The sequence below is a fragment of the Streptomyces sp. NPDC060002 genome (genome assembly GCF_042737245.1).
GTDB lineage: Bacteria > Actinomycetota > Actinomycetes > Streptomycetales > Streptomycetaceae > Streptomyces.
In genome coordinates this window covers 1-110,111 of the sequence record NZ_JBHWUW010000025.1, presented here as the reverse complement: position 1 = coordinate 110,111, position 110,111 = coordinate 1, and the positions used below count along the sequence as shown (strand labels likewise).

Here is a 110,111-nt window from a genome sequence, read left to right as displayed (position 1 = left end):
GGCGGAGCCGGTGGCGCGGGCCGCGAAGAACGCCCCCGTGAGCAGGGCGGAGCGGGTCCCGGCGGCCCTGGCCCGGGTGGCCAGTGCGGCGACCGTGCCGGGACGCAGCAGCGGTTCGCCGCCGGTTAGCATGAGCACCGCGGGACGGGCGTCCTCCGTGAACGAGCCGACGAACCTCTGGAGCAGGCCGGCGTCGGTCTCGGCCGAGGCCAGGGTCGAGGCGGTGGAGCAGTGGGCGCAGCGCAGCGGACACCGTCCGGTGACGGTGAGCAGCAGCCCCGCGGCGGGGACAGGACGCAGGGACATCAACTCGGCTAGTTCCACGGCGCGTTCGACCTCCCTCGACGGTCTCCCCGGCAGTGTGGGCGGGGCCGGTTGACCACTCGGACCGAAGCGGTTGGGTTTCGGTAAATCGCCAGGTCGGGCGACGGAGCGTTCGGGTGTCCAGACCCTGACCAGGGCAGCTGCCGGGCCGTCGCTCGGCAGCCGTCAGACCTTCGCTCGGGAGCCGTCAGGCCGTTGCTCGGGAGCCGTCAGGCCTTCGCTCGGGAGCCGTCAGGCCGTTGCCCGGGAGCCGTCAGGCCGTTGCCCGGGGTGCCGCCGTCATTTCCCGCACTGTCTGTTCCCGGACGAACAGCCGGACCAGCCGGGGCAGTTCGTACAGTGCGGTGTGCGCGGTGACCTCGTCCGCCGGGGCGAGGACGGCTCCGGCGTCCAGGAGGGACTCCAGTCGGCGGCGTGCCTCGTGCTGTCCCTGGGTGAGTCGTACGGCCGCCCGGGCGAGGGTGAAGGGCCCTTCCGGGAGGTCCGCGAGCAGGCGCAGCGCGGACCGGTCCGCCGGACACAGGTCCCGCCAGCCGCAGGCCAGCCAGGGGCGTACGTCCATGTCGCCGGCCACGAGCTCGTCGAGCACCACGGCGCTGTCGGCCAGTCGTCTCGCGTACTCCTCCAGCGACAGGTTGCGCCGTACGGCGAGTTTCAGCCCGCACACCCGCACTGCGAGCGGCAGCATCCCGATGGCGGCGACGATGCGTTCCGCGGCCTCGCGGCCGACGTCCAGCCGGGCGGGGCCGACGATCCTGCCGAGCAGCCGCAGGCTGTCCGCCGCGTCGAACGCCGTGAGTTCGAGGCGCTCGGCCGAGGTGAGGCCGGCCAGCGGGGACCTGGCGGTGACCAGCACGGCGCTGGCTCCGCTGTCCGGGACGAGCGGCCGTACGCGGGATTCGTCGGCGCAGCCGTCCAGCACGAGCAGCACCCTGCGCCGGGCGAGCCACGTCCGCCAGGCGGCGGCGCACCGCCCCGGGTCCTGGGCCCCCGCGGTCCCTTGGGCGCCCGGAGCATCCATGAGTCCGGCCAGTTCGCGGAGTTCGGCCAGGACCGATTCCAGCGGGCGCGGCCGGCCCGCGGCGTCCCGCATCGCTATCAGTACGCGTCCGTCCGGGAACCGCCGGGCGAGGCGGTGGGCGGCGTGGACGGCCAGGGCGGTCTTGCCGGTCCCGACCGGCCCGCTCAGCACGATCAGCCGCCGGCCGGCGCCGACGGTGTCCGCGGGGTCCGGAGCGGGTGGGCGGGCCTCATCGTGCGCGGCGCTCCCGGCGGACGGGAGGCCGGTCCCGTGCTCCGCGGCTTCCGCCCCTGATGCGCCGGCGGGGCACAGGGCGTCCTCGTCCCCTGTCAACTGGCGAACCAGCACGTCGAGTTGTTCTCGGCGGCCGGTGAAGTCCGGCAGGTCCGGCGGGAGGAGGGTGCCCAGTCCGCGGCCTGCGGCGGGCTCCGGTGCGGTGATGGTCTGCGCGAGCGGGCCGCCTCGGGACCGGCCCCGGCCGCCGGAGAGCATCGAGCGGTACAGCGCCTCGAGTGCCGGGCTCGGCTGCAGCCCGTACTCGGCGGCGAGGAGTTGGCGTACCGACTCGTGGACGGCGAGGGCCTCGGACTGTCTGCCCTGGCTGAAGAGGGCGTTCATCTGCGCGGCCCGCAGCCGTTCCCGTTCCGGGTGCTTCTCGGCCAGTTCGCCGATCGTCTCGGCGACCTCATGGGGTCGGCCCAGTCGCAGTTCGGCCTCCGCCCAGTCCTCGTACGCCTGGAGGTGACGGGCGTCGAGGAGCTGCGCCTCGGCCCGCAACGCCGGTGAGTGGCGCAGTTCGTGCAGGGCCGGTCCGCGCCGCAGGGCGAGCGCCTCCCGGAGCATCCGGGCGGCGGGGGCGTCGGCGCCCTGCCGCGCGGACTCCCGCGCGCCGCGGACCAGTCGCTGGAAGCGCAGGCTGTCCAACTCCTCTTGCCCGACGCGGAGTCGATAGCCCCCCGGCTGGTGGACCAGCCGGTCGCCGGCACCCACCGAGTCCAGGAGTCTGCGCAGCGCGGAGACGTACACCTGGATGTTCTTGCGGGCGGTGCGCGGCGGTTCGCCGTCCCACAGGGTCTCGGTGAGCAGGTCGAGCGACACCGGGGTGCGGGTGCGGCAGAGCAGCATGGCCAGCAGCAGGCGCTGTTTGAGCGGTCCGAGCGGCAGGGCGAGCATGCCGGTCGCCTCCGGAGCCGCCGCGGAGAGCGGGCCGAGGACGGAGAACCGTAAGCCGGTGCACGGGGGTTCGGCCATGTCCGGTCCACCCTTCAGATGCAGTCATGAGCTGAGATGAATGACCGGAGTCGATTGACGTATATCAGACCATCCCGAACGCTGAGAACATCCACTATCGGCCACGCTGCGTGCCGAAGCGGTGCCTCTCGGCGTCTCCCCGTCTCGAGGGGCGTCAGCTAGGATGAACGCAAAACGCGAACTGCCCGACTGCTGTGACCCCGACGGGACGGAGGGCACGTGATGGGCGACACCGAGGCCCGGGCGGCATCGCCCGGCGCGTCGTCGTCCGGCGCGACACTGGCGGACCGGATCGACGCGCTGTTCCGGGTCGTGCGCCGGCCCGACCGCGAGCAGTACAGCCACGAGGAGGTCGCCCGCGCCTGCCGCGAGGCGACGGGCGAGAGCTTCTCCGCCACCTATCTCTGGCAGTTGCGGACCGGACGCCGCGGCAACCCCACCAAGCGTCATCTGGAAGCCCTGGCACAGTTCTTCGACGTGCCCGTCGTGTACTTCTTCGACGACGAGCAGGGCGCCGCGATCGCGCGGGAACTGGAGCTGCTCGGCGCCCTGCGCGACGCCGAGGTGCGCAGCGTCGCACTGCGCGCCGTCAATCTCTCGCCCGAAGGCGTCGGCACGATCAGCGACATGATCGACGTCATCGCCCGTCGCGAGAACGCCGCGGGCTTCGGAGAACCGTAACCGCTCCCCCGCTCGTGCTCGGCCCTGCTCACGGATCCCGGAGTGTGAGGAGTCGGCAGTTGCGTACCGACCGGCGAAGACGGCAGTGGCGGCGATGTCGGAAGATAGTCGACGGGCTCGCCCTGCCCACCCCTTTCGACGTCACCGAGTTCATCAGCGCGCTCGCGCACGCCCGCGGCAGGCCGATCGAGCTGATCCCGGTCTCCTCGCGGCCGGCCACCCCGTGCGGGCTCGTGGTGACCACCGACCGCGCCGACTACATCGTGTATGCCACCGACACCACGCCGCTGCACCAACAGCACATCCTGCTGCACGAGGCCGCCCATGTGATCTGCGGCCACTACGAGACCGCCCCCGCCGCGGCCGCCGCCGCGCACGTCCTGATGCCCAACCTGCCGCTCGCCCTGGTGCAGCGGGTCCTCGGGCGCAGCGTGTACACCGAACCGCAGGAGCAGGAGGCGGAGTTGGTCGCCTCGCTCATCCTCACCCGCGCCGCGCATCTCGCGCGGACCGGTCCGGCCGAACCGCAGGGGTCCAGGCTGCGCACTCTGTTCGGGCGGCCGCACGGCCGCGGCGCCGGGGGCGAGGACGGCGGCCATGGCTGACCTCGGCACCCTCCTCGCCTCCGGTCTCTTCCTCGCCTTCGCGGCACACCGCGCGCTGACGGTCTGGCGCGGGGCCGACCCCGCGCAGCGGTACATCGCGGGCTTCGCCGCCTGCCTGGGCACGGCCATGCTGTTCCGCGCCCCGGTCGTGGTGTCCGCGCTGCACCGCATGCCGCCCCTGGACACGGCCGTCATGCTCCTCACCCACGAACTGAAGACCGTGGCGCACGCGCTGCTCCTCCTCGTGGCTCTGTCGCTGCGGCCCACCCGTGCCGACCGGCGACCGGTACGACGGCAGGTCCTGCTCGCCCTCGCGGTCCTGGCCGCCGGGGCCGCGCTCCTGCTCGCCGCGGGCGTCAGAGTAGAGGACGGCCTCGCCACCGCACCTGTCCAGCGGCGCGTGTTCCTCGCGGCGTACAACGTGCTGTTCGCGAGCTACGGCTCGTGGTGCCTGCTCGTCCTGGTCCGCGAACTCCTGGGCCAGGCACGCCAGGTGGCGGCGGGACCGCTGCGCACCGGCCTGCGGCTGATGACGCTGGCCGCCTTGACCGGCACCGTCTGGACCCTGTGGGTGCTGACCTACATCCCCACCAACCTGGCCCGGGGGTACCAACTCCCCAGCGAGGACACGGTGTGCAGTGTGCTGGGGGTCGTCACCGCCGCGCTGGCCACCGGCGGAGCCACCGCGACCTGGTGGGCCGCCCTGCCCGAAGGTCCACTGGGCGCACCCGGGCGCTGGCTGTTCGCGTACCGCACCCACCGGGCCCTGGAGCCACTGTGGTCGGCGCTGCGCACCGAACTCCCGCAGATCGCCCTCGATCCGGCCGCCGACCGGCGGCCACCCCTGCGCCGCGCAGAGTTCGCTCTCTACCGGCGCGTCATCGAGATCCACGACGGCCATCTCGCGCTGCGCCCCTACATCCCCACCGCCGTCCCCGAATGGGCCGCCGGGGCGACCGACCGCTACGCGGACCGCCGCGCGGTGCTGGCGGCGGCCTCGATCGCCGCGGCCCTGGAGACCAGACGCGCCGGGCACCGACCGCCCGACGCCCGTCCGCCCGGCCCCGGACCGTTCCCCATGGCGGGCACGCTGGCCGCCGAGGCGGCCTGGCTCCTGCAGGTCACCGCGGCCTTCACCACGTCCCCCACGGTCGCCACCGTACGCACCCGGGCCCGCTCGGCCTGCGGACCCGACCGCGAGTCCGCCTGATGATCGAGTGTGTCCCGTGCGAGGAGGCCGCCGACGATGTCCAGGGCGCCGGGGCCGAGGGCCGTACCGGAGGGGCAGGCGTCGACGGCCCTGCCGGGTGGCGCTGCCGCGCGTCGAGCCGGGCGGCCCCGGTCACCCGGAGGTCGGGGCGCCGTCGGCCGCGTCGGTGGTGCGCAGCAGGCGCAGGAACGCCTTCACGCCCGCGATGATGTCCTGGTTGTCGGTGAGGCGGTTCACCGTGGACTCGAACTCCCGGCCCAGCGCGGCGACCTTGCGGTCCGCCTTCTCGGCCTGCTCATACGTGCTCATGGCCAGCGCGTCCACCGCGCGGCGCAGTTCGGCGAGGGCCTTGTACTGTTCCTCCGCCTTCTCCTCCAGGGCCCGCGTCCCGGCCTCGGCGCGGTCCACCCGGGCCCGCACCTCGACGACGTCGTCGCGCGGGTACGTGACGTCCTTCAGAAGTGTGCCCAGGCGCCGCCGGAGCTGGCCGAAGTATGCGCCGGCCGGCCGGAAGAAGGTGCTGAGCAGGCAGAACGCCGCGAACCAGTAGCCGGTGAACTCGCCCGTCGCCCAGGTCACGGAGAGGACGACCGCCGCCGTCAGGACATGACCGGCGACCGCCGCCCTGAGCATCGTGCGGGCGATCCGCGCGGCCTCGGCATCCCGCGCCGGGGAGACCTCCATGCCCTTCTCACGGCTCACCGCGATCTCGGCGAGCACCGTGTGCGCGCGGAAGTACAGGTTCCAGGGCAGCGTGAGAAGGAGCATCAGCCACAGAAGGCTCAGCACGCCCGCACCGACGGCGAGCACCACCGCGGGCGGCGCGCCCGCCACGTAGACGAACACCAATGCCGCGGCCGCCGCGACCACGGCTGCCACCGCCCCCAGGAACCTGCCCATGCCCCGCCCCCTGTTCGTACGTTCCACCCAGCCCATCGTCCCCGCCCCGGCGCGGGCCGGCATGAGTAGGCGTACTCAGTGACCTGGTCGAGACGGCGCCCGCCGGCGTCCCTGTCACGACCCCACCGCTCACGACCGGCCCACCGCGGTCGGGTACCGCACGCGGTACCGATCGAGGTACCTTGCTTTCATGCCCGCACTCAATGTGGAATTCAGCGAAGAAGAGATGGCACGGCTGCGCGAGCGGGCCGCTCTGACGGGCCGGAGTCTGAAGCAGCACGTGCACGATGTGACGGTGGAGGAAGCCGACCGGATCTCCTTCGTCGAGGGCGCGGTCGCCGAAGCCGCCCGGATCCTGCCCGGCGTCGCGGCCCGCTTCCCCGAGGGACAGCGCTGAGCCCGATCATCCGCGTCGACGTCGGCTGGGTCCTGCAGATCCAGTCCGCGATCTCCCCGCTCAACGTGCCCATCGCGGACTGGGGCACTCTGGCGATCATGGCCGAGCGGCACAAGTTCGAGCGGGAGCGCGGCGTCCTCTACTACGAGGAGACGGGCTCCCGGGCCGCGACCTTCCTGCACACCGCGCTGCTGCTGCGCCCCTTCACCGACTACAACCTGGTGATCGGCTGGGCCTGCGCCAGCCAGTACATGCACGTCTCCGGTCAGCCCCTCCGGGCCAAGGACGACGAACTGTACGAGCTCGCCCGAGCGGTCCGCGCGCAGGAAGCCGATCTGCGCGCCGTCGCGCAGCGTCTGGAGTCCTGGCGCACGGAGTGACACCGCAGCCGTGAACCGCCCGCAGGACGGAACCGGTGAGCTTGGGCTTCACCCCCCGGCCGGGAATCGCCCCTGTGCGTGCGGCTGAGGGAGATCGCCCGGGCAGTAAGCGCTATCTCTGCTGCCGTGCGTGGATCAAGAAGGCACCGACGAGGACTCCTGTTTCGACTACCGTCCCTGGGACTTCGCGCACCGGGCCTCTTCCGCGCAGCGAGCCGCTCAGGTCGCGCACCAGGAGACGTTGGCCGAGGCCGGTGCGAGTCTCGGGCCGCGCGCGGGGTGTGCACCGCCCCGAGCCGGTCCGCTCCCCCATGTTCACGATGCCCCACCAAGGCCCGTCGTGAGGGTCCGTTCCCTGCGCGCACCGCACGCAGGGTCCGAGGGGCTGCCCCGTATCGGACCCGGGCCGGACCCTCTCGCGGGGCCGGTCGAGGGCCTGCCAGGGCCTCGTGCGCCCAGGCGCAGGCGGCGTGGACCACGCACCGATACACGGCAAGCGGCGCGCACCGGGCCACAGCCGGCCGCGGTGCACGCCGCTGCCGCGAACCCCGGCCGGACGCCCGCGGTCACGGCAGCGGACACCCTCCCGGGGGCAGGAACGGGGCTGACGAAGCGGGTCTACGAGGCGGAGAACTTCAGCAGTTCGCCGCCGCTGCCCTGGGTGTTGCTGGTGACGTAGATGTCGCCCTTCGTGCTGACCGCCACGCCCGTGGGCGTGTTCAGGCTGCCGCCGGTGTCGATCGTGGTGGCCGCGCCCGTCTTCTTGTCGATCCGGATCAGCGCGCCCGGCAGCAGCCCGCTCGACGTCGCACCACCGGTGTAGGACAGGGCGACGAGGTCACCGCCCGGGGCCACGGCGAGGTCGATGAGACCCGTCAGGCCGGACGCGAAGACGGTCGGCTGACCGCCGGGCACGTAACGCCAGATACGGCTGAGACCCGTACGGATCCCGGACATGTCCGCGATGTAGAACGCACCGTCCCAGCCACGCACGATACCGGTCGGCACCGCCTCCGCCTGACCCGCCGGAGCCACCGCCGCGCCGCCCGAGGCAGCGGCCGGCAGCACGTTGTTCGGGAAGACGGCCTCGGTGCTGGTCGCCCCGTCGGAGTGGACGCGGACCAGGTCGTTGGCGCCCGCGTCGGTCACCAGGAAGTCACCGCCGTCCCGGGCGAAGTTCCACGGGTTGGAGAACACCTCGTTGTTGCCCAGGGCGGAGTCCGGGTCGTGCGCGACCTCGTGCGCGGCCAGATCACCCAGCACCTGGCCCTTGGCGATGCTCAGCGTCCCCAGCGCCCCGCTGCCCGAACCCAGCGCCGTGCGGGTGGTGGGGGTGCCGCTCAAGCCGCTGACCACCCGGTAGGTGCCGCCCGGAACGGACTCAGCCTCGATGGCTCCGCCGATCACGCTGGAGCCGTCGGCGCGCACGATCTGCACGGAGGGCAGACCGGTGACGACACGGCCCTGGGCGGAGCCCTTGATCCGGTAGATCGAGCCGCTGAGGCCCAGGCACTGCGAACCCGGCACCGTGCACGGCACCGCCGGGCCGCTGCCCGCCTCCGTGACCAGAATCGAGCCGTCGGACTGGATACGCACCGCACGCGGATTGTGCAGAGCGCTCGCCACGACCGCGGGGGTCGGGACGACCGTGGACGTGTGCACGGCGGACGCGGCCCGGGGCGCGGCCTGGCTCGGGATCACGGTCGCCGTGAGACTCCCCACGACCGCCGCCGCCACAAAAGCCCCCGCCCAAGACCTGCTTGCTTTTGACATAACTCTCCTCAACCCGGCACGCCCCGCCATCAGGAGCGAATCCAACCGGCGTCACCATAGACACACACAGCCCTATCCGCCCCGACCCGGAAAGCGGCCTCCGATTAACCGGATCAGGGCTCGACGTGGCGTCCGGTACTGCAACTGACGTGGCCTCCTACCAGTGACGGGGTAGGGAATCGGCGACTCTCCGGAATAATGCGCAGGTGAGAGCGCAGTCCGGACGAGAGGATTCCGCGGACCACCTCGGAAAGTAATTATCTAGCAATCCTCAAGCCCGATTTCCCGGCGCGGACCGGTGAATTCATGGACCTGGCGAATTCCGCCCGGACACCAGCAGTTGTCCAGTGGTCATGGACAGCGTCTCGACGGCCTGCCCGTCGCGGTCCGCGACCGGACGGGCCGGGTACGTATGCGTGCCGGCGGGCCCCGGGGACCTCCATGGCGGCGACGGGCCTCGGCGGCGGCCGGCGCACCGACCGGCCGAATACGACACCCCGAGGCGCAACCCTCGAGTTGCACCTTGCGGGTCGACGTGCAACCCTTGAGTTGCATCCGACGGTGACGATGAAGGAGTCCCTCATGAGCGAGGACCGGATCGAACGCGAAACCCTGATCGCGGCACCCCTGGAGCGGGTCTGGTCGCTGGTGGCCCAACCCGGGTTCTGGGTGGCCGACAAGGCGAGCCTGCCCGGCACCGTGGCCAGGGAGGGCGAGTCGATGGTGGCGAAGAACGCGGAGCACGGCGACTTCCCGGTGCGTGTGGAGAAGGTCGAGCCGCCGACCTACCTGTCGTATCGCTGGACCAGCGCGTTCCCCGGCGAGGAACTGCGCGAGGACAACAGCACCCTCGTGGAGTTCACGTTGACCCAGGAGGGCGACCAGACGCGACTGCGCGTCGTCGAGAGCGGGTTCACGGCGCTGGCCGGTTCCGAGGAACTGCGCCGTCAGAACCTGAAAGACCACAGCGCGGGCTGGCCCCTGGAACTCGACGCGCTCAAGACGCGTGCCGAACAGTCCGCCACGTGACGGAAGAACGCCCCGGAGCCGCCGAGGTCGTCGACAGCGTCCTCGGTGCGCTGGCCGACCCGACGCGACGCCAACTCCTCGATCTGCTGGCCGCACACGGTGAGGCCACTGCCACGACACTCGCCGAACGACTGCCCGTCTCGCGGCAGGCCGTGGTGAAACACCTCGCCGTCCTGGACGCCGCCGGGCTGGTTTCCGGCGGCCGGGTCGGACGCGAGGTCCGCTACGCGGTGCGGCCCGCTGCACTGGACACCACGGCGCGGTGGATGGCCTCGCTCGCGGCCGACTGGGACCGGCGGCTGGCGAACATCAAACGCGTCGCCGAGGCAGCGGAACGGGATCCGGGTCCGGCACGCCCCGACTGAAGAGATCACGTACCCGTGCACACACGGCAATGCGTCTGGATCGTCGAGGAGTACCGCGCATGGAGCGACCGCAGGGGGGCGACCTGCCGTCCCGCGTCAGCGGCGGTCCCTCCTGACGCGAGTGCAGGGCCGGTAGGACACGCAGGTCAGAGGGGCTGTGCGGAGTCGCGCAGGAGACGGGTCCATTCCCTGAGCAGGGCGTCGACGGTGTGCGCCAGGTAGCGGCCGTCGTCGAAGACCGCGTCCAGGCCCGCGGTCCCCAGCGGGCTCGTCCACGGGGTGAGGGCGAGGGGGAACTGGAGAGTGCGCGCGTGGATGTAGCGGGTCGTGGCGCGGGTGCCCCCGAAGTCGACCTCGCGTGTCTCCGCGTCGTCGAGTCCGAAGGTCGTGGTCAGGGCCGAGCCCTTCGGCAGGACGGAGGCCAGCTCGCCGAGGGAGATCTGCCGGTGGGAGAGCGCCGTCGCCACGGCGGCGTGTACGGCGGTCACCGTGTCGGAGAGCTCGGCCGCCGGCCGCAACAGGATCGGAAGGAGGCCCAAGTGGCAGCCCGCTCTTCGAGAACATCGGGGATGCAGGGCAGAGCGATGCCGGTCACCCGGGAGGGCGACGGCGGCCGGCTCCCCCGAGGCAGCAGCGAGCGCCCTGTCGCCCCCGATCACCCGTGACGCAGCTCAGTGCGTCGTGGAGGGCTCCCGCGCCTCCGGGGCGACCCCGCCGTCCCCGTCCTTCTCCGCACCCGGCGCGGACCGGCGGATCTGCGGCAGCGTGACCATCACTGCGGCGCTCGCCACGGTCCACACCACGCCGAACCACAGCAACGGCGTGGCCCCCACCCGGTCCGCGGTCGGGGCCGCCCACCAGTAGCCCACGGTCATGGAGAGCACGGTCGCCACACCGTCGTACGCGCTGACGCGGGACATCGCGTCGGACGGCACATCGGCCTGGAGGCTGCTCGTCCAGAGGATGTGCAGCAGCGCGAATCCCGCGCCGGACAGCAGCGAGCCCAGGACCAGGACATACACGGGCGCGCGCAGGGCGAGGAGGCCGGCGAAGGCCCCCAGGCCGAACGTGCAGAAGACGGACGCCAGCAGCGGCCTGCGAAAGCGCAACCGCATTCCCACAAATCCGCCGAGGAGTGAGCCGACTCCCTGCGCGGCCATGACCGTGCCCCATTGGGCGGCACCGTTCTCCTTGCCGCCGACGAAGGCGATGCCCAGCACCATCACGGGCCCCAGGACGAAAGTGGACGCCGACGACGTGTAGGCGAGCAGGGACCACAGCCAGGTGCGTGAGCTGAACTCGCGCCATCCGTGCCGCAGTTGCTGAAAAAAGCTCTCGTCCTCGCGGGCGGAGTCAGTGGCGGACGACGACGTGCGCACCCCGGCCAGGAACAGCGCGCTGACCAGGAAGGTCGCCGCGTCGACGGCGATGACCCAGGCCGGCTCGGTCCAGGCCACCAGCGCACCGGCGACGGCGGGCCCGAGCAGCGAGCCGATCGAATAGAAGGTGGAGCCGAGGGCGTTGGCCTCCTGGAGGCGTTTGCCGGAGACGACCTCCGGGACGAACCCGTGAAAGGCGGGGTGGAAGAAGGCGGCTGCCACGGAGAGCGCCGCGGCGAAGGCGACGAAGCCGCCCAGCGGCATGCCGACGGTCAACAGGATGACCACGACGGCGATTTCGATGGCCGCGCGGACGAGATCGCTCCCGATCATGGTGACGCGGCGGCCCCACCGGTCCGCCAGCACGCCGCCCGCCAGCAGGAAGACGATAAGGGGCGCGGTCTGCGCGCCCAGCACCAGGCCGACCCCGCTCGCCCCGCCGCCGTGCTCCAACACGGCGAAGGACAGGGCGATGGGCATCATGCTGCTGCCCAGCACCGAGGCGGCCTGCGCGCAGAACAGCCGGCGCAGGTTCCGCTCGCGCAGTAGGTCCAGAGGTAGTCGAGCCGCCAGACCGTTGGTCATCGCATGTCCCCCGTCGGGTCCGTTTCCGGACCGCGTGCGTGACTCACCCGTCCGCTCCTTCCTCGGCCTGCCCGGCGCGACCGTGCCACGCAACGCCCTGTGTATCCGAACGCGACGCCGGACAGAATATGTGAGTCCGATCGGGTGATCACCAGTCCTCGGGAATCTTCACACCACTGTCTTCCAGCCGTCCTCGGTACGGCAGTTGGCGCGAGGCGACCGCACCCGTGCAGCTGTCCCGTACGACCCGAATGACCGAGGAGCCGGCCGACCGATGGAACGCCACGAAACCGATCTGGTCCTCGTCGAGTTCAGCACCGCCACCTCGGGCGTCGCCGATCTCACCTGGGGTCAGGATCAGGTGTGCCGGTGGATGGAGAACTCCGCCCCGTACACGGAGCACATGAACCTCGACGTGCTGATCGAGTGCGAGGCGGGCACGAGGACGACGCTCGACGACGTCCGTGAGGCTCTCCGGGTGGTGATCGAGCGCCACGAGTCTCTCCGGACGCGGCTCAACGTATGGGAGGACGGCAGCTACCGGCAGTTCGTCTGCGCGAGCGGGAGGGTCCCTGTCCGGGTCCACCACTGCGCCACCCACGAGGCGACCGGGGTGGTCCTGGAGGAGCTCAGGCGCCTCCCCTTCACGGTGTTCGAGTGGCCCCTGCGCGTCGCGGTGGTCACCGTCTCGGGCGTCGTGTCCGGTGTGGCGTTGTGTCTCTCCCATGTGGCGACCGACGGCTGGGGCGTCAAGGTGATCGCCGGTGACCTCAGGGAGCTTCTGTCCGCGGCCCCCGAGGAACGTGACGCCCTGTCGGCCGGGCCTCCCCGCCCGCTGCTGCAACCGAGGGAGCACGCCGCGGCGCAGCGCCGGGCCGGCGGCCGGAGCGCGGTTCGGGCCGAGGCGTTCTGGACGGCCCAGCTCTCGCGCTTCCCCAACGACCGTTTCCCCCTTCCCCTGCGGACTCCCGAATCCCCCCGATTCCCGAAGATCACGATGCGCTCCCCCGCGGCGGCGCGGGCGCTGGCGGAGGCGGCCGCGCGCCACGGCACGACCGTCAACGCTGTGCTGACCGGCGCCCTCGCGGTGCTGGTCAGCGCGCTCAGCGGGCTGGAGGACGCCACGTTCCGGCTCTTCTGCGCCAACCGGACATCCGCGGAGAGCCGCAACTCGGTCGGTACCTTCTTCCAGATCATCCCGGTGGCCCTCACGGTCGCGGATCTCCCGTTCCGGGACATCGCGCACGCGGCGTGGCAGGCGTCCCTGCGGGCCTACCGCGTCGGCGAGCGCGACCCGCGCCGGCTCGACCTGCTCACCGAGTCGGTGGCGTCCGCCCGAGGCGTCGACCTCGACCTGGAGTGCTTCCTCAACATCCACGGATACGGCGGTCAGGGGGACGGGAAGGCCCTGACCGCCCTGGAGACGGAGGCGACGCGGCTCACGGCCTTCGACGACGACGGTGGCTTCGACGAGTGGGAGCCCGGCAAGTTCTACGTCGACGTGTGGCGCGTGTCGGGATGTTTCGAGGTGACGCTCTCCGCGGACACGGCGCTCTTCTCCCGCGACCGGCTCACCGGCTTCCTCTCCTGTCTGGAGGAAGTCCTCCTGAGGGCCGCCGCCCGTGACGCGCCCCGCCCGAAGGACCTCGTCCGGGGCGCCGAGGCACTCGCCGGGCTACGCCGACGTGAGGACCTGGTGCTCGTGGACGGCTGCTGGGTCGATCCGGCCGAGGTACAGGCCCTGCTCACGCAGATCCTGTCCCCCCGCACCGCCCAGGTCTTCATCGAAACGGGCCCCACCGGCCGCCCCAGTCTGACGGCATACCTCGTACCCCGGCAGCCACAGAAGCCACAGAAGCCACCGTCTCCACCGGAGGTGCACCGGCTGCTGCTGGCCGCCCTGCCCGGGCACAGATTCGTCATGACCCCGCACCGGTACGTCGTCTGCGCGGCAGGCCCCGACGCGCCCGCCACAGTGGAGGAGTGGCGCCGGTACGAGGTCCTCTCGGAGGGGCCGGGCCGGGAGTCCCCCACCCCGCACGCCCCGGACGCGACCCGGACCTGACGGGATTCACGGCCTTCGGGCTCCGACCCGCGCCAGGTCCGTCAGACGTCCCCGGAAGCCGTTGGCCAGCGCCTCGGCCGTTCGGCGTCCGTGATACGTCGTCTCGTAGCGCAGTGCGCCGGTCAGCCGGCCCGCTTCCATGGTCAGACCGACCGAGAGAGTGGCCGCGGCGGCCAGGGAGGACTGCGGTGTCGCGTACTTGAGCCGGGAGAAATCCTGGTGGTAGGGGGCGAGGCCGGTGCGCAGTGCGTGCATGGGTAACTCGTGTTGCCGTCGGTCGACGATCCAGCCGGTCACCCCGTACAGGCGCAACTCCGCGTGCGCCAGGGCGTGGCGGTAGAAGGCCGCGTCGCCCTGACGGCCCAGGACGGTCTCGGCGAGCCGGCCGAACGGCAGGTCGACGACCGCCGAGGCGTCCCTGAGGACGCCGTCGACCTGCCGGAACAGTCCGCTCGGCGAGGTCTGCCCGAGGTCCACCGGTACCTGGATCATGTTGGAGAACAGGCCCAGGGCGGAGCGGGTCTCGGGGCGGACGCGGCCGTGCGAGGGCGTGGAGAGGATCAGCCGCTCGCGGCCGTAGAAGCCGCCCAGTGTCCGGGCCAGCGCCGCCGCGAGCAGCGCGTACAGGGAGACTCGCTCGCCACGGGCCGCGCGCAGCAGCCGCCGGGACTCTTCGGCCGACAGGTCCAGGGGAATGCTGTCGTACTGGTGCTGGAGCGGGAGGAACCCGGTGGCGCGGCCGGTCAGGAGGTCCCCGGAGCCGTGGGCGCGCAGCCGGTCCGCCCATCCCGCCAGGCGGGACGCGGTGTCGAGGCGGGCTTCAGGGGTGTTCTCGGCACGGACGAAGTCCACGTAGGACAAGGGCGGTCGGCCGCTGTCGGCGACGGAGGCGGCCACCCGGCGGTTGTAGAAGTCGGCGAGGTCGCGCAGATGGATTTGATGGCTCGGCTCGTCGAAGACCAGGTGGTGGAAGCTGGTCAGCAGGACGTGGTCGTCGTCGGCCAGCCGCAGCAGGGTGGCCCGGGACAGCCAGTCGGTGACCTCGAAGGGCCGGGTGGTCAGGTCGGTGAGGATCTCGTGCAGTTCCTGTCGGCGCAGTGCGTCGCCCAGGTCCATGGTCTCCAGGGGGAACGGCTCAGGCCGCAGGGCCTGCCGCGGTCGGACCACCTGCTCGATCGGCGCCCCGGTGTCGACCAGTCGGAGCCGCAACGCGTCATGCCGCAGTGCGACTTCGGCGAGCGCGTCGCGTAACGCGCCGACGTCCAGGGGACCTCGCATGCGGAGGGTGGTCGAACAGTCGAGGGAGACGGCCTTGGGATAGAGCTCGTCGTAACACCTCTCCCACTCCCAGCACCACTCCTGACGCGAGGAGAGGGGAAGTCCTTGATCTGACTCTTGGGATGTCGCCGTCATGACCTGCCTTGGAGAAGACGCCCGAACACTGTCGACGCTACCCCCGGCACAGGGCATAGCTCCTCGTCAGAGCGGTCATGCCACACAACTGTAAAACTCCGGATGGGGGTGAGCGGGGTGCGTTATGTTCCTGCCATGGCGGATGTGGACACCTCGGCAGCGCGGCAGGGTCCGCAGGGACTCGACGGTCTCGCGGCGGCCCTCACGCAGGCATGGCACGGCGTGCTCGGCTCCCTCCCGGAGGAGGACACGGACTTCTACGAAGCCGGAGGCACCTCGATCGACGCGGCCCGGATCGCCTCGCAGGCCGCCGAGTTCGCGCCGGACGTCGAGGACTTGGACGTCACACTGATGAGCGCGCTTCTCGACGAGGCGCGCTTCGGGGACGTACGACGGCTGGGGCTGGAGTCGATCGAGCGCACACGTGGCGGATCGGCCTGACCGGGCGACGTCGGCCCGGCCGGGCCGACGTCGGATCAGCCGCGACCGGCCGCCAGGTCGGTCAGCAGGCCGGCCGCGAACCGTGCGCACCACTCCGCGCCGAAGCACCGGCGGTCGTAGGTGAGGACCAACCGCGGCTGTGTTCCGCACAGGTTGAGCTCCACGTCGAGCTGGGACGGGCGGACCACCGGCCCGGCGGCGCCCTCGTCCCCTCCCTCGTCCTCCCCTTCGCCCTGATCGTCGTCCAGGTCGAAGAGGGTGAAGGCGAGCCCCGCCACGGAACTCTGCCAGGAGTCCGCGGTCACGCTCACGCTCAGCGGGGCCAGGTCGTCGCGCGCGACGCCCATCCCGTCCGTGAGCAGATCGACGATCTCCTCGAACTCCACTCCCTGGTGGGCCATTCCCTCGCGCAGCCCGCGCCGCACCTGGGCGAGCACCCCTTGGTCACCGTGCGGGGCCGAGGGGCCGACGCGGACGAGGACCGCCTGGGCGAGCGGGCCCACCGCGTCGGAGTTCATCCGGTTCGCGGACATGGTGCCGAGGACCAGGTCGGCGGCCCCGGAGCGCTCCAGCACCCGGCGGGCCGCCGCGGCGGTGACGTACACCGTGGGCGTGCAGCGCGCGGCGCGGGCGTTCGCCTGGAGGAGGCCGGACAGGGCGGGGTCGAGGGGAACGCGCAGTTCGGCGCCGTCGGGCAGCCAGCCCGGCTCCGGCCGCCGCTCGCCGATCCACGGCGTGGGGAAGCCGGACAGCTCCGTGCGCCAGAACTCCCAGTCGGCGGACCTGCGGTGCTCGCGCGCCGCCAGGAGTGCGGAGTACCGGTCCGCCGGGGCGAGCGGCTCGTCCGGCCCGCGCCGGTAGGCCTCCTGAAGGTCCGTCACCACTTGGTGCAGGGAGAACAGGTCCATCACGAGTCGGTGGAAGGTGAGGAGCAGGACGCCGCTGCCGTCACCGAGAAGGGTCAGGTGGGCTCGCGCCAAGGGCTCGCCGGCGAGGGGGAAGATCTCCGCATGGGCCGCGGCCGCCGCTCGACGCACCTCGGTGAGGTGGCCGGCCTGGTCGGCACGCAGGTCCGGCCGGTGCAGGACGCGCGGCTCCTGGTGCGTGGCCGGGCCGAGGGTCAGCGTCTCGCCGTCCGCGTGGAAGCCCGTGTCGAGTAGTTCATGGCGCCGAAATACTGCCGTGACGGCGTGGGAAAGCCTTTTCTCGTCGAGCATTCCGTCGAGGCGCAGCGCAATGCCGGTGTGCAGCAACGCGCTTCCTCGAACGACGCATTCCACTTCCCAGAGCCGTTGCTGCTGACGGCTCAATTCCCTGGCGTACGCACTTCCACTTGCCCCGTCCATGCGCTCCCTGCCCGAAGGGTGCGACGAGTGCCGTACGGGAAGTCGTGACTCACCGTACGGCACTTGTCGATGGTCTTACTTGGCCTCGGCAGCGGCCTGACGGCGGAGCTGCTCGAGATTGATGAGGGCGAGGCTTACAGAGTTGACCTTGATCATGTCAACTTCCCATCTTTATAGGAGGGTTCCTCTACCACCGGTCGGTGGCAGGGGAATGCTTTCAGGCCAAGTGATCTCCCGTCAATAAGGCTTGCCACAGGGCCGTGTCGGTTCCCGATATCCGCCAGGTTTCGGCAATGCCCCGTACGGCATCGCTTTCTGACGGCACATCACGGAACGCTCCCCTCGCTCAATCGCTCTATGAACTGCAGGAATATCTCGCTCACCCGTGCCGCCCCCGTGGCGTCGTGATAGTGGTTCTCGTACCACAGCGCGCCGGTGAGGGCTCCGTCCGTCATCTCCAGGTCGGCGAAGAGGGTGCTGGCGCATGCCAGCGCCTGCTCGGGGCCGGCGAAGACCGGGAACGGGTGGTCGGGGTACAAGCCCTGCGGGGTCACGGCGAGCCCGGGCGGCAACGCCAGCGGGGGGTTCGGCTGCTCCGGCAGCCAGCCGGTCACCCCGCTCAGCCGCAGTTCCAGGTGGGCCAGCGCGCTGCGGTAGTAGGCCCCGTCGCCCGGCGGGCGGTCCAGGACGCGGGAGGCGATCTCGCTGAACGGCACGTCGGCGGAGTCCGAGGCCCGCTGGACGCTGCCGTGGACGGCCCTGAGGAACTCCGACAGGGAACGGTGCTCCGTGTCGACCGGCACCGGAACCACGGTACTGAACAGGCCGAGCGTCTCGCGGGCGCTCGCGGAGGTCCGCCCGTGTGTGTACACGGAGCACACCAGGCGGTCGCGCTCGTACGCCGTGGCGACGGCATGACCGAGGGCCGCCAGCAGGACGGTGTGCAGCGTGACGCGCTCGGCGCGCGAGCGCCGCAGCAACAGCCGGGTCCGCTCGGCCGTCAGCGTCAGCGGCACGGAGCCGAAATCCGCCTCGGCGACGACCGCCCCGGCGTCGCCCGCCAGCGGGTCCGCCGCACCGTACGCCCGCAGTTCCCCGGCGAGGGCGGCTGCCCGTCCGTGCACGGCGGAGCGCACCTCGGGTGTGTGCTCCCGGCTGATCAGCCCGGTGTAACTCGCGGGCTCGCTGCGGCGCTTGGCGGCGCCGTGGCCCGGTGCGACGCGCTCGTGGTAGCCGCGGGCGAGCAGATCCCGGAAGAGGCGGTGAGAGGTGCTGTCGAAGATCAGGTGGTGGAACTGCGCGACGAGGACGTGCTCCTCCTCGGCCGTGCGCACCAGGGTCGTGCGCGTCATACGGTCCGTCAGGTCGAGGGGCCGTGAGAGGACCCGCGTCACCTCCGCCGCACGCGACTGCGGTGCCGCCCTTACGGTGTCCAGCGGCCCCGGCTCGGGCCGCAGCCCCTGTCCCGGCCAGGCCGCGGACGGGTCCGGCCCGGCCGCCGCCACGAGGTGCAGGCGCAGTGCCTCGTGGCGGGTGCCGATCTCGGCCAGCGTGTCCCGCAGTGCTCCCGTGTCGAGCGGCCCCCGGAACAGCAGGGTCTCGGACGACTCGATCGGCGTGGAGTCACCGGTGTAACTGCGGGTCCACTCCCAGCACCAGTCCTGGCGGGAGAGCAGGGGCAGTGGGGCGAGGCCGGCCGAGGGAGGGTGGGTCTCGGTTCGGTGGCTCATGGGCGGGCGCTCTCCTCCAGGGTGCGTACGGCCGTGACGTACCGCCGGCTGCTTCCCGAGGGGCCGAGCAGCTCCGGCAGGGCGCGTACGGCGGGCACGGGGTGCTTCGCGGTGAACCGGGTGAGGTTCACCGTGTGCTGTTCCCAGCGGTCGGCACGCTCGTGGGTGAGGTGCACGCCCGGCGCGGCGGGAGCCAGGCGCATCCCGGCCCCCGACGACCACAGGCGCAAGCCGAGTTCGAGGTCCTCGCACCCCCATGTCGTACCGAACGTCTCGTCGTAGCCGCCGGCTCGCTCCCACTGCCCGTACGGCATGGAGGTGTTGGCTCCGATGCAGGTCAACCATGGTGCCACCGGATCCAGTTCGCCCGTGGCCATGCCGGCCACCAGGGTTTCCAGGGCGTTCACCACCGTGCGTCCGAACCGGCCGCTCGTCGCCGCCTCATGGGGATCGGGCAGGAGTTCGTCCGGCTCCGTGGCCAACAGACGCCGCGCGGACGGAAGTTCACGGACCGGTCCGTGGACGCAGGCGGGTGCCCGGCCGGTGTGCTCGCCGAGGTGGGCTGCCAGGGCCTGCGGCGGGAGCAGGATGTCGTCGTCCAGGAAGATCAGCAGGCCGCCGCGGGCCGCGGCCGCCCCGGCGTTGCGTGCGGCGGCGCGGCCCGCCCGCGGTCCCGGCACGGTGTGCAGGGGCAGCCGTGCGGCGGCGGCCGCCACGACGTCGGCGGTGCCGTCGGTGCAGCCGTCGTCGACGACCACGATCTCGTGGGGCTCCGGGCACACCTGACGGGCCAGGCAGGCCAGGACGAGCCGCAGGCTGTCCGCCTTGTCGCGGGTGGGGATGACCACGCTGACCGTCGGCCGGGTCATGTCGGACTCCCCGCGTGGAACAGGTCCGCACCGCCGAGCAGGCTCGTGCCGTGCGCGGCGAGCAGGGCGGCGCCGGCGAGGGAGGAGTGCGGACCATGGACGGCCGGACCGACCTCGGGGAGGGGCCGGCCCGGGCGGGCCGTCGCGGACAGGCGTCGCGCAACCCTGCGGGGCAGGGGCGCGAGCACGGCTCCGAGTCCGCCTCCGATGCGTACGTGCGCGGGCTGGACGAGCTCCACGAGGACCCGCAGCGCGCGGGCGATCGAGTCGGCGGCGTGGTCGAGAGTGCGCTCCGCCCAGGGTTCGGCGCGGTCCACGCCCGCCACCAACTCGGCCGTCGTCGTGGGAAGCCCACGTGCCGCAGCTGCGTGAGCGGCCAGCGCCTCGGCCGAGAGCACGGCCTGGAGGCAGCCGCGCGTGCCGCAACGGCAACGCGGGCCTCCCGGATCGACCACCAGGTGGCCCAGTTCGCCCGCCGTGCCCCAGGCGCCGGTCAGCAGGCGGCCACCGCTGACCAGTCCGCCGCCGACGCCCGTGCCGATGCCCAGGTAGACCAGGTCCCGACTGCCCGTGGAGCGGGCCTCCGCCAGCCCGGCGAGCGTCGCGTCGTCGCCGAACAGGACCTCTGCGCCGCTGCCCGCGAAGGGGGCGCTCAGCGAACGGCCCACCCAGGCGGGCCGACTGGGCCAGCTCAGCACGGACCCGTCGGCACCGACATTGGGCGCCGCCGCCACGCCGATCCGGGCGGGGACTCCCCCCAGCGCGTCGACCGCCTCGGCGACGGACGCCTCCAGCAGCTCCGACTCGCCTCCCGCGTCACCGCCGACGGGCCACAGGACCGTGCGCTCGTACACGGCCGCACCGGCGGCGACCGCGCGCAGGGCGAGCTTGGTGCCTCCGATGTCCACGGCGAGGATGCCGCCAGCCGTGCCGGGGTCCGTGCGCGGGCGGGTGCCGGTCACGACGGTTTCCGGGCGACGAGGATCGCGTACGGCGCCTGCTCGGCGTCGCGGCTCTCCTCCACCCGCAGTCCCACGGCCTCCAGGCCTGCCCGCAGCTCCTGCGTCGTCCACCAGTGGAGGTGTCCGTCGACGAGCCAGCGGACGACCGTCGTACGGCTCATGTCGTCGGTGAGGACGAGCGGGTCGGGCACGAAGGCGTCGGCCACCACGAGCAGTCCCTTCGGTCTCAGCAGTGCGGCGAGTGAGCCGAGTTGGGCGGCCGGGCCGTGGACACCGCCGAGGACCACACAGCCGCCGTACTCGGCGTCGGCCGCCGGTGGGGCACCGCCGTCGCCGATCTCCAGGAGCGCACCGTCGGCGGCGGCCTCGGCGAGCAGCCCCTCGACGCTCGCGCGCAGGGCCTTCTCCGGCGCCGGGGGTCCGGACGGCGCGGCCGGCGGCGTCGGTCGGTCGCCCGCCGCTTCGCCGCGCACCCGGGCCGCCAGTGCCCGGCCGGCCGACGCCACGTCCGGGGAATACGCCCAGGCGTACGGCGCACCCGCCGAGGCGGTGTCCGTGACCAGCAGCCCCAGCGCACAGGCGGTGTCCAGCACGGGCGACAGCATGTCCGCGCGCAGCCCCGCCGTCCCTGCCAGGTCGGCGGCGGTACGCCCGTCGGCCAGGCGCGGGGGAAGGCCGAGTTCGGTGAGGGCCGCCGCCAGGACCTGCTCGGCCGTGGTGCCGGGGCGGGCGGCGCGCGCGAGGCGGTACACGGGGGCCGCCTGTGCCTTGCCGACGGCGGAGCGGCGCAGCCGGTAGCGCGGCTGGAAGCTGTCGGGCACCTTGTACGCGGCCAGTTCGGCGCGGGCGTACGCCTGCACCCGTGAGGGGGAGGCCAGTTCGGCGTCGGCGGGCACGTACTCGACGGTGAGACCCTGGTCGTCCGAGTCGTCCGGGCCCGTCGCAGTGACCGAGACGTCGGCGACACCGGGGGCCGCCCTGAGCGCCGACTCCACCTCCATCGTGGAGACCCAGCGGGCCCCCCGGCGGACCACTCCGAGCCGGGCTCTGCCCAGGATGCGGTGAACGCCGTGCTCGTCGCGATCGGCGAGGTCGTGCAGACGGTGGACCGAGCCGTCCTCCAGGACGACGGCGAGTTCTCCCTGGGCCGCGTCCCGGCCGGGCAGAGGCGTGCCGTCGGGGTGCAGCAGGTCGACCCGGACGCCGGGCATCGGACGACCGACGGCTCCCGAGGGCAGTCCCGGGTCTCCCCACAGCACGGAGCCCGTCTCACTGGAGCCGAAGTTGCGGGAGACGCCCACACCGAGTGTGCGGGTCCACAGCGCGTCCAGCTCGGCGTCCACGTATCCGGCCCCGGCCATCACCCGGCGCAGCGCGGGGAACGGCGCGTCCTCGACCAGCGCCCGGCGGCGCGCCAGGACACGGGCCAGGCCGGGCACGGTGACCAGGACCGTCGCCCGCTCGCGCAGCCGGCTGTGCACGGCGCCGACGGCACGCGGCGGCACCGGGTCCACGTGCGCACCGGCCACCAGCGCGCCGGCCAGCCAGCCGAGCGCGTAGGCGTGGCTCAGCGGCAGCGGCAGCAGTACGCAGTCGTCGGGCCGCGCCAGACCGGCCTGGTGGTAGCGCACGCCCTCGTCGAGCACGGAACGCGGCGACCGTGCCACGAGCTTGGGCGTCCCGGTCGACCCGGAGGAGACCAGCAGTACCGTGCCCGGGGCGTGGGCGGCCGCTCCGGAGTCCGCTTCGGCTGCGGTGATCCCGTCACCGAAGAGCCCCTCGTCCGCGCCGCCGGGCTCGGCCCGCAGCACCGCCCGGTCCGCCTCGCCGGGGTCCGCCACCAGCGTCCGGCGGGCCCCGGCGGCCCTCAGCAGCCTGCGGGTCTCCGCCGGTGGCGAGTCCGCGGGCAGCAGCAGGGGGCAGGCGCCCGCCGCCGTCAGCGCGAGCAGGCCCAGCACCCATTCCGGCTGGTTGGGCCCCTGGAGTCCGACCGCCTCCGCGGGCCGTACACCCTGTGCGCGCAGCCTTTCGGCCAGCTCGGTCACCCGTACGACGGCCGCCCCGCGGGTCAGGTCGCCGAGCGCGAGCGCGTCCGGGTTCAGGTCCGCCCGGGAGAACGCCTCCCACAGGTCCGCGGCGGTCACTTCGCCGTACCCTGCGCCGCCGTCTCCAGCCGCCGCACCAGGGCCTGCGCGGCGAGTTCGTACCCGTGTGTGCCGAAGCCCGCGATGACGCCCACGGCGAGCGGCGAGACGACGGAGTTGTGCCGGAAGGACTCGCGGGCCCAGACGTTGGAGATGTGCACCTCGGCCCAGGGCGCCGGGTAGTCGGCGAGGGCGTCGCGCAGGCTCCAGCCGGCGATCATCAGCGCGCCGGGATTGACGATCGCGGCGGCGGTGTCCCGGTGTTTGTGCAGGGCACGGATCAACTCGCCTTCTCCGTCGTGCTGTTCGCTGCGCAGCCCGTACCCGGCGTGGGCCAGCAGCTCGGCCACCGACTCCTCCACCTCGGCGAGGGTGGTGGTGCCGTAGATCCCGGGTTCGCGCGTGCCGAGCGTGCCCAGGTTGGGGCCGTTGAGCAGCAGCAGGTCACGGGAGGTCGAGGCGATGGTCACGCGGGGGTCCCTTCACGGCGGTGCAGCAGAGCGGCCAGTTCGGCGCACGAGCCGGCCACCAGCTCGGGCCGGTGGGCGAGCAGTTCCTCCCGGTCGCCCTGGCCCCAGAGGCCGGCGGCCGTACGGGTGCCGGCCGCGCGGCCGGCCCGCAGGTCCAGCGCGGAGTCACCGACCATGACGGCGCCCTCGGCGGTGGCTCCGATCTTCTCCAGGGCGAGCAGGACGATGTCGGGAGCCGGTTTGCCGTGCGCCACCTCGTCGCTGCCGCAGACCGCGTCCACCAGGTCCAGCAGGCCGGTTGCCGCCAGTGCCTCCACCGCACGGCCATGGGTCTTGCCGGTGGCGACGGCGGTCGGAACGCCGGCCTCGCGCAGTCCGGCGAGCAGTTCCGCGGCGCCGGGGCACGGCTCGATCTCGTGGACCAGCTTGCGGCTCTCGACGACGAACGGCTCGTACATCCCGGCGGGCAGGCCCATGATCGCCAAGGTGTCGGGCATGTGCCGCCCGAGGTGGGTCAGGTACTCCTCGAAGGGTGCCTCGCCGTCGCCGCCCGTGAGGTCGTACGCCCGCTGGAACGCCCTGCGCATCACGTGGATGCTGTCGATGAGAACGCCGTCCAGGTCCAGGACGACGGCCCGCGGCCAGAGGTCACTCACCGTTGGCTCCCTCGCGGACGGCCTCGGACGCCGTCCGCAGGCTCGCCACCAGATGGGCGACGTCCTCGTCCGTCATGGTCGCGCCGAGTCCGACGGTGACGGACCGGCCCAGGACGGCCTCGCTGGCGCGCAGGCGCGCGGTGGCGTCCCAGGCGACGCCCCAGGGGGTGCGGCCGCCGCGGACGGCGGGGTTCTGCTGGACCAGGCGGCCCGAGTAGAGCGTGGCCGCGGGGATGCCGGCCGCGGTGAGCACGGTGACGAACCGGCGGGCGGCCATGCGGTTGTCCAGCAGGACCGTGAGATCGCCGCCGCTGCCCTCCTCGTCCGGCAGCCGCCGCCACTCGAGCTCCAGGTCGGCGAGGTCCGCGCGGACGGTACGGGCGATGTCGCGCAGCCGTCGCAGCATCGGCGTGAGCCGTTCCAGCTGTACGGACAGCAGGGCGCCGGCGATCTCGGTCATCCGCAGGTTGGCGCCGAGGAAGGCCTCGCCGGCGGCACCGCCTCGCTCGCCGCTGCGCGAGGTGGTGAACTGCCCGCCCTGGTCCTGGTAGCGGACCACGCGGTCGTGGACGTCGGGGTCCGTCGTGACGACGGCGCCGCCCTCGCCGGCGGTGATGTTCTTCTCCAGCTGGAAGCTGAAGGCCCCCGCGTCGCCGATCGAACCCACCGGGCGCCCCCGGTAGCTGACACCGCACGCCTGGGCCGCGTCCTCCAGGACCCGGATGCCGTGCTCACGGGCGACGGCCAGGATGGGGTCCATGTCGGCGGCTGCGTTGTTGAGGTGGACGGGCATGACCGCGAAGGTCCGCTCGGTGACGAGCTTTTCCCACGCCGTGGGGTCGAGGGTGAGCGACTCGTCGATGTCGGCGAAGACGGGGACGCCACGCGCGGCCACGACGGCGTTGACGCAGCCGATGAAGGTGGCTGACGGCACGATGACCTCGCCGCCCTCGGGTATCCCCAGGCCGATCAGGGCACAGGTCAGGGCGGCGGTGCCGGAGGACACGCCGACCGCGTGGGGTGCCTGGTGCAGGGCGGCGAACCGCTCCTCGAACCGCTCGACGCGGCGCTGGAGCGCGGGACCGTAGTAGCGGAAGAGGGAGCGGCTCTCCAGCACGTCCAGTGCGGCGGCCTTCTCCTCCTGGCCCCACAGGGCCAGGCCGCGCAGCGGCTCGTAGCGCAGCGCCGTGGGCTCGGACGGGGATGCAGTCATGAATTCGTCTCCGGTGCTGTCCAGCGGGCGGACGTGGCGCGGTAACAGGCCTCGACGACGGCCAGGGCCTCGCGGGCCTCGCGCAGGGCCCGGTCCGTGGCATCGGGCCGGGCCAGTTCGGTGGCCAGCGCGTCGAGTTGCTGGTCGTATTCGTCGCCGACGCCGGCCGGGGGCAGCGGCACTCGGCGCTCTGCGCCCTCCTGGCGGAGCGTGAGCGTCGGTTCGCTCACGCGCCGGGGGCTGAAGCCGAACGTGGTGGTCAGCTCGGCGGTGCCCGCGGTGCCGTGCAGCACCAGCCGGGTGCGGTCCACCGCCTCGTGCGACGCCCAGGCGAAGCGCAGGTGCATGGCGTATCGCTCGGTGGCCACCAGGGCGGTGAGCTGGTCCTCCACGTCGGCGTTCTGGAGGCCGGCCGTGCCGGCGTGCCAGTCCGCGCCCCAGCCCGCGCGGGTGAGGAAGTCGCTGGAGGCGAGGGCGGTCGCGTGGCGCACGCCCGAGGCGCCCCACAGGTGGTGCAGGACGTCGATGACGTGCCAGCCCAGGTCGACCAGGACTCCGCCGCCGGCCGTCTCCCGGCGGGCGAACCAGTCGCTGCCGGGAATGCCCCGGGAGCGGACCCAGCTCAGCTCGGCGTGGCGGGGCGTGCCGAGCGCCCCGTCGGCGACGAGACGCGCCAGCTCCCCCACGTCCGCGCGGTGGCGGGCGGCGGTGGACAGCAGCAGCCGCCCCCCGCCGTCGCGGGCCGCGTCCTCGAGGAGCCGCAGGTGGCCGAAGTCGGTGCCGGTGGGCTTCTCCAGGAAGACGGCGCGGCCCTGGCGCAGGAAGTGCCCCGCGAGGGCGCCGTGGGTGTGGTTCGGGGTGAGGACGAACACGAGGTCGGCCTCCAGGGGCCCGAGCTCCTGGTACCCGCCGTACACCCTCGCCCCGCCCACCAGGGCGGCGGCCCGCTCGACGGCCTCGGGCCGGGGCTCCACCACGGCGACGACGTCGAAGTCCGGGTGCTTGACCAGCCGGGGCAGCCATACCTCGCGGGCCACCCAGCCCAGCCCGACGACGGCGACCCTCATCAAGCCGAACGCTTCTTCCCCGCCAGCTCGGTCAGCACCTTGGCCACGGCCTCCGCGACGTCGGCGCAGTCGGCGTCCGTGCCGAGCAGCACCCGGTGGTGCAGCCAGAAGCCGTGCGCGCCCAGGTGTTCGCTGACCGGGTTGCGCTCGGCGAGCTCGGCCGTGTCCGGCAGTCCGTTGCCGCGCAGCGCCTCGTGGGCCTGGGTGCGGTAGACCGGCGGGTAGTTGACGAAGGCGGGGATGCCCTCGGCGACCAGCGCCCTGACCACCAGGTCGCGGTCGGTCCCGGCGTGCGTCGCGGGGTCGAGGGCGGCCATGGCCATGTAGTGCGGGTTGAGGTCACAGCGCGGGTCGCGGCCCTGTGGGACCACGCCGGGTATCTCGCGCAGCGCCGCGGACAGCGTCTTCCAGCGGCTCTCGCGGCGCGCGTTCTGCTCGGCGAGCCGCCCGAGCTGGGCGCGCAGGACCGCGCCGGCGAACTCCGTCATGCGGTAGTTGGAGGACGGGGTGCGGTGCTCGTAGTGCGTGTCGCCGAGGGGCCGGCCGCAGCTGTGCCGGGTGAACGCCTCGTCGAACCACTCCCGCGCCGGCAGGAGCAGTGCGCCGCCCTCGCCCGCCGTCATCAGCTTGCCGTTCTGGAAGCTGAACGCGGCGAGCGTGCCGAAGTCGCCGATGCGCCGGCCGGACCAGACGGCGCCGTGCGCGTGCGCGGCGTCCTGGAAGACGACGACGTCGTGCCGGGCGGCCCAGGCGCCGATGGCGTCCATGTCGGCGACGTGCCCGGCCATGTGCACGGGGATGACGACGCGTGTACGTGGGGTGCGGACCGCCTCCAGGGTCTGCGGGTCGAGGCAGTACGTCACGGGGTCCACGTCGACCGGGACCGGGACGCCGCCCGCGCGCTGTACCGCGATGGAGGTGGAGATGAACGTGAAGGCGGGCACGATCACCTCGTCGCCCGGCTTCAGGCCCAGCAGTTCCAGGCCGAGTTCCAGGGCGTGGGTGCCGTTGGTGACGGCGAGCGTCGTGCCGCCGTGGTACTCGCCGAACTCCGTCTCGAACGAGGTGATCTCGGAGCCGCCGACTCGCCACCACTGGCCCTGGTCGACCGCGCGGATCAGCGCCGCGCGTTCGGTGTCGTCGTGGTACGGCCAGGCCGGAAAGTCGTGGCGGCGGACCGGATTCCCACCGTCGAGTGCCAGAGCCACAGTGCGTCCCTCTCAGTCGGTGTCAGTCGGTGGCGGGGCTGCCGGTCGCCGGCGACAGGGAGGCCGCCAGGGCGTCCAGGTCGTCGGCCGAGTGCGCCACCACGTAGTTTTCGATGATCATCCAGTCCAGCCGGCTGCCGCCGTAGAACTCGAGGGCCTGCTGCGGGGTCTCGACGATCGGCTGACCGTTGTCGTTGAACGAGGTGTTGAGCACCACCGGAACTCCGGTCAGCCGGTGGAAGTGCTCGATCAGCCGGTGGTACGCGCCGTTGTCCTCGGCCGTCACGGTCTGCACCCGGGCGGTCCCGTCGACGTGCACGATGGCCGGGACCTCGTCCTGCTTCTCGGGCCGGACCGGGGCCACGATGAGCATGTACGGCGACTCGATGTCCAGGTCGAAGTAGTCGGCCGCGTGCTCGCGCAGCACCGCCGGGGCGAAGGGCCGGAAGGGCTCGCGGTGCTTGACGCGGGCGTTGATGATGTCCTTCATCTCGGCGCGCCGGGGATCGGCCAGGATGCTGCGGTGGCCCAGGGCGCGCGGCCCGAACTCCGACCCGCCGGTGAACCAGCCCAGCAGTTTGCCCTGCGCGAGCAGTTCGGCCCCGATCCGGGACGGCTCGTCCACTTCGCGGTAGGGCAGTCCGCTGGCGTCGAGCGCGGCCCGCACTTCGGAGTCGTCATAGGCGCGGCCCAGGTAGGCGTGGCGCTGGGCGGTGCGGGCGGGCTTTTCGCGGGGCTGTCCGGCGATGACGTGGTAGCCGTAGTAGGCGTTGCCGACGGCGCAGCCGCCGTCGCCCGCGGCGGGCTGCACGAAGACGTTCTCGAAGGGGGTCTCGCGCAGCAGCCGGCCGTTGGCCACGCAGTTCAGCGCGACGCCGCCGGCCAGGCACAGGTCGGTGAGCCCGGTGTCCGCGTGGAGCTGCCGGGCAACGTGCAGGAGGGTCTCCTCCAGCGTGTCCTGGGCCGCGTAGGCCAGGTCGGCGGCGCGGGCGAAGCGCTCGTCGCCCTCGTAGCCGTCGAGGGCGTGCTCGATGAAGTCGAGCAGTCCGCCGTTCTTGAGGTGCAGTTCGTAGCGGCCGTCGGGCAGCAGCGTGAGGTATTCGCGGAACTCCTTGCGGTAGCGCGGGGTTCCGTAGGGCGCGAGGCCCATCGTCTTGCCGTCTTCGGACAGGTACCAGTGGCGGCCTTCGTACTCGTTCTCGTACAGGACGAAACCGATGGCCTTGCTGACCGCTTTGTACATGTAGCCGAGGGAGTGGTCGCTGTCGCCTGCCTGGTAGACCCGAAGGGCGCTGAGGCCGTCGGTGGACCAGTTGGTGCCGAGCACCTTGGACAGCTCCGTGATGGTGGTGCCCTCGCCGACGGCCGTGGTGAGGGTCTCCACGCCCCGGTCGTCGATCAGGCTGCCCGCTCCGTCGACCACGAGAATGGCGGCCCGCTCGAAGGGCGACGGGAAGAAGGTGCTGGCTGCGTGAGCCATGTGATGACGTATCAGGTGGATCCGTTTGCGGAAGGGGAAGTACGCGGGCGCCAGCAGCGTGTCGTCGGCGACGATGACGTCGACGTCCGCGAGGCGCGCCTGCGCCATGTCCAGGCAGTATCGCCACGACTGGTTGAACAGCGAGTTGACTCCGACCGAGTACTTGACCCGGCGTACCCGCTCCTCCTCGATTCCGGCGGCGATGACGCCGTCGGAGACGAGACAGGCGGCGAAGTCGTGGTTGGACCCGCCCAGGCCGAGCGTCAGCATCCCTGTGTTCCCCCTCTTTGAGCTCGCAGGATTCCTTGTGTCACGGCCGCACGGCGTGGATCAGGTGGTTCAGTGTGTCCTCTCCGTCCGCCATCGGCGGTTTCAGAACGCTGGGCTCCATGCCCATCTCCCGCAGATACAGACAGAGTTCGGCGACCCGGCCGTGCACGTCCTGGACGTCGATGAACACGTTGCGCAGCAGGGGACGCAGTCCTGCGTCGACACCCCGCAGGATCTCCAGTTCGGAGCCCACCGCGTCGATCTTCAACAGATCGACGGGTCGGTCGGTGCCGATGTGGCGGGAGAGTCGTTCGACGGTGACGGTGGTCTCGCGTCCCTGGAACATCCGCTCCACGACCCGCGGCGGGAAGCTCCTGCCCAGGAGTTCCCTCAGCTGACCCTGATCCTGCGGGTACAGCGTCGAACTGCTGGGGAGCAGCGGGTAGTAGCGGAAGGACACGCCGGCCGCCTCCTCGCTCCCCAGGGCCGTCTCGTGCACGGACACGTCGTGGAGGCCGAACTCCGCCACGTTGGCGTGCAGAGCCGCGACGAGTTCGGGCAGCGGCTCGAAGGCCACGATGCGCGCCTTGGGCCGCCGCTGCTTCACGAAGAGCGTGAAGAGCCCGATGTTCGCCCCGACGTCGATGACGAACGGCTCGTCGGGAAGGGAAATACCGGCGTAGGTTCCGCCTTCGAACATCTCACGGTACAGAAAGCGCGCGTCCAGCGCGCTGACGGCGTGCACGGAGAATCCCTCAGCGACTTCCGTCAGCTTGGGGGGTGTCATATGGCGGGGCTCCCGGTACTCAGCCGAGACGTTCGACGACGTAGTCGGCCAGCCGGTCCTCGGACGTCAGCGTGTCCTCGGTGAGGTCCTCGTCCTCGAACGTCACACCGAAGCGTTCCTCGAGGAGAAGCAGGAACTCCAGCGCGTCCAGCGAGGTGAATCCATAGGCTTCGAGGAAGTTGCTGCTGTTCTCATTCACCGTGCGACCACTGGAGGCGGCAAACTCCTTGGCGATTTGGTGGATCTCCTGGAGCACTTCGTCGCGGTTCACAGACAGCCTTTCATTCGTTCGGACGAGTGACAATCTATCCGGTGGGTCAGAGGCTGTCCATCCTGACTATGCCTCAAAACACCTCTGTCAAGCTCTAGTTGGTTCCTGCAAGCAGACGGTCCAGCCAGCGATGGTGATGCTGCAACGCCAACTCGTTGCGCCCGAAGACAAAGTGCGTATTCGCCCCGGAGGACAAAGCTGCCTGTACGTCAAATCCGGTGCGATAGTCCTCGTCCGCCACACCCCTTTCGACGAGTTCGCTGAACTCCGCCGTGTAGCGCCGGTCCTCCTCGGTGACCGGGGGCACGCGCGTCAGGATGGTCTGCACGGTGCTGCTTCGGTCCACACCCGGGCCGGGCATGATCTGGGAGACGACTCCGTGCCCTTCCCAGGTGCCGGCGATCGACACGTTGGGGAAGACGGTGTAGACGGTGCCGCAGTGCGGGGCGGGGTCCCAGTCCTCGACCGGCACGTCGCGCAGCGTCCGGAGCGACTTCACCGGGTACAGGATCCGCTGGTGCGGCCCGAAGGAGTCCACCACCATCAGGTTGGAGGTGGACGTCGGGGCGAACGTGGTGCGGTGCAGCGCCTGGATGTGGTAGCTCTCCAGATAGCCGTCGTAGGCCACCTTCCAGCCGGGTCCCGCCAGTTCGCGCTGCTCGTAGACGTGCCACTTGTCGAGTTCGAGCCGCTCCAGCTCCCGCGCGTACTCCCCGAGCCAGGCGTCCAGGTCGATCGTCGCGCCCGGGGTGAGGCACACCCACACGAAGCCGAGGCTCTCCACGACGGGCAGGGGACGCAGCCCCAGTTCGGCGGTGTCGACGTCCCCGAAGGTGCCGGGCTTGTGCACGGCGACGAGGCCGCCCCGGTCGTCGTACACCCAGGCGTGGTAGGGACACCGGAAGCGGTGCCGGGTGCCGGTGCCGGCCGGGCACAGCTGGGCGCCGCGGTGGCGGCAGACGTTGAGGAACGCCCGTACGGCGCCGTCCTGTCCACGCGTGAGCAGGACCGGGGTACCCAGGGCGTCCAGGGCCTTGTAGGAGCCGGCGCCCGGGAGTTCGACGGAGAGCGCGAGGGCGAGCGGGACCTGTTTGAAGACGACGTCGATCTCCCGCCGCCACCGGTCGGGGTCGAGGTATTCCGTGACGGGGACCCGCAGCACGTCCTCGGCCTGGTCCGTCGTGCCGGCCTCCAGGTGCGCCAGGGCCCGCTGCGCGAGGGCCACGGCCTGGGCATGGTCGATCACGGCTCCCACCTCCCGTTTCGTTCCGGTGTGTGCAGTGCGAAGAACTGCTCGTAGAGAAGCACCTGGCTGTCGAGCATGTGGCGGCCGTACACCACGGGCCGTCCGCTGTCCCGGGCGGCCTTGAGCAGCGCGGTCTCGGCCGGCTTCATGATGATGTCGGCGACCGCGCAGGTACCCGGCAGGCGTGCGAGGTCGAAGGGCAGCGGGTCACCTGGACGCATGCCCAGCGGGGTCGCGTTCACCGCGATGTCGACGCCGTCGCCGTCGAAGTCGTCCTCCGCGCCCACCGCTACGCGACCCGGCCAGTGTGCGTCCAGCCGGGCGAGCACCTCTTTGCGGCGGGTGGAGTCGGGCTCGTACAGCCGCAGTCGGGCGATGCCGGCGGTGAGCAGGGCCGCGGCGACGGCTCGTCCGGCGCCGCCGGCCCCGGCCAGGGCGACGGTCGCGCCCGCGGGGTCGTGGCCGTTGTCACGCAGTCCGTGGACGAAGCCGGCGCCGTCGAAGTTGTCGGCGAGCCAGGTCCCGTCGGGATTCCTGCGCAGGGCGTTGGCGCTGCCGGCCACTTCGGCGGCCGGGCCCAGCAGGTCGGCGTACCGGCACACCTCGATCTTGTGCGGCACGGTGACGAGGATGCCGTCGAGGTTGCGCATCCGGCGCAGTCCGCGCATCACCTCCGCGAGGCCGTCGGGGCCGACATGCACGGGGACCAGCACCGCGTCCCGCGCGGTGCGGGCGAACAGGTCGTTCAGCAGGCCGGGGGCGCGTACCTGGGCCACCGGGTCGCCCAGGACCACGTAGAGCCGGGTCGTGCCCGAGATCGCGCTCGGGCCGGGCGGGGCGTCGGGCATGGCGCTCCTCAGGCCGAGGTGGGGGCGGCGCCCGAAGGCAGGTCCGCCAGGACGGAGGAGACCAGGTGCTCGTCGACCCGGGGCACCAGCTCGACCCCACGCGGGCCGTCCAGGACGAAGGTCAGCCCGGCGTCGGCGTCCTGCCCCTTCTTGTCGCGCCGCATCAGCTCCACCAGGGTCGTCACGGGCACGCCGGACGGCAGCCAGGTGGGCAGTCCGAAGCTCTCCACCATCTCCCGGTGCTCGGCCACCCGGTCCTGGTCGACGCGGCCCAGCCGGCCCGCGAGCAGCCCCGCGAACACGGTGCCGACCGCGACCGCCTCACCGTGTCGCCAGGCGTAGTCGGTGGCACGCTCGATGGCGTGCCCGAGGGTGTGGCCGTAGTTGAGGATGTGGCGCGGACCCTGATCGCGTTCGTCGCGGGCGACGACCGATGCCTTCAGCGTCACGCTCGCCACGATCTGCTCGGTCAGGTCGAGCCCGCGCAGATCGCCGGCGCCGATGAACGCGCAGCGGGCTATCTCCCCGTAGCCGCTGAGCAGTTCGCGTCGGGGCAGGGTGTGCAGGAAGTCCGTGTCGCACAGCACCGCGCTGGGCTGCCAGTAGGCACCGATCAGGTTTTTGCCCTCGGGCAGGTTGACCGCGGTCTTGCCGCCGACGCTCGCGTCGACCTGGGCGAGCAGCGTGGTCGGCAGGTGCACGACCTTGATGCCGCGGTGGTAGAGGGCGGCGGCCAGACCGACGGTGTCCGTCGTCGTGCCGCCACCGCAGGCGATCACGGCGTCGGACCGGGTCAGCCCCGCTCCGACGAAGGCGCGGCAGTACGACTCGACCGACGCGAGCGTCTTGTGCCGCTCGCCGTCGGCCACCGGCACGACCGTGAACGGCACACCGGGATCGGGGAGTTCCCTCTCCGGTAAGGCGCTCACCAGGGCGACGCGGCCGACGCCCAGTTCCCTCAGGACGGCCGGCAGCAGCCGACGAGCGCCGGATCCGACATGGACGGCGTAGTCGTGGTCTTTCAGCGTGACGTCGATACGGCGGATTGCGCTCATGCCTTCAGTCCCCCGTGGCTGTCCGGCCTTCACCGACGGCATGCTAACCAACGGCGCGGATCAAGGTCCACCCCCTGATCGTCTGGACCGCCAGTTCCGCACATGTACAGAATGTTTCGCACTCGTGGAGCCCCAACCAGGTCCTATGGCAACGCGGTTGACGAACAGTTAGGGTTGACCGGTCGAGCGACCTGGCCGTAAATCCCAAGCCGACCGCAAAACGGGGACTTTCATGCGCCTTAAGGAAAAGTTTCGTGCCGCACTCACCGCCTCGGCGGCAGAAGGCGGTCGACTCCCCTTCCTGATGAACGACATGGTCATCGAGGAACAGCTCTGCCAAATGCGCTGTTCCTACTGCCTCACCGAGGAGTACAACCTCCTCATGAACGTGCCCGACGCACGGCTGCGGCTCACCACCGATCGCCGTCAGGACTGGCACGAGATTCTGGACATGTACCACGAGCACGTGGACGCGCCCATTCTGCGGCTCTCCGGCGGTGAGTTCTTCTGGCTGAAAGGGTCCACCGAGTTCGTCCAGGAGGCCAGCCGCCGCTACGAGACCGTCCAGGTCATCACCAACGGCGTGTTTCTCAACGAGCGGCGCATCGAGGCGCTCGCCGCGATGGGCAACGTCCAGCTGAACATCTCCCTGGACGGACACACGCTGGAGCTGAACCGGCACCGGCTGCCCCCGAAGCAGGCCAAGCTGCACGACGTCATCATGCGCAGTCTCCACGCGGCGGCCGAGGCCGGGCTGCGCATCGACATCCAGTCGGTGCTCACCGACGCCAACTACACGGGCCAGCTGGAGTTCGCCCGGTATCTGCGCGACGAGGTCGCGGGCAGCACCACGCTGTACTTCTTCCCCGTGCGCGGCGACACCGCCGAGCGCATGGGCCCGCCGCCCGGCGACCACCTGATGCCGCTGGTGGAGCGCTACGACGAGTTCGCGGACGTCCTGCCGCCGCGCGCCTACGTCGAGCACATGGCCGAACAGCTGAAGACGAACGTGCGCACCCTCGGCTGTTTCGTCACGGCGACCATGGCCCAGCTCTTCGGCCAGGGCGACGTCTCCGCATGCCCGCACGCCTGGGTCAAGCCGATGGGCAACCTGGCGCAGGACCGGAAGTTGCTGCTCGACCAGTACGGCTCGCACCAGCACTACGACCTGTTCATGCACGACCGGCCGCGGTTCTCCTTCTGCAAGACCTGCGCCACGCCGTCCGACGTCATCAACCTGTTCTTCCTGGACCGGATCACGGAAGAAGAGATCGGCGCGACGCACCTGTACTCGGGGGAGCGCTCACGCGCCCGGCTGCGGGAGCTGAAGGAGACGTTCCGGCCGGTCATATCCGACGCCCCCGCAACCGGACAGGGCGTCGCTCAGAGCGTCAGCTCCTGATCGCACTCGGCGTCGGCGTACAGCGCCGCGATGAGTTCCTGTACCTCCAGCGCCTGAGCCGGGGCCACCGTGCGGCCCCGGGCCCGGCCCGCCACCGTGTCCAGGAAGCCGCGGATCGCCGCCAGCTCGGGCCGGCGATCCTCGGCCGTGACCGTGCCCGCGGCGCTGCGCACCTCGCCGCGTCGCAGGTCCAGCACGGTGCTCTCGCCGCCGGCTGCGGTGGCCTCCAGGGTGAGGCCCATGACCCGGCTGCGGCGATCGATGCGCAGCTTCGCGTGACCTGCCGGGAACTCCAGGTCGGCGACGACCCGCTCCTCCACGCCTGCCGCGTCGACCCGGCAGGAGACCGGGCGGGGCCTGCCGAAGACGGTGATCAGCAGATCCAGGGCGTGCGCGCCGAGGTCGACCAACGCCCCGCCGCCGGCCCGCGCCGCGTCGCCGTACCAGTTCGTCACCGGCCGCCACAGCCGCTGGCCGGCCGTGGTGAAGGTCAAGGTGATCTCACAGGGGCCCTCGGGCAGCGCCTTGAGGAACGCCGGCACCAGCTCGTGGAAGCGGTAGGGCAGGTTGACCGCGAGCCGGTCGGCGCCGGCCGCCCGGGCCAGGTGGCGCGCCTCAACCACGTCGGCGGCCAGCGGCTTCTCGCACAGGACGTGCGCCCCGGCCTCGAGCGCCGCGAGCACGGGCTCGGTGTGGGCGTCGTTGGGGGTGCACACCGCCACCACGTCCGGCCTGCCGACCGTGAGGAACTCCTCCAGGCTGGTGGTGACCAGGACGCCGTCGGCCGCCGCGCCGAGCACCGAGCGGGCACTGTCGGCGTCGGTGTCGCAGGCGGCGACGAGGGTGTAGTCCTCGTGGTCGGTGACGACGGGCAGGTGATAGCGCTGGAAGACGCGACCACAGCCGACCACTCCGTAGCGCAGGGTCATCGGCCCACTCCCGCCGCGACGAGGGCCTCGGCGCCGCAGACGCGCTCCACCCGCTCGCCGAATTCCTTGAAGGACTCGCCGAGGTGCTCGGCGTCGTAGTCGGCCACCAGGTCCCGCAGATCGGCGGTGAGCCGCGTGGCGAGGTCGGGCGGACCGGTCTCGGCGAGGACGAGTCCGTAGTTCATGAAAGCGAGGAACAGCTCCGGCAGCCCGTTGCGCCAGGCCCGCAGCCGGCTGAGGAAGGCGCGCGGATTGTGTTCCGTCCCTCGTAGCCGGCGGGCGCCCAGGGCGATCTTCTGGGCGATGAACGGCAGGACGTTCTCCTTGCGGTCGCTGATCTCCTCGCCGACCTCGCTCCACGCGCTCCACAGGGCCTCGACACGGGGGTCCGGCACCCGGTAGTCACGGCGAGCGGTGCGCAGGATCTCGTAGGCGTCGCCCTCCAGGCCTTCGATGTCGGCCAGCGGCAGCGGCTCCTCGATCTTGTCGTACATCTCGGTGCCGCGCAGCGCGATGGCCCGGTTGATCAGGAAGAACGGGTTGTCCGCCTCGTGGATCCGAGCGGCCACGATGAACTCGAGGTTCTCCCAGAGTTCGTCGATGGTGGTCTTCGGCTCGATCATGATCCAGCCGGGGTCGAGGCCGAGGCCCTTGCGTTTGAACATGCGGGCCGCGTCCAGGTTGTAGGCCACCGTGGTGCCCTTCTTGAACCGCCGCAGCATGCCGGGCGACCCGGACTCGATGCCCAGCAGCGCGGACGAGAGTCCCGCCCGGTGCAGCAGGTCGAGAGCCTCGTGGTCGATCAGCCCGGAGTCGACCCGGAACTCGCAGTGGAACTGGAACTTCAGACCACGGCTGAGGACGGTCTCGGCGAACTCGACGGCGTGCGCGAAGCCGTCGCCGAACGCCCCGCCGAAGTTGTCGTCGTTGAACCAGATGAAACGGGTCCCGAACTCCCTCTGCAGGTACTCGATCTCGTCGACGACGTCAGCGGGCGGTCGCATCCGCCAGAAGCCGTCCACCACTCCGGGCTGGCGGGGCGCGTAGCAGAAGGTGCACTTGGCGTGGCAGCCTCGGCTGGTGAACGTGGAGGCCACGGGCGTCGCGATGCCCGCCGCCTTGTGGTACTCCAGCACGTCACGGGCCGGCCAGACGAGGTTGCCGAGGTCCGGCAGCACGGGCATGCCGCTGCTGCGCACCCGGTCGCCGTCGCGGTAGAACAGCCCGGGCGTCTGCCGCCAGTCGGTCCCGGCGGTCAGCCGGTCCATGATCCCCACGACCGTCAACTCGCCCTCACCGAAGGTGACGCAGTCGGCCTCGGGCACCTGCTCGGCGATGAGTTTCGCGTTGTAGGTGCAGAAGGCGCCGCCGATGGCGATGAAGACGTCCGGGTCGGCGGTCCGCACGCACCGGATGAGCCGGATGGCATCGATGATGTGCAGGTCGTACATGATGCTGATGCCGACGAAGCGGGGGCGCTCCCGGCGGATCAACTCGATGATGGCCTCGTCGCTTGGCGTACGGCCGTGCAGATTAAGCGAGGTGACGGAGTGTCCGGCGTTACGCAGATACCCGGTGATGCAGGCCAGACCCAGATTCTCGCGGACCTTCTCGTAGAAAATCCGCAGTGCCGGGTCGAGTTGGACGTACTCCTCGTCGGTGACGGTCACGTTCTGGTTGTTCAGGCTGAGTGCCCCCGTGGCTATCTCACGCGGGGTCAACAGCACGACGTCCGACATCTGACCCTAACCCTTCCCCGTGGTCGTTAAACAAGTCGATGCAAATCAAGTGCAGTTATCGCCACGCGCGGAGCATTGCCGACGTGTCGTGCCGTACGAGTGTCACTTCGGTTGTTCCCGTCACCGAGACCGACGCGGGGTGCGTCGTGTCAACCACCGTATCCGCCATGCGCACTTCATGGCAGGCATCCATCTTTTCAGGCCAGCTCAACACGGCCGGAGGCAGCTTGGGATCCGACACCTCCAGTCGGCGCAGCGGAACACGCAAGCCGACGCCGATCGCTTTCAGCACGGACTCCTTGCGCGTCCAGTAGCGCAGAAATGCCGCCGGCCGTTCGGCGGGCGGGCGGGCGCGCAGAGCGGCCAGTTCCGTGTCGGTCAGGACACGGGGGGCCAGCTTCTCCACATCGGTGCCGGCGCCGTCCTCGACGTCGAGCCCGACGTCCGCGCCACGGCAGACGGCGAGCCCGATCACGTCCCCGCTGTGCGAGACGGAGAAGCGGACGTCCGCGTGGGCGCTCCCGGCCGGTACGTCGAGCGTGACCTTGCCGTGCGGTCCGCCGCAGCGCGGACACACGCGCCGCAGGGGCACGTCGACGGGCGGCAAACCCAGCAGTTCGCCGAGCACCATCCGGCTGACCGCACAACCGGCGAGGAAGCGGCGTTGGTTGCCAGGGTCGGCCGTGGCCTCGTAGCGGCCGAGTTCCACGGGATCGAGCAGTCCCACCAGGTCCGGGCGCGCGTCGGCCAGGCGGGCCCACCAGACCTGCACCGGGCGCGGTGGGCGGTCCGCCGCTGTCACGCGCCGGCCTTCAGCCGCACTTCCCCGACGAGCCGGAACCCCATGTGCGGCACCTTGAGGATCTGGGCGCCCGAGCCGACCTCCCGGAACCGGGCCCGCAGTGCCTCGATGACGTCCCGCGGGTCCTCGCCGGTCAGCCGCAGCAGGTCGGGCCGCGGGACGATGACGGCCCGGCGGTCGGCGAGCGCGCGCAGCGCCTTGGCCTCGGCCTCGGACAGCCGCACGGACGCGGACGGAGTGGTGAGAGCGCCGGTCTCGTCCAGGTCGAGGATCTGGGCGGACGCGGGGGCGGCGACGTCCCGCAGATAGGTCAGGAAGGACACGAGGCGTTCGGCGCCGAGCGGCGCGGCCATGACGAAGCCGGCGCCCGAACGGAGGGCCGCCAGCGTGCCCTTGGCGGTCGGCGCCGGCTGTACGAGGACGGCGTAGGCGCCTTCACGGGTGATCTCGCGCAGTTCGAGCGGAGCCGAGCCGTCCGCCTCGGCGGCCACGAAGGCGACGAGCAGGTCGTCGGCGACGTGCGCGGCCAGCTCCCTCGGGTCCTGGGCCGCCGCCTCCTTCAGCGGCAGTCCGGTGCGCTCACAAGCCTCTCGCAGACGGGCGGCTTCCGGCGCAGCAAGTCCCCGGGTGAGTACGTACATGCTGTTCGAGCCTCTCGTCGCGTGCGGACCACGGAGTGGATCACAGACCTGTCACATGCTCCAACTGTCGTTCTCCTTCCCATAGTTCCATGATCGACCCTTGGTCTACACTCCTGCGCATGCCAGAGCGCCCCTCCCCCGCCCCCTTGGTCCGGCGCACCACACACCCACTCCTGGCGGACGACCGGCCGATCCGGCTGCCGCACACCGAGTTCGACGGCGCCGAGGTGCGGTTCCTCGGCGAGCCGGTCGATCCGGCCGTCCTCCCCTCGTCGGCCACGGAACTGTGGCACGCATGCGACGGCGCCCGGCCGTACCGCTCCTGGCCGTCCCGGGAACGGGAGTTGATCGCCGGCTGGCATGCGGCGGGCCTGGTGGTCGCCGCTCCGCCGCCCCGCTCGCAGCCGTCACGCGCCCTGACCCTCCTGTCTCCCCACCCGGACGACGCCCAACTCGCCCTGGGCGGACTGCTCGCCCGCTTCGGCGGCCGGGTGGTGGACGTGTTCTCGCACGAGACCTGGACGCGTCGCGCTCACTATCGGAGCCGTCCCTCGCTGGCGTCACGCCTGCTGCTGGAGGAGGAGCGGGTGGCGTGCGGGGTGCTGGGCGCGGAGCTGACCGTGCTCGGCCACACGGACGCCGCCGACCGCGCCGCCTGGCGGGACGGCTACTTCCTCGGGCCGCAGTCCGTGGACGCGGCGCGTGCGACGGAGCCGGAGCTGTTCGAGCGCGTCACCGCCGATCTGGCCGCCGAGGCGGCCGGCGGTGGCCTGGTGCTCGTCCCGCTGGCCGTGGGCGGGCATGTCGACCACGTCCTGACCCGGCAGGCCGCGCTGGAGCTGATCGCCCGCAGGACGCTGGAGCCCGAACGGGTCGCGTTCTACGAGGACATGCCGTACTCGCTGTTCGCGGACGCCACGGCCGAAGCCGGCCGGCTCGCGGTCGGCCCCGAGCCGGCCGCGCCGGTTCCGGTGCTGATCCCGGCGTCGGAGGCGGCGGTACGCACCAAGCAGGAGGCGCTGTGGCCCTACCGGCTCCAGGTGCTGGAGGCGGTCTCGAAACGGATCGTCCGCCATGGCCGGCGGCTCGGCGCGCCGGGGTGGGCGGAACGCCTCTGGGTGCTGCCGGAATCCGCCGCCGCCTTCGGGGAGTTGGCGGCCGCGGCGGCGGAGGAAGCCGTCGCGGCCGGGTGAGGGCGGCCTCGGCATGCGACTGCACACACGGGAATGGGGCACCGGCGACCGCGTCGCCGTCCTCGTCCACGGCCTCATGGCCGACCACCGCACCTGGCACGAACTGGTCCCGGTCCTGACCGGACGGGGCTATCGCGTGCTCGCCGTGGACCTGCGCGGTCACGGCGGCAGCGGCCGGGGCGCATACGCGCCGCACCTGTTCGCACAGGACCTGCTGGAGACGCTGCCGCGCGGCCCGGAGCTGGCGCTGGGCCATTCGCTGGGTGCCCTGGCCCTGGCGCTCGCCGTGGCGGAACTGGAGCCGGAGCGTGCCGTCTACTCGGAGCCCGCCTGGCGGCTCGGCGGCCCGGACGGCACCCTCGACCCGGCCGTCTTCACCCTCTTCAAACGCGTGCCTCGGCTGCTGATCAGGAGTCTGCGCCCGCAGTGGGGAGAGCGGGAGGTCGCGGCCGAGTTGGCGGCGCTGGACGCCTGGGACGAGAGGTCGGCGCTCGCCCTCTCCGCCTACCGTGCCGCCGATCACACTCCGGAGAAGCCGCTCGTCCGCTCCCTCGTCCAGGCGGCGGAGCCGAGCACGCTGGTGAGCGGGGAGATGCGGGCGGAGCTGACACGGCGGGGGTTCGAGGTGCGGACCGTGCCGGACGCCACGCACGCGATCCACCGGGACAGCTTCGAGGCGTTCCTCACGTCGCTGTCGGGGTGGCTGTGAACGGTGCGGGTCAGTGCACCGCGCGCAGCATGCGCGTCACGTTGATCCTCGTGGGCGAGAGACCCAACTCGACGCTCTGCATCATCCGTTCGCCGTTCAGGCGGCCGTACGCGAGCAGGTCGATGTTCGCGAGGCTGAATTCCGGCCAGGTGTGGATGCTCAGGTGCGAGGCGGAGAGAAGGAGGATGGCGGTGACGGCGCCGTTCGGGAAGATGTGCGAGGACTCACCGAGTACCGTGGCGTTTCCCTTTTCGGCGGCCGTGCGCAGGACCTTGAGGAGGCGCTGTTCGTCGGTCAGGATGCTGTGGTCGCTCACCCAGACGTCGACTGCGTACGAGCACAGATCGTCGACGTTTATTCCGTCGGTGGCGGGACTGCTGGAGTTGGTCATGGGGAACCGGAGGCCGCTTGTCGCTCGCCCCCGTCTCCTTTCAGATAGGTATGTGCTGGTCTGACGGCCGAAGTGGAAGGTCGGCGAGGCCGGTTCACTCACGGTCCGGCGGGGCGCAGCGTAGCATCCGGCGCGCTCTAGGGCTCGCGGGCACCCTGCGTCAAGGGGATCACGGGAGGTCACGCGGATTGGCCGGAACACTGCGGACGACGATGGACGACGAAGGAGCGGAGTTCTTGGAGCGGCAGGGCGCATCGGACCGGGATTTCCTGGCACTTGACTGTATTTCGGCGACGTTCGGCATCACGGCGGCTTGGCTCGGTCACGATCCGAGCGTTCTGGGAGATCACTGGGGATACCACCGCAGGACGGACGACGTCGACTCGGAATGGCCCGTGGAACAGATCGGGATCCAGCGTCGGAAACCCGAGGAAATCCTGAGCGAATGGTACGGCCTGACCGCCGACCACATTCACCACGCCGACTCGCGACGAGCCGAGGAATACATTCGGGATCAGCTGTCGGACGGGAATCCGGTGATCGCCTGGGTGGACACCTTCCATGTCCCCCACAGTTCGTTCCACGGCCAGCAGCACCATTCACACCGGATAGTGATCCATCCCGGGGACGGCGACGGCGGGGAGAAGGCCGGCGCGTTGCGGATCGTCGACCGCTATCAGGGGTCCCTCTTCGACGGCTTCATGGAGAGCGGCACGCTGTTCACCGCCATGTCCTCGGACGCGCTCGGAGAGGCCCGCAGGGGCGACCCCGATTGGCGGAACCGCACGGTGGTCGTGAAAGCCGGCCGGCTCGCTTCCGGGAAAGCGCGCAAGGAGGCCTGCGAGGAGAGGCGACAGGAGCGGTTCCGCTCCGTCGTCGCAGAGAACGCGCACTCCTTTGCCGGTGCGGATCTGGTGACCGCGTGCGCCGACGAACTGCGCGCCACCCCGGACGCCTTCGCCTCGCTCAGTCCCGTGGGAACGATCGAGGTCAGCGCCTGGTTCGGCGAGTTGGCCAGCCAGCGCGCCCTGAACGCGCGCTTCCTGCGGGCCGCCGCCGAGACCTGTGCACTCCCGCTGCTGCACGACCGGGCCGCTGACGCGGAAGCCCTCTCCCGGCGCTGGGAAATGACCCGGAACTACTTCTTCCTGCGCTTCCGGAAGGGATCTGTGGCGGTAGGGCGCATCGCCGATCTCATCACCGAGACAGTGACCCTGGAAGCGGAGTGGAACGCGAGACTGCGGGAATCGATCGCCGAGCAGAACGGCGCGTCCCGGGATCCCGTGACCGGCCTTCAGCCCCCGCCCACGGCCGGCACCGCGCTCTGCAGGAAGCCTAGGTAGCGGCTCGCCAGCCGCCTGCTCGCCGGGCCGGTCTCGATCCGGGCGAGCGAGATGGGCCTGAGCTGCGCGTGCGGGAATCCGGGTTGGTAGAGCGCCAGGTCGGCACCGGCGGGCCGCCGGGCGAGCAGTGTCCGCAGCCGCGCCCCGAGCTCCGTCGGTGAGGCGGCGTACCGCGCCGCGCCCCGGGTGGCCTCGCCCAGGTCCGCCAGGACGGAGTCCTCCAGCAGCCCGTCGTCGCCGGGCAGGAGAGCGGTGACGGTGCAGTCGAGCCGGTCGAACATCCGCAGCACCTCCCGCTGCGCCGGCTCGCCACCCGCGTCGGAACCGGTGCCGGCCCGGTACACGTCGAGATCGAAGCTGACATAGCCGACCGCCCCCGTCCCTGCCACGGTCGACACGGCGGTCGCCACGAACAGGAAGAGACCGCCGGGGTCCTTCAGCCCGCTCACGAAGAACGTGTCCACGCCGGACAGCTCCGGCCTGTCCCGGCGTACGTCGACGACGTGCGTGGTCAGGCCCAGCGCAAGGCGGGCCGCTTCGTCCCCGATGGACTCGAGCACCCGTTCGTCGGTGTCCGCGACATGCACGTGCCGCACGCCGTCCGCCAGGCCGATGGCCACGCCGAACATCTCGTCGTCGCCGAGTTGCAGCACCGTCCGGCCGTCGAGGTCGTCGTAGTAGTCCATGACCGCGAGCCGTCGCCGCAGCGAGGCGAAGGTGTCGAAGCTCTGGTGCAGTTCGGGGTCCGGTGCGTAGGTACGCCGAGCCAGGACCTCGGCCAGGACATCCCAGTCGACGAGCCCGTCGGCGAGCGTGAGGTCGACCAACCCCGGCGCGCCGTCGTCGCGGGCGGCCGCGATCCCGGCGGTGGGGCGGACCGTGCCGTCGGGGTCGACGCGTACCGCTCCGTCCCGGCACATCCGTGAGAGCACCCATAGCCCGGAGTTGACCGTCATCGGGCCACGGGCGATGTCGTCGAGCCGTCCGCCGCCCCGCGCGCGCCGGACGACCTGGGCCACCGCGCGCACCGTGGCCCGCGGGTCGCACACTTCGTCCGGGCCCGCAGCCCGGAGGACACGGGACCATTCGGCGTGCTGCTCCGCACTCACCGCCCGTCCCCGGCTTCCGCCTGCCGCGAGGCGACGTAGGCGACGATTTTCTCCAGGGTCGAGAAACGGTCGACGACGAGATCCTCATCGGGAATGGAGATTCGGAACCGCTCCTCCAGCCGGTTCAGGAACTCCAGCAGCTGCAGGGATCCCAGAGTGAAAGAAAGCAAATGCGTATCGGGCGCGATCCGGTCCGGATCGAATGTGTCGTCGACCGATCTCAGAAGTGTGGATACGTCATAGAATAATTCATTCCTCTGATGACTCGTCACACCGGCATACCTGCTCGGAGAAATCATTGGCCAAACATGAACAGATTGTTTCAGAAAGGGCTCCCCTTCTTGATCGCGTACGGACTACCCTGGCCGGTACCGGGGCGCAGCCGTCGCCCGCAGGCCCCACAGCATCGAGGAGCAGCCCGTGAACGACCTTTCCTACAGCGACTTCGAATCCGCGCTCCGGCAGTCACTCCCCTTCCTCGACGAGGAGACACCCGTCGACGCGCACGCGAGCCTGACGGAACTGGGCCTGGATTCGCTGACGTTGCTCGGCCTGGTGGCGGAGCTGGAGGACAGGTTCTCGGTGGAACTGCCGGACGAGATGCTGGTCATGGAGACCTTCGAGACACCGTCGACCCTGTGGAGCAGTCTGTCGAGCCTCCCCCGCACCTGAGCGTGCGGACGGCCGCGGGTTCACTGCGCGGATGACCGAACCAGGAGCACGCCTGTGGCGTGGATCAGGAAGCACCCCGGTGCGCGGCGGCTCGGGGCCCTCGGATGGCGTGGAGCGCGTCGCCTCTGATCATGGACGCGGTGTGACCGCGATGCCGAGGGCCGACCGGAGACGGCACCCTCGCGCAGGCGGCGAGGGACGGACCGGCCGAACGCCTTGAGGCGGCCTCGCAGGGACCGGCGTTCTCGACCGGACTCGGTCACCGTCGCCCTCGACATCTGGATCGCCCCCGCGATGGGCGCGGGTGACCCCATCCGGCTGGTGCCGCGCCTCGGCGCAGACTGTCTGCACTCCACCGGACCGAGGTGCGAGGAGACTTGGGTCGACTCGCCGTACCTCCTCATCCCGGCCGGCGGCCCATGGCGGCCGGCCCGCAGCGGGCACCCACCCGCCAGGCCCCAGACACGACGGAGAACCATGACCGCCGACGGCTCGACCCCCGGCACCGGCCAGCAAGCACGCGCCGCCGCGCTCCTGCGCCGCCCCAAGCTGTGGCTGGTGCCCACGATCCTCACCGGGTTGCTCGCCCTGCTGCTGTCGCTGCTCTACATGGGCGGCATCGTCAGCCCGCAGAGCGACCTGCACGACCTGCCGATCGCACTCGTCAACGACGACACCGGCAAGCCGCCGACCGGGCAGAAACAGAACCTCGGCACCCAGGTGGCCGCGGCCATCACCTCGGACACCTCCAGCGACACAGCCGACTGGCGGCAGCTGACCCGAGCCCAGGCCCAGGACGAGCTGGACGCGGGCAAGGTCTACGGCGCCCTGGTCATCCCCGCGGACTTCACCGACTCCGTCGCCGCACTCACCAGTGCGAACGCGACCGCGCGGCCCACCATGACCGTGCTGACCAACCCCGCCAAGGGCAGCCTCGGCTCCTCGCTCGCGAGCAAGATCACCACCACCGCGGCCCAGCAGTCCTCCCAGACCATCGGCAAACGACTGACGGCCGCCGCCTCGGGAGCGAACTCCACGACCAAGCTGCTGCTCGCCGACCCGGTGAACGTCGTCACCCAGGTCGGCCACCCCCTCGGCAACCACAGCGGCCTCGGTCTGAGCGCCTTCTACTACACCCTGCTGCTCGTGCTGGCCGGCTTCATGGGGGGCAACGTCATCAGTAACGGCGTGGACACCGCTCTCGGATACGCGGACAACGAGATCGGCCCCTGGCACACCCGGCTGCCCACGGTGCCGATCAACCGCACCCAGACGCTGCTGCTCAAGATGGCCATGACGGCCGGTATCTCGGCCCTCAGCGTCTCCCTCGTACTGCTCGCCTGCGTCAGCGCCCTCGGTATGGACGCGACCCACATCCCGCTGCTGTGGATCTACTCCTACTGCGCGACCCTCGCGGTCGGCCTCGGCGTCCAGGCCATCAACGCGGCCTTCGGCGGGATCGGCCAGCTGGTGTCCATGTTCGTGTTCATCGTGCTCGGCCTGCCCTCCTCGGGCGCCACCGTCCCCCTCCAGGCGGTCCCCGGCTTCTACCGTTTCCTGTCCCACTTCGAGCCCATGCGCCAGCTCAGCGACGGCGTCCGGGCGATCCTCTACTTCGACGCACGCGGCGACGCCGGGCTGACCCGGGCCTGGATCATGATCGCGATCGGCGCGGCCCTCGGTCTCCTCTTCGGCTTCGCGATGGCCGCCTACTACGACCGCAAGGGCCACAAGCGCCTCACCCCGCAGCCCACCCACCGACCCTGACGTCGCTCGTCCGATGGTGGTCCGCCGCATGAAGCCGCTCGGCTTCACGCTGGACCAGATGAGCGAGCTGCTCACGGCGACCGACCGCCCGGACGTCACCCCCGCAGGCTGACTCGCGAGCCCGGCTTCAGCTCCTGACGGCTTCCGCGATCCGCAGGGCGGCCTGGGCGGGGGTGAGGTGCGTGGTGTCGACGACCTCGGCCTCGCCGTGCAGCCACGTGCGGGCCGCCTCGGCGTAGGGCTCGAGGTATGCGAGGCGGAACGAGGAGGGGCCGAGAACAGTGTCCCCCTCGATGCGCCCGCGGAGGGTGTCCTGGTCAGCGTGGAGCACGAAGTGCCTGACCGGAATGGCATGTCGGGCGAGGCCCGTGCTGATCTCGCGCCAGTACTGCTCGACCAGGACAGTCATCGGCATCACCAGAGTGCCGCCGGTGTAGTCGAGTACACGGCGGGCGGTCTCGACGACGAGCGGCCGCCACGGCGGCCAGTGCTGGAAGTTGTCCGTCGCGGGCAGCCCCGGTGTGATGTCCATGAGCGTCTCGCCGACCTTCTCGGCGTCGAAGACCCGTGAATCCGGAATCAGTTGCTGCACGAGTGCGCTGGTCGTCGTCTTGCCTGCGCCGTGGGTGCCATTGAGCCATACGATCATGTGCCGAACGCTAGCGCCGTACGGGCAGCGAAGACGGGAATGCCACCAGGCCGGGCTGGACAGGGTGGCACTCCCGTCGCCGTTCTCCTGCGGTCAGCGGGCCCTGGCGAGCTGCTCGACCCGGTCGTGCAGGTTGTCGACGTGGTGCTCGGACTCCGGTTTCATCAGCACGCTCCGGAGGATCCGGGCGCCGTCGGCGTCTGCGGTGACCTCGGGGTGCCGGGCGGTGAACGCCTCGCGGTCGGCCTTGAGAGTGCTCAGGAAGGTCGGGTCGGGACCGGTCATGCCGTCGGCGAGGATGCGGACGGAGGCCGTGTCGATGGCGGTCAGGGAGGCCCGCCCGACGGTGGGGAAGTAGCTGACGATGTCCAGTTCGGGCCGTTGGTAGAGCGTCAAGTACTCCGATTCGTCGATGAGTTGCGCCCACCTCAGCGCCGCCCGTCGCCCGGCCGCCAGGACTTTGCCGAGGCCGTCGGGCGTGGGTGGCAGAAGCTGGAAGGTGAGCCACAGGGCGGCGGCGGAGGCGCCGGCGCGCGAGCATTCCAGGCTGATCTCGCCGAGGTGGAGTTCGGCTGAGGTGAAGTAGGTGTAGGGCGAGTCGTGGAGGTAGAAGCGGCCGACCTCGGGGTCGCGGAAGAGGACCGCGCCGCAGCCGTAGGGCTGGAGTCCGTGCTTGTGCGGGTCGACCACGACCGAGTCGCACCGTGCGACGGCCCGCCAGAGCTCGGTCGAGAGCCCTTCGGGGCCGTCGGCGCCGGCGAGGAGCGTGAAGAACCCGCCGTACGCGGCGTCGATATGGACGCGGACGCCGTGGCGCTCGGCGATCGGCAGGGCCAGGTGGACGGGATCGACCGCGCCCAGCCCCGTGGTACCGGTGGTGAGCACGACGGTGCCGACCTCACCGGTGCGCAGGACGTCCTCCAGTGCGTCGAGGTCCATGCCGCCCCGGTTGTCGGTGGGCACGGGGTGACCCTTCACGCCGAGGACGTGACACATGCGGCCGTGGGTGTAGTGGGCGTCCGCGCTGTAGGCGATCCCCCGGCGGGGGTGGAGTTCGCGGGCGACGAACAGGGCTTCGAGGTTGGCGATCGTGCCGCTGGTCGTGAGGTGCCCCAGGTGTGCGTCGTAGCCGAACATCGTGGCCAACTGCCCGACGACCTCACGTTCCATCGCCGCGGTGGCGGGGCCGCCGTCCAGGGCGTGGTTGTTCGGGTTGATCAGCATCGCCGTGAGGTAGCCGACCACGGCCGCGGGGTGCGGGGGCTTGAGCATCTGGCCCGCGTAGTGCGGGTGGAAGAAGGGGTAGTTGTTCCGCAGCCGTCCGGTGAACAGCTCGAAGGCGTCGGCGAAGCGCTCGTCGTCCACCTGGAGGGACGGGTGGGGTAGGTAGGGGCCGAAGGTGTCGGCCCAGTCCTGTATCGCGTGCGTGGCTCGACCGAGCCAGTGCTGTAGATCCACTGATCTCCCTCTCAGTCTCGGGGTGCGCCTACTCTAGGATTTATGTGACTGATCAGCAATTGACTGCTCAGCAATTGAGATGGCAGCAGGTGCTCCGGCAGTAAACTCACGGCGATGAACGACATGCCCGAGCCGAACACCGAGGCCGCCGCTCGTGCCGCGAACAGCGGGCTCGTCCGGGATTTCGGCCTGCTGATCAAGTCCGCGACTCGTCTGGAACAGCGGATCGACGCCGCCCTGCGGCGGGACTGCGGGATCAGCCACACCATGCTGGAAGTGCTCATCCGGCTCTGCCGCCGCCCCGGCGAGGAAGTCTCGCAGCGACAGCTCGCCGACGACCTCACGCTCACCAGCAGCGGCACGACCCGGCTGATCGACCGGATGGAAGAGGCCGCCCTGGTCCGCCGCGTGCCGTCTCCCGAGGACCGGCGGGTGGCCCTCGTGGAACCGACCACCGAGGGCCGAGCGACCTTCGTCCGCGCCGCGGCCGTCCACGCCCGCATGGTGGAGAAGTTCTTCGTCGAGCCGTTGACCGCCGACGACTACACGCGGTTGACCGGCGCCCTGAGTGAGATCGACAAGGCGCTGCGCGAGGCCGCCGGCTGACAGGGGCGCGGGACGGCGGCCCGGAGGAAAGGGTGCGCACCATCCGAGCTGGATCCTGGTTGTGATCACTGCGTGCGCAGGCCACGCCTCGACCCGCGTAGCGTCCAGGCAGCGCAGTTTCAGCCCGGCTTCAGCTCGGCCCCGCCTGCCGCCGGGGGTGCCCCTCAGCGTTCGATGTCGGGCCGGTGCGGACGACGGCCTGGTCGCCGTGAGGGCCGAACAGGTGCGGGATTTCCACCGCTTCGGCGTCGGCCGGGCCGAACCAGTGGGGCTCACCGGTGTCGAACTCGGCCACCTCGCCCGGCTGGAGAGTGATCTCGCGCTCCCCGAGGATGAGGCGGAGCCGGCCGGCGAGCACGTAGAGCCATGCGTATCCGGCGTGGGTCACCAGTCTCGGTTCACGGTGCGAAAGCACCTGCTTGAAGACCTGAACCCGGCCCGGGTACTGCGTCAGCGGGACGAGGACGCTTCCGCGCTCCCGGCGTCGAGGCTTCAGATGGACCCGCGGATCACCGGTCGCCGGAGCCGTCACCAGTTGGTCCAGCGCGACGCGGTGGGCGCGGGCGAGCGGGATGAGCAGGTCGAGCGTCGGGCGCCGTCGGCCCGACTCCAGGCGCGACAGCGTGCTCACGGAGATTGCGGTGTCCAACGACAAGGACACCATCTACCTGCTCAAGCCCACCGGCGCCAAAGCGGACGTCCACTCCTACACCAAGCGCGCCAACGACGCCGACGGCAACGGCAACGGCAACATCAACTACCACGGCTGTCACCCCGTCGAAGCACCCTTCCGACGGCGGCGAGAGAGATCTTCGTGGTCGGTCCACCGCGTCGGCGGATGACGGCACGGTCGCCGGTTCCGCGGCTGGGGCCCCCTGGCACGGGCCCCAGCCGCATGTTGGTGAACACGCACCATGGCCCACATCCTCAGCCGCGCTGCCCGTCCTTCTCCTGCTTCGCCAACAGCGAGACCGCGCACAGCAGTACGGCCGAGCCCGCGGGGCGAAGTGCCCGTGGGCGTTGCCACAGCGCGCCGGACGGCATCGCTGTGACCAGCAGGCACACCGCCCCGACGGCGAAGCCGGCCGGCGCGCGGTCGTAGAGCTGCCCGGCCCGGCCGCGCCGTGCTTCCGCCTGGGTCAGCAGGTTGATCGCGGGTCTCGCCGAACAGGCCCCTGGCCCTGGTTCTGGCCCTGGCCCTGAGGAAGGCTCAGCACTTGAGCCTGAAGGTGAAGTCGCCGGAGAGCCTGCCGTTCAGCCGGACTGCCGAAACGAGCTTCCCCTCCGTGATCAGTCTCTCCACCTCGGCCCGCGAGAGGCCGCAACCCTCAGCGATCAGGCGCACCGGCCGGACCGGTATCCGCGCCGCGAAGCGGACCGAGACGTCGATCACCTCGCGGCCCGGGCAGTCCGGACCTCCGGTGTCGAGGCGCCAGGCATCGTCCCAGTCGAGGGCGAAGCGATTACGGCGCCGAACGCCTGGATCCTGGAGCAACTCAGCTGTCAGGACGGGGTCGTTGTCATGCAGCCGGTCCAGCAGCCCAGGTCGCACGGAGCGCACATTCATCCGCTCCAGGAACGTGAGCTTCGCGGTTTCCCCGCAAGCGGTACAGAGTACGAGGAGCCAGGCGTCGATGAGCTTGTGGTGTGCGTTGACGCGGAATTTTCCGCTTGCCCTGAAACGCTCGGACGCGCACGCGTGGCAACGGCGGAGAACGAGCGGCAGGCAGGTGGGCACGACCACCCAGTTTTCGAGCACAGAAGTACACCGGTTTCAGTGAGAAGTCCGCAGCAAAAAGCAGCGCGGCGCACATGCGCGACGCGCGACGAATCAGCACTCGGGAGGTCTCACACGGTGTACAACGGCATGTCCTTGCCTGGACGACTGGGTTCGGCGGCACGGTAGTGGCGCACAGCGGCGCCGCTCCACTGGTTTTCGAGCGCAAGCACGCACGCGGCTACGCAGTGAACCGGTGCACGAACCGCCCGTGCACACTCGCCCACACACGCACAGCGAGGTCCCCACCCATGACCACGTCAACGACGAACCTGGCCGGCAGTCGAGGTAGGCACCGTTGCAGTACTAACCCCGCGAGTCCGGCTTCCAGTCCTGGGCGAGGAGACCGAGCAGCACCTCGTCGAGGAACTCGCCCATCACCCAGGCCGAAGAGCGCAGCACGCCCTCGCGGACGAAGCCGTTGCGCTCGGCGGAGCGCAGCATCGCGGCGTTGTCCGACAGCGTCTCGATCTGCAGCCGCTGCAAGCCGCGCACGATGAAACCGTAGTGGCAAAGAACCGCGACCACGTCGGTGCCGTAGCCCTTGCCGCGAGCGGACGGCAGCAGCCCCAGGCCGATGTGTGCGAACCGGTTGTGGTTGTCGATGCCCCACAGCGTGGCGGTGCCGACCAGCGTGCCGCCTTCCAACTCCACGACGGAGAAGGGGACATGCCCCTGTTCCTTGTCGTCCACCACGAGCCGCGAGTCCTTGGAGCCGGGCGTGATCGGCCGCCACGGCCGGCCTTCGGCCCGCGAGGCGTTGACGACGTCGTCGTAGAGCTCGGCCCGCAGGATCGGGATGTCGTCCTCGTGCCGGGCCCTGAGCCCGACCTTGTTGCCTCGAAGCATGCAAACTTCCTATACGACCGGGTTCTTCGACGGCAAACCGATAAGAACGTGGTCAGTGACGGCGGCGTGCTGTGACGATCCAGGCACGCGAGTCGAAGTGCACGCCGCCGTCGGTGTGGTGGGTGACGAGGGTGGTGCGTAGCCGCGTGCGCGCTTGCTCGGCCGCCGCCGCGTCGAGGTCGGCAAGCAGGTCTTTGAATTCCCATAGGCGGAGCACGGCATCGAAGGCGGTGGCGCTGTCCGGGCCGTAGTGGACGGGCTCGTGCACGTCGGTGAAGCTGACGTCCGCGAAGCCGGCCGCCGCCAGAATGCCCTGCGTGACGGTCGGGTCGGCGAGTGAGAACGGGCCCGGACCGCGGGGTGTGGCTGATGCGGCGGTGAGGCCTGGCTGATCGCGGTGGCCCACTCGTTGCGGTCGCGCTCTTGCCGGACCAGCAGCACCAGGCGCGCCGCGGGGCGCAGAGCCCGCCCGACATTGGTGCGCACGTGACCCGACCGAGTGCGCCCGCGCTCCTCGGTCGGCGGCAGGTCCGACGCCGCACGTATACCGCGTTGTGGGTCCAGGGATGCCGCCATAGGGTCGCCGGCATGTCCCTACGTCTTCGTATGCGCCAAGCACTGCCGGAAGCGATGCGCGCCCGTGACAAGGCCGCGGTGAGCGCCCTGCGCACCACACTCGCCGCGCTGGACAACGCTGAGGCGGTGCCCGTGCCCGAGTCCGAGCCCCGTGGCTCGGCCCTCGAACAGTCACCTGTCGGTGCCGGTGCCACCGAAGCGGAGCGGCGTGAGCTGAGCGAGCTCGGTGTGGTGGCTGTCGTACGGGCCGAGGCCGCCGAGCGCCTGGAGGCCGCGGCGAGCTTGACTTCGCCCGCGCACGCCGACCGAGCCGCGCTGCTCCGGGCGGAGGCCGCCGTGCTGCTGCGCTTCCTGGACGGTTCCGACCCCGCCTGACGCGCCCCGCCTGACGTCGACCGCCGCACCGTCCTCGCGGCCTCTTGACGTTCGCCCGTACCGCGACGGGGCCATGCATGGCGTGGGGACTGCCGTTCGGCACCGGCTCCGGTGCGTTCCGCATACTTGCTACTGGCGAGTAGGCTGCGCGTTCCCGGAGTTTGGAGTCGTCGTGGTCCGCAGGTTCACCGTGTCCGACAGCATCGTCATAGAGGTCTTGCCGGAGGTGGCCTACGAGGCGGTCAGCCGGCCCGCTCAGATGGGACGGTGGAGTCCGGAGAACCTCGGGGCCACCCTGACAGCGCCGGACGCGTCGGCCCCGCTGGGGACGGTGTTCGAGGGCCGCAACAAGCGGGGGGCGTTCCGTTGGGTCACCCGATGCACGGTGACAGCGGCGGACTCGGGGAGCCGCTTCGCCTTCCGGGTGCACGCGATCGGGCTGAAGCGGCCCCGGCTGCGCGGCCCGATCGCCACCTGGGAGTACCGCTTCGAGCGCGAAGGCGGTGCCACGCGCGTCACGGAGTCCTGGACGGACGACCGGCGGGCCTGGCCGTCGGTCGTCGCCAACGCCTTCGACCGGGTCGCCACCGGCGGCCGGACGTTCGCCGACTTCCAGGAGGGCAACATCGCCAGGACGCTGCGCAACCTGAAGCGGGAGCTCGAAGCCGAGTCGGCCTCCTGATCCCGCCGGCCCGGCCCATGCCGTCCCCGGGCGGCGCGACGGCGGGGCCGGGCTCAGGCGCGGGTGGCGCGGGCCACGGGCAGGTAGCACGGGCGTTCGGGCAGCAGCGGGACCACAGTGCGGACGACGGCGCCCAGGCGCCGCATCCCGCGCTCGCGTGCATGTCAGCCCCAGGTGGCCGCGGACGACGGGCGGCAGCAGGCCGAGCGTGACGAACACGTGGAGCCGGGCCAGGGCGGGTGGAACAGGGGCCGGAGCCGGCGCATGAGGACACCCGAGCCGTCGGGCGGGGGAACGGGCCGCCGCGGGTCGAGCAGTGCACGTACGACCACCGTGTTCTCCGGCTGGTCCCGGACCTGGAGCACGACGGCGGCCGGCAGGGAGAGCGGCAGCCGTACGTCACCGGCGACGTCCCAGAGGATCGTGCCCGGGCCGAACGGGGCCGGATCGGGGCGGGTACCGGGGTCGCTCCGGCCGGGCCGGGCGGCGGCGATGGGGTTTTCGGGGCGGGCGTTCCCGTCACCACGCTCCCAGGGGCCGTCGGGTGGCGGGGTCGGTGCCGGGACGGTGGGTGGCCCAGTAGGCGAGGGCGAGGGAGACGGTGATCCTCAGCGGCGGGGGCACGAGGGCCGTCGTGAGACGTACGACGCGGGCGAAGCGGCGCAGGGCGCGTTCCTGCCGGGCACTCCAGGTCAGGTGCAGCCGCTCACGCAGGACGGGTGGCAGGGTGCCCACGGTGACCAACAGGGCGTAGTGCGCGGCGAGTCGGGCGAAGGGCGACCAGAGCGGACCGGGCAGTCGGCGGAACGGCTTGGCGGGGCGGGCGAGTTCGTCGAGGACGTCCTGGACCGACTGGTTGAACTCCAGGCGATGGGTGACCATGTCGTCGTAGTAGTCCAGGAACGACGGCCAGTCCGGTGGAAGGTGATGCTCCTTCAGGCCCCATACGCGGCCCACGTCCCGCATACCGCGGTAGTACTCGTCCAGTTCGTCGGCCGACATGCCCTTGCCGAACAGGTGCTGCGCGTCCACGGGGCCCTTGACCAGAGTCGCGTGCACCCAGTGGTACGCCTCGGGGTCGAGGGCGTGGTAGCGGCGCCCCCGCGAGTCGGTGCCCTTCATACCGGTGTGCACGTGGCGAAGGCGGCACGCCTCGGCGGTGGCCGCCTCCTGGCCGCCGTAGACGACCGTGGTGAGGGAGAGCAGGGTCCGGATCAGGCGGGGCCAGGGCTCGGCGCGGAAGTTGCTGTGGTCGGCGACGCCTGCCCCGACCACGGGGTGCGAGACCTGGAGAAGCAGCAGCTGGGGTGCCATCAGGGTGGCGCGGGCATCGCCGAAGCAGCGCCAGACGACCCCGCCCCTGCGCGGCGCGCGGATCTGCGCGGGTATCCCAACTCTCCCTGTAGTCCGTTGGGTTGATTGGTCTGACGTGTGCGGTACGCCGGCCATGACACCTCCGTCCCTCTGTCGTGTCCGGAGTGTTGATGCGCCTCCTGTAACAAGTCAATAGTTTTTGTGTCTTTGACTCTCCCGATGACACCCCGATGCGGGATCCCGGGCATTCGCCTCTATGGGCAAGGAAAACACGAAGAGGGTCAGATATGCACATCTCGGACACACGGTCGAACGGTGCACGCCCTGGCCGCGCACGCCGCACACGCGTGTCCACCGTTCGGTGGACACAATGAGGTACGCACGGTCGTGCCGGAACGTCCGGTTCCCGCCGAGGCTGATCGGCATGACGACACACGCGAACGAACTCGTGGTGGACGTACGTGGACTGCGCAAGCGGTACGGCGACGTGACCGCGGTCGACGGCATCGACCTCGGCATCCGCAGAGGTGACGTGTTCGGCCTGCTGGGGCCCAACGGGGCCGGCAAGAGCACCACGGTGGAGATCCTCCAGGGCAACCGCTCCCGGGACGCCGGCGAGGTGTCCGTCCTGGGCACGGACCCGGCGCACGGCACGCGTGCGTGGCGCTCGCGGGTCGGCATCGTCTGGCAGGACGAATCCGCCCCCGCCGAGTTGACGGTCGGCGAGACCGTGCGGCACTTCGCCCGCTACTACCCGAGGCCACGGGACCCTGAGGAGGTCATCGGCCTGGTGGGTCTGGAGGCGAAGACCGGCAGCCGGATCAAGGCGCTGTCCGGCGGGCAGCGCCGGCGGCTGGACGTGGCCCTCGGGGTGATCGGCGACCCCGAGCTCCTGCTCCTGGACGAGCCGACGACCGGCTTCGACCCGGCGGCCCGGCGCCAGTTCTGGGACCTGATCCGCAAACTGGCCGACGAGGGCACCACCATCCTCCTGACCACGCACTATCTGGAGGAGGCGGAGACGCTCGCCGACCGGCTGGCCGTGGTCGTCGGCGGCCGGGTCGTCGCCGAGGGCGAACCGAAGGGCCTGCGCGAGCGGTACGGCACCGAGGCCACCGTGGAGTGGACCGAGCCGGACGGCGCCACACGCGCGGAGCGCACGGACACGCCCACCCGGACCGTCGCCGAGCTCATGCGGCGCTTCGACGGCGAGATACCGGGGCTGCGGATCAGCCGCCCCACACTGGAGGACGTCTACCTCCGGCTGACCGGACAGGAGGACGCCCGATGACCACGACCGTCGTACGCACCCGCACGAAGACACACGCCGACCGGCTGCCCGGAGCATGGCGACTGGGTCTGGGGCGTGGCGTCCTGGAGCTCAGGCAGTTCTTCCGGCAGCGCGACCAGGTGGTGTTCACCTTCGCCTTTCCGGTGGTGTTCCTGTTCCTGTTCGCGTCGATCTTCCGGGACGACGTGCGCGGAGCGGGCATCACCGCCTCGCAGCTGTACGTCCCCGCGATGATGGCCGCCGGCATCATGTCGACCAGCTTCCAGTCACTCGGCATCTCGATCGCCATCGAGCGGGACGAGAAGGTGCTGCGCCGGCTGCGCGGCACACCCATGCCGCCGGCGGCGTACTTCCTCGGCAAGATCTGGCTGGTCCTCGTCACCGGACTGCTGGAGACGGCGATCCTGCTGCTCGTCGGCGCGACCCTCTACGACGTCGATCTGCCCACGGACCCGGGCCGCCTGTTCGACTTCGCCTGGATCTTCGTGCTGGGCCTCACGGCGTGCGCGCTGCTCGGCATCGCCGTCAGCTCCGTCCCGAAGTCCGGCAAGAGCGCCACCTCGGTGGTCGTACTCCCGTTCCTGGTGCTGCAGTTCATCTCCGGGGTGTACATCGCCATCGACACCATCCCCGGCTGGATGCTGAACATCGGTGCCCTGTTCCCGCTGAAGTGGATGTGCCAGGGACTGCGCGGGGTCTTCCTTCCCGAGTCGGCGCAGGTCCTGGAGCAGACCGGCGGCTGGGAATTCGGGCGGGTGGCCCTGGTGCTGGGGGCCTGGTGCGTCGGAGGATTGCTGCTGTGTCTGCTGACCTTCCGGTGGAAGAACCGGCGCGACGGATGAACCAGCCGGAACGGGCCGGGGGCGCGTACACCTGGGACCGCTCGTTCCGGATCTGGGACAGCTACTTCGCGTTCGTCTGGCTGGCCACCCTGGTGTTCGTGCTCGGCACGGCCTATCCGGGCCGGCCGGTCAGGCTGGTCGCGGCGGCGCTGCTGGTTCTGCTGATCCCGCTGTTCGTGTGCGTCGGGCGCCCCATCCTGCGGGAGGATCCGCCGGACCCAGGGCGCGCGCTGGGCTACCTGGTGGCGGCGATGGCGCTGTTCCTGCCATCGGCGATCCTCGTGGGCGAGACCCGGCTGATGACCTTCGCGCTCGTCCCCCAGTGCTTCATGACGCTGCGCATCCGGTGGGCGCTGGTGGCTGTGGCCGTCATCAACCTCGTGCCCGTGGTCGGGTGGGCGCTGGTGTGGTGGCCCGGCGACGAGGCCGTCTTCTTCAACGGGATGTTCGCGGTGGTGACCTTCGTCTTCTCGATGGCCGTCGGCACCTGGATCATCCGCATCATCGAGCAGAGCCAGGAACGGGCCGCGCTGATCGCGGAGCTGGACACGAGCCGCCACGAGATCTCCCGGCTGTCGGCCGAGCACGGCGCGCTGGCCGAGCGGGAGCGGATGGCCCGGGAGATCCACGACACCCTCGCCCAGGGTTTCACCAGTCTGCTGATGCTGGTGCAGGCCGTCGAGGCGGAGCTGGACGACGACATCACGCAGGCCCGACGCCACCTGGCCCTGATGGACGAGACGGCCCGGCAGAACCTCGCCGAGGCACGCGCCCTGGTCGCCGGAGGCGCGCCCGCCGACCTGCACGGCGCCTCGCTGCCGGACGCCCTGCGCCGGCTGGCCGCACGCCACGGGACGGAACTGCGGATGACCGGTGCCGCACGTCCGCTGCCGGCCGGCCCCGAGGTGGTGGCCCTGCGCGCCTGCCAGGAGGCACTGGCCAACGCCCGTAGACACGCGGGGAGTTCAGTCACGGTAGGCATCACCCTGACGTACGCCGACGAGGCCCTCACCGTGTCCGTTCGGGACGACGGCTGCGGCTTCGACCCGCACACGGCGACGGGAGGCTACGGTCTGGCGGGACTGCGCGCCCGGGCCACCGAGGTGGGCGGCACCGCCTCTGTCGACAGCACACCCGGCGACGGCACCACCGTGACCGTCCGCCTGCCCGTACCGCCCCCGAGGAGCCCATGGTGATCCGGATCGTCCTGGCCGACGACCATCCCGTCGTACGGGAGGGTCTGCGGGCCATGCTGAGCGCCGAAGAGGACCTGGAGGTGGTCGCCGACGCGTCGAGCGGACCGCAGGCCGAAGCGCTGGCCGCGGAGCTGCGCCCCGACATCGTGCTGATGGACCTGCGGATGCCCGACGGCGGGGGTGTGGACTCGATCATGCGGATGAGCGCGGCGGGACTGCCCTGCCGGGTGATCGTCCTGACGACCTACGAGACGGACCGCGACATCCTGCGCGCCGTGGAGGCGGGGGCGGCGGGCTACCTGCTGAAGGACCTGCCACGGGGCGAACTGGCGAACGCGGTACGGGCTGCTGCGCGGGGCGAGACGGTGCTGGCGCCGACGGTGGCGGCCCGCCTGGTGGACCAGTTGCGCACCCGACCGGAACGCCCGCGGCTGTCCGAGCGGGAGACGGCGGTGCTGCGGCTGGTTGCGCGGGGGTGCACGAACGCGGAGATCGGCCGCCGCCTGTTCATCGGCGAGTCGACGGTGAAGACCCATCTGCTGCGGGTCTTCGGCAAGTTGGGTGTCGACGACCGAACCGCGGCGGTGACGAACGCGATGCGCCACGGCCTGCTCGACTGACGTTCCCCCCACGCGTCGACCGGTTCCTGTCCCGGGGCCGGACCGCGGAACCCCGCGCAGGTCGCGTACGACCGCCGGCGCCACCCCGAGCCTCCTCACGGCGGGCGGGACCCTCCTAGCCGGCGTGCCGGTGTGCTCGCAGGTATGAGTTGGATCACGCGACCACACTGCGCCGAGCACTACCGTCGGCGATTCACCCTCGTCGGCTCTCACCACGGGATGCGTGGATCTGCGCGCGTATCTCAACTTCCCCTGCATTCAGCTGAATTGACCGGCCCGCTGGGCTTCGCCGCCCTCCGGCCCTGCCGTTCGGCGGGTCCGGCGACTCCGGCCTCGGCCGGATCCACGTGGCGGACGGACTGCGGGCCTTCACCGCCCCACAGTCGGTGACCGTCCGGCGCTTCGCTCCGCCGGTCGATCTGACGTCGTTCGCGACCCCGGCCGCGACGAAGGCCAGGGCCGTCGCGTTCATGCGGTGGCTGCCCGCCCGGCGCTGACCGGACGAGGCACGGTCAGGCGTCGAGCAGCGGCGCGAGGTATCTGCGGGCGAAGGCGCGGGCCTGTTCCTCGTCGTCCAGTTCGATGCAGCCGGCCGGGTTGAGGAGGAAGGAGACCGCGACACGCACCATCAGCTCCGCCGCCGGCCGGGGGTCGGTCCCGGGACGGCCCTCGGCGTGCTGGGCGCTCCGCAGATGGGTGGTCAGGTAGTCGGTGGTGGCGGCGAGGGAGGCGCCGCCCTGCACGGTGAAGCAGGGGAGAACCACTTCGGGTTCGAGCCGCAGCAGCCCTCCGAGGAGCGGATGGGCCCTGGTGTACCGCAGGGCGACCACGAAGCCCTCGACGACCCGGTCCTCCATCGTCGGCAGCGCGGCGACGGCGGAGTCCAGCTCCTGGAAGAAGCGGCTGCCCTCGCGCAGCAGGCACGCCTCGACCAGTCCGTCCTTGCTCTGGAAGCGGCGGTACACCGTGACACGCGAGACACCGGCCCGTTTGGCGACGTCCTCCACCGAGGAACGGCGCAGGCCGAACGTCGTGAACTGCTCCAGGGCGGCGTCGAGGATCTGGCGCGCCAGCCTTTCCTCTGTCTCCGGCGGCCGGGCGATGGCCCGGGCCAGCAGGGAGTCGTTCACAGATGCCTTCATGGTGCCTCTAACGGTACCCGCACACTTTTCCGCAGAAACAGTGAAACATCGACCATACATCTGTAACCCCTCGTACGTCCCACCGCTCCATCCCCGCTCCATCCCCCCTCCATCCCCTGTGTTCGGAGGACCCCCGGGTCAGTCGCCTCATCTCGCAGCAGTCCGATTTCGCCGCCGCCGTACGCGAATTCGCCCAGCGCGAGCGCGGAAGTCCCGTGCAACGCGACCCACTCACCCAGGGCGGCCGGGATCCCTCCCCCCAACCCCAAGATCTACGGCCGGCTCGGAGTGCGTCTGCCCGAGGAGTACGGCGGCGCGGGGTGGCCAACTGGTACCGGGCCGACGGCCCTCTCGGCGCGGCGGAGATCGCCGAGCGGCACGTCCTTGTCTGCCTCGGCACGGTGGGCTGCCCCGAGGCGACCGTGCGGCGGCCGTCGTGACTCCCCCTCACGGCACCGTGATCACGATCTTGCCGCGCGTATGCCCCTGTTCCAGATGCCGCAGGCCCTCGGCCGTGTCGGCCAGCGGGCAGGTCCGGTCGATCACCGGGGCCAGCCTGCCTGCCTCGATGAGCGCGGTGACGGCGAGGAGGTCCTCCTGGGTCGGTCCGGCCGGGGCCGACGGAAGGATCGTGCGGAGCCGCTGCCGGACGAACCCGTTGACCGCGATCACCCGGAGCATGGAGCCCACCGCCCCGAACACGCGGCCGGGCGAGCCGCCGCCGTTGGCCACGAGCGTCCCTGTCGGGGTGAGGGCCCGGCGCAGCCGGCTCAGCGGACGGTTGCCCACGTTGTCCAGGATCACGTCATAGCGCTCGCGTACGTCCGTGAAGTCCTCCCGGGTGTGGTCGACGACGTGCGCGGCGCCGAGTGAACGCACCAGATCGACGTTGCGCGTGCTGCACACCCCGGTGACCTCCGCGGCCATTCCCGCGGCGATCTGCACGGCGAACGTGCCCACTCCGCCGGCGGCTCCGTTGATCAGCACCCGCTGCCCGGCCCGCACCTGGCCCACGGTGCGGATGCCGCGAAGGGCGGTCACCGCCGCCATCGGCACGGCCGCGGCCTGCTCGAAGGTCAGGCCGGCCGGTTTGGGCACCAGCAGATCCGCGGTGGTGCGCGCGTACTCGGCGAAGGAGCCGTGACAGAAGCCCAGTACCTCGTCGCCCGGCCGGAGTCCTGGTACGTCGGCGCCGACCGACTCGACCTGGCCGGCGACGTCGATACCGGCCACCCGGCACTTCGGCCGCGTCAGCCCCACGCCTCCCATCAGCCGCGCCACATAGGGATCGCCGCGCAGCATGTGCCAGTCGTAGGGGTTCAGCGCGGCGGCACGCACCCGCACCGACACCTGGCCGGCCGAGACCTCGGGCCGGTCTGCGTCCACCAGCTCAAGAGTGCCCGGCGGGCCGAACCGCTCCTGCACGATCGCCTTCATCGGGTCGCCCCCTCTTTTCGGCATCGACTGCCGCGGCGCCTGCGGATGCCCTCCGGACACGGCAGGTGTACGGCGTACACCTCTGCACGGCACGGTAGGTGTACGCCGTACACCCGTCAAGAGTGCGAGTTGGTCAGGTCGTGCCCAGGAGCCGCTCGAGGCCGTCCAGGGTCAGGTCCAGAGCGAATTCGAACTCGAACTGGTCGTCGCAGCCGGAGCCGAGGACGGACTCCGGGTCATGGGCGACGGCCATGGCGAGTTCGGTGATGTGCGGGTAGCGCGCGGCCATCTCCTCGGGCGGCATCGCGTCCGGATCCGGTTCACGGCCGTCGGCGCTGTCCTCGAACAGCTCCTGGGAGAAGCCCAGCAGGCGGCTGCCCATGACATGCATCGCGTGATGGATGAGGCGGATCGAGAACCCCCCGGCCCGGAGGATCCCGATCATCGAGTCCAGGTACGCCATCACCGCGGGGGTCGGAGTGGCCCGTGCCTTCGTCCGCGACTCGATGACCGCGGGCGCCCACGGGTGGCGCAGCAGCATGCCGCGGGCCGACAGCACCCGCCGGCGCACGGTGGTCTTCCAGTCGGTGTCGTCGGCCGGTGGATCGATCTCGCCCATGAGGACGTCGATCATCCCGTCCAGCAGCTCGTTCTTGTTGGCCACGTGCTTGTACAGCGCCATCGGCACGACGCCGAGCGCCTGGGCGATGTTGCGCATGCTGAGCGCGTCGACCCCGCCCTCGTCGGCCAGTGCGACGGCGGCGCCCAGCACCCGCCCCCTGCTCAGCGGCGGGCGGGACTGCGCCGCGACGCCCACCTTCGTCGTTATCTCCACCAGCTCCTCTCCCCTTCGACGACGCCGTCAGTGCGCCGGGCGGGACAACAGCGTATGCGTGAAGGGGGTGACGGGGCGTTCGAGGCGCTCCCCGTCCACGGTGATGTCGACCGCCTCGTTGTAGAAGGCGAGCAGCTCTCCGATGGCGGCCACGGCGGGCAGCGGGGCGGGGTAGCTCCACACGACGTCGGGCGGGACGTCCGCCTCGCCGGTCCAGGACCAGTACGTGGCGGTGCCCTTGTAGGGGCAGCCGGTGCGGTGGCCGGTGGGGGTGAGCAGGTCGAGGCGGACGTCCTCACGGGGGATGTAGTAGCGGGTGGGCAGGCCGGTCTCGAAGAGGAGGACCGGGCGGCGGGTGTCGGCGACGACCGTGCCGTCGATCGCGATCCGGACGTGTCGGCTGCTGGGCAGGGCGTCGACACGTTTGTGCGGGTCACGGGGGTGGATGAAGATCTCCTCCTCTTCCTCGTACCAGTGGTCGAGTCCCCTGCCGGTGCGCCGGAACCACTCGAAGGCGATGTGACCGGCCAGGTCCTCGGCGGGGAAGGTCCAGGCCGCGTTCTCCAGCAGCTCGCCCTCCACTTCGAGGTCGTAGAAGACCCGCGAGCCCGTGTGCGTGCCGACCGGCGGGTTCTTCGCCGGCCGCAGCAGGTCCTCGCGCACCTCCTCGCGCGGGAAGGCGTACAGCGGCACCGGCACGCCGGGCTCCCAGACGAGGACGGGATGCCGGCTGTCGACGACGGTGAACCCGCCCTTGCGACCCCGGACCCAGCGCGGGCCGGGCTCCCAGAGGAGACCTTCCGGGGTGGCGCGTACGGAGTCGGCGGTGCTGAGCTTGGTCATGTCCGTTTCCTCCCTCTACTGCTCGGCTCATCACCCACGTTCCCCCACACGCGCAACGCTGTCACCGTTCGTCCAGTGCCTCCGGGTCGTCGGCGCCGCCGCAGCCTTCGGCCGGATCGCTTCGGCCGTGCCGGGCCGGCCCTCGCTCCAGCGCACCTCGCAGGCGAACGTCTCCCGGCCGAGCACGTGCCACTCGGGGCGTGACCGATGGACGCCTCACAGGACCCCGGTACCGTTTCTTCCATGGCGACACCCAGGGGACCGCGCGGCGGCTACACGGCAGGCCGGGCACGGCGCACCCAGATCCTCGAGGCGGCACTGCTGCGCTTCGGGCAGGACGGCTACCGCAAGACCTCCCTCGCCCGCATCGCCCGGGACGCCGAGATCACCGACGCCGGGCTGCTGCACCACTTCCGCGACAAGCAGCAGCTCCTGCTGGCCGTGGTCGAGCACTGGCACGACCGCATGGACACCCAGTGGCAGCGGGTGTCGGAGTCGGTGCGGGACGCGTTCCGCTGCCATCTGGAGGACACCGCCGAGACGCTCACCATGCCGGGCATGGTGGAGCTGGCCGTCGTGGTCTCCGCCGAGGCGACCGCGCCGGACCATCCGGCCCACGACTTCTTCGCGCACTGGCAGGAGAAGGGCGTGAAGGAGCTCGCGGAGCGCCTGCGCGCCGGAAGCCGGAACGGCGAACTCCTGCCCGACCTGGACCATGACGGCATCGCGCGCGAATGCGCCGCCCTCGACGCCGGACTGCGGCAGCAGTGGCTCGCCTCCGGCCGCTCCTTCGACCTCATCCCGGTGATGCACGACCACCTGGACCGCCTGATGCGCTGCATTTCCGCCGACGGGCAGGGGTTGTAGGGCAACACCGAGGCCCACCATCGCCCGCACCACGTACCCGGGTCGAGCCCTCCCGCACAGCAAGAACTCACAGCGCCGGGGCTCTACCAGGTCGACATGGGCGCCACGACCGTCTGGGAGCGCTGGGACGACATGCTTCCCGACGGCAGCGTCAATCCCGGCGAGACGACCTCCTTCAACCACTACGCGCTCGGAGCCGTCGCCGACTGGATCCACCGCACCGTCGCCGGTCTCGCGCCCGCCGAGCCGGGCTACCGCCGGATCCTGGTCCGTCCCCGCCCGGGCGGCGGCCTCACCTGGGCGCGCGCCGCGCACGAGACGCCGTACGGCCGCGCCGAGACCGGCTGGCGCGTCGAGGGCCGACTGCTGCTGGTGCACCTGCTCGTGCCGCCGAACACCTCCGCCCTCGTCGACCTGCCGAACGCCGAACCCGTGACCGCGGGACCCGGACGACACACCTTCCACACCCCGCTTCCGCAACCACGGAACTGACCCACGACCGCACCCTCGTCCAGCTTGGGCCTGGGGTTTTTGGGCATACGGGACACGGACCCGGATGGTCGGCCCAAGGAGAGAGCATGGCGAAGGACTCACCGTTGAAAGCTGTGGGATGGGCGCGCTCGCTGCCGGTGAGCAGCGGGGTGAAGGTCGCCAGGGAGTGGACGCGTGCGCATGTGGCCACGCTCGGCTGGTCGCAGACCGCGCCGGAGCTGGTGGACGCGATTCTGCTGGCCGTTTCCGAGCTGGTCACCAACGCCCATGTGCACGCCCGTAGTGCGGCGCAGTTGATCCTCACCTGGGACGAGGAATGCTTGCACGTCACCGTGCATGACGCCTCGCCTCGGCTGCCCGAGCCGCGCGACCCGGGCACCAGCGCCCCAGGGGGGCGTGGTCTGCTGCTGGTCGATGCCCTCGCCGACAGTTGGGAGGCCTATCGCTGCCCCCGCGGCAAGAGCATCACCGCCTGCTTCGGAGCACCCACGTCCACCGCGCCCGGAGCGATGGGCTCGGGCTGAGAGGCCCGGTCACCGAGCGGAGGCTCACCCATGACATCCGACGAGGACGAGCAACTCGAACGCGCCATCCTTGACCTCCTTGGACGGCGGCGGCCGGACGCGTCGGTCTGCCCGTCCGAGGTCGCCCGGTCGGTCCACCACGGATCGGACGAAGGATGGCGGCGGCTGATGGAGCCCACGCGTGCCGCGGCACAACGGCTGTCCCAGGCGGGTCTGGTCGAGATCACTCAGGGCGGAGAGCTCGTCGACCCGGAAACAGTCCGCGGCCCGATCCGGATCCGCCGGACACGCTGACGGCCTCCGCGAACGGCACCGGTCGCCACCAGCCCGAACCCGTCGCCACCGCCCCGAACCGGTCTCCCGTCACCCCGACCCGGTCGCCGTCACTGCGGGGGATTGCCGTGCTTGCGTGAGGGCAGGTCGGCGTGTTTGGTGCGCAGCATCGCCAGAGCGCGGATGAGCGTCTCACGGGTACCGGCGGGGTCGATCACGTCGTCCACCAGACCGCGTTCGGCCGCGTAGTACGGATGCATCAGCTCCGCCCGGTACTCCTTGACCATCCGCTCCCGCATCGCCTCGGGCTCGTCCGCCTCCGCGATCTGCCGCCGGAAGATGACGTTCGCGGCGCCCTCGGCGCCCATCACCGCGATCTCGTTCGTCGGCCAGGCATAGGTGACATCCGCGCCGATGGACTGCGAGTCCATGACGATATAGGCGCCGCCGTACGCCTTGCGCAGGATCAAGGAGATGCGCGGCACGGTCGCGTTGCAGTACGCGTACAGCAGCTTCGCACCGTGCCGGATGACGCCGCCGTGCTCCTGGTCCACCCCCGGCAGAAAACCCGGCACATCGACCAGGGTCACCAGCGGAATATTGAAGGCGTCACACATCTGAACGAACCTGGCGCCCTTTTCGCTCGCCTCGATGTCCAGGACACCCGCCAGGACCCGCGGCTGGCTCGCCACGATTCCCACGACCTCGCCGTCCAGCCGCGCCAGCGCACACACGAGGTTGCGGGCCCAGCTCTCGTGGACCTCCAGGAACTCTCCGTCGTCCACGAGATGACCGATCACCTCGGTCATGTCGTAGGGCTGACTGCCGTCCGCCGGCACGAGATCCACCAGCGCCTCCGACCGCCGCCCCGGCGGATCCGTCACCGGCCCCCGCGGCGAGATATCGCGGTTGTTCTGCGGCAGCATCGACAGCAGGTACCGCACCTCCGCGATGCACGTCTCCTCGTCGTCGTAGGCGAAATGGCACACCCCCGAGGTCTCCGCATGCACATCCGCCCCGCCCAGACCGTCACGCGTCACCTCCTCACCCGTCACCGTCCGCACCACGTCCGGCCCCGTCAGGAACATCTGTGACGTCCCGCGCACCATGAAGACGAAATCCGTCAGCGCCGGACTGTAGGCGGCGCCTCCCGCACACGGCCCCAGCACCACCGAGATCTGTGGAATGACCCCCGACGCCCGCACATTGCGACGGAAGATTCCGCCGTAACCCGCCAGCGCCACCACACCCTCCTGAATGCGTGCTCCCGCACCGTCGTTCAAAGACACCAGCGGCGCACCCGCCGCCAGAGCCATGTCCATCACCTTGTGGATCTTCTCCGCGTGCGCCTCACCCAACGCACCCCCGAACACACGGAAATCATGCGCGTACACGAAGACCTGCCGGCCCTCCACCGTGCCCCACCCCGTCACCACCCCGTCCGTGTACGGGCGCCGCGCCTCCAACCCGAAACCAGTCGCCCTGTGCCGCCGCAACAGCCCCACCTCGACGAACGACCCCTCGTCCAACAGCAGGGCGACCCGTTCCCGTGCCGAGAGCCTCCTGCCGCCGCCCGCCCCACCGCTCGGCCCCGCCACCGCCTCCGCGCGCACCTCCAGCAACTCCGCCACCGCTACGCGGCTACCAGGCACGTTGGAAAACTCATCTGCACCGCTCACGGCATATCCCTCCCTCGTAACGGACCCAGCACCCCCGAAACCCCCACCACGACGAACCGCCCACGCGGTTCACATGGCAGGGGAAACACACGCCAGGTCCGACACTCCAACACCAAGCACCACCAACCGACCCACAGCCCACAGCCCAGAACTCACAACTCACAACTCACAACTCACAACCAGGCCTACCGCCAGCTGCGCGGCGAGCGGTAGCCGGAACTCCCTCCCAGGCCACGCCACTCCGGCACGCCCCTGGCCGGCCCCTCATCCACGTCGGCACGCCGGGCAGCCAGCAAGGACGCCACCACCGCCACCACGGCAGCGACCTCCGCCTCCGTCACCCCACCGCCCGCCACCCGCACCACCGCATCCCGAGCGACCTCGCTGCCCATGTCCCCACCTCCCTGCAACCGTCGGCGCTCCTTGTTTCCCCCACCCTCCACCACCCCGCTCAAAACCAACCGGGGCCCCGCTCGAAACCCACTCACCCCTCCCCCACGCGCACCGCGCCGGACTCTCGCCAAACTCATCTGAAACATTTGCCCCGGTCCACCGCGTCTGTGAGGTGTAGGCCAACGGAAAGGCACCGAGGGGTGGGAATGAGAAGGTCCCGGACATCGTCCCGGACAGATGAGTTCATGGAGTTCGCCACCGGACGTGCCGGGCATCTGCACCGCTCCGCGTGTCTGCTCACCAGCGGAGACACTCACCTCGCCGAGGATCTGGTGCAGGAGACGCTCAGCCGGATGTACACCCTGTGGGGGCGGATGTCCCGGATCGAAAACCCTGCGGCGTACGCCCAGACCGTTCTCGTCCGCACCTTCCTGACACACCGACGGCGGTACTCCGCGGGCGAGCGCCCTCTGGCAGACCTGCCGGACGCGCCGGTGCCCCGGAGCACGGACGACCCGGCTCTGCGGCTGGCACTGCTCGAGGCCCTGCGGGAGCTGCCGCCCAAGGACCGGGCGGTGGTGGTGCTGCGGTACTGGGAGGACCGCAGCGTGGAGGAGACGGCGGAGGCGATGAACGTGAGCTCCGCGGCCGTACGCACCCGCTCGACCCGGGCGCTGGCAAAACTCCGCGAACGGCTCGGGGGCAGCCTCGCCGAACTGATCACCCCGGCCTGACCAACCGGTCCGATCCCCAGCCCGACCTCCTCCCGTTCGTTTCTCCACTGCTTCGAACAGCCGGGCCGACGAAGGCCCGTCCCGTTCATCGCTCCGCACTCCCGTCCGCACCAACACAGGAACTGGTGGTTCCGTATGCCCTTCGAAGACGAGCTCGGGAAGGTTCTCCGCGACACAGCGGGCACCTTCACCGCCGACCGGCATTCCCTGGCGGAACGCAGCCTGTTGCGCGGCCGCCGCAGGCTGGCCCGCCGCCGTGCCTCCGCTGTGGCCGGGAGTGCGCTGGCCGTCGTTCTCGTGGCGACGGCCGGTGTCCAACTGAGCGGCGGGCGCGACGGTGACGGCAAGGTCGGCGGCCTGGCCTCGACGCCGCCACCGGGGGGTGTCTACGGGCACTTCGCGGTCACCGCCAAGGAAATGGAGAACATCCTCCAGAACGGCATGGACCAGTCCGGGATCGCCGTCGCGCACCCGAAGCTCCAGGCTGAGGGCAGTACCCAAGCGAGCCGGGCCGCGACGGCCTCGATCGACTTCGGGGACGGCTTCGGCGCGGCGAGGGTCACGCTCTCGGTGCGCCGCGTCGACCCGGGCGAGCAGGATCTGCGGAAGCTGATCACCTGCCCGGCCGAAGACGATTCTCTGTACGAGGAGTGCACGACACAGCCCGACAACCGGGCCGTGAAGGGGTACACCGAGGCGGGCAAGGCGGGCGGGATCAAGAAATGGGCGGTCACGATGGTCTCACCCAGCGGGTACGTCATCGAGCTCGCCACCAACAACGTGGAATCGACGATCAACACCGACACAGAACCCGTGACCCGCAACCCCCGAATGAACCCGGGCAAGCTGCGCTACCTGGCGATGTTCGTCGACGGTTCGTTCACCGCCGACGGGGAGCCCAACTCCCTGGGGACACTCGAGCCCGGCACCCCGGCCGAGCCGGGCGACATCCTGCCCCTCCTCAAGGACCTGTTGCCCAAGCGCCTGCACGTCTACTCGGAGGGTGGCACCGGCGCCGACGGCCATGTCGTGGTCGTCGACTCCACCAGCGGCAAGCGGACGTACATCGAGGCCACCCGGATCGCCGGCGACAAGGAATCATGGAACGAAACACTGTCCGACGGCACCAAGGTGGGCACCCGGCAACTGGCCGGCCAGCAGCCCGGAGTCGTACAGCTCCGGGTCGACGCGCTCCGGGTGAACGGGCTGTGGATGTCCGTCTCCGCCTACAACGCTCCGAGTCCGACGTCCAAGAAGAGCGGCGCCGCCCCCTTGATCACCACCGAAGAACTCAGGACCATCGCCATCAGCCGGTCCTGGCTGCTCGCCCGATAGCGCCGGCCACGCGACGAGACGTTCCGCCCGCCGAGCGGGGCCCGGCGCGGTGATCAGACCCCGCGCGCGGGCGAGGGACCGGGCCGGACGATCGGCCCGGTAGACGATCAGAAGATCACTTGCCGGGATCAGCCGGGCCGGGAGCCGGGACGACCCGAGCTGTCCCCTGCGTCCAAGCGAGCGTGATCAGCATTTCGCTGAACCTCCAGCCCGCGGGCGTCAGCACGGCGGTGCAGGCCGATCGCAGGCCGCTCGACCGGTGGGGTGGTTCGCCGTCCCGGTAGAAGTACACGAGCTGGTTCGCCGTGGCCTTCGCGCGGTCGCCGTCGACATGCACCAGCACGTCACCGTGCACGTGCTGGGTGTGCTCCCCCTCGACCTGGCTTCGCTTCAGCAGGGCGGTCACTTCATCGAGGCCGCGCAGTTCGCCCTTCGGCCCACGCACCACGATGTCGTCGTGGTAGACGGTGGCGACGTCGTCGTGGCGGCACTCGTCCAGCAGATTGGCCAGGCGGGCGAACAGTTCGGCGATCTCGACGCGATCGGCGGTCTGGGCGGCTACGGACACCATGTCTCCTTTGATGGCTGCTCCAACGTTGGCGGGACCAACACCACGGATGGACACTACAGATGGAGTGTTGGTCCCACCAACACTTATAAAATGGCCGTCATGGACGAGATCCCCGAGCGCCTGACAGTGAAGCCGAGCTGGTTGATCACCCAGCTGGCCGTGCACGCCCGCCGGCTGGTGTTCGGCGGTTTCACCGCCACCGGGGCGCGCGGTTACCACTACCGCATCCTGGCGGCACTTCACGAGTTCGGGCCCGCGAGCCAGGCAGAGCTCGGCCGCCGGTGCCGCGTCGACCGCAGCGATGTCGTGGCGGCCGTCAACCAACTCGTCGAGCAGGACTTCGTCGACCGGGCACCGGACCCGGACCATGCACGGCGCAACAAGGTGACCCTCACCGCAGGCGGTGTCCAGCAGCTGCGCCACATGGATCACGTACTCGATCAGGTACAGGACGATCTGCTCGAACCGCTGTCGGCCGAGGACCGGCAGACGCTGACCCGCCTGCTCGGCCGAGTTCTCGCCCACCACGAATCGCGGTGACTGCCTGCTCAGGCCGCCTTCGTCGCGGACGGCTTCGTCGCGGACGGCTTCGTCGCGGACGGCTTCGCGCCTCTGCTCCTGCTGGCGCCCGCGCTGCTCCGGGCGGGCTTGGCGGGTGCCTCCTTCCGGCTCGGCGCGGTCTCCTCGGTGCCCGCGGCCGCCCGCGGTGGAGCTGCCCGGGTCGGTGCGGTCGGCCACTTGAACTCGAACTCCAGCTCGATCTCCCCGTCGCCGACCTCGACCTCGATCTCGGTACGCAGATCGTCGGGGATCCGCAGACTCAGCGTCCCGGGACCGAACTCCAGTTCCACGTCCCCGCCCTCCCTCAGCGCAGCCGCGAGCGCCGTGAGCTGGTCAGCCGCCTCCAGACGGGACAGCGAGCGCTTCTGCTCGAACTTGAGGTCCTTCATGAACGCCTCCGATCCGGAATGAACTACACATAACGCCAATTCTGGAGTCATATACGGAATCGGACATCCGCTGCGATCGAACCCGCAGGCAGGTCATTCCACCGGGTGCCCCGGCTCGATCGCGAGAGCGTCCGCGAGCCTCAGCAGCGGACGGCCGTCGGGCTTGCCCTGCGCACCGGACCGCACCGGGTCCAGGACGAACCCGACATGGTCTCCCGCATCGGTCCGCTGTTCGATCCTGCCGACGAACCACGCGTCCGCGTCCTGGAGCACGAGGGTCCCGCGGTACCCCTGCGTCCACCGCGTCCGCGCGAACTTGTCCACCCGGTCGCCGGTCTCGCCCCCGAACAGGGCGGCCAGTTCGAACTGTTCCGGCGTCACCAGATGCACGGCGAGGTACTCGGCGGCGCAGGCCACCTCATAGGTCCGGTTCACTTTCGACAGCCACACCACGAACCGCACCGGTCGCATGGAGCACTGGGAGGCGAAGCCCACGAGGCACCCGGCCCGCTCGCCGCCCGCCTGGGCCGTCACGACGCACATGTCAGGGTTCAGCCGGTCGATGAACGCGTCCATGTCCGTCATGCCCATGCCCATGCCTCTTCGTCGGCCATCCGGTGTCCGGCCTCGCGCCGGGCGAGAACCTGCTTCCCGTCGGGCATCCGTTTACACGAACAGCTCACACTGCGACTCCGACCGTTCCTGTCCCGTGACCGTCCGCCCGCCCGTCCCTCCGTGCCTCCCTCCGAAACGGCGTGGCTGCTCGAAAGGTCGCGGAAGTCTTCCCCGTCGGCTGCCCCCAAGCCCTTGAGATGCGCCCCCCGGCCGGTCCACGCTGATCGGCACGACGCCGCCGAGACACCCCGGATCACAGGGGACGTCACGTGACCGGCACCTGAAGAGGAAACACACGGACATACGGACATGGTGCGCAGAGCAGAACAGGACCCGACGTCCGCGCATGCCGGCCGGCAGCCTGCCCGGCGTTCGCCGGTGCCCGCGGCGCCCGGTGTGGCGGCTCGGGTATGGGCCGACCTTTCCGGCCGAGGGCTCGCCACCCGAGCCGACGCGGACACCATCGCCGCGCTGCAACAGAGCGCGGGCAACGCCGCGCTGAGCCGGACGGTGGGTTCGGCGGGCGGCGCGCGCAGCGGTGGCCCGGCCGGGTCCGCACGCCATGTCGTGCAGCGGATCGGCACCGTTCCCGGCGGCAGCTACCCGACGCACCGCGAGCAGGAGGACAGGGGCCCGCACTTCATGGAGCAGGAGCAGGAAGCGCGGGTGGTCGCCGGCAGCGGCGCGACCCTGGGCCCTCCTGGCGTCCCCGAGCGCATCCGCTATCCCGCCCGTGAGGTCAAACCGGCCGAAGCGGGTCTTCGCGTCGCCGACGACGGCACGCTCGCCGTGCTCGACAGGGACGAGCCGAAGGAGTTCTACGCCGTCCAGCAGGTCGTCGACGACGCCAACGCCTCCCTGGACGCCGCGGGCAGCATCGTGCGCCTCGCTCTCCAGGGCAGGAGCATCAGCGTCGGCGGCCGGCGGCTCTCCCGGGTGCAGCCGGTGCTCGCGCGGCAGACGCAGCAGTCGTCGAGCGAGGAGTTCGTCTCGCTGGTGCGCAGCACCTGCATCACGGTGGCCTGCAAGTTGATGGGCTCCAGCCGGGACAAGACGAGCCGAGTGGTGCTCGGTGGCGGTGCCGGAGGCTTCGACATCACCCCCGGCTCCGACAGCGATCCACGGATGAGCAGCCTCGCCGGGCAGATCGCCTCCTCACCGGACGGCGGCCTGGACGTGCCCGGGGCGGTCGACGCGGCCGGGGCCAGGGACCGGGCGGCGCCGGACAACGGAAAGGTGTACGGCGAGGCCGTCAGGAACGGCGGACGGGACGGGACCGCCGCTCGGCTGGGTGTCAATCAGCACGCTTCGCCCCGCGTCGGCGAGGGTTTCGCGATCTTCAGCATGGCCGCCGAGGACGAGCGCGACCACTCCGTGCAGCCGCCGGCGGCCCGCGGCGACAACGTCTGGGGGTACCACTTCGCGGCCGTGGTCGCCTCCTCCCTGGACGGCAGCTGCCGGGTGACGCTGGAGAACTACGCGCGCAACGACTTCGACAGGGTCGCGCGTGAGGAGCTGTACGACAGGCTCTACCAGCGGGCGAAGAAGTCGGGCGGCTGGTTCAGCGCCGTCAGCGCGCTTCAGGAGACCGACGACCAGCAGGCGTTCAAGAAGAAGTTCGACGACGTGATGCGCAGGCTGTGCACGGACCCGGCCATCAAGGAGATCCAGGGACTCCCCCGGCGCAGGCTTCAGGAGGACTTCGAGGACCACACCGGTCGCGCCTGGTTCTTCCGCGTCTACGGCGGCGGCCCGGGCGAGAGCTTCCACGAACAGCAGTCCGCCTCCGGCTACTTCAACAATCCACTCACCGTGCGGGTCGCCGGCCCCTGAGGGGCGGACGCGGGCCGGGCGGACGCGGGCCGCCCTCGTCAGAGGACGGCCGGAGCGGCGGAACTCGTCGATCGGTCCTGGTCGAGGAGGCGACGGAGACCGTGCTGGACGCCGCCGGGCTCGCCCCCGATGACGCGCTGCGGGTGCGGGTGCCGGTGCACGAACCACCCGACGGCACCTGGGGCGCGGGCGGCTCCGTCATCCGATACGCCGGCCTGGTGGCCCTGGCGCGGGGGCAGGGGCAGGGGCAGGGGCAGGGGGACGATGCGTGAACTGACCTACGCCGCCCGCAACACCGTCGAACGGTGTGAGGCGCCCGATCCGAAGCTCCGGTCCGACCAGGAGGGATCGTCGCCCCGGTGGCCGCGACCTCCTACGACGTCGACACCGCGATCCTGTCCCCCACCGCAGGCTGACCCCCGGTACCCGACCGTACGGCTCGCTACGTGCCGCTGTCCGGCACCGGCGACGTGGCTTCATCCGCGCCCGTGCCCCCGGGGGAAGCACCGGCGTCACGGACCCCGGCCAGCCGCAGGGTCACACAGGCCGCCAGGCCCGCCAGGACACCGAAGGTGAGAGCGGCCGGGACGCCGGTGCCGAGTTTGGAGAACAGGTACAGGGCCCCCCACACGCCGACGGTGTCGTCGATCGCCATGTGCAGCACCTGGCTCGCCAGCAGTCCCAACACGGTGGCGCAGACCGCGCCCACCGCCATCGCCGGCGCCGTGGTCCGGGTCAGCAGGCCGGGCAGCAGCCGCAGCGACCACCACACCACGACCAGCACGAGCACGTCGGCGGCTCGGTACAGCAGCCAGTCGCCGAGCGACCCGGTCGACGGGCCCGTCCACGCGCCGAGCAGCAGCCACTGACGCAGCAGGTCGCCGGGCTCGGAGAGCAGGCCCCCGCCGCTGAACGAAGTCTGGATCCAGGCCGCCACCGACTGGTACGAAAGGAGCACCACCGACAGCGCGACCACCGCGGTCCCGGCACTCGCGGCCAGGCGGGCGGCGCGCGGCGGCACACTCCGCCGGGGCAGCGGGTCCGCCCCCTTGGCGGTGAGATGCGCGACGAGGACCGTGAGCAGGGCGGTCAACAGCCCCGCGAACACCGTGACCGGCCCGCCCGACGCGATCACACCCGCCAGCTGCGGCAGGACCCGGTAACTTCCGTGGCCCCGGGATGCGATCAGCCACGGCGCGGAGACCGTCACTGCCAGCGTCGCTGCCACGGGGCCCCAGGCCCACAGCGCGAGCAGCGTGGCCGGCGTGCGGCCCGGCGTCGGCGGAATCCTGCGGATCAGCAGCAGCGCGCCGGCCAGGAAGAACACGAAGACCGCCACGAACCTGATCTGCATCGCGGTGCTGTACAGACCGGCGTACTGGGAAGCTCCGGTCAGGGCCGTGTCCCCGCCCGCGGTGCCGTCCGACAGCGAACCCGTCGGAGGGTCGTACGACCAGGGTGCGAGCCATCGCCGGAGTTCGCTCGCGGACTGGATGTCGAACACGCTGGTGGTGCCGCGCAGTTGCAGTGCCTGCTCGCTCGCCCCGGCCCACCACAGCAACAGCGTGATCAGCAGCCCTCCGGCCAGTGCCGGTATCACCGCGTGCCGATATCTCATGGTGCTTTCCCCCGTCTTGATCCTGCGTCAGTGAGTGTCGCGATGAGCCGAAGAGTAGGAGGTGATGATCTCTTGCCGCATGTACCGGCCGCACGGAGGAGCACGTCTTCGGCGTGTGGGCGGCGGTCGCGGACGTGGACCCGGTGCCCGGCCCGCGCTGACTGACCGGCCATCCGCGGGAGGTTCGGAGACGGCGGTTCGCTCGCCTCATCGGACGAGGGACGACCTGTCGGTCGCAGTCAGACGGCGGGCCAGCACGCGGGTGGTGCCGCCGTCATCCTCTTCGATGTCCCGGACGTGCTCGAAACCGATTCTGCCCAGCAGAGTCAGTGAGGCCTCGTTCGGTGCAGCCACGGTGGCGTACACCTCGGTCAGTCCGAGGGATGTGAAGCCATGGTCGACGATCGCCTCTGCCAGCTCGGTCCCCAGGCCGGACCCCCAGGCCGTCGGCGCGAGAGCGTAGATGATCTCGTGGCCTCCGACGAGGTCGGTCGGCTTGATCTCGGCATGACCGACCAGGAGTCCGTTGCGACGAACGGCCCAGACATCGAAAAGTTCCTGGGCATAGACCTTCGTGAAGATCCGCCCGAAGAGGGCTCGGTCCGCTGCTTCGGAAGCAGGGCCGTCACCCATCCACCGCGACACCCTGGTGTCCTGGAAGAGAGCGACGAAGGCCTCTTCGTCCGCGGGGATGTACGGTTCCAGGAGCAGCCGCTGGGTGCGCAGAGTCGGGGTCACAGACGGCGACGCTATCCACGCGGCATCCGAGTCGGCAAAAGACTTTTTCCTGAGCGGGCATCACCCTGCTCGTGGCCGTGCCGCGCATCGCCGGCGTCAGGGACCAGCGCCACGAGATGATCATCCTATGGCGGATGTGGTTTTCTTCGGTCTGGACGGCACTCTGGCCGATCATCGAAGCGCGGTCCGGGAAGCGATCGGCCGGATCGTCCAGGCCGCGCCGAACGCGACGGCTCCACCGGACGAGCCGCCGCACCCACCCCGCCGACATCACCTGCGTCTGCACCGCCAGCCCGCCCACCTCACCCGCCTGCTCGAAGTAACCGGCGTCTTGGGCCACTTGACGCAGCACGCGCACGGAGCAGACTCCCCTGCGGCTGCCATCCCCTCAACGGCGAGCGGCCCGGACCCCTCAAGGGGGGTGCGGGCCGCTTCTGTCAGTGGCCGGATCCGTGCCGGCCGCCCAGTTGGTCGCGGTGGCGCGGGTCGCCCAGGTACGTGTCCGCGTCGAAGACGGGTGCCGACTTGGCCTGCGCCTTCGTCCGGGTCAGCTGCACGATGCGGGCGTCGTGGTCGATGCCCAGGACGGCGCCCGACGGGATCACCACGTCCTTGCCGAGAACCCACAGGCCGGTGTGCACCACCAGGAACCGCGGACCGAGGTCCCTCGAGTACTTGCTGACCTTGCCGACGTGACCGTCCGTGGCGTCGACCTGGTATCCGGTCAGGTCGTCGTCCGGGGTGTGGCCGGCGGTCGGCACGTGGTGTGCGTGGTGTTGGCTCACGATGTCCTCCCTGTCGTCCTGCTCCTGCTAGTGCCCGCTCAGGCGCGCGACAGACATGCGGGAAACTTCGCCACACACATCACAGGGCTACGCCGTCCACACCCGTTCCGCGTAGTCGGCGAAGTTGCGCCCCATGATCTTCTCGATGCGGCCGGAGGAGTAGCCGCGCTGTTCCAGCAGCCGTATCAGCTCGCGGAACTGGTCCACGCCCCGCAGGTCGACCACGAAGGGGTAGGTGTCCGCCCGTTCGCCGGCCGCGGAGACCCCGGCCTCCTGGCGCTGCGCCACGTGCTCGGCCAGCCGGGCCCGGTAGGCGTCGAGGTCGTCGATCGCGGTGACGGAGCCGTCGGTGCCGATACCGACGTGGTCCTCGCCGCAGACGTCCACGGCGTGCGCGAGGTGCTCGACGACGTCGGCGGCGCGCGCGTGCCCGGTGGGGCTGAGGAACGGCATGAAGTAGATGCCGACGAAGCCGCCGCGCGAGGCCACCAGGCGCAGTTCGTCGTCGGTCTTGTTACGGGGCAGGTCGGTCAGTGCGCGGCACCCCGTGTGATTGATCGACACGGGGACGCGGGAGTGCGTGGCCGCGTCCAGACAGGTCCGCTCGCCGCTGTGCGACAGGTCGACCATGAGGTGGTGGTCGTTGAGTGCGTCGACCACCTCGCGTCCGAAGGCGGTCAGCCCCGTGCCGGCCGGCGCCATCGAGCCGCCGCCGAGGTGGTTGGCCTGGTTGTAGGTCAACTGGACCACGCGCACGCCGCGTTCGGCGAAGGTGGCGACCCGGCCCGCGTCGTCCCCGACGGCCACCGCGTTCTGGAACCCGTAGATGACGCCGACGCGTCCGTCGCGGGCGGCCGTGCGGATGTCCGCGGCGGTGGTGACCTTCAGCAGGTCGTCCGGGTGGCGGTCGATGATGCCGTCCCAGATGTCGATCTCGTGCAGGGTGTGCTCGTAGGGCGGCAGGTCACCCATCACATAGCCCAGGGTGATGTTGACGGCGGTCAGGCCGGAGGCTCTCGCGTCGGCCAGCGTCCGGGCGTCGACGGTGTACTGCTCGCTGGTCGGGTTGAGGTCGCCGGCCGCGTCCATCGACCGCGGGGCGTTGGGGTTGTCGAGCTGTCCCAGCGCGTTGATGATCAGGGGCGTGCCGGTCAACGGGTCTCCCGGGGCGGGGTGGTGGCGTAGGCGGCGCGCGGGAAGCGGCGGCCGCGCTTGACGGTCAGGGTGATGGTGCGCAGGTGGCCGATGTCGGCCAGCGGGTCCTGCGCGAAGACCGCGAAGTCGGCCAGTTTGCCCGGCTCGACGCTGCCCGTCAGGTGGGCCGTGCCTGCGCTGCGGGCGCCGACGAGCGTCGCGGAACGCAGCGCGTCCGGGGCCGGGATGCCGCACCGCTCCACCAGGAAGGCGAGTTCCTCGTACAGGGCGGGGAACGGTTCGCCGGGGGCGGTCTCGTAGTCGGTGCCGGTGGCCAGCGCCACGCCGGCCCGGTGCGCCTGGGCCGTGAGGGCGATGGCCAACTCGGTCTGGCGCCGGGCGCGTTCGGCACTCTCGGGGTCGTCGCCGGCGAGTTCCCCGCTGGCCCACATGCCGGCGGTCGCGTCCAGGACGACGTCCTGTTCCCGCATCCGGGCGAAGAGCACGGCGAGCCGAGCGTCCTCGCCGGTGACCAGACTTTCGTGATCGACGGCCGGCTTGTCCTTGTAGCTGGTCAGCGGCTCCTTGGCGGCCTCGTGGGCCAGCAGGGTCACATGCGAGACGGTGTCCACGCCGGCCGCGACGACCTCGCCGGGCGTGGCGGGGAACACGGCGGCGTGCGCCCACACGGGGATGCCCTGGCGGTGCGCCTCGGCGGTGATGGCGGCGACGAGGCCGGCGTCCAGGTCGGCGTAGACCTTGATGGCCGACGCGTAGGTTCCCCGGGCCATGGCCACCGCCAGGGGAAGGTCGGTCGTGTCGGTGACGGCCTGCATCCAGGGCACGTGTCCGGGCACGGCGCCCTGGGTCACCTGGTGGGTGCGGGGGTCGTCGAAGAAGCCCGGGCCGGCCATGAGCGCCGCGTAGTGGATGTCCGGTGCGGCGATCTCGCCCACCAGCGCGGCCCGCGTGAGGTCGCCGACCTGACGCAGGTCGTCCGCCATGTCCCGCACGGCCGTGACCCCGCTGTGGACGAGGCGGCGCAGGATCGCCTCGGCGGCCGGACGGTCGGGCGGAGTGGCGAGGTGCTGGTGCGCGTCGACGAGACCGGGGGTGACGAAGTGACCGGCGAGGTCCACGACTTCCGCGCCCTCGGCGAGGGCGGCCGCCACGTCCGTCTCGTCCGCGACGGACCGGATCACGGAGCCGTCCACGACGAGCGACACGGCGGGGCGGGGCGCGCTGCCGGTCCCGTCGAACAGCGTGAGGCCGCGGTAGACCACCAGCTCGCCGGCCTCGGGCGGCGCGAAGGGGTTCGCCCCGGCGGAACTCTCGTCGGCCTTCCCGGAACTCCGGTCCGTCATCCCGGAACTCCGGTCCGTCATCCCGGAACTCCGGTCCGTCATCCCGGAACTCTCGTTCGTCGTCCCGGAACTCTCGTTCGTCAAGGTCACCACTCTCGATCTGTTACGCTCTACGTAACAACTCTCTCGCTGCTCGAAACAAGCGGTACCCTACCCCCGAATACCGGCGGCGGACACGCCTCGCCGGGACGGTCCGTCCGGTCATCCGGGAAGGGTTTCGATGCCGCAAGCGACACAAGCAACGCGAACGGCCGTGGACAAGGCGCTGGACCTGGTCGAGGCCGTCGCCCGGGCTCCCCGGCCGCCCCGGCTGACCGACCTCGCCGACGAGGTCGGACTGCACCGGGCCACCGCCTACCGCGTCCTCGTGGACCTCGTCCGCCGCGGCTGGGTCCTGCGCGTCGACGACCGCTATCTGCCGGGCACCGCCGTGCTGCGCCTGTCGGCCCGGGCGGCGCACAACTCGCTGACCTCCCTGGCCCGCCCGGTGCTGGAGGACCTCTCCGCGCGCACCGGCATGATGGTCAACCTCCAGGTCCTCGAGAACGACGGCTCCCGGGTGGTGGACGTGATCCGCCCGGACCGGCTGGCGATGATCAGCACACTCCGGGACGAGGCGCTGCCCGTCCACCGGTTCGCCGGGCCCCTCGCCCTGGTGGCCGCTCTGCCCCCGGAGGCACGCGGCCCCTACCTCGCCGTGGCCCGCGCGGCGGGACATACCCTGGAGGGGGAGGCGGGTCTGCTCGCCGACCTCGAGCGGACCGGGGCCGACGGGTTCGCCGTCGAGCACGGCCGCAACGAGCAGTTCGTCGCCTCCTTGAGCCGCGCCGTCGTCCCGGTCCCCGGGGCGCCGGTGTGCGCGGTCACCGTGGTCGGTCCGGACGCCGAGATCGACGAACCCCGGATGCGCCGGCTGCGGGAGGAACTCGCCTCGGCGGTGGACACCCTCAGCCGCCTGCTGTCCGGCCCGGGCACGGCGAGCGGCGCGTGAACGACGTCCTCGTCCTCGACCGGGCAGCCACCGCGGCGACCCTCGACCCCCGCCGCCTGATGGCCGCCGTGTCCGACGCCCTCGTCGCCGTGGCACGGGACGCGGTCTCCGCGCCGCCCCGGATAGCGGCCTTCGCGCCCGGCGGTCTGCTGGGCGCCATGCCGGGATACGTGCCGGGTCTCGGCCTCGCGGCGAAACTCGTGTCGGTGTTCGCCGACCCCGCCCGCCCCGGGCGCAGCACCCACCGGGGCATCGTGGCCCTCTTCGACCCCGAGGACGGCCGGCCCCTCGCCGTCATGGACGCCGAACCCGTGACGGCCTGGCGCACCGCGGCGGCCGCCACGCACAGCGCCTGGACCCTGGCCCGGCCGGGACCCGTCGTGGTCGTCGGCACCGGCGCCCAGGCCCGGGCCCAGGTCTTGCTCCTCGCCGCGCTCCGGCCCGCCGAACCCGTCACCGTCGCGGGCCGCGACCCCGAGGCGGCTCGCGCGCTGGCCGCCCTGCACCCGGCGGGCCGCGCGACGGACGGCATCGAGACCGCCGTACGCGAGGCGGCCACCGTGTACTGCTGCACCGGCGCGACCCGCCCCGTCCTGCGCCGCGCATGGCTCGCCCCCGGCACCCACGTCAGCTCGGTCGGCGGCTCCCACGGACCCGAACTCGACGACGACACCATCCGGGACGCGGCCCTCTTCACGGAGTGGCACGGCGCCGCCGCCACTCCCCCACCCTCCGGCGCCCACGAGTTGCAGGGGCTGCCCGAGGACCGCGTCGTCCGTCTCCTCGGCTCCGTCCTCAGCGGCGAGGCCTCCGGCCGGACCTCCCCGGATCAGCTCACCGTCTTCAAGTCCACCGGCCACGCCGCCCTGGACGTGGCCGCCGCGCACGTCGTCCACCGCACGGCGACCCGCCGCGGTACGGACGAGCCGTCCCGCTAGCGCGACCGCACCGGGTGCCGCCCGACCCTCAGGGACCTCTCCCGGCACCCGTTCGAACGATTCGACCCGCGCCGCCCGCACAGCACCGCCGCGCCCTCTCACCACACCCGCCACTCCCACAACATCCGAGGTCAGAGCGCCGCAAGGGTCCTCACCAGGGAGTTCACGGAAGTCTCTGCGCGCGGTCCGACACCCGCATAGCGTGCGGTCACCCGAACATATGCGCCACTCCCCCACATTCGCGCGGGTCCGCACCACTTGGGGCCCACGACCCAGCAGGAGATCCTGGGATGTCCTCCGACAGCTCCGACTTATACCCGGCGCGGCACCGGCCCGGACGGCACGCCTCCCCCACCGCGGCCCCGCAGTGGGCCGCCGCCTCACAGGACGAGACATGCCCGCCGGACCGTGACCGACCGTGGACCGGCAGGCACCGCGACCTCCGCCGACTGCGCCGGGCCTGCCGCTGGCAGCGACGCGTGGCCACGTTCGCCGCGCTCGGTTACTTCGCCGTCTTCCTGACCCTCACCGTAGAAGCCCCCTCCGTCATGACCCGCCTCGCACCGGGCGGACTCCCCACCGGACTCCTCCTCGCCCTGGTGCAACTGCCCGTCACCTGGCTGGCCGTGCTGCTCTACGAGTACACCGCGCGCCGGTACGTCGACCCGCTGGCCCGGCGCGTACACCGCCGGCCCGACCCCCTCCCGCACGAGGAGCCACGGTCGTGACGGACTTCGACGGCTCCGCGCAGTCCTGGTCCCTGGTGGCGTTCTCCAGTGTCGTGGCGGTGACGCTCATGCTGTGCGTGCTCACCGGTCCCGACCGCGACGACCTCGACGAGTTCTACACCGGCTACCGCTCGTTGTCGCCCCTGCGCAACGGACTCGCCATCGCCGGTGACTACATCTCCGCCGCCACCGTCCTCACCATCGGCGGGGTCATCGCGCTGTGCGGCTACGACGGCGTCGTACTGGCCCTGAGCACCGTGCTGTCCCTGCTCCTCCTGATGGTCCTGCTGGCCGAACCCCTGCATCACACCGGCCGGTTCACCATGGCCGACGCACTCGGCAGACGGCTGCCCGGACGCGCGGTGCGCATCACCGCGTGTGTGGTCACCCTCGCCTCGCTGGTGCCGATGATGGTCGTACAGCTGGCCGGGGTGGGTCAGTTGCTGGCGTACGTCCTCGGTTTCTCCGACAGCGCGATGCGGACCGGCTGCGTCGTAGGGGCCGGCACCCTGATGATCAGCTACGCGGCCATCGGGGGCATGCGGGGCACCGCCCTGATCCAGATCCTCAAGACCGTGATCCTGCTCGGGTCCGGCCTGGTCGTCGCCGGACTCATCCTGCACACCTTCGGCTGGAGCCCCCGGACCCTGTTCCAGACCGCCGCCCACCGCAGTGGCGCCGAGGAGAACTTCCTGCGCTACGGCCTGCAGTTCGCCAACGGGCCGCACCGCGGACTCGACATGGTGAGCACCCAGTGCGCCATCGTGCTGGGCGGCGCCTGCCTGCCGCACGTCACCATGCGGATGTACACCGCCGGCAGCGCGCCCCAGGTGCGCCGCGCGATGTCCTGGGCGATCTCGACGGTCACCCTGTTCATCGCCGTGATCACCGTCATCGGCGTGGGGGCCACGGCCCTCATCGGACGCGCGGGCGTCGCCGGTGCCGACCCGCGCGGCAACACGGCCTACCTGCTCGGTTCGCGCGCCGCGTTCGGGATGCGTCTCTCCCGCCCGGAGAGCCTGCTGTTCGCCACCGTCACGACGGCGATCTTCCTGACCCTGCTGGCCTCCGTGGCCAGCATGACGCTGGCCTGCGCCAACTCCCTGGCCCACGACATCGCCGCCGCCCGCCCGAACGTCTCAGCGCTGCGCGAGATGGCCCTGGCGCGACTGGCTGCCCTGGCCGTGGGCCTCCCGGTCATCCTGCTGGCCGTCATCGCCCAGCACCGCAGCCTCCAGCCGCTCGCCACCGTCTCCTTCTGCCTCGGCGCCTCGGCCATCGCCCCCGCCCTCGTCTACAGCCTCTTCTGGCGGCGCTTCACACGCGCCGGCCTGCTGTGCACGCTCATCGGCGGATCGGTCAGCGTCCTCGTCCTCATGACCGGCACCAACCTCGTCTCCGGCTCTCCCGGATCGGCGTTCCCGGAAGTCGACTTCAACTGGTTCCCCTTCACGACCACGGCTCTCGTCTCGGTACCGGCGGGCTTCCTCTGCGGCCTGCTCGGCACCGTCCTGTCCGGCAGGAAGGCGACCGCACGCGAACGGGAACGCTACGCCGCCATCGAAGCCGTCCTCCTCGCCGGACCGCCGAGTCCCAGGAGCCGCTGACCCGCCCGGCCCGGACCGACGGCCTCGGCATGTCCGACGGCCGGGACACGGGCGCGCGGAAAGCAGCCGGCAAGGCCGGGCGCAGCCGTGTCCCCGAGCCGAGCATGATCGTTACTCCCGTTGCCGAACGGCCACCGCCTGGTGAGCGCACCGGCATCCATTCATGTGTGCCTCCCTCCGAGGCGCGCTCACGATCAGCGGAGAGGAACAGCATTGGTGAGCGGCTGGATCACCGTCGGTCTCGGAACCGCCGCCGCGCTCTGCCCCCTTCCGGGCACCGGCGGACCCGCGGTCGTCGTCGACACCACCCACACCACCACGCACGTGGTGGTGTGTTCCACCGACGGCTGGGTCGAGATCGGCGGCCCCTCCCGGCAGCACCCCGCCACCCCTTCCTCGCCTGCGCCCACACCACGGCCGCCGCGCACGCCGCTCCCTGCGGCACCGGCGGCACAGGCGGCACCGGCGGCACAGGCGGCACACGTACCTCGCCCTGTCGGCGCCCCACCGGCTCCACCCCCGTCGCCGGCCCCGCGCGCCCTACCCGCCGAACGCCGGGTGCCCACGCCGGAACCGCAGCCCGAGGCCGACGACGTCGTCGCCGACGCGCCTGCCCCGGCACCCGCCCCGGCACCCCGTGCCGCGCCCTTCCGCTGGGTGCCCCGCTTCCACTACGGCGGCGGTTCGGCACGTCCGGCACCCGCCGGCCTGTCCACCACGATGACCACCGTCGTGATCACCACCCCGGCCATCCTGGCCGCCGCCGCGCTGCGCCCGGGCTCCCGACGCCGCAACGGCGGCTGACCCGCCCACGGCCCGCCTTCACTCGACCACTCAGCTGCTCATCTGCCTCATCCCTCATCCGCTCATCCGCTCATCCTGGAGTCCTGCTGTGCCGGAATGGCTGATCTACACCCTGGCCTGCGCGCTGGTCTGTGCCTTCGTGGTAGCCGCCACCGTGATGCGCCACCGCCGCGTGGCGGACGACGAGGACACCTCACAGACACCGGACGTGCTCGAGTACATGGTGATGATGGTCGGCGTCGTCTACGCCATCGTCCTGGGCCTGGCGATCGCCGGCGTCTGGGAGGCGCGCGGCGCCGCCGAGGACACCGTGCAGCGCGAGGCCCAGGCGCTGTACGAGATCGACCAGCGCCTGGACGTCTATCCCGCCGCCTTCCACACCCAGGTCCAGCAGCACATCGACGCCTATGCCCGGCACGCCGTGAGCACGGAGTGGCCGGCCATGGAGGACGACGGCCCCATCGACGCCACCGGGGGCCGGTTGCTGACCCGGATCCGCAGCGACATCGCACACCACACGCCCACCGACGAACTCCAGGCCCAGGCCTACCAGCCGCTCCTCGACCAGGTCGCCGCCGCCGACGACGCACGCCACCAGCGCCTCGACAGCGCCGGCAGCACCCTGCCGGGGGTGGTCTGGTTCGGCCTGATCGCGGGCGGGATGGTCACGCTCGGCCTGCTCTACGCTCTCCAGATCCGTCGCTCCGCCCGGGAGTTGATGCTGGCCACCGCGTTCAGCGCCCTGGTGGTCTTCCTGCTCTTCATGGTCTGGAGCTTCGACGCTCCGTTCGGTCACTCCGGCACGGACTCGGCTCAGCCGTTGCAGGAGCTGTACGCGAGCACGACCTGAGGCAGCAGACCCGTACCCGTACCCGTGCCCGTACCCGTGCCCGTACGCGTACCCGCGCCATGCGGACGACGGCCGGACGGACACGCTGGTCGACCCGTACGCACGGGTCATCTACGGAACAGGGGACAGACCTTGGGCAGGATCAGGCGGGGTGAACGCATGGCGGCTGTGCACGATCAACTCGCGCACAGCGGGGTTGTGCGTGCTCTTCCAGACCAGGGCGAGCACCGCCGGTGTCTCGATGTCACCGATGACGCGGGCGGTGAGCCGGTCACGGTAGCTCGCGGCCATCGACTCACTGAGGATCGCGACACCCAGTCCTCGGGAAGCCAGGTCGCCGATGGCATCCGCGGCGCTGGCTTGCAGCGCGATCGCGGGTCGCAGGCCCTGTGCGGCGCAGGCCCGGTCGAACACCGTGCGCAGGCCGGTGCCGGGTGGCATGCAGACCATCGGGTGGGCGACCAAGTCGCCCAGAGCGACCCGATGCTGTCTCGCCAAGGGGTGTCCCGGGGGAACAGCTGCGACGAGCCGCTCGCTGATGATCGTCAGCGAGTCCAGCCCGTCCGGGGCGGCGCCTGCGGTACCGACGAGAGCCAGGTCGACGACGTCGGCGCGCACCCCCTCGATGAGCCGGTCGGAGTTGTCCTCCAGCAGTGAGATCTCCACCCCCCGATGAATCCGGTGAAACGCGGCGAGGGCGTCGAACAACGGGGTGAGGGTGCAGCCGAGGACCATCCCGACCGTGAGCCGGCCCCGGATCAGATCGGTCACCTGCCCCACCGCCTGACCGACCGCCTCAGCTGCGGCGAGTGCGGCGCGGGCGTGTTCGAGCGCGGCAGTTCCCGCGACGGTCAGCGTGACCGTACGCCCCGACCGGTCGAACAGCTCGGCACCGAGTTCACCCTCCAGCCGACGGATCTGGGCACTGACGCCGGACTGGCTGATGTGCACTCGCTCGGCCGCCCGGGTGAAGTTCCGCTCTTCGGCGACCGCGACGAAGTATTCGAGTTGCCTCAGGTCCATGACTACAGATTCTAGCTTCCAGAAAATCCATCTGTTGGACTTCTGAACGGCGGGCGACAAGGCTGGGGAGCGTCGAAGCCGGACGTCAGGAGGAACCCATGCAGGACCACGAGAAGGCCGCGCGGCCCGAGGACATCACTCGCTTGTTCGTCGAGCGGTCCAACACCGGTGACGCGGCTGGGGTCGCCGCGCTCTACGAGGAGGACGCGGTGATGGCCTACCCGCCCGGGGAGCTGACGGTGGGGCGGGACGCGATCCGTGCGGTGTGGGAGAAGGTGCTGGCCAACGGTCCCCGCTTCGAGCCGGAACCCCCGCTGCCGACGCTGATCAGCGGCGACATCGCCCTCACCGCCACCCCGCCGAGGGACGGGGCCGGCGCCCGGGCACAGGTCGTCCGACGCCAGCCCGACGGGAGCTGGCTGCGCGTCCTCGACCAGCCCGAGTTCGTCAAGCCCACCCGCTGAAGAGGCCGCTCGCTCGCCCGCCGCCGCGACCCACAGACGCAGCAGCGGGCGGTGCTGCGTTGCAACGTGGAGGGAGCTATGTATCCTGCGCTACCGCGCCAGCTCCGCCAGCCACGGATGTCCGGGGTGCACGCGGTACAGCCACTCACTGAGGCGATCCCGCCGGCTCCGGCCCAGCAGTGGCAGCACCCCGTCGAAGTCCGTCCGGTCCTTTGGCCGCGTCGCCTTCGCCTTGAACAGCAGCACCAACTCCGGCACCAGGTAGGGGATTCCGTCCGCCGTCCGCGCGATGATCGCGTCGTACGGCAGCCGCAGACTCTCGTCCCGTCGGCAGATCCATGTCCTGCCCTCGTGCGGCTCGCGGAAGACGTCGAACAGGAACCGACCGTTCGCCGGATCCCGGAGCCAGGTCTGGTGCGTGGCCGCCAGCGCCTCGGCTCCCGCCGCCGCCCAGACCTGTCCCGAACCCACCGCGTCCCACGCGTACTCGGGGAAGCGGTCCCGAATCTCCGGGAATCCCGCCGCGGGCACCGCGATCTCCAGATCACCGTGCGTCCGCGACTGCTCCCCGCGAAACAGATCCAGCGCCCACCCCGCGGCGACGCACCAGGGCGTATCCACGCCGTCCAACCGCTCCGCGACCTGCTCCGGCCCCCAGGCGTCCGCCCATCGGGCATGCAGTTCGTCCGTATCGGGCACAGCGCCACCGGGCGGCAGGGGTTCGGTCATCGCCACAACCTACGTCCACGAGTCGCCCGGCTGCGGTCGTTGTCCGGGCGGGAAAACACGTTGGCCGGCCGCCGCCGAGCTGCGACGATGCCTCCTGTTTCTCAGCGGAGGGTATTTGTTCGTCTTCTTGTGTACGAGGTGCGACGCCATGCTGACCGCCCCACCGTCCCAGGTCGCCCTGCCGGTCCACGCCCATCAGCAATACGGGAACGGTCTTCAGCTCCCGGTGCTCATGGAGTCGGGCACCTTCGCCGTGGACGCGGAGCCCTGGGGGCGGCCGTGGCGCACGTGGGAGGAGATCGATCCGGACGAGGCGGCGGCCCGAGGCGTCTACGCGCCGGTCCACGCCCTGTCCGACGCGGCGCCCGGCGCGATCGTCATCGCACCCGGAGACGCCCGCGGCACGATGCTGATCCCGGAGAAGGGCGGCGGCTACTGCTGCGGCCTCGACGGGGGCGACGGACCCAACATGGCCTGCGAGGCGTGCGGCCTGCCCGTGGCCAGCCGTATTGACGACTGTTCGCTGTGGCAGGCGGTATGGCTCGCCGCGGACGCCGTGCGCCGACACCCCGTCCACGACGCCGACGCCGCACCGCTCTCCTGGGCGGAGCTGACGGCGCGGGGGAAGGGCACTCCCCCGTTCGAGCCGATCACCACGTGGGGATCACGGCTGGGGGTGAACCGCTGGTGGTCTTGGAGCCCGCGGTGGGAGGCGGCAGCCGGCCGGGCGCTCGCCCACCTGCTGGCGGCCTCGGAAGGCCGACCGGTGACCGTCCCGGACGGCCTGATCGCGGAAGTGTTCCGACGTGCGCTCGACGCCCTGCTGCCCGCGGGTCCGCCGGCACGGCACGCCGTCCTGGCCGGACCCGGACGGCCCGCCCCCGGGGCGGATGCCGACATCCTGCTCGTGCCGACCCATCCGCAGACGGGAGAGACCTGGGCCCCGGCCGGCCCCGCCGCCTCGGCATACCCGGTGCCACTGCCGTTCGGGGTGTGGCTGTGGTTGGCCTCCCCCGAGCCGTACCTGCCCGTCCCCGCGTCGGGCGGCATGCCCGACGGCGTCCTGCGCGACGACCCGCACGCGCCGCGCCCCCGGCACCTGTTCCGCGCCGACCAAGGAGCGTTCCAACACACCCTGGCCCGGCTGCGTTCGACTACCTGCGGCACCTCGGCCGGGTGATGCGCGGCGAGGCCGACCCGCAGGAGATCAAGGACTCCTCGGAGCGGTTCGACAACCACTACGTCGACAGCCCGGCGTGGCGCGAGGCACTCGCCGCACGCAGCTGAGGTCTCACTGCCCTGCACCCCGATTCGCCACCGCGGGCACCCGCCCGCCCGAAGCCGGGTCGGCGGCTATACGTCCGGGCGGGTGCCGCGTGCTGCGCCCGCCGACGCGGCCACCACGCACAGCACCGCGATCCACTGCGACCAACGCAGCGACTCCTGGAGCACGATGAGGCCGATGAGCGCCGCCATCGCCGGTTCGAGGCTCATCAGGATGCCGAACACACGGGGTGGGATCTTGCGCAGCGCTTCCAGATCCAGCGAGTACGGGATCACCGACGACAACAGTGCCACGCCGAGCCCCGCGACCAGGACCCACGGCTGAATCAGCGCCGTCCCGCTGTCGGCCACGCCGAAGGGCACAGCCACCAGCGCCGCGACGGCCATTCCCAGAGCCAGACCACTGCCATCCGTGGTGTGGCGGCCCAGCGCCGCGCCGACCAGAATGTACAGACCCCAGCACGTTCCCGCGGCGAGGGCGAACAGAAAACCGGCAAGGTCGAGGTCGCCGCGTCCCTCCATCAGCAGGACGACACCCCCTGCCGCGAGCGCGACCCAGAGAGCGTCCAGCCATCGCCTCGACCCGGCCAGCGCCACCGTCAACGGCCCGAGGAACTCGACGGTCACCGCGATCCCCAGCGGGATCCGGGCCAGCGCCAGGTAGAAGCACAGGTTCATCAAGCCGAGTGTCACGCCGTAGCCGAGCACTACGGTCCACGCGCGACGGTGCATGCGCAGCGACGGCCGCCACAGCAGCATCAGTACCGCCGCCGCGAAGAACAGTCGCAACGAGACCGTCCCGGAGCTCCCCACAGCGCTGAACAGGTTCTTGGCCAATGCCGAGCCCACCTGAACGCTGACGATGCCGAGCAGTACCAGTGCTGTGGGCGGGATCGTCCCGAAGGTACGACCGGCCGCCGCGGTCAGGGAGGGCCGTGGGAACGGGCCGCGTCCAGTCCTGTCGATGTTCATGGTGGCCACGCGTGGATTCTCAACGATCGGGCGCCGCGCGGCACCTGAATTTCCTGGGTTCCGGAACGCGACCCGAGCCGGTGGCCGACTCGGCGGTGATGCACACGTTCTGGCCGCCGCCGGGGCTACGGCGTCCAGACGTACGGCGTCATCGTGGTGATCGTCCGGAAGCCCAGCCGTCGCAGGAGCGGGGCGCTGTCGGGCGAGGCGTCCACGTGCAGGTACGGGACCCCGCGCTCGGCGGCGAGGGCGACGCGGGCGTCGACCAGGGCGCGGTAGATTCCCCTGCCGCGCCACTCGACGAGGGTCGAGCCGCCCAGCAGGGTGGCGAACTGCGTGCCGGGGCGGAAACCCAGCCAGGCCGCGGAGACCATCTCGCCACCCGCCTCGGCGACGAGGACGACGGTGTCCCGCGGAGCGGCGCCGATCCGGGCGATGAGATCGTCCCCGAGGCCGCTCAGGTCCAGTCCCCAGATGGCCGACTGGAGTGCCGCGACAGCGTGCAGGTCGGCGTCGGTGCTGACCTGCCGCAGCGTCACGCCCTCAGGCAGCAGGGGCCGGCGTACGGTCGCCTCCGCGAGCGGGCCGATCAATACCGCGGTCGGAGGGTGCGGTGTGAAGCCCGCCGCGCTCAGTCGGTCGGGGAGATCGGCCGGGGTGTCGTGAACGCGCAGCCGCCACTCCACCGCCTGCCCGCGCGCAGCGAAGAAGTCGCGCTGCCGGGCTATGAGTTCGTCCAGCTCCCGGCCGCGCAGACCCAGGTCCGGAGGACCGGTCACCAGTGCCCGTAAGGGGCCGGCGACCCGGGTGAGCGGGCCGTCGGGGGCATGGGTGGCAGCGTGGGGCGGGGCGCCCCGCAACTGAGCGTCGTAGGCGGCCAGAAGATCCCGGGCATCCGTCATACCGCCCGACGTTAGGACCTCTCCGTCGATCACGCGTCTCTTCGGCGCGACTACGACCCGAGGACGCGACGGCGGCCGAAGGACCTGACGAGGGGGTGGTGCCGCTGCCGTGGTCAGCGCACCAGAGGGAGGAACAGCGTGTCGACGATCTCCTCGAGGACGGGGTCGGGTGCGGGGGCGGAAGTCGTGAGGATTTCGTGACGCAGCAGGTCGAAGGGGAGGGACCTGACGCGTTCGGTGAAGGGTTCGCGTTCGATCTCGCCGCGGTCGACGGCGCGGTCGACCGCGGCGTCGACGGCGCGGTCGAAGAGGACGTCGAGAGCCGTCCTCGCCGTCGTCCTCCAGCGCACCGCCGGGGACGCCCACACCCCCGGCGCCCTGGCCGACGGCTTCGACGCCGCCTTCCGGTGGTCGGTGACCTTCACCGCCGCCGCCGTCCCGCTGTGCCTGCTGCTGCCGGGCCGCCCCGGGCCAGTGGCCCCCGCCGACAAAGCAGCGACCGAGCGGGTGACATGACAGCGAAGGGGTCCGGCGCGATGCCGGACCCCTTCTTCTCGTAGCGGGGACAGGATTTGAACCTGCGACCTCTGGGTTATGAGCCCAGCGAGCTACCGAGCTGCTCCACCCCGCGTCGGTGATGCCACCCTACACCGTGGTCACGGGGCGATGCGCCGTGCGGCCGTCTCAGCCGCGGACGATGTTCTCGGCCTGCGGGCCCTTCTGCCCCTGGGTCACGTCGAAGGTGACCGGCTCTCCCTCCACCAGCTCCCGGTATCCGTTGCCGGAGATGTTGGAGTAGTGGGCGAAGACATCCGGTCCGCCGCCGTCCTGGGCGATGAACCCGAATCCCTTTTCGGAGTTGAACCACTTCACGGTGCCGCTGGCCATACTGCTCGTCCTTCGAGTCTTGCCGGGAGGTCCCGGCTGGTCCGTGTGCGGGGCCTTCCACGACCGGAAGGCACCCGGCGTTCGTCCTACCCCGTCGACGGAGTGGTTATCCGACTTCTGTACCGGCCGCAGTGCTCCGGGCGGCCTGGACGCCGCCGACGTTCCGGTTGCTCTGCGTGCCCTGTCTGGCCCAGGCCCCCGCGCAGGCGGCTCACCGGGCTGGTCAACTGGCCGGAAGACTCTGTACCTCTTCGCAAGGGAGCTCAGTATGGCCGTCGTCGTGGTTCTCGATATGCCGGGGATGACCCAGGCCCAGTACGAGCGGAGCGCGGAGATGGTGGCGGGCCAACCCGGCCCGGTCAAGAGCCCCGCCGACTGGCCGGTGGCCGGTCTCGTCTCGCACACGTCCGCCCCCACCGAGAACGGCTGGCTCGTCGTGGACGTCTGGGAGTCCGAGGAGGCGTTCCGGCAGTTCGGCGAGACCCTCATCCCGATCCTGCGGGAGCTCGGCCTCGCGGACGTACAACCGCGGACCTACCCGGTGTTCAACGTGGTCACCCGGTAGCGCCGGTCCGCCGCCCCATGATCTGAGAAAGCGACGGCCCGCCATCAGGGCCGCCGGCCTTTTCGCCCGGCCGCACGCCCTCTCTCCCCTTTCTCTCCCCCCGCAATCGCGCCCGCGGTCTTCGGCCGGTGCGGTTGCCGACCGGGCGTATCGCAATTCCTTGACGATCTCTGGAGAGAACGAAGGGACATGATCGTCGGCTGTCTGGCAACGAGGGGGAGGTGACACGTATCGGACTGGTGGTCCTGGCTCTGGTTGTCGCGCTCGCGGCGGGCGCGGCCGTGGTGGGAATTTCGCCGTGGTGGTGGTTCGCCGCCGCGCCGCTGCTCGTGCTGGGGTTGCTGGGCCTATGGGACCTGATGCAGCGCCGGCACTCTGTGCTGCGCAACTATCCCGTCCTCGGGCATGCCCGCTTCCTTCTGGAGAAGATCCGCCCGGAACTACAGCAGTACTTCATCGAGCGGAACTTCGACGGCCGCCCCTTCGACCGGGACACACGCACCATCGTCTACGAGCGGGCGAAGGGAACCGACGCCGAGCAGCCGTACGGCACCGAGCAGGACGTCTACCGCCCCGGCTACGAGTTCCTGGTGCCGTCGATGGCGCCCTGTCCGGTGCCGAAGGCCGCACCTCGGGTCCGGATCGGCGGACCCGACTGCGGCCGTCCGTACGACATGGCGCTGCTGAACGTGTCGGCGATGAGTTTCGGCTCACTCTCCGCGAACGCGATCCTCGCGCTCAACGGGGGCGCCGCGGCCGGGGGTTTCGCCCACGACACCGGCGAGGGCGGTCTGTCGGAGTACCACCTGCGGCCGGGGGGTGACCTCGTCTGGGAGATCGGCACCGGCTACTTCGGCTGCCGGACCGACGACGGCGACTTCGACCCGCAGGAGTTCGCCGACAAGGCCGCGCACGAGCACGTGAAGTGCGTGTCGCTCAAGCTCTCGCAGGGCGCGAAGCCCGGCATCGGCGGGGTCCTGCCCGGAGCGAAGGTCAACGCCGAGATCGCGCGGGTCCGGGACGTGCCCCAAGGCCGAACGGTGATCTCACCGCCCTACCACCGGGTGTTCTCCACGCCGCGCGAACTCGTCCGCTTCATCGCCCGGACGCGGGAACTCTCCGGTGGAAAGCCGACCGGTTTCAAACTCTGCGTGGGGTCACGCCGACAGTTCCTCGCCGTGTGCAAGGCGATGCTGGCGGAGGGCACGGCCCCGGACTTCATCGTGGTGGACGGCGCGGAGGGCGGAACCGGGGCTGCACCCCTGGAGTTCGCCGACCATGTCGGCACCCCGCTCACCGAGGGGCTCCTGACCGTGCACAACGCCCTCGTCGGCGCGGGTCTGCGCGACCGCGTCAGGATCGGGGCGAGTGGCAAGATCGCCACCGGTACCGACCTGGTCAAGCGCATGGTGCAGGGCGCCGACTACGGCAACGCCGCACGGGCGATGATGTTCGCCGTCGGCTGCATCCAGGCGCAGCGGTGCCATACGAACACCTGCCCCACCGGCGTCACCACGCAGGACCCCCGGCGGGCCCGCGCGCTCCACGTGGGCGACAAGACCCTCCGGGTCCAGCGCCTGCAAGAGGCGACGGTGGCGAGCGCGCTGCAGATCATGGCGTCGATGGGGGTCACCGATCCCGCGCAGCTGCGTCCGCACATGCTGCGCCGCCGCATCGACCCCCGTACCGAACGTTCCTTCGAAGAACTCTACGAGTGGCTGGAGCCCGGGCAGTTGCTCGCCGAGCCCCCCGCTTCCTGGGCGGCCGACTGGGCCGCCGCCGACCCCGACCGCTTCACCGTGTGATCTGGAGGATCCCGTGGCCCGAACCGTCGCGCGCGTCATCGTGGACGCGCTGAGCGAACTTGGCGTGCGCCAGGTCTTCGGCGTCGTAGGCGACGCGCTCAATCCGCTGACCGACGCCATCCGCACCACCGAGGGCCTGGAGTGGGTGGGCTGCCGGCACGAGGAGGCGGCGGCCTTCGCCGCGAGCGCCCAGTCGCAGCTCAGCGGCACCCTGGGCGTGTGCATGGGCACCGTGGGCCCCGGCTCGGTGCACCTGCTCAACGGACTCTACGACGCGGCCAAGAGCCATACGCCGGTGCTGGCGATCGCCGGACAGGTGCCGCTCGCCGAACTCGGCAGCGACTACTTCCAGGAGGTCGACAACGACGCGCTCTTCAGCGACGTGGCCGTCTTCCGGGCCACGATCACCTCGGGTGACCAGCTGCCGCAGATGCTGGAGACGGCGGTGCGCACCGCGCTGGGCCGCAAGGGCGTCGCCGTGCTGACCGTCCCCGGTGACCTGGGGGAACGGGAACTGAGCGCGGACCGGCCGGCCCGGTTCTCGCTGAACGCACCGGTGAGCCGGCCGGACGAGTCCGCCGTCCGGCGAGCCGCCGAGCTGCTCGACCGGGCGCGGCGGGTCACGCTGCTCGTCGGACGAGGAGCCCGCGCCGCGCGGGAGGACGTACTGGCGCTCGCCGACCGGCTGGCCGCGCCGATGGTGCTCACGCTGAAGGCGAAGGAGGGCTTCGAGGGCGACGCCAATCCCTTCCAGGTCGGCCAGACCGGGCTGATCGGCAACCCGGCGGCCGCGTCGGCTCTGCAGGATGCCGACACGCTTCTGCTGCTGGGCACCGACTTCCCCTACCGGGACTGGTATCCGGACGGCAAGACCGTCATCCAGGTGGACACCGAGGCCGCCCACATCGGGCGACGGGTGCCCGTGGAGGTGGGGCTCGTCGGTGACACGGGCGCGACCGTCCGGGACCTCCTGGCCCACCTGGCCGCCGCGCCCGCCGACAGCGGCGGCGCGCGCGACCGCTCGCACCTGGAGGACGCCCGCAAACGCTTCGAGCGGTGGCGCGAGGGTCAGGCGCGGCTCGCCGACCCGGCGCACGACAAGGGTCTGGTGGGCCGCGTCCGCTCCGCGCTGGACAACCGCGCCGGCGACATCCGCCCGGAAGCGCTGGCCGCCGTGGTGGACCGCCTCGCCGACGACGACACCGTCTTCACCTCCGACACGGGCATGGCCACCGTGTGGCTCTCGCGTTTCGTCGAGATGCGCGGCCGGCGGCAGCTGATCGGCTCCTACAACCTGGGTTCCATGGCCAACGCCATGCCACAGGCCCTCGGCGCCCAGTGCCTGGACCGGGACCGCCAGGTCGTGGCCTTCTGCGGCGACGGCGGACTGAGCATGCTCCTCGGCGACCTCATGACGCTCAAGACGAGCCGGCTCCCCGTCAAACTCGTCGTCTTCGACAACCGCCGGCTGGGCATGGTCAAGCTCGAACAGGAACAGGCCGGACTCCCGGAGTTCGGCACCGTGCTGGACAACCCCGACTTCGCGGCCGTCGCGACGGCCATGGGCATCACCGGCATCCGCGTGACCGACCCGGCCGAACTGGAGGAGTCCGTACGCCGCGCCTTCAGCACCCCCGGGCCCGTCCTGCTCGACGTGCTCACCAACCCGGACGAGATCGCCGTCCCGGCCAAGCCGACCGTCGCCCAGGGCTGGGGCTTCGCGGTGGCCAAGATGAAGGAGGTCGTGCGCAGCCAGGGGGACACGGGGGCCGAGGAACACGGGGGCTGAGGAACATGTCCCTGGGGTCGGCCGGGAACGGGCCGGAATCCGCGTGAGTGGGGGCACTTGGGCCTGCCCCCACGCCGGCCGGGACCTCCTCCTCCGGTGGGGACACGGTCAGGATCGTCATCCCACGGCACAAGGTCCCACCCTTCGCCGCGAGTTGGCCGCACGCGCCACCACCTGGCCAGGGGCGAGCCCGTGGCGGCGATGAAAGATCCCGCCTCTACGATGGACCCATGGCGTCGATCAAGCAGGTCCAGATCACCTTCGACTGTGCGGAACCTGAGCGCGTCGCTCGCTTCTGGTGCGAGGTGTTGGGCTATGTCGTACCGCCGCCACCGGAGGGGTTCGCCGCTTGGGACGACTTCGACCGCTCGCTGCCGCCTGAGCGTCAGGGTGCGGCGTTCGCATGCGGTGATCCCTCAGGTGTGGGCCCGCGACTGTTCTTCCAGCGCGTTCCCGAAGGCAAGGTCGTCAAGAATCGGCTGCATCTCGACGTGCGGGTCGGCACCGGGCTCGTGGGTGAGGAGCGCGTGGCCGCACTTGAGGCCGAATGCGCACGACTGGTCGCGCTCGGCGCGGTACGCGTGCGGCTGCTGACCGCCGACGGCTACAACGAGTCGTGCCTCCTGATGCAGGACATCGAGGGCAACGAGTTCTGTCTCGACTGAGGTGCGGCGAGCGTGCCACCTTCACGAGCCGTCGCAGGAGTCGGTCGGCTTGGGGGCCGCCGTCGGTGGAGCCGCCGTCGCGACGACAGCAACTCACCCGACTCATTGAACCGACCCAGAGCATCCCGCACGTTCCTCTGGGCATCGGCGAGACGGACCAGCGCCGCAGCCCGTTCGGCGGGATCGTCGGCTGTCAGCCCGAACGCCCAGCCCAACCGCGCGTCCCACGCGTGGGCTTCATCGACGCCCACACCCGCACCCGCTTCCTTCGTCACGAAGGAGATCATCCCCCAGTCACCTCCCCGAGGTGTATCGACCCTCACGCCGCCGGTCGGCGGCCTGCCGTTCGCTCACTCGCCCCGCGTGGCGGCGAGCGGCGGCAGCTCCAGATGCTCGCGCGTGCCGGGCTCCGGGACTCCCGCGCAAGAAGGCGACCTCTCCGTGGTGGTTTCCGTGGTCAGCACGGAGGCGGTCCGTACCCCCGGCGGGAGAGGGTGTGACCACAGCGACCGGGCCGGACAGAACCCACCGGGCCGGTCGTGGCCCACGCCTTGACCACGGGAGCGACCATGACCAGCACCGACAGCGGCACGTACGAGGGATTCACGGCCGAGGAGCGGGCCGCGATGAAGGAGCACGCCCAGGGGCAGAAGAAGGCAGCGCGCCACGGCTCGCGCGCGGACAAGGCGGCGGAGGCGGAGCGGGACGTACTCGCGAAGATCGCCGAAATGCAGGACTCCGACCGGATCATGGCCGAGCGCGTCCATGCCGTCGTCCTGGCCAGCGCCCCGGCCCTCGCGCCGAAGCTCTGGTACGGGATGCCCGCCTACGCGCTGGACGGCAAGGTCGTCTGCTTCTTCCAGAGCGCGGCGAAGTTCAAGTCGCGCTACGCGACGCTCGGGTTCAACGACCCGGCGAAGCTGGACGAAGGCCACATGTGGGCGACCGCTTTCGCCCTGACCGAGGCGACGGCCGAGGCGGAGGCGCGGATCGCCGCACTGGTGAAGCGGGCGATGAGCTGATGGCGCACCGGCCGGTGAACGGGCGGGCCTGCGGGGGTGAGACCGGCTCCGCTCCCACTCCGCCCTGCCCCGCCCCGCCCCGCCGCTCGCACGGCCGGACCCTCAGGTGAGGCGGCCACCGGACGCCTCGTGAAGCGGCTACCGGACGGCCTTGGGTGCCAGACCGAGGTCGGCCAGCACGGCCGAGCCGACGGTGGCATGTTCGCCCCCGGCGAGCAGCAGCGTGCGCGCCGACTGGTAGGGGCAGCCGGCCGCGTCGAAAGCCGCGGCGGCGGCGAGCTGCCGCGACAGGTCGCCGTCGAGCAGGGCTTCCGCGCGGTCCACCTGGGCGGTGGCGACCGGATTGCCGGCGACCACGGTCCGGGCGGCGTCGATCCGGGACCGGGCGCCCGGGTGCCCGGCGAGCACCGCGGTCTCCGCCCGGAGCGCCACGTACCAGTGGAGCCAGACCCAGGACACCCACTTCCACACCTGATCCGGCTCCGGCGCCACCCGCTCCGACGCGGCATCGGCGTCCCCGTCGTGGAGCAGCACCATCGCGTCGAGAACTGCACCGTAGCCGTGGCGGTGCTCCGGTGCGTTGCCCGCCCGGTCGACGATCGCGCGCCAGGTGTCCCGGCCTTCGTGGTCTCCGCGCAGGCCGTGCACCATGGCGACCGAGGCGGCGGCCGGTCCGAGCGAGAACGACCGCTGACGGCCGCTCCGCTCCCACGCGTCGAGGAACCGCACACTGCCGGTGAGCACCCCGTCGACATGGCCGGCGAACGCGTCCGCGACCAGCAGCCAGGACGTGGCATGGTGCCCCACCTCGGCCAGCAGCGGGTGGTCGGCGAGCTGTCTGCCCCACCGGCGGGCCTCCGGTAGTCGGCCCACGCCGACGGCGGTTCCGGCGGCCATGGCGAGGGCGTCCATGAGTTCGTGCGCACCGGCCGGGGTACGCGGTACCGATTCCAGCACGTCGAGCCGGCGCCGGGCGGCAGCTGCCGCGGCGAAGGCCTCGCCGGTCCAGCTCCGGGCCCCGGAGAGCGCGTCGAGGGCGGCGGACTCCGCCACCGGGTCGCCGGCGCGCCGGGCGAGGTCGACAGCACGTTCGGCGCGTACGACCGTCTCCTGCACGGTGTTGACCACGTCGCCCTGGACGGCGCCGAACGCGTCCGCGACCACCGCGGCCTCGGCCAGCGCGATGGCCGCCTCGGCAGCCGGGGCATCGCCGGCCAGCTCCTGCGCCGCCGCGAGCAGGGCGGTCACCTCGCCCCTGGCGGGAATCCGCGTGAACGTGCTGGAGAAGCGGTACGCGATGGTGGCGGCGGCCGCCAGGTCGCGGCCCGCACCGGCGGTGTTCCCGGCCCGGCGCGCGGCGTCCCCGGCGGCGCGGTGCAGCCGGAACATGTCGTCACCGAGCCTGCGGCACCCGGCCACCGCGGCGGCCTGACGCAGCGCCGCCGCACCGGCGGCGTCGTCGCAGAGCCCGGCCGCCTGCTCGTACCGCTGCTGGGACTCGCCGAGCAGGTTACGGAAGAAGGCCAGCTCGGCCAGGGACAGGGCGAGACGGTGCGCGTCGGCGCGCCGCTCCGGCCGGTCGGCGGCCCAGGTGAGGGCGGCCCGCAGGTCGTCCGCCACGGCCTCGAACCGGGCGCGCCAGTCCGCACCCGAAGCTCCCGCGAGGGCACTCGCGCCGGTCAGGCACCAGTCCACGTGGCGGGATCGGACATGGACGAGCTCGTCGGCGTCGGTGAGCCGCTCCGTCCCGTACTGGCGGATGGTCTCCAGCGCGTGGTAGCGGGTACCGGCGGCTGACGACGTCACGGCGAGCAGGCTCTGCTCGGCCAGCCTGCCGAGCCCGTCCACCACCGCGGCCGGATCCAGCGGGGCGAATCCGGCGACCTCGGCGGCCGCCTCGGCGGTGAACGGCGCGACGAACACCGACACCCGGCGCAGCAGCGCCTGGCTCTGCGGTTCCAGCAGGTCATGGCTCCAGTCCAACACCGCCCGCACCGAACGGTGCCGGTCGTCGGCGCGTGGTCCGCCGGTGAGGATCCGCAGCTGATCGGAGAGGCCTGCCGTGAGGCCGTCCGGTCCGAGCGTGGGCCACCGCGCCGCCGCCAGCTCGATGGCCAACGCCATGCCGCCGAGCCGTTCGCAGATGGTCACGACCGCCTCGTTCGCCGCCGGATGCGGTGGCCGGCCGGCCGCCGACGCCCGGTCCATGAACAGGGCCACCGCCTCCGACTCGTCACCGCCGGCCCGCGACAGCGGCGGGACCGGGAAGACCCGCTCGAACGGCACCATCAGCCTGACCCGGCTGGTCACGAGCACCCGCAACCGCGGACAGGCTGCCAACAGCCGCTCCAGGAACGGCGCCACCGCGACGCTCACCCGCTCGCAGTTGTCCAGCACCAGCAGCGTCCGGCGATCCGCCAGCGCGGCCGGCACCGCGTCGTCGATGCCTCGCCCTGGTTGTTCACCCACCCCCAGGGCCGCCGCGACCGCCGCGCCCACCCGACCCGGCTCGGTGACCGGGACCAGGTCGACGAACCACACCCCGTCGGTGAAGTCGTCGGCCATATCCGCCGCCACCGCCAGCGCGAGGCGTGTCTTGCCCACCCCACCAGGGCCGACCACGGTGACGAGTCGGTGCACCTTCACTGCCTCGGCCAGTTCCCCGCGCTCCCCGGCCCGGCCGATGAACCCCGTCAACTGCGCAGGCAGGGCGGGGGCCTTGGGCGACGGCTCGGCGTGGGCGAACTCCGCCGCGTGCCGGGCGAGCGCCCGCCGATCCGGCAGCAGCAGTTTGCGCAGCAGCGACGAGACATGCGACTCGACGGTACGTACGGAGATGACCAACCGCGCAGCGATCTCCGCGTTGCTGAGGTGCTCCCCCAGCAGCGCGAGCACCTGGGCTTCCCGGGCAGATATCTCTGGACTGGTCACCGCCTCATTATCCGTGGCGATCTCCGTGGTCAGCACGGAGGCGACAGGCACCCGGGCCGGGAGAGTCTGGGCCGACAGCGATCGGCCGGGCAAGGCTTCCCGGGCCGATCGTGACCCACGACCGACTCCCGGAGGACCGATGGACGCCGAACCCCGCTCCCGAGCCGAGCGTCGTCACGACACCGAACACCGGCTCACCCACGACGTCGACGTCTGGGTGGCCAGTGCCTCGGCGGACGGCGCGCCGTACCTGGTGCCGCTGTCCTTCGACTGGGACGGCCGGGCGCTGTTGGCGGCCACCCCGACGAACAGCCCCACCGGCAGGAACCTGGCCACCACCCACGTCGCCCGGCTGGCGCTCGGCCGAACCCGCGACGTGACCATGATCGACGGCGACGTCGAAGTCCTCGAACTCGACGCGCTGCCGCAGGAGCGGGGCGACCGGTTCGCCCGACGCACCGGTTTCGATCCGCGTGAACTGGCCGCTTCGTACCACTGGTTCCGGATCGTCCCGCGCCGCATCCAGGCCTGGCGCGAGGAGAGCGAACTGTCCGACCGCGAGCTGATGCGCGACGGGCGGTGGCTGAGCTGACGCAGGGCCGACTTCCTCCAGCGCCGGCCGCAGCCGGTCGCAGGTCAGATCCCCCCGGCGGCGTGGGCTTCGGCACCGCGGCCGGGTGTCCCGAACTCGCGCGCCCCACAAGGGGTGAGGTGGTGATATTGGGTATGTATCAGGACGGATGCAGTACGGACGGTGTTCCCCGTCAACTTCCTTGCGAAGTGATAGGTTGAACGTTTTTCGTCCTGCGATGTGAAGGTAGGGCACGCCGGTCTCCGGTTGGCAGAGCGCATTCAACGCGCACATCGGGGCGCGCGAAGCCCGGCCACCTCGTCGTTCTGCTCCTCAATTGCACCGCGCATATGCGTTCGGTCTGCCACCTGGGCAGATCCCGGTCTGGCCGAACACGCATGCCATCACCATTGACCGATGCACACAGCCGCGTTCGTAGTCGCGTCGGTGTGCGTAGAGAAGTGAACTGGCTTATGGAAAGCGCCACTTGACGGCTCAGAATCCCGTCGGCCGGGCCCGGTGCGGCTTGAGGACACGGCCGTACCACCGATTCCGGGCAGGCCGCACGGGCGAGACCGCCTGGCGGCAGAGCCGAGCTGCATCCGCTCCCCCGGTCGCGAGAGAAGTGGAAGGGAAGGCAGGCTGCCGCATACCGGCACCGCCCCTGCCCGTGGGCGACCGGCTGATGGAGGGAGGACAACGTGATGGCAACCGAACGATCACCGGACGTCGTGGTGATCGGAGCAGGCGTCGCCGGCCTCGCCTGTGCTCAGGACCTGCTGGCCGCCGGCCTCGGCGTGCAGATCCTGGAAGCCTCCGACGGGGTTGGTGGCCGGATGCGCTCCGACCGTGTGCACGGCTTCGTCATCGACCGCGGCTTCCAGGTCTTCAACCCTTCCTACCCACAGGTGCGGCGACGCCTGGCAGGGGACGAGCTGGACCTACGTCCCTTCAGCCGGGGCGTCCTCATCCACACCGAGACAGGCAGGCGCCGTCTGACCGACCCCCGCGCTCACCCGTCCACCCTCGTCGACCTCCTGTCGGGACGCCTCGCGGGACCACGCGACCTGGCGGCGCTGGGCGCCCTCACAGCCTCGGACGCGCTGGCCCCGCCGCACCGGCTGAAAGGGCGGCCGGATCGGAGCACACGCACGGCGCTCGCCGACGCGGGCTTCACCGATGCCTTCGTCGAGCGCTTCTTCCTGCCCTTTCTGTCCGGGGTGTTCCTGGAGGACCGGCTGGAGACGTCCGCCCGGGTCTTCCATCTCGTGTGGCGCAGCATGCTGCGCGGCACCCTGAGCCTGCCCGCCGCAGGCATCGGTGCCGTACCGCTCGCGTTGGCGGCGTCACTGCCGAGGGGCACCGTGCGACTGGAGACCCCGGTCGAGCGCCTGACGGACGGCGGCGTGGAGACCACCGGCCGCGAACTCGTCCCGGCGCGCGCCGTGGTGGTGGCCACGGGCCCGGGACCGGCCGGGACCCTGCTGCCCGACGTCGCGGTGCCCGCGTACCGCGTGGTGACGACCTACTACCACGCCGTGCCGGACCCGCCGCTGAACGAGCCCACTCTGCTGGTGGACACCCGGCGCCGTTTCCTCAACACCTGCGTGCTGAGCAACGTGGCCGCCTCCTACGCGCCACCCGGCCGGGCGCTCGTGGCCACCTCGGTGCTCGGCACGGACGCCGAAGACCGGGAACGCTCGCTACGCCCGACGCTGAGCGAGGTCTATGCCACCGATGCCGACCGCTGGGACCTGCTGACCGTCCGTACGGTGCCCGACGCGTTGCCCGCGATGGCGCCCCCGCAGGACCTCAGCCGCACGACCCGGGTGACCCGGGGGCGATACGTATGCGGTGACCACCGGGCCACGGGCTCGGTTCAGGGGGCGATGGCCTCGGGTGCGCGCGCGGCCCGCGAGGTGCTGCGCGACCTCGGCAGGTAGCACCCGGTGAGGCACCGCGGAGCAGGGCGTGGGTACGCCGACCGGCATCGTCGTGACGCCCCCGCGCCGTCACGGTCTCACGCGGGCGCCGCCCGGTCGTCGAGCCGCACGCCCAGCCGACCGGCCACCGTGGTGAGGGCCGTTCCCAGCGGGAGCGCGACCCGGGTGAGGGCGTGCTGGTCGCCCCGGGTCGGGTCCCGGTTGACGATCAGCACAGGCTTCCCTGCCTGACTCGCCTGACGGACGAACCGAAGCCCTGACATCACCGTCAGCGAGGAGCCCAGGACCAGCAGCGAGGCCGCCTCGCGGACCAGCGCGCGGCAGTGCTCGACGCGCGGCGGCGGAACGGCTTCGCCGAAGAACACCACGTCCGGTTTGAGGAGGCCGCCGCAGACCGCACAGGGCACCACGCGGAAGTCCCCGACCTGTTCGTCGGTGAGATCGGCGTCACCGTCCGGGTTGATCGCGGCTGCCACCGGCTCGAAATCCGCGTTGGCCTCCTGCAGCCGCCACGCGAGCTCGCGGCGCGGGCTGAAGGCGCCGCAGGACAGGCAGACGACCCGGCCCAGGCTTCCGTGGAGTTCCACGACGTCGTCGCTGCCGGCGGCCTGGTGCAGGCCGTCGACGTTCTGGGTGATGACACCCGAGAGCAGGCCGTGCCGCGCGAACGCGGCCACGGCCCGGTGCCCGGCATTGGGGCGGGCGCGCCCGAAGGTGCGCCATCCGAGGTGGCTGCGCGCCCAGTACCGGCGACGGGCCTGGGCGTCGGCGGTGAAGTCCTGGTAGGTCATCGGGGTGTGCCGGCTCAGGCTGCCGCCCTCGCCCCGGTAGTCGGGGATGCCCGACTCCGTGGAGATGCCCGCCCCGCTGAGCACCAGCACGCCGCCGGCGCTCAGCGCGCCGACGACCTGCTCCAAATCGGTCGTGCCCGGCTGCAGGTCCTCGGCAGGGGTCCAGCTCAGAGTGGGGCGCATGCGCATGCCGCCAGGGTACGGAACAGGCTGCCTTCAGCGTCCGTGACCGGGCCTGAGAACGGTGGCCTGCCGGGCGCTCCGCCCGGACACCAGGCACCCCGCTACGACGTGGGCAAATCACGCGCCGGATACGGGCCCCCAGGGTTCGGTTGCGTTCGCAGGACGCGAGATGGGTCACACCATGATCCGGCGAGGCACCCTCCGGAGCGGGCCTACGGGCCTGCCCACACCGCATTTACGTGCAGCATGCAGCGAAGTGCGCACAGTCCGTAAGGGGCACATGTCCCCCTATCGTCGCTCTTTGGCCTGCCGCCGGCGCCGTCGAGCAGACCCGTCCCTGCCACCGACGAAAGTAGGCGAGCGAAGCTTTGCAGACTGCCCCAGTCGCCTCTCCCCCGACGTCCCTCCCGGCCGTCCCGAAGAACGCCACCGTCACGGACCCCGCACTCGTGAAACGCGCCGTGAAGGCCGCCGCGCTGGGCAACGCGATGGAATGGTTCGACTTCGGCGTCTACAGCTACATCGCGGTCACTCTGGGCAAGGTCTTCTTCCCGTCCGGCAATCCGACCGCGCAGCTGCTCTCCACCTTCGGCGCCTTCGCCGCCGCGTTCCTGGTCCGACCGCTCGGCGGCATGGTCTTCGGGCCGCTCGGCGACCGCGTCGGCCGTCAGAAAGTGCTGGCCGTCACCATGATTCTGATGGCCGCGGGCACCTTCGCCATCGGCCTCATCCCGTCGTACGCCTCGATCGGCGTCGGAGCCCCGCTGCTCCTGCTGGCCGCCCGTCTGGTGCAGGGCTTCTCCACCGGCGGCGAGTACGCGGGCGCCTCCACCTTCATCGCCGAGTACGCGCCCGACAAGCGACGCGGCTTCCTCGGCAGCTGGCTGGAGTTCGGCACGCTCGCCGGGTACATCGGCGGCGCCGGCCTGGTCACGGTGATGACCGCTCTGCTGTCCACGGAGGACCTGCTGAGCTGGGGCTGGCGGATTCCGTTCCTGATCGCGGGCCCGATGGGCATCGTCGGCCTCTACCTGCGGATGCGGCTGGAGGAGACCCCGGCGTTCGCGGCCGAGCTCGAGAAGGCCGAGTCGAACCGGCCGAAGGTGCCGCTGCGCCGGATGATCGCGGGCCAGTGGCGGGCGCTGCTGCTCTGCGTCGGTCTGGTGCTCGTCTTCAACGTCACCGACTACATGCTGCTGTCGTACATGCCGAGCTATCTGACCAGTGAGCTCCACTACGACGAGACGCACGGGCTGCTCGTCGTACTCGGCGTGATGGCCGTGATGATGATCGTCCAGCCCTTCGCGGGCGCCCTGACCGACCGTGTGGGTCGCCGGCCGGTGATCGCCGCGGGCTGTGCGGGCTTCCTGTTGCTGTCCGTTCCCGCCCTGCTGCTCATCCGCCAGGGCAGCCTGTTCGCGGTCGCGCTCGGCATGGGCGCGCTGGGCCTGCTGCTGGTCTGCTTCACGGCGGCGATGCCGGCCGCTCTGCCGGCGCTGTTCCCGACGAATGTCCGCTACGGATCGCTGTCGATCGGCTTCAACGTCTCCGTCTCGGTCTTCGGCGGCACCACCCCGCTCGTGGTGACGGCCCTGATCGGGGCGACCGGGAACATGATGATGCCCGCGTACTACATGATGGCCGCGGCCGTGATCGGCGGCGTGGCGGTGTGGTTCATGGCCGAGACGGCGGGGCGCCCGCTGCCCGGCTCCGCACCCTCGCTGTAAGGCTGGGCACGTCCGGACGGGTCGTCACTCCGCGTCGCTCCGTCCCCCGGGGCCGGCAGGCCGACGATTCCCGTCCCGCCCTGCGCTGCCCTGCCCTGCCCCGCGTCGGACGCGGGGCAGGGCTTTTCAATCCGACCAACTATTCGCCAGAGACGTTTGTTCGAACGCAGATGGTGCACACGAGAAGCTGACACTGTCTTTACACCACGAAGCGGAGCGACATCATGGGCATCATCGCGTGGATCGTCATCGGTCTGCTCGCCGGCATCATCGCCAAGGCCTTGATGCCGGGCAAGGACCCCGGCGGCATCATCATCACCATGCTCATCGGCATCGCCGGCGGTCTGCTCGGCGGCTGGCTCGGCAAGGTGCTCTTCGGCGTCGACTCCATCGACGGGTTCTTCGACCTCTCCACCTGGATCGCCGCCATCGTGGGCTCCTTCATCCTGCTCGCCCTCTACCGCCTCGTCACCGGCAACCGGCGTTCGCACCGCCACGCGTGAACCGCCGACGTCGTAGACGGCCAGGCAACGCCGACGGCTCCCACCCGTGCTCAGGGTGGGAGCCGTCGGCGTTGCCGCGCCACCCGCCTCGCACCGGTCATGAGGAACCGGGCACCGGCGAGCGAGCCCGGTCCTCCGCGGCAAGGATGCGGCTCTCGGCGGCGGACCGTGCGACCGGCTGCCGGGCGGATGTGAAAGTACCTACCGGCCTTCGGGGGAACTTTGGGCCTCCGCCGCTCACCGGCGGTCGGCCGGTGGTACGGGCATGAGGTGTCCACACCCCCCGATCAACCCGCCTCGCCGACCGGACGCCCGAGCGGCGAGGAGCCGCACGTGCCGGGTCTGCTGCGGACCGCGGCCGCCTACGCATGGCGGATCATCGCCGTCGGGATCGTCGTCCGCGTCGCCTTCTCCCTGCTCGGGCAGTTTCACCGGGTCGCCGTCGCCGTCTTCCTGGGGCTTGTCATCACCGCCGTGCTCCGCCCCGTGGCCGGCCTCCTCGCGCGCTTCATGCCCCGGCCGCTCGCGGTCGCCGCCGCGCTCATCGGCGGCGTCATCCTCGTCCTCGGCGCGCTGGCCCTGGTCGGCGAGACCGCGGCGGGCCAGCGAAGTGGGCTGGAGAAGGAGTTCGTGGCGGGAATCGACCGGATCGAACGTCAGCTGGAGGAACGCCCCTTCCACGTTCCCCCGGACGCGTTCGACGATCTCCAGTCCCGGATCGGCAAGCTCCTGTCGAGCCACCGTTCCACCCTCATCAGCACGGCGCTCAGCGGCGCGAGCCGGCTGCTCGAGGTGCTGACCGTGCTCGCCCTGGCCGTGTTCTGCGCGGTCTTCTTCACGTACTCCGGCGACCGGCAATGGCAGTGGGTGTGCGACCAGCTCCACGACGGGGCACGGCGGCAGGTCACGGTCGCGGGCCAGGCGGCGTGGCGGACGTTCACCGGTTACACGCACGGCATCCTGCTGGTGGCCGCGACCAACGCGGTCCTGGTGGGCATCGCGCTGTTCGCTCTGGGCGTGCCACTCGCTGTGCCGTTGGCACTGCTGGAGTTCCTGGCCGCCTTCATTCCCCTGATCGGGTCGCCGATCGCCCTGGCGATCGCGGCCGTCGTCGCGCTCGCCACGAAGGGGCCGGTCATCGCCCTGCTGGTCGTGGCCCTGATCGTGGTCATCGGACAGATCGAGGGCCACCTCCTGCACCCGATCGTGATGAGCTGGGCCGTCCGGTTGCACCCGGTGGTGGTCGCACTGGCGGTCGTCGGCGGAGCGGTCGCGGCGGGGGTGATCGGCGCCGTGGTCGCCGTACCGCTGGTGGCCGTGGTGTGGTCCGTGCACCAGGCGCTGCGAGGTGACGCCGACCGCCCGAAATGAAGGCGCGGACCGGTCAGGAGTGAACGATACGGCGCACGTTGTCCACAGCGCCGCAGCCGGCCTTCAGCTGACGCTCCCTCTCTTCCAGGAACGCCTCGCCCAGCTCCTCCCGTCGCTCCATGGCGACGTTCTCGCGGGCACCGTTGAGGATCGTGCGCTCCTCCTCGTCCGTGTGGTGGGCGACGGCCTCCACGAGCTCTTCCAGCTTCTCGTCCCACTCCTCGGAGCCGACCTCGTCGACCTCCAGAAGCTCGAGGAGTGCCTTGTTGCCCTCCTCGTGCTCCTCCTCGCCGTGCTCCACCTCTTCGTCCTCGATCTTCTTGAAGCGCTTGAGGGCGGGGTACACCTTCCCCTCTTCGGCCAGCGCGTGCGCGATCAGCAGATCGGCGAACTCCTGAAGGGCGGCTGCCCGGTCGGCTTCGACGCTGCGCATCAGACGGAAGAGATCCTCCATCTTCCGGTGATCCTGGAGAATGAGTGCAACGACATCTCGGGTGTCAGGCATGTCAGCCATGGGAACGGGCTTCACTTTCGTACGAGGAGACCTGGGAAGAAACCGAGTACCCCCGCCCGCCGCCTTCATTGATCCCTGCTCCGCGACGGCTCACAGGTGCGGAACCGAGGCCGGTCGTCTCCGCCGCGGAACGGCGCGTCCGGGGTGCTGCTCACCGAGGACTGCCCGGCCGGCCGGCGACGAGACGAGCCCGAGCGTCTCACCCGCTGACGCGTCCCTCCCCCGGTCCGGGGGCCGCCCTCCTCGGGTACCGCTCGGGCTCGGCGCCGTTCCTCCCGGCCGGGTCAGACGAAAGCACTCTGCCCGGTGATCGCCTTGCCGACGATCAGCGTGTTCATCTCCCGAGTGCCCTCGAACGAGTAGATGGCCTCCGCATCCGCGAAGAAGCGTGCCACCTCGTACTCCAGGACGATGCCGTTGCCCCCGAAGATCTCCCGGGCCCAGGCCACGACCTCTCGCATGCGGGCGGTGACGTGGGCCTTGGCCAGGGACGAGTGCTCGTCCCGGAACACTCCCGCGTCCTGCAGCCCGGCCAGCCGATGCAGCATGCCCCAGCTCGAAGTGATGTTGCCCAGGCTCTTCACCAAGAGGTCCTGCACCAGCTGGAAGCCCGCGAGCGGACGACCGAACTGCTGCCTCTGCGTGGCGTAGCGCAGGGCCAGCTCGTACGCGCCGATCATGACGCCGAGGGCCTGCCAGGCGACTCCACTGCGCGTGGCGCGCAGGATCTCCGCGACGTCACGGAAGGAGGACGCGTTCTGAAGTCGGTCGCTCTCCGGGACCCGGACGTCGGTGAGGGTGACGTCCGCGTTCTCGACGATGCGCAGCGACGTCTTGTGGGCGATCTTCTCGGCCTTGAACCCGGTCGTGCCCTTGTCGACGACGAATCCCTTGACCTGGTCGTCGTCCACGTCCCGAGCCCAGACGACGATGTGGTCGGCGAAGGTGGCGTTGCCGATCCAGCGCTTGGCGCCGTTGAGCACCCATGTGTCGCCGTCGCGCCGGGCGGTGGTCCGCATGCCGGCCGCGATGTCGGAGCCGTCGAGCGGCTCCGTGAGGGCGAACGCGCCTATCGCGTCCATCCTCGCCATGCCGGGCAGCCAGCGGTCGCGCTGGGCCTGGTCGCCGCCGGCGTGGATCGCGTACATGGCGAGTCCGTTGTGCACGCCGAAGAAGGTGGCGACCGAAGCGTCGACACGGCTCATCTCCATCGCCATCATCCCGGTGAGCAGATGACTGGCAGCGGGGCCGTGATCGCCATAGCCCTCGTACGACAGTCCGACCAGTCCACTCTCCCGGAAACGACCGATCAGCTCCATGGGGAAGGTGCCGTCGGCCCAGTGCGCGGCCACCAGGGGCTGAACCTCGTCGCGCATGAACGCCCGTGTCCTGAGCAGGACCTTGAGCTCCTCCTCCGTGAGGGCGGCCTCGAAGTCGTAGAAGTCGGCCACGTTCTGCTGTTCCGTGAGTGAAGTCATGGGGCCCTTGTTCCACGCTTGTGCCGAGCAATGCTCAAGCACCAGACACTCAGCCGTGCCGGCTTCCCACCACTTCGGAAGAGCTGACCAGGACGGGTAGCGGCGGACCTGGTGCTCGTCCAAGGCCGTCCCGCTATCCGGCTCATCAGGCCCTCGAACTCTTCCTGCCGGCGAGCAGGGTCTACGCTGTCACCTGCGGCCCCCGCATGATCGTTTGTCTTCACACGCCGATGATCAACGGTGGCCGCATCCGTCTCCACAGCGCGTCAGGCTCGCGCAGCGTCTGCCTGCCGTCCAGTATCTGGAGGACTTGTGCAACGTGGCGAAGTCTGGTGGGTTCAGTTCGACGAGCGCAGGTTGGTCGTACTGCTGTCGGGAGAGAACACGTCCGGGATCCAGGTGATGCAGGTCGTCGCTCCGGCGGGCGTCGACATCAGCGGTCTGGGCATCGAAGTGATGGTGGGCGCCGGTGAAGGACTGCCGTTCGAAGGCGTGCTGCGGCTCGCGTTCCCGCGTCCAGGCTTCACCCCGTGCACGTGGCTGACCACTGTGTCCCGGGACGACCTGATAGAGCGGGAGGCCGTCCTGTCCTCCCTGAAGCTCGGCGAGATTGACGACGCCCTCCGACTCGCTGAACAAGCGCAGGATCGGACCCCTGAAACGACCGCGAAGCTCGGCGAGACAAGGGACGCCCTCCGTCTCGGTGAACTCGGGTAGACGAAGAAGAAGCCGACGCCCGCCACGGCGTGGGCGATCTCGGGCGAGATGATCCACGCTGGCCACCTGCCGCCTCGGCGCCCTCACCATCGAGATCACGATCTACGGCTGGAGTACCAGGGTGGCGGAGACGAGAGAAGACGCACCATGGATCCCCGCATACCCCGCTTGCGTCGCAAGCTGGCCGCGATCCCTTTCCAACCACTGCGCAGCCACTCCTTCGGGGAAGAACGACACCAATTCTCGCCCGGTCCGAAACTGACGGAAGCTCGCGTCGCCGCGTGCGAGGCGGAGCACGACATCGTTCTTCCCCATGCCTATCGGCAGTTCCTCACGCACATCGGCGGCTCGGGCGCGGCACCGTTCTATGGCCTCCTGCCGCTGGAACGGTGTTCCCTGCTGGTCATGGATCCGCGCGGAGAACCTGGGGCACCGCGAGGCTTCACCGCCGCAGGCCCCCGGACTCACGACCGTGACCTGTTCCTTCACATCATCGAAATGGGCTGCACCGATGTGTGCGTCCTCGCGGTGACCGGTCCGCTCACCGGCCGTGTCCTCGTGGGAAACGGCGACGGGTTCCGGGGTCCCGATGTCTCCTCGGCCGCCGACTTCCTCGACTGGTACGAACGTTGGCTCAACCACATGAGCGCCGGGCGTGACGACCGGGCCCTGGAACTGACCTCGCCTCGGCTTCGTACGCATCCGGACCGCCATCGCAGGGCGCCGAGAATCTGACTGCCGCGGGGGCGGGGGGGGCGGCGGCCCCCCCCGCCGGGGGCGGCCCCCCCCCAACCGGGGGGGGGTATAAAAAACAGAAGAAG

General features: G+C 71.1%; 110 protein-coding genes, 1 tRNA gene and 6 pseudogenes (1 of these 117 running past the window's edge). 55 read left to right on the top strand and 62 right to left on the bottom strand.

Translation table 11 applies throughout. The features are described 5' to 3' along the window. Together ACFWBD_RS22660 and ACFWBD_RS22655 are read right to left on the bottom strand one after the other, a co-directional pair. Positions 1-306: the 5' end (the start) of a radical SAM protein gene (locus ACFWBD_RS22660; protein ID WP_385669514.1), read on the bottom strand. 780 nt of this gene lie to the left of the window's left edge; only the first 306 of its 1,086 coding nucleotides appear in the window; the start codon lies at positions 304-306; the stop codon falls past the left edge of the window. A 271-nt stretch (positions 307-577) separates the two neighbouring features. Beyond that, positions 578-2,596, bottom strand: a complete 2,019-nt coding sequence (locus tag ACFWBD_RS22655) for a BTAD domain-containing putative transcriptional regulator (RefSeq protein WP_385669511.1) — start codon at positions 2,594-2,596, stop codon at positions 578-580. A gap of 222 nt (positions 2,597-2,818) precedes the next feature. Between ACFWBD_RS22655 and ACFWBD_RS22650 the strand changes: the two genes are divergently transcribed. Genes ACFWBD_RS22650 through ACFWBD_RS22640 form a run of 3 tightly spaced genes read left to right on the top strand, consistent with a single transcriptional unit; the run spans position 2,819 to position 5,092 of the window. Continuing rightward, the gene (locus tag ACFWBD_RS22650; RefSeq protein ID WP_385669508.1) at positions 2,819-3,277 is read left to right on the top strand and encodes an XRE family transcriptional regulator; all 459 of its coding nucleotides are present in this window, start codon (positions 2,819-2,821) and stop codon (positions 3,275-3,277) included. A 59-nt stretch (positions 3,278-3,336) separates the two neighbouring features. Continuing rightward, positions 3,337-3,882 carry a ParH-like protein gene (locus tag ACFWBD_RS22645; RefSeq protein WP_385669505.1) on the top strand — a complete coding sequence of 182 codons (546 nt, stop codon included), beginning with the start codon at positions 3,337-3,339 and terminating at the stop codon, positions 3,880-3,882. Beyond that, the gene (locus ACFWBD_RS22640) at positions 3,875-5,092 is read left to right on the top strand and encodes an MAB_1171c family putative transporter (RefSeq protein ID WP_385669502.1); all 1,218 of its coding nucleotides are present in this window, start codon (positions 3,875-3,877) and stop codon (positions 5,090-5,092) included. The genes ACFWBD_RS22645 and ACFWBD_RS22640 overlap by 8 nt, the downstream gene beginning before the upstream one ends. A gap of 132 nt (positions 5,093-5,224) precedes the next feature. Here the strand turns inward: ACFWBD_RS22640 and ACFWBD_RS22635 are convergent, their stop codons facing one another. Continuing rightward, positions 5,225-5,992 carry a hypothetical protein gene (locus tag ACFWBD_RS22635; protein ID WP_385669499.1) on the bottom strand — a complete coding sequence of 256 codons (768 nt, stop codon included), beginning with the start codon at positions 5,990-5,992 and terminating at the stop codon, positions 5,225-5,227. A gap of 190 nt (positions 5,993-6,182) precedes the next feature. Between ACFWBD_RS22635 and ACFWBD_RS22630 the strand changes: the two genes are divergently transcribed. Together ACFWBD_RS22630 and ACFWBD_RS22625 are read left to right on the top strand one after the other, a co-directional pair. Then, a complete protein-coding gene (locus ACFWBD_RS22630) occupies positions 6,183-6,389 on the top strand; it encodes a hypothetical protein (RefSeq protein ID WP_142268318.1) in 207 nt (68 codons plus the stop codon). A gap of 98 nt (positions 6,390-6,487) precedes the next feature. After that, the gene (locus ACFWBD_RS22625) at positions 6,488-6,769 is read left to right on the top strand and encodes a hypothetical protein (RefSeq protein ID WP_385669496.1); all 282 of its coding nucleotides are present in this window, start codon (positions 6,488-6,490) and stop codon (positions 6,767-6,769) included. A gap of 618 nt (positions 6,770-7,387) precedes the next feature. Here ACFWBD_RS22625 and ACFWBD_RS22620 read toward each other — a convergent pair. After that, the gene (locus ACFWBD_RS22620) at positions 7,388-8,470 is read right to left on the bottom strand and encodes a ScyD/ScyE family protein (protein WP_385669493.1); all 1,083 of its coding nucleotides are present in this window, start codon (positions 8,468-8,470) and stop codon (positions 7,388-7,390) included. Positions 8,471-9,124: 654 nt separating this feature from the next. Between ACFWBD_RS22620 and ACFWBD_RS22615 the strand changes: the two genes are divergently transcribed. After that, a complete protein-coding gene (locus ACFWBD_RS22615; RefSeq protein WP_385669490.1) occupies positions 9,125-9,571 on the top strand; it encodes an SRPBCC domain-containing protein in 447 nt (148 codons plus the stop codon). Beyond that, a complete protein-coding gene (locus ACFWBD_RS22610; protein WP_385669486.1) occupies positions 9,568-9,936 on the top strand; it encodes an ArsR/SmtB family transcription factor in 369 nt (122 codons plus the stop codon). Before ACFWBD_RS22615 ends, ACFWBD_RS22610 begins: the two co-directional genes overlap by 4 nt. 146 nt (positions 9,937-10,082) lie before the next feature. On the opposite strand, the gene ACFWBD_RS22605 is transcribed toward ACFWBD_RS22610, so the two are convergent. Then, positions 10,083-10,475 (bottom strand): hypothetical protein, encoded by a 393-nt coding sequence (locus ACFWBD_RS22605; RefSeq protein WP_385669483.1) that lies wholly within the window; start codon positions 10,473-10,475, stop codon positions 10,083-10,085. A gap of 132 nt (positions 10,476-10,607) precedes the next feature. Then, positions 10,608-11,900 (bottom strand): MFS transporter, encoded by a 1,293-nt coding sequence (locus ACFWBD_RS22600; RefSeq protein WP_385669480.1) that lies wholly within the window; start codon positions 11,898-11,900, stop codon positions 10,608-10,610. A gap of 274 nt (positions 11,901-12,174) precedes the next feature. On the opposite strand from ACFWBD_RS22600, the gene ACFWBD_RS22595 reads away from it, so the two are divergent. Next, complete coding sequence (locus ACFWBD_RS22595; RefSeq protein WP_385669477.1) at positions 12,175-13,965, top strand: condensation domain-containing protein; 1,791 nt, start codon at positions 12,175-12,177, stop codon at positions 13,963-13,965. Positions 13,966-13,971: 6 nt separating this feature from the next. Here the strand turns inward: ACFWBD_RS22595 and ACFWBD_RS22590 are convergent, their stop codons facing one another. Beyond that, positions 13,972-15,378, bottom strand: coding sequence for a condensation domain-containing protein (locus tag ACFWBD_RS22590; RefSeq protein ID WP_385669474.1), 1,407 nt, complete (start codon positions 15,376-15,378; stop codon positions 13,972-13,974). A 135-nt stretch (positions 15,379-15,513) separates the two neighbouring features. Between ACFWBD_RS22590 and ACFWBD_RS22585 the strand changes: the two genes are divergently transcribed. Then, positions 15,514-15,819 carry a phosphopantetheine-binding protein gene (locus tag ACFWBD_RS22585; RefSeq protein WP_385669471.1) on the top strand — a complete coding sequence of 102 codons (306 nt, stop codon included), beginning with the start codon at positions 15,514-15,516 and terminating at the stop codon, positions 15,817-15,819. 35 nt (positions 15,820-15,854) lie between these two features. On the opposite strand, the gene ACFWBD_RS22580 is transcribed toward ACFWBD_RS22585, so the two are convergent. From ACFWBD_RS22580 to ACFWBD_RS22505, 16 genes are all read right to left on the bottom strand, one after another. After that, positions 15,855-17,165: a condensation domain-containing protein gene (locus ACFWBD_RS22580; protein WP_385669468.1), complete on the bottom strand. Its 1,311-nt coding sequence runs from the start codon at positions 17,163-17,165 to the stop codon at positions 15,855-15,857. A 326-nt stretch (positions 17,166-17,491) separates the two neighbouring features. After that, a complete protein-coding gene (locus tag ACFWBD_RS22575) occupies positions 17,492-18,895 on the bottom strand; it encodes a condensation domain-containing protein (protein ID WP_385669465.1) in 1,404 nt (467 codons plus the stop codon). Beyond that, a complete protein-coding gene (locus tag ACFWBD_RS22570; RefSeq protein ID WP_385669463.1) occupies positions 18,892-19,764 on the bottom strand; it encodes a glycosyltransferase family 2 protein in 873 nt (290 codons plus the stop codon). Before ACFWBD_RS22570 ends, ACFWBD_RS22575 begins: the two co-directional genes overlap by 4 nt. Then, positions 19,761-20,726 (bottom strand): ROK family protein, encoded by a 966-nt coding sequence (locus ACFWBD_RS22565; RefSeq protein WP_385669460.1) that lies wholly within the window; start codon positions 20,724-20,726, stop codon positions 19,761-19,763. The genes ACFWBD_RS22570 and ACFWBD_RS22565 overlap by 4 nt, the downstream gene beginning before the upstream one ends. Continuing rightward, complete coding sequence (locus ACFWBD_RS22560) at positions 20,723-22,870, bottom strand: AMP-binding protein (protein WP_385669457.1); 2,148 nt, start codon at positions 22,868-22,870, stop codon at positions 20,723-20,725. Before ACFWBD_RS22560 ends, ACFWBD_RS22565 begins: the two co-directional genes overlap by 4 nt. Beyond that, a complete protein-coding gene (locus ACFWBD_RS22555; protein WP_385669454.1) occupies positions 22,867-23,340 on the bottom strand; it encodes a type II 3-dehydroquinate dehydratase in 474 nt (157 codons plus the stop codon). The genes ACFWBD_RS22560 and ACFWBD_RS22555 overlap by 4 nt, the downstream gene beginning before the upstream one ends. After that, positions 23,337-23,996 carry an HAD-IA family hydrolase gene (locus ACFWBD_RS22550; protein WP_385669451.1) on the bottom strand — a complete coding sequence of 220 codons (660 nt, stop codon included), beginning with the start codon at positions 23,994-23,996 and terminating at the stop codon, positions 23,337-23,339. Before ACFWBD_RS22550 ends, ACFWBD_RS22555 begins: the two co-directional genes overlap by 4 nt. Then, positions 23,989-25,209: a DegT/DnrJ/EryC1/StrS family aminotransferase gene (locus ACFWBD_RS22545; RefSeq protein WP_385669448.1), complete on the bottom strand. Its 1,221-nt coding sequence runs from the start codon at positions 25,207-25,209 to the stop codon at positions 23,989-23,991. The genes ACFWBD_RS22550 and ACFWBD_RS22545 overlap by 8 nt, the downstream gene beginning before the upstream one ends. Next, entirely contained in the window at positions 25,206-26,276 is a 1,071-nt protein-coding gene (locus ACFWBD_RS22540) for a Gfo/Idh/MocA family protein (protein WP_385669445.1), read from the bottom strand. The genes ACFWBD_RS22545 and ACFWBD_RS22540 overlap by 4 nt, the downstream gene beginning before the upstream one ends. Continuing rightward, positions 26,276-27,484 carry a DegT/DnrJ/EryC1/StrS family aminotransferase gene (locus ACFWBD_RS22535; RefSeq protein ID WP_385669442.1) on the bottom strand — a complete coding sequence of 403 codons (1,209 nt, stop codon included), beginning with the start codon at positions 27,482-27,484 and terminating at the stop codon, positions 26,276-26,278. The genes ACFWBD_RS22540 and ACFWBD_RS22535 overlap by 1 nt, the downstream gene beginning before the upstream one ends. A gap of 22 nt (positions 27,485-27,506) precedes the next feature. Continuing rightward, positions 27,507-29,234: a carbamoyltransferase gene (locus ACFWBD_RS22530; protein ID WP_385669439.1), complete on the bottom strand. Its 1,728-nt coding sequence runs from the start codon at positions 29,232-29,234 to the stop codon at positions 27,507-27,509. A 40-nt stretch (positions 29,235-29,274) separates the two neighbouring features. Next, complete coding sequence (locus ACFWBD_RS22525) at positions 29,275-30,021, bottom strand: FkbM family methyltransferase (protein WP_385669436.1); 747 nt, start codon at positions 30,019-30,021, stop codon at positions 29,275-29,277. 19 nt (positions 30,022-30,040) lie between these two features. After that, positions 30,041-30,292, bottom strand: coding sequence for a phosphopantetheine-binding protein (locus ACFWBD_RS22520; RefSeq protein WP_020129798.1), 252 nt, complete (start codon positions 30,290-30,292; stop codon positions 30,041-30,043). Between the two features lie 94 nt (positions 30,293-30,386). After that, a complete protein-coding gene (locus ACFWBD_RS22515; protein WP_385669433.1) occupies positions 30,387-31,538 on the bottom strand; it encodes an aromatic ring-hydroxylating dioxygenase subunit alpha in 1,152 nt (383 codons plus the stop codon). Then, positions 31,535-32,386, bottom strand: coding sequence for a shikimate dehydrogenase family protein (locus ACFWBD_RS22510; RefSeq protein WP_385669430.1), 852 nt, complete (start codon positions 32,384-32,386; stop codon positions 31,535-31,537). The genes ACFWBD_RS22515 and ACFWBD_RS22510 overlap by 4 nt, the downstream gene beginning before the upstream one ends. Positions 32,387-32,394: 8 nt before the next feature. Further along, complete coding sequence (locus ACFWBD_RS22505; protein WP_385669427.1) at positions 32,395-33,441, bottom strand: 3-dehydroquinate synthase family protein; 1,047 nt, start codon at positions 33,439-33,441, stop codon at positions 32,395-32,397. Positions 33,442-33,745: 304 nt separating this feature from the next. Here ACFWBD_RS22505 and ACFWBD_RS22500 point away from each other — a divergent pair, with 304 nt between their 5' ends. After that, positions 33,746-34,843 (top strand): radical SAM protein, encoded by a 1,098-nt coding sequence (locus tag ACFWBD_RS22500; RefSeq protein WP_385669424.1) that lies wholly within the window; start codon positions 33,746-33,748, stop codon positions 34,841-34,843. Here ACFWBD_RS22500 and ACFWBD_RS22495 read toward each other — a convergent pair. From ACFWBD_RS22495 to ACFWBD_RS22480, 4 genes are read right to left on the bottom strand one after another with little or no spacing between them, the layout of a single operon-like run. Further along, on the bottom strand, positions 34,825-35,772 hold the full coding sequence (locus tag ACFWBD_RS22495; RefSeq protein ID WP_385669421.1) for a Gfo/Idh/MocA family protein: 948 nt from the start codon (positions 35,770-35,772) through the stop codon (positions 34,825-34,827). The genes ACFWBD_RS22500 and ACFWBD_RS22495 overlap by 19 nt on opposite strands. Next, the gene (locus ACFWBD_RS22490; protein ID WP_385669418.1) at positions 35,769-37,511 is read right to left on the bottom strand and encodes a B12-binding domain-containing radical SAM protein; all 1,743 of its coding nucleotides are present in this window, start codon (positions 37,509-37,511) and stop codon (positions 35,769-35,771) included. Before ACFWBD_RS22490 ends, ACFWBD_RS22495 begins: the two co-directional genes overlap by 4 nt. A gap of 55 nt (positions 37,512-37,566) precedes the next feature. Continuing rightward, entirely contained in the window at positions 37,567-38,313 is a 747-nt protein-coding gene (locus tag ACFWBD_RS22485; protein ID WP_385669415.1) for a 4'-phosphopantetheinyl transferase family protein, read from the bottom strand. Continuing rightward, complete coding sequence (locus ACFWBD_RS22480) at positions 38,310-38,954, bottom strand: hypothetical protein (protein ID WP_385669412.1); 645 nt, start codon at positions 38,952-38,954, stop codon at positions 38,310-38,312. The genes ACFWBD_RS22485 and ACFWBD_RS22480 overlap by 4 nt, the downstream gene beginning before the upstream one ends. Before the next feature lie 119 nt (positions 38,955-39,073). On the opposite strand from ACFWBD_RS22480, the gene ACFWBD_RS22475 reads away from it, so the two are divergent. Next, positions 39,074-40,147, top strand: a complete 1,074-nt coding sequence (locus ACFWBD_RS22475) for a PIG-L deacetylase family protein (RefSeq protein ID WP_385669409.1) — start codon at positions 39,074-39,076, stop codon at positions 40,145-40,147. Positions 40,148-40,160: 13 nt separating this feature from the next. Continuing rightward, on the top strand, positions 40,161-40,856 hold the full coding sequence (locus ACFWBD_RS22470) for an alpha/beta fold hydrolase (RefSeq protein WP_385669406.1): 696 nt from the start codon (positions 40,161-40,163) through the stop codon (positions 40,854-40,856). Between the two features lie 10 nt (positions 40,857-40,866). Here ACFWBD_RS22470 and ACFWBD_RS22465 read toward each other — a convergent pair whose 3' ends face one another. Continuing rightward, entirely contained in the window at positions 40,867-41,247 is a 381-nt protein-coding gene (locus ACFWBD_RS22465) for an S-adenosylmethionine decarboxylase family protein (RefSeq protein ID WP_385669403.1), read from the bottom strand. Between the two features lie 212 nt (positions 41,248-41,459). Here ACFWBD_RS22465 and ACFWBD_RS22460 point away from each other — a divergent pair, with 212 nt between their 5' ends. Beyond that, positions 41,460-42,590: a BtrH N-terminal domain-containing protein gene (locus tag ACFWBD_RS22460; protein WP_385669400.1), complete on the top strand. Its 1,131-nt coding sequence runs from the start codon at positions 41,460-41,462 to the stop codon at positions 42,588-42,590. Here the strand turns inward: ACFWBD_RS22460 and ACFWBD_RS22455 are convergent. Then, positions 42,542-43,609: a bis-aminopropyl spermidine synthase family protein gene (locus ACFWBD_RS22455; protein ID WP_385669397.1), complete on the bottom strand. Its 1,068-nt coding sequence runs from the start codon at positions 43,607-43,609 to the stop codon at positions 42,542-42,544. The two genes, ACFWBD_RS22460 and ACFWBD_RS22455, sit on opposite strands and share 49 nt — an antisense overlap. Positions 43,610-43,695: 86 nt before the next feature. Continuing rightward, entirely contained in the window at positions 43,696-43,971 is a 276-nt protein-coding gene (locus ACFWBD_RS22450; protein WP_385669394.1) for an acyl carrier protein, read from the bottom strand. Between the two features lie 148 nt (positions 43,972-44,119). On the opposite strand from ACFWBD_RS22450, the gene ACFWBD_RS22445 reads away from it, so the two are divergent. The 3 genes and pseudogenes from ACFWBD_RS22445 to ACFWBD_RS22435 all read left to right on the top strand — a co-directional run. Beyond that, positions 44,120-44,371 (top strand): acyl carrier protein, encoded by a 252-nt coding sequence (locus ACFWBD_RS22445; protein WP_385669391.1) that lies wholly within the window; start codon positions 44,120-44,122, stop codon positions 44,369-44,371. Positions 44,372-44,848: 477 nt separating this feature from the next. After that, positions 44,849-46,138, top strand: coding sequence for a YhgE/Pip domain-containing protein (locus ACFWBD_RS22440; protein WP_385669389.1), 1,290 nt, complete (start codon positions 44,849-44,851; stop codon positions 46,136-46,138). Then, positions 46,128-46,232, top strand: a pseudogene (locus ACFWBD_RS22435) (MerR family transcriptional regulator); the annotation flags it as partial. The gene ACFWBD_RS22440 and the pseudogene ACFWBD_RS22435, both read left to right, overlap by 11 nt. Positions 46,233-46,265: 33 nt before the next feature. Here ACFWBD_RS22435 and ACFWBD_RS22430 read toward each other — a convergent pair. Both ACFWBD_RS22430 and ACFWBD_RS22425 read right to left on the bottom strand, forming a co-directional pair. Beyond that, a complete protein-coding gene (locus ACFWBD_RS22430; protein ID WP_385669386.1) occupies positions 46,266-46,787 on the bottom strand; it encodes an ATP-binding protein in 522 nt (173 codons plus the stop codon). Between the two features lie 93 nt (positions 46,788-46,880). Then, a complete protein-coding gene (locus ACFWBD_RS22425; RefSeq protein ID WP_385669383.1) occupies positions 46,881-48,245 on the bottom strand; it encodes a pyridoxal phosphate-dependent decarboxylase family protein in 1,365 nt (454 codons plus the stop codon). A gap of 114 nt (positions 48,246-48,359) precedes the next feature. Here ACFWBD_RS22425 and ACFWBD_RS22420 point away from each other — a divergent pair, with 114 nt between their 5' ends. Beyond that, positions 48,360-48,851, top strand: a complete 492-nt coding sequence (locus ACFWBD_RS22420) for a MarR family winged helix-turn-helix transcriptional regulator (RefSeq protein ID WP_385669380.1) — start codon at positions 48,360-48,362, stop codon at positions 48,849-48,851. A 130-nt stretch (positions 48,852-48,981) separates the two neighbouring features. Here ACFWBD_RS22420 and ACFWBD_RS22415 read toward each other — a convergent pair whose 3' ends face one another. Then, positions 48,982-49,482, bottom strand: coding sequence for an XRE family transcriptional regulator (locus tag ACFWBD_RS22415; RefSeq protein WP_385669377.1), 501 nt, complete (start codon positions 49,480-49,482; stop codon positions 48,982-48,984). A 13-nt stretch (positions 49,483-49,495) separates the two neighbouring features. Here ACFWBD_RS22415 and ACFWBD_RS22410 point away from each other — a divergent pair. Beyond that, positions 49,496-49,618: pseudogene (locus tag ACFWBD_RS22410) on the top strand (lamin tail domain-containing protein); the annotation flags it as partial. 443 nt (positions 49,619-50,061) lie between these two features. On the opposite strand, the gene ACFWBD_RS22405 reads toward ACFWBD_RS22410, so the two are convergent. From ACFWBD_RS22405 to ACFWBD_RS22395, 3 genes are all read right to left on the bottom strand, one after another. Beyond that, the gene (locus ACFWBD_RS22405; protein WP_385669374.1) at positions 50,062-50,610 is read right to left on the bottom strand and encodes a DUF1062 domain-containing protein; all 549 of its coding nucleotides are present in this window, start codon (positions 50,608-50,610) and stop codon (positions 50,062-50,064) included. Positions 50,611-50,934: 324 nt separating this feature from the next. Further along, positions 50,935-51,477 carry a GNAT family N-acetyltransferase gene (locus ACFWBD_RS22400; RefSeq protein ID WP_385669371.1) on the bottom strand — a complete coding sequence of 181 codons (543 nt, stop codon included), beginning with the start codon at positions 51,475-51,477 and terminating at the stop codon, positions 50,935-50,937. Between the two features lie 52 nt (positions 51,478-51,529). Further along, positions 51,530-51,745, bottom strand: coding sequence for a hypothetical protein (locus tag ACFWBD_RS22395; protein ID WP_385669368.1), 216 nt, complete (start codon positions 51,743-51,745; stop codon positions 51,530-51,532). 362 nt (positions 51,746-52,107) lie between these two features. Here ACFWBD_RS22395 and ACFWBD_RS22390 point away from each other — a divergent pair, with 362 nt between their 5' ends. Continuing rightward, the gene (locus ACFWBD_RS22390) at positions 52,108-52,428 is read left to right on the top strand and encodes a hypothetical protein (protein WP_385669567.1); all 321 of its coding nucleotides are present in this window, start codon (positions 52,108-52,110) and stop codon (positions 52,426-52,428) included. A 172-nt stretch (positions 52,429-52,600) separates the two neighbouring features. Further along, on the top strand, positions 52,601-53,110 hold the full coding sequence (locus ACFWBD_RS22385) for an SRPBCC family protein (RefSeq protein ID WP_385669364.1): 510 nt from the start codon (positions 52,601-52,603) through the stop codon (positions 53,108-53,110). A 519-nt stretch (positions 53,111-53,629) separates the two neighbouring features. Here the strand turns inward: ACFWBD_RS22385 and ACFWBD_RS22380 are convergent. Further along, complete coding sequence (locus ACFWBD_RS22380) at positions 53,630-54,487, bottom strand: oxygenase MpaB family protein (protein WP_385669564.1); 858 nt, start codon at positions 54,485-54,487, stop codon at positions 53,630-53,632. Positions 54,488-54,848: 361 nt separating this feature from the next. Between ACFWBD_RS22380 and ACFWBD_RS22375 the strand changes: the two genes are divergently transcribed. The 5 genes from ACFWBD_RS22375 to ACFWBD_RS22355 all read left to right on the top strand — a co-directional run bounded on the left by ACFWBD_RS22375 (position 54,849) and on the right by ACFWBD_RS22355 (position 58,870). Next, the gene (locus tag ACFWBD_RS22375; RefSeq protein ID WP_385669361.1) at positions 54,849-55,715 is read left to right on the top strand and encodes an ABC transporter ATP-binding protein; all 867 of its coding nucleotides are present in this window, start codon (positions 54,849-54,851) and stop codon (positions 55,713-55,715) included. Then, complete coding sequence (locus tag ACFWBD_RS22370; RefSeq protein WP_385282975.1) at positions 55,712-56,557, top strand: ABC transporter permease; 846 nt, start codon at positions 55,712-55,714, stop codon at positions 56,555-56,557. The genes ACFWBD_RS22375 and ACFWBD_RS22370 overlap by 4 nt, the downstream gene beginning before the upstream one ends. Continuing rightward, complete coding sequence (locus ACFWBD_RS22365; RefSeq protein WP_385669358.1) at positions 56,554-57,753, top strand: sensor histidine kinase; 1,200 nt, start codon at positions 56,554-56,556, stop codon at positions 57,751-57,753. Before ACFWBD_RS22370 ends, ACFWBD_RS22365 begins: the two co-directional genes overlap by 4 nt. Further along, on the top strand, positions 57,750-58,373 hold the full coding sequence (locus tag ACFWBD_RS22360) for a response regulator (RefSeq protein ID WP_385669561.1): 624 nt from the start codon (positions 57,750-57,752) through the stop codon (positions 58,371-58,373). The genes ACFWBD_RS22365 and ACFWBD_RS22360 overlap by 4 nt, the downstream gene beginning before the upstream one ends. A gap of 347 nt (positions 58,374-58,720) precedes the next feature. Further along, a complete protein-coding gene (locus ACFWBD_RS22355) occupies positions 58,721-58,870 on the top strand; it encodes a hypothetical protein (protein ID WP_385669355.1) in 150 nt (49 codons plus the stop codon). A 15-nt stretch (positions 58,871-58,885) separates the two neighbouring features. Here ACFWBD_RS22355 and ACFWBD_RS22350 read toward each other — a convergent pair whose 3' ends face one another. The 4 genes from ACFWBD_RS22350 to ACFWBD_RS22335 all read right to left on the bottom strand — a co-directional run bounded on the left by ACFWBD_RS22350 (position 58,886) and on the right by ACFWBD_RS22335 (position 62,630). Beyond that, complete coding sequence (locus ACFWBD_RS22350; protein WP_385669352.1) at positions 58,886-59,515, bottom strand: TetR/AcrR family transcriptional regulator; 630 nt, start codon at positions 59,513-59,515, stop codon at positions 58,886-58,888. 447 nt (positions 59,516-59,962) lie between these two features. Further along, the gene (locus ACFWBD_RS22345) at positions 59,963-60,952 is read right to left on the bottom strand and encodes an NAD(P)-dependent alcohol dehydrogenase (protein ID WP_385669349.1); all 990 of its coding nucleotides are present in this window, start codon (positions 60,950-60,952) and stop codon (positions 59,963-59,965) included. 133 nt (positions 60,953-61,085) lie between these two features. Further along, complete coding sequence (locus tag ACFWBD_RS22340; RefSeq protein ID WP_385669558.1) at positions 61,086-61,790, bottom strand: TetR/AcrR family transcriptional regulator; 705 nt, start codon at positions 61,788-61,790, stop codon at positions 61,086-61,088. 24 nt (positions 61,791-61,814) lie between these two features. Then, positions 61,815-62,630 (bottom strand): DUF427 domain-containing protein, encoded by an 816-nt coding sequence (locus tag ACFWBD_RS22335; protein ID WP_385669346.1) that lies wholly within the window; start codon positions 62,628-62,630, stop codon positions 61,815-61,817. A 243-nt stretch (positions 62,631-62,873) separates the two neighbouring features. Here ACFWBD_RS22335 and ACFWBD_RS22330 point away from each other — a divergent pair, with 243 nt between their 5' ends. The 4 genes and pseudogenes from ACFWBD_RS22330 to ACFWBD_RS22315 all read left to right on the top strand — a co-directional run bounded on the left by ACFWBD_RS22330 (position 62,874) and on the right by ACFWBD_RS22315 (position 64,807). Beyond that, a complete protein-coding gene (locus tag ACFWBD_RS22330) occupies positions 62,874-63,497 on the top strand; it encodes a TetR/AcrR family transcriptional regulator (RefSeq protein WP_385669343.1) in 624 nt (207 codons plus the stop codon). 81 nt (positions 63,498-63,578) lie between these two features. Continuing rightward, positions 63,579-63,989 (top strand): annotated as a pseudogene (locus ACFWBD_RS22325) (alpha-L-rhamnosidase C-terminal domain-containing protein); the annotation flags it as partial. Positions 63,990-64,075: 86 nt separating this feature from the next. Further along, positions 64,076-64,513: an ATP-binding protein gene (locus tag ACFWBD_RS22320; protein WP_385669340.1), complete on the top strand. Its 438-nt coding sequence runs from the start codon at positions 64,076-64,078 to the stop codon at positions 64,511-64,513. 30 nt (positions 64,514-64,543) lie between these two features. Then, the gene (locus tag ACFWBD_RS22315; RefSeq protein WP_385669336.1) at positions 64,544-64,807 is read left to right on the top strand and encodes a DUF3253 domain-containing protein; all 264 of its coding nucleotides are present in this window, start codon (positions 64,544-64,546) and stop codon (positions 64,805-64,807) included. An 89-nt stretch (positions 64,808-64,896) separates the two neighbouring features. Here ACFWBD_RS22315 and ACFWBD_RS22310 read toward each other — a convergent pair whose 3' ends face one another. Together ACFWBD_RS22310 and ACFWBD_RS22305 are read right to left on the bottom strand one after the other, a co-directional pair. Continuing rightward, positions 64,897-66,438 carry an acyl-CoA carboxylase subunit beta gene (locus ACFWBD_RS22310; protein ID WP_385669333.1) on the bottom strand — a complete coding sequence of 514 codons (1,542 nt, stop codon included), beginning with the start codon at positions 66,436-66,438 and terminating at the stop codon, positions 64,897-64,899. A gap of 212 nt (positions 66,439-66,650) precedes the next feature. Further along, positions 66,651-66,857, bottom strand: a complete 207-nt coding sequence (locus ACFWBD_RS22305) for an acyl-CoA carboxylase epsilon subunit (RefSeq protein ID WP_385669330.1) — start codon at positions 66,855-66,857, stop codon at positions 66,651-66,653. Between the two features lie 207 nt (positions 66,858-67,064). Between ACFWBD_RS22305 and ACFWBD_RS22300 the strand changes: the two genes are divergently transcribed. Beyond that, complete coding sequence (locus tag ACFWBD_RS22300) at positions 67,065-67,592, top strand: SigE family RNA polymerase sigma factor (protein ID WP_385669327.1); 528 nt, start codon at positions 67,065-67,067, stop codon at positions 67,590-67,592. Between the two features lie 135 nt (positions 67,593-67,727). After that, complete coding sequence (locus tag ACFWBD_RS22295) at positions 67,728-68,927, top strand: hypothetical protein (RefSeq protein ID WP_385669325.1); 1,200 nt, start codon at positions 67,728-67,730, stop codon at positions 68,925-68,927. A 115-nt stretch (positions 68,928-69,042) separates the two neighbouring features. On the opposite strand, the gene ACFWBD_RS22290 is transcribed toward ACFWBD_RS22295, so the two are convergent. Next, positions 69,043-69,498 (bottom strand): nuclear transport factor 2 family protein, encoded by a 456-nt coding sequence (locus tag ACFWBD_RS22290; protein WP_385669322.1) that lies wholly within the window; start codon positions 69,496-69,498, stop codon positions 69,043-69,045. Between the two features lie 99 nt (positions 69,499-69,597). Here ACFWBD_RS22290 and ACFWBD_RS22285 point away from each other — a divergent pair, with 99 nt between their 5' ends. Next, positions 69,598-70,038 (top strand): MarR family winged helix-turn-helix transcriptional regulator, encoded by a 441-nt coding sequence (locus ACFWBD_RS22285; protein ID WP_385669319.1) that lies wholly within the window; start codon positions 69,598-69,600, stop codon positions 70,036-70,038. 8 nt (positions 70,039-70,046) lie between these two features. Here ACFWBD_RS22285 and ACFWBD_RS22280 read toward each other — a convergent pair whose 3' ends face one another. Together ACFWBD_RS22280 and ACFWBD_RS22275 are read right to left on the bottom strand one after the other, a co-directional pair. Then, the gene (locus tag ACFWBD_RS22280) at positions 70,047-70,448 is read right to left on the bottom strand and encodes an amphi-Trp domain-containing protein (RefSeq protein WP_385669316.1); all 402 of its coding nucleotides are present in this window, start codon (positions 70,446-70,448) and stop codon (positions 70,047-70,049) included. Between the two features lie 93 nt (positions 70,449-70,541). Then, complete coding sequence (locus tag ACFWBD_RS22275) at positions 70,542-71,033, bottom strand: flavin reductase family protein (RefSeq protein ID WP_385669555.1); 492 nt, start codon at positions 71,031-71,033, stop codon at positions 70,542-70,544. A 339-nt stretch (positions 71,034-71,372) separates the two neighbouring features. Between ACFWBD_RS22275 and ACFWBD_RS22270 the strand changes: the two genes are divergently transcribed. Further along, a complete protein-coding gene (locus ACFWBD_RS22270) occupies positions 71,373-72,896 on the top strand; it encodes a hypothetical protein (RefSeq protein WP_385669313.1) in 1,524 nt (507 codons plus the stop codon). 65 nt (positions 72,897-72,961) lie between these two features. After that, positions 72,962-73,168: pseudogene (locus tag ACFWBD_RS22265) on the top strand (tautomerase family protein); the annotation flags it as partial. Positions 73,169-73,338: 170 nt separating this feature from the next. Here the strand turns inward: ACFWBD_RS22265 and ACFWBD_RS22260 are convergent. From ACFWBD_RS22260 to ACFWBD_RS22240, 5 genes are all read right to left on the bottom strand, one after another. After that, positions 73,339-74,514, bottom strand: coding sequence for a hypothetical protein (locus ACFWBD_RS22260; protein WP_385669310.1), 1,176 nt, complete (start codon positions 74,512-74,514; stop codon positions 73,339-73,341). Between the two features lie 207 nt (positions 74,515-74,721). Then, the gene (locus ACFWBD_RS22255) at positions 74,722-75,252 is read right to left on the bottom strand and encodes a GNAT family N-acetyltransferase (RefSeq protein ID WP_385669307.1); all 531 of its coding nucleotides are present in this window, start codon (positions 75,250-75,252) and stop codon (positions 74,722-74,724) included. A gap of 437 nt (positions 75,253-75,689) precedes the next feature. Further along, positions 75,690-76,037: a PRC-barrel domain containing protein gene (locus tag ACFWBD_RS22250; RefSeq protein WP_385669304.1), complete on the bottom strand. Its 348-nt coding sequence runs from the start codon at positions 76,035-76,037 to the stop codon at positions 75,690-75,692. 87 nt (positions 76,038-76,124) lie between these two features. Then, positions 76,125-77,192 (bottom strand): dipeptidase, encoded by a 1,068-nt coding sequence (locus ACFWBD_RS22245; RefSeq protein WP_385669301.1) that lies wholly within the window; start codon positions 77,190-77,192, stop codon positions 76,125-76,127. Next, a complete protein-coding gene (locus ACFWBD_RS22240; protein WP_385669298.1) occupies positions 77,189-78,535 on the bottom strand; it encodes an amidohydrolase family protein in 1,347 nt (448 codons plus the stop codon). Before ACFWBD_RS22240 ends, ACFWBD_RS22245 begins: the two co-directional genes overlap by 4 nt. A 253-nt stretch (positions 78,536-78,788) precedes the next feature. On the opposite strand from ACFWBD_RS22240, the gene ACFWBD_RS22235 reads away from it, so the two are divergent. The 6 genes from ACFWBD_RS22235 (at position 78,789) to ACFWBD_RS22210 (ending at position 84,453) form a co-directional block, all read left to right on the top strand. Further along, on the top strand, positions 78,789-79,526 hold the full coding sequence (locus tag ACFWBD_RS22235; RefSeq protein ID WP_385669294.1) for an IclR family transcriptional regulator: 738 nt from the start codon (positions 78,789-78,791) through the stop codon (positions 79,524-79,526). Then, a complete protein-coding gene (locus ACFWBD_RS22230) occupies positions 79,523-80,464 on the top strand; it encodes an ornithine cyclodeaminase family protein (RefSeq protein WP_385669291.1) in 942 nt (313 codons plus the stop codon). The genes ACFWBD_RS22235 and ACFWBD_RS22230 overlap by 4 nt, the downstream gene beginning before the upstream one ends. 290 nt (positions 80,465-80,754) lie before the next feature. Beyond that, positions 80,755-81,192, top strand: coding sequence for a DUF485 domain-containing protein (locus ACFWBD_RS22225; RefSeq protein WP_385669288.1), 438 nt, complete (start codon positions 80,755-80,757; stop codon positions 81,190-81,192). Beyond that, positions 81,189-82,799, top strand: a complete 1,611-nt coding sequence (locus tag ACFWBD_RS22220) for a cation acetate symporter (protein WP_385669285.1) — start codon at positions 81,189-81,191, stop codon at positions 82,797-82,799. The genes ACFWBD_RS22225 and ACFWBD_RS22220 overlap by 4 nt, the downstream gene beginning before the upstream one ends. A gap of 216 nt (positions 82,800-83,015) precedes the next feature. Next, positions 83,016-83,603: a hypothetical protein gene (locus ACFWBD_RS22215; protein ID WP_385669282.1), complete on the top strand. Its 588-nt coding sequence runs from the start codon at positions 83,016-83,018 to the stop codon at positions 83,601-83,603. A gap of 88 nt (positions 83,604-83,691) precedes the next feature. Further along, positions 83,692-84,453, top strand: coding sequence for a hypothetical protein (locus tag ACFWBD_RS22210; protein WP_385669279.1), 762 nt, complete (start codon positions 83,692-83,694; stop codon positions 84,451-84,453). A 111-nt stretch (positions 84,454-84,564) separates the two neighbouring features. On the opposite strand, the gene ACFWBD_RS22205 is transcribed toward ACFWBD_RS22210, so the two are convergent. Then, positions 84,565-85,476 (bottom strand): LysR family transcriptional regulator, encoded by a 912-nt coding sequence (locus ACFWBD_RS22205; RefSeq protein ID WP_385669552.1) that lies wholly within the window; start codon positions 85,474-85,476, stop codon positions 84,565-84,567. A 98-nt stretch (positions 85,477-85,574) separates the two neighbouring features. On the opposite strand from ACFWBD_RS22205, the gene ACFWBD_RS22200 reads away from it, so the two are divergent. Then, positions 85,575-85,940: a YybH family protein gene (locus tag ACFWBD_RS22200; RefSeq protein WP_385669277.1), complete on the top strand. Its 366-nt coding sequence runs from the start codon at positions 85,575-85,577 to the stop codon at positions 85,938-85,940. Positions 85,941-86,030: 90 nt separating this feature from the next. Here ACFWBD_RS22200 and ACFWBD_RS22195 read toward each other — a convergent pair whose 3' ends face one another. Next, complete coding sequence (locus ACFWBD_RS22195) at positions 86,031-86,669, bottom strand: nucleotidyltransferase domain-containing protein (RefSeq protein ID WP_385669274.1); 639 nt, start codon at positions 86,667-86,669, stop codon at positions 86,031-86,033. A gap of 115 nt (positions 86,670-86,784) precedes the next feature. Here ACFWBD_RS22195 and ACFWBD_RS22190 point away from each other — a divergent pair, with 115 nt between their 5' ends. Beyond that, on the top strand, positions 86,785-87,849 hold the full coding sequence (locus tag ACFWBD_RS22190; protein ID WP_385669271.1) for a hypothetical protein: 1,065 nt from the start codon (positions 86,785-86,787) through the stop codon (positions 87,847-87,849). After that, positions 87,804-87,956 (top strand): annotated as a pseudogene (locus ACFWBD_RS22185) (cupin domain-containing protein); the annotation flags it as partial. The gene ACFWBD_RS22190 and the pseudogene ACFWBD_RS22185, both read left to right, overlap by 46 nt. A gap of 66 nt (positions 87,957-88,022) precedes the next feature. Here the strand turns inward: ACFWBD_RS22185 and ACFWBD_RS22180 are convergent. The 5 genes and pseudogenes from ACFWBD_RS22180 to ACFWBD_RS22160 all read right to left on the bottom strand — a co-directional run bounded on the left by ACFWBD_RS22180 (position 88,023) and on the right by ACFWBD_RS22160 (position 90,715). Then, the gene (locus ACFWBD_RS22180; protein WP_385669549.1) at positions 88,023-88,925 is read right to left on the bottom strand and encodes a DMT family transporter; all 903 of its coding nucleotides are present in this window, start codon (positions 88,923-88,925) and stop codon (positions 88,023-88,025) included. Between the two features lie 125 nt (positions 88,926-89,050). After that, positions 89,051-89,827 carry a GNAT family N-acetyltransferase gene (locus ACFWBD_RS22175; protein ID WP_385669268.1) on the bottom strand — a complete coding sequence of 259 codons (777 nt, stop codon included), beginning with the start codon at positions 89,825-89,827 and terminating at the stop codon, positions 89,051-89,053. Positions 89,828-89,940: 113 nt separating this feature from the next. Then, positions 89,941-90,120 (bottom strand): annotated as a pseudogene (locus ACFWBD_RS22170) (TetR/AcrR family transcriptional regulator C-terminal ligand-binding domain-containing protein); the annotation flags it as partial. A 264-nt stretch (positions 90,121-90,384) separates the two neighbouring features. Then, positions 90,385-90,458: transfer RNA gene (locus ACFWBD_RS22165), tRNA-Met, on the bottom strand. A gap of 53 nt (positions 90,459-90,511) precedes the next feature. Further along, entirely contained in the window at positions 90,512-90,715 is a 204-nt protein-coding gene (locus ACFWBD_RS22160) for a cold-shock protein (protein ID WP_009192932.1), read from the bottom strand. A gap of 268 nt (positions 90,716-90,983) precedes the next feature. Between ACFWBD_RS22160 and ACFWBD_RS22155 the strand changes: the two genes are divergently transcribed. From ACFWBD_RS22155 to ACFWBD_RS22135, 5 genes are all read left to right on the top strand, one after another. Next, complete coding sequence (locus tag ACFWBD_RS22155; RefSeq protein ID WP_385669264.1) at positions 90,984-91,280, top strand: hypothetical protein; 297 nt, start codon at positions 90,984-90,986, stop codon at positions 91,278-91,280. Positions 91,281-91,501: 221 nt separating this feature from the next. Continuing rightward, entirely contained in the window at positions 91,502-93,085 is a 1,584-nt protein-coding gene (locus ACFWBD_RS22150) for an FMN-binding glutamate synthase family protein (RefSeq protein WP_385669261.1), read from the top strand. A 13-nt stretch (positions 93,086-93,098) separates the two neighbouring features. Continuing rightward, positions 93,099-94,874, top strand: a complete 1,776-nt coding sequence (locus ACFWBD_RS22145; protein ID WP_385669258.1) for a thiamine pyrophosphate-dependent enzyme — start codon at positions 93,099-93,101, stop codon at positions 94,872-94,874. Positions 94,875-95,104: 230 nt separating this feature from the next. After that, positions 95,105-95,539: a VOC family protein gene (locus tag ACFWBD_RS22140; protein WP_385669255.1), complete on the top strand. Its 435-nt coding sequence runs from the start codon at positions 95,105-95,107 to the stop codon at positions 95,537-95,539. A gap of 569 nt (positions 95,540-96,108) precedes the next feature. Then, positions 96,109-96,561 (top strand): iron chaperone, encoded by a 453-nt coding sequence (locus tag ACFWBD_RS22135; RefSeq protein ID WP_385669252.1) that lies wholly within the window; start codon positions 96,109-96,111, stop codon positions 96,559-96,561. 138 nt (positions 96,562-96,699) lie between these two features. On the opposite strand, the gene ACFWBD_RS22130 is transcribed toward ACFWBD_RS22135, so the two are convergent. Continuing rightward, the gene (locus tag ACFWBD_RS22130; RefSeq protein WP_385669249.1) at positions 96,700-99,492 is read right to left on the bottom strand and encodes an ATP-binding protein; all 2,793 of its coding nucleotides are present in this window, start codon (positions 99,490-99,492) and stop codon (positions 96,700-96,702) included. A gap of 139 nt (positions 99,493-99,631) precedes the next feature. Here ACFWBD_RS22130 and ACFWBD_RS22125 point away from each other — a divergent pair, with 139 nt between their 5' ends. Together ACFWBD_RS22125 and ACFWBD_RS22120 are read left to right on the top strand one after the other, a co-directional pair. Further along, a complete protein-coding gene (locus ACFWBD_RS22125) occupies positions 99,632-100,084 on the top strand; it encodes a pyridoxamine 5'-phosphate oxidase family protein (protein ID WP_385669246.1) in 453 nt (150 codons plus the stop codon). A gap of 683 nt (positions 100,085-100,767) precedes the next feature. Then, positions 100,768-102,006: an NAD(P)/FAD-dependent oxidoreductase gene (locus ACFWBD_RS22120; RefSeq protein ID WP_385669243.1), complete on the top strand. Its 1,239-nt coding sequence runs from the start codon at positions 100,768-100,770 to the stop codon at positions 102,004-102,006. A gap of 77 nt (positions 102,007-102,083) precedes the next feature. Here ACFWBD_RS22120 and ACFWBD_RS22115 read toward each other — a convergent pair whose 3' ends face one another. Next, positions 102,084-102,986: an NAD-dependent protein deacetylase gene (locus tag ACFWBD_RS22115; RefSeq protein WP_385669240.1), complete on the bottom strand. Its 903-nt coding sequence runs from the start codon at positions 102,984-102,986 to the stop codon at positions 102,084-102,086. 362 nt (positions 102,987-103,348) lie between these two features. On the opposite strand from ACFWBD_RS22115, the gene proP reads away from it, so the two are divergent. From proP to ACFWBD_RS22100, 3 genes are all read left to right on the top strand, one after another. After that, positions 103,349-104,707, top strand: coding sequence for a glycine betaine/L-proline transporter ProP (gene proP, locus ACFWBD_RS22110; RefSeq protein WP_385669238.1), 1,359 nt, complete (start codon positions 103,349-103,351; stop codon positions 104,705-104,707). A 224-nt stretch (positions 104,708-104,931) separates the two neighbouring features. Then, positions 104,932-105,210 carry a GlsB/YeaQ/YmgE family stress response membrane protein gene (locus ACFWBD_RS22105; protein WP_385669235.1) on the top strand — a complete coding sequence of 93 codons (279 nt, stop codon included), beginning with the start codon at positions 104,932-104,934 and terminating at the stop codon, positions 105,208-105,210. Positions 105,211-105,480: 270 nt separating this feature from the next. Beyond that, complete coding sequence (locus ACFWBD_RS22100) at positions 105,481-106,581, top strand: AI-2E family transporter (RefSeq protein WP_385669232.1); 1,101 nt, start codon at positions 105,481-105,483, stop codon at positions 106,579-106,581. A 13-nt stretch (positions 106,582-106,594) separates the two neighbouring features. Here ACFWBD_RS22100 and ACFWBD_RS22095 read toward each other — a convergent pair whose 3' ends face one another. Both ACFWBD_RS22095 and ACFWBD_RS22090 read right to left on the bottom strand, forming a co-directional pair. After that, positions 106,595-107,086 carry a hemerythrin domain-containing protein gene (locus tag ACFWBD_RS22095; RefSeq protein WP_385669546.1) on the bottom strand — a complete coding sequence of 164 codons (492 nt, stop codon included), beginning with the start codon at positions 107,084-107,086 and terminating at the stop codon, positions 106,595-106,597. 293 nt (positions 107,087-107,379) lie between these two features. Beyond that, complete coding sequence (locus ACFWBD_RS22090; protein ID WP_385669229.1) at positions 107,380-108,573, bottom strand: acyl-CoA dehydrogenase family protein; 1,194 nt, start codon at positions 108,571-108,573, stop codon at positions 107,380-107,382. Between the two features lie 312 nt (positions 108,574-108,885). Here ACFWBD_RS22090 and ACFWBD_RS22085 point away from each other — a divergent pair, with 312 nt between their 5' ends. Together ACFWBD_RS22085 and ACFWBD_RS22080 are read left to right on the top strand one after the other, a co-directional pair. Then, complete coding sequence (locus ACFWBD_RS22085; RefSeq protein ID WP_385669226.1) at positions 108,886-109,290, top strand: type II toxin-antitoxin system PemK/MazF family toxin; 405 nt, start codon at positions 108,886-108,888, stop codon at positions 109,288-109,290. A gap of 147 nt (positions 109,291-109,437) precedes the next feature. Further along, entirely contained in the window at positions 109,438-110,025 is a 588-nt protein-coding gene (locus tag ACFWBD_RS22080; protein WP_385669223.1) for an SMI1/KNR4 family protein, read from the top strand. Positions 110,026-110,111 lie beyond the last annotated feature (86 nt).

What these genes read in the sequence shown, in the direction of transcription:
- ACFWBD_RS22655 (WP_385669511.1), bottom strand. Translation starts at nt 2,596, where the DNA reads ATGGCCGAACCCCCGTGCACCGGCTTACGGTTCTCCGTCCTCGGCCCG.
- ACFWBD_RS22650 (WP_385669508.1), top strand. Translation starts at nt 2,819, where the DNA reads ATGGGCGACACCGAGGCCCGGGCGGCATCGCCCGGCGCGTCGTCGTCC.
- ACFWBD_RS22640 (WP_385669502.1), top strand. Translation starts at nt 3,875, where the DNA reads ATGGCTGACCTCGGCACCCTCCTCGCCTCCGGTCTCTTCCTCGCCTTC.
- ACFWBD_RS22635 (WP_385669499.1), bottom strand. Translation starts at nt 5,992, where the DNA reads ATGGGCAGGTTCCTGGGGGCGGTGGCAGCCGTGGTCGCGGCGGCCGCG.
- ACFWBD_RS22630 (WP_142268318.1), top strand. Translation starts at nt 6,183, where the DNA reads ATGCCCGCACTCAATGTGGAATTCAGCGAAGAAGAGATGGCACGGCTG.
- ACFWBD_RS22625 (WP_385669496.1), top strand. Translation starts at nt 6,488, where the DNA reads ATGGCCGAGCGGCACAAGTTCGAGCGGGAGCGCGGCGTCCTCTACTAC.
- ACFWBD_RS22615 (WP_385669490.1), top strand. Translation starts at nt 9,125, where the DNA reads ATGAGCGAGGACCGGATCGAACGCGAAACCCTGATCGCGGCACCCCTG.
- ACFWBD_RS22600 (WP_385669480.1), bottom strand. Translation starts at nt 11,900, where the DNA reads ATGACCAACGGTCTGGCGGCTCGACTACCTCTGGACCTACTGCGCGAG.
- ACFWBD_RS22595 (WP_385669477.1), top strand. Translation starts at nt 12,175, where the DNA reads ATGGAACGCCACGAAACCGATCTGGTCCTCGTCGAGTTCAGCACCGCC.
- ACFWBD_RS22590 (WP_385669474.1), bottom strand. Translation starts at nt 15,378, where the DNA reads ATGACGGCGACATCCCAAGAGTCAGATCAAGGACTTCCCCTCTCCTCG.
- ACFWBD_RS22585 (WP_385669471.1), top strand. Translation starts at nt 15,514, where the DNA reads ATGGCGGATGTGGACACCTCGGCAGCGCGGCAGGGTCCGCAGGGACTC.
- ACFWBD_RS22580 (WP_385669468.1), bottom strand. Translation starts at nt 17,165, where the DNA reads ATGGACGGGGCAAGTGGAAGTGCGTACGCCAGGGAATTGAGCCGTCAG.
- ACFWBD_RS22575 (WP_385669465.1), bottom strand. Translation starts at nt 18,895, where the DNA reads ATGAGCCACCGAACCGAGACCCACCCTCCCTCGGCCGGCCTCGCCCCA.
- ACFWBD_RS22570 (WP_385669463.1), bottom strand. Translation starts at nt 19,764, where the DNA reads ATGACCCGGCCGACGGTCAGCGTGGTCATCCCCACCCGCGACAAGGCG.
- ACFWBD_RS22545 (WP_385669448.1), bottom strand. Translation starts at nt 25,209, where the DNA reads ATGACTGCATCCCCGTCCGAGCCCACGGCGCTGCGCTACGAGCCGCTG.
- ACFWBD_RS22540 (WP_385669445.1), bottom strand. Translation starts at nt 26,276, where the DNA reads ATGAGGGTCGCCGTCGTCGGGCTGGGCTGGGTGGCCCGCGAGGTATGG.
- ACFWBD_RS22530 (WP_385669439.1), bottom strand. Translation starts at nt 29,234, where the DNA reads ATGCTGACGCTCGGCCTGGGCGGGTCCAACCACGACTTCGCCGCCTGT.
- ACFWBD_RS22525 (WP_385669436.1), bottom strand. Translation starts at nt 30,021, where the DNA reads ATGACACCCCCCAAGCTGACGGAAGTCGCTGAGGGATTCTCCGTGCAC.
- ACFWBD_RS22510 (WP_385669430.1), bottom strand. Translation starts at nt 32,386, where the DNA reads ATGCCCGACGCCCCGCCCGGCCCGAGCGCGATCTCGGGCACGACCCGG.
- ACFWBD_RS22505 (WP_385669427.1), bottom strand. Translation starts at nt 33,441, where the DNA reads ATGAGCGCAATCCGCCGTATCGACGTCACGCTGAAAGACCACGACTAC.
- ACFWBD_RS22500 (WP_385669424.1), top strand. Translation starts at nt 33,746, where the DNA reads ATGAACGACATGGTCATCGAGGAACAGCTCTGCCAAATGCGCTGTTCC.
- ACFWBD_RS22495 (WP_385669421.1), bottom strand. Translation starts at nt 35,772, where the DNA reads ATGACCCTGCGCTACGGAGTGGTCGGCTGTGGTCGCGTCTTCCAGCGC.
- ACFWBD_RS22490 (WP_385669418.1), bottom strand. Translation starts at nt 37,511, where the DNA reads ATGTCGGACGTCGTGCTGTTGACCCCGCGTGAGATAGCCACGGGGGCA.
- ACFWBD_RS22480 (WP_385669412.1), bottom strand. Translation starts at nt 38,954, where the DNA reads ATGTACGTACTCACCCGGGGACTTGCTGCGCCGGAAGCCGCCCGTCTG.
- ACFWBD_RS22475 (WP_385669409.1), top strand. Translation starts at nt 39,074, where the DNA reads ATGCCAGAGCGCCCCTCCCCCGCCCCCTTGGTCCGGCGCACCACACAC.
- ACFWBD_RS22470 (WP_385669406.1), top strand. Translation starts at nt 40,161, where the DNA reads ATGCGACTGCACACACGGGAATGGGGCACCGGCGACCGCGTCGCCGTC.
- ACFWBD_RS22465 (WP_385669403.1), bottom strand. Translation starts at nt 41,247, where the DNA reads ATGACCAACTCCAGCAGTCCCGCCACCGACGGAATAAACGTCGACGAT.
- ACFWBD_RS22460 (WP_385669400.1), top strand. Translation starts at nt 41,460, where the DNA reads ATGGACGACGAAGGAGCGGAGTTCTTGGAGCGGCAGGGCGCATCGGAC.
- ACFWBD_RS22440 (WP_385669389.1), top strand. Translation starts at nt 44,849, where the DNA reads ATGACCGCCGACGGCTCGACCCCCGGCACCGGCCAGCAAGCACGCGCC.
- ACFWBD_RS22430 (WP_385669386.1), bottom strand. Translation starts at nt 46,787, where the DNA reads ATGATCGTATGGCTCAATGGCACCCACGGCGCAGGCAAGACGACGACC.
- ACFWBD_RS22420 (WP_385669380.1), top strand. Translation starts at nt 48,360, where the DNA reads ATGAACGACATGCCCGAGCCGAACACCGAGGCCGCCGCTCGTGCCGCG.
- ACFWBD_RS22400 (WP_385669371.1), bottom strand. Translation starts at nt 51,477, where the DNA reads ATGCTTCGAGGCAACAAGGTCGGGCTCAGGGCCCGGCACGAGGACGAC.
- ACFWBD_RS22390 (WP_385669567.1), top strand. Translation starts at nt 52,108, where the DNA reads ATGCGCGCCCGTGACAAGGCCGCGGTGAGCGCCCTGCGCACCACACTC.
- ACFWBD_RS22375 (WP_385669361.1), top strand. Translation starts at nt 54,849, where the DNA reads ATGACGACACACGCGAACGAACTCGTGGTGGACGTACGTGGACTGCGC.
- ACFWBD_RS22370 (WP_385282975.1), top strand. Translation starts at nt 55,712, where the DNA reads ATGACCACGACCGTCGTACGCACCCGCACGAAGACACACGCCGACCGG.
- ACFWBD_RS22365 (WP_385669358.1), top strand. Translation starts at nt 56,554, where the DNA reads ATGAACCAGCCGGAACGGGCCGGGGGCGCGTACACCTGGGACCGCTCG.
- ACFWBD_RS22350 (WP_385669352.1), bottom strand. Translation starts at nt 59,515, where the DNA reads ATGAAGGCATCTGTGAACGACTCCCTGCTGGCCCGGGCCATCGCCCGG.
- ACFWBD_RS22345 (WP_385669349.1), bottom strand. Translation starts at nt 60,952, where the DNA reads ATGAAGGCGATCGTGCAGGAGCGGTTCGGCCCGCCGGGCACTCTTGAG.
- ACFWBD_RS22335 (WP_385669346.1), bottom strand. Translation starts at nt 62,630, where the DNA reads ATGACCAAGCTCAGCACCGCCGACTCCGTACGCGCCACCCCGGAAGGT.
- ACFWBD_RS22330 (WP_385669343.1), top strand. Translation starts at nt 62,874, where the DNA reads ATGGCGACACCCAGGGGACCGCGCGGCGGCTACACGGCAGGCCGGGCA.
- ACFWBD_RS22320 (WP_385669340.1), top strand. Translation starts at nt 64,076, where the DNA reads ATGGCGAAGGACTCACCGTTGAAAGCTGTGGGATGGGCGCGCTCGCTG.
- ACFWBD_RS22315 (WP_385669336.1), top strand. Translation starts at nt 64,544, where the DNA reads ATGACATCCGACGAGGACGAGCAACTCGAACGCGCCATCCTTGACCTC.
- ACFWBD_RS22305 (WP_385669330.1), bottom strand. Translation starts at nt 66,857, where the DNA reads ATGGGCAGCGAGGTCGCTCGGGATGCGGTGGTGCGGGTGGCGGGCGGT.
- ACFWBD_RS22300 (WP_385669327.1), top strand. Translation starts at nt 67,065, where the DNA reads ATGAGAAGGTCCCGGACATCGTCCCGGACAGATGAGTTCATGGAGTTC.
- ACFWBD_RS22295 (WP_385669325.1), top strand. Translation starts at nt 67,728, where the DNA reads ATGCCCTTCGAAGACGAGCTCGGGAAGGTTCTCCGCGACACAGCGGGC.
- ACFWBD_RS22290 (WP_385669322.1), bottom strand. Translation starts at nt 69,498, where the DNA reads ATGGTGTCCGTAGCCGCCCAGACCGCCGATCGCGTCGAGATCGCCGAA.
- ACFWBD_RS22285 (WP_385669319.1), top strand. Translation starts at nt 69,598, where the DNA reads ATGGACGAGATCCCCGAGCGCCTGACAGTGAAGCCGAGCTGGTTGATC.
- ACFWBD_RS22280 (WP_385669316.1), bottom strand. Translation starts at nt 70,448, where the DNA reads ATGAAGGACCTCAAGTTCGAGCAGAAGCGCTCGCTGTCCCGTCTGGAG.
- ACFWBD_RS22275 (WP_385669555.1), bottom strand. Translation starts at nt 71,033, where the DNA reads ATGACGGACATGGACGCGTTCATCGACCGGCTGAACCCTGACATGTGC.
- ACFWBD_RS22270 (WP_385669313.1), top strand. Translation starts at nt 71,373, where the DNA reads ATGGTGCGCAGAGCAGAACAGGACCCGACGTCCGCGCATGCCGGCCGG.
- ACFWBD_RS22260 (WP_385669310.1), bottom strand. Translation starts at nt 74,514, where the DNA reads ATGAGATATCGGCACGCGGTGATACCGGCACTGGCCGGAGGGCTGCTG.
- ACFWBD_RS22240 (WP_385669298.1), bottom strand. Translation starts at nt 78,535, where the DNA reads ATGACGGACCGGAGTTCCGGGAAGGCCGACGAGAGTTCCGCCGGGGCG.
- ACFWBD_RS22225 (WP_385669288.1), top strand. Translation starts at nt 80,755, where the DNA reads ATGTCCTCCGACAGCTCCGACTTATACCCGGCGCGGCACCGGCCCGGA.
- ACFWBD_RS22205 (WP_385669552.1), bottom strand. Translation starts at nt 85,476, where the DNA reads ATGGACCTGAGGCAACTCGAATACTTCGTCGCGGTCGCCGAAGAGCGG.
- ACFWBD_RS22200 (WP_385669277.1), top strand. Translation starts at nt 85,575, where the DNA reads ATGCAGGACCACGAGAAGGCCGCGCGGCCCGAGGACATCACTCGCTTG.
- ACFWBD_RS22195 (WP_385669274.1), bottom strand. Translation starts at nt 86,669, where the DNA reads ATGACCGAACCCCTGCCGCCCGGTGGCGCTGTGCCCGATACGGACGAA.
- ACFWBD_RS22180 (WP_385669549.1), bottom strand. Translation starts at nt 88,925, where the DNA reads ATGAACATCGACAGGACTGGACGCGGCCCGTTCCCACGGCCCTCCCTG.
- ACFWBD_RS22175 (WP_385669268.1), bottom strand. Translation starts at nt 89,827, where the DNA reads ATGACGGATGCCCGGGATCTTCTGGCCGCCTACGACGCTCAGTTGCGG.
- ACFWBD_RS22160 (WP_009192932.1), bottom strand. Translation starts at nt 90,715, where the DNA reads ATGGCCAGCGGCACCGTGAAGTGGTTCAACTCCGAAAAGGGATTCGGG.
- ACFWBD_RS22155 (WP_385669264.1), top strand. Translation starts at nt 90,984, where the DNA reads ATGGCCGTCGTCGTGGTTCTCGATATGCCGGGGATGACCCAGGCCCAG.
- ACFWBD_RS22140 (WP_385669255.1), top strand. Translation starts at nt 95,105, where the DNA reads ATGGCGTCGATCAAGCAGGTCCAGATCACCTTCGACTGTGCGGAACCT.
- ACFWBD_RS22135 (WP_385669252.1), top strand. Translation starts at nt 96,109, where the DNA reads ATGACCAGCACCGACAGCGGCACGTACGAGGGATTCACGGCCGAGGAG.
- ACFWBD_RS22125 (WP_385669246.1), top strand. Translation starts at nt 99,632, where the DNA reads ATGGACGCCGAACCCCGCTCCCGAGCCGAGCGTCGTCACGACACCGAA.
- ACFWBD_RS22120 (WP_385669243.1), top strand. Translation starts at nt 100,768, where the DNA reads ATGGCAACCGAACGATCACCGGACGTCGTGGTGATCGGAGCAGGCGTC.
- ACFWBD_RS22115 (WP_385669240.1), bottom strand. Translation starts at nt 102,986, where the DNA reads ATGCGCATGCGCCCCACTCTGAGCTGGACCCCTGCCGAGGACCTGCAG.
- ACFWBD_RS22105 (WP_385669235.1), top strand. Translation starts at nt 104,932, where the DNA reads ATGGGCATCATCGCGTGGATCGTCATCGGTCTGCTCGCCGGCATCATC.
- ACFWBD_RS22095 (WP_385669546.1), bottom strand. Translation starts at nt 107,086, where the DNA reads ATGCCTGACACCCGAGATGTCGTTGCACTCATTCTCCAGGATCACCGG.
- ACFWBD_RS22090 (WP_385669229.1), bottom strand. Translation starts at nt 108,573, where the DNA reads ATGACTTCACTCACGGAACAGCAGAACGTGGCCGACTTCTACGACTTC.
- ACFWBD_RS22080 (WP_385669223.1), top strand. Translation starts at nt 109,438, where the DNA reads ATGGATCCCCGCATACCCCGCTTGCGTCGCAAGCTGGCCGCGATCCCT.